Origin of the sequence: Lentibacillus cibarius (assembly GCF_005887555.1) — a bacterium.
Classification (GTDB): Bacteria; Bacillota; Bacilli; order Bacillales; family Amphibacillaceae; genus Lentibacillus; species Lentibacillus cibarius.
Window position 1 is genome coordinate 3,343,353 of the sequence record NZ_VCIA01000001.1, and the last position, 115,343, is coordinate 3,458,695.

Genomic DNA, 115,343 nt, shown 5'->3' on the forward strand with positions numbered 1-115,343 from the left:
AAGGAATCGAAACTGATTATCAAAGAAGCAGAGAAAAATGCTGACCGGATTGTAAATGAGGCGCTAAATAAATCACGTAAAATTGAAGTGGACGTGGAGGAACTGAAAAAACAGGCAAAAGTTTTTCGTACCCGTCTAAGAATGCTTGTGGAAGCCCAGTTGGAAGTGATTAATACCAACGATTGGGAAGATTTATTTGATGAGGAAATGGAAGAAGAGCAGGAAGAAACACACGAATATGCCGACAGTAATGCTTAAACCTTGACGTTCCTTGGAATTTTACATATAATGCATAATCATAAAGGTTCAATTGAATATATTGATTATGATGACGGAGACAGTATGAATGCCGCCACTGCCCAGCGAATCAGGGATGGTGAAAGCCTGATACAGCAAGGCACTTCAGAAGATCACTCCCGAGTATCCATTTTGAATACGAGTAGAAATGGACGGTTCATTCCCGTTACAGATATCAAGTGAATTTAAAATGAGCGCTAATTTTAAATTTATAAGGGTGGTACCGCGAGTCTTCTCGTCCCTTTTTGGGATAGAGAGGACTTTTTTTATTTACAGGCCAGACTGTGAGATAAGTAACAATACTTGCCAAGAGAATTTTAAAAATGAATAGGAGGAAATTAAATTGGATTATAAAGATACATTACTGATGCCAAAGACTAAGTTTCCGATGCGCGGGAATTTACCAAATAAAGAACCTGAGCGTCAGCAAAAATGGGATGACGATCGAATTTATGAAAAAGGGTTGGAACGCACGCAAGGACGTCCACTGTTTATCCTGCATGATGGCCCTCCATATGCGAATGGCGACTTGCATATCGGACACGCCCTTAACAAAATATTGAAAGACTTTATCACAAGATATAAATCAATGAGCGGTTATCACGCACCATATGTTCCTGGCTGGGATACGCACGGGTTGCCAATAGAAACGGCTTTGACGAAAAAGAAAAAAGTTGACCGGAAAAAGATGAGCATTCCTGAATTCAGACAAAAGTGTGCCGAATATGCTATGGTGCAGCTTGATAATCAGCGTAATCAATTCAAAAAACTCGGTGTCCGTGGAGACTGGGAAAATCCGTATATCACCCTAACGAAAGATTATGAAGCCGCACAAATCAAAGTGTTTGGTGAAATGGCCAAAAAAGGCTATATTTACCGGGGGCTGAAACCCGTTTACTGGTCACCTTCTTCAGAGTCAGCTTTGGCAGAGGCGGAAATTGAATACCATGATAAACGGTCACCATCCATTTATGTGACATTTGACGTGACAGACGGCAAAGATGTCCTGGATGGTGATGAGAAAATCATCATTTGGACGACAACACCATGGACGATTCCTGCCAATCTTGGAATTGCCTTCCATCCAGAACTGGAGTATGCCGTTGTCGCGGTGAATGGTGAGAAATATGTGATTGCCCATGAATTACTGGAGACGCTGACAGAGACGCTGGAGTGGGAAAACCCGGAAGTTATTAAAACGTTTAAAGGTGAAAAAGCAGATAAAGTTGTAGCTAGACACCCGTTTTACGATCGTGACTCCCTTGTCATGCTTGGTGAACATGTGACGACTGATGCTGGTACCGGCTGTGTTCATACAGCACCAGGACATGGGGAGGATGACTTCTATATGTCACGAACATATGGTATCGAACCGCTCTCCCCGGTTGATGACAAGGGCTATTTCACAAGTGAAGCACCTGGATTTGAAGGGCTGTTTTACGACCAGGCAAATAAAGTGATTACTGAAAAACTGGACGAAGCGGGCGCGTTGCTGCAGCTTACATTCATTACCCATTCGTATCCGCATGATTGGCGTACGAAAAAACCGACGATTTTCCGGGCGACGTCCCAATGGTTTGCTTCTATTAAAGACTTTCGTCAGGATATTCTGGATGAAATCAATCGAATCAACTGGTATCCGGCATGGGGGGAAACACGCCTTTATAACATGGTACGCGATCGTGAAGACTGGTGCATCTCCCGCCAGCGGACTTGGGGTGTGCCAATGCCCGTATTCTACGCTGAAGATGGTACACCAATCATCAATGATGAGACAATTACACATGTTTCTAATTTATTTGCTGAACACGGGTCAAACGTTTGGTTTGAGTGGGAGGCAAGTGAGCTTTTGCCGGAAGGGTTCACTTCCGAACATAGCCCAAATGGCAAATTTACAAAAGAAACGGATATTATGGACGTCTGGTTTGACTCCGGTTCCTCACATGAGGCTGTTTTGATGGGAAGGGAAGATCATAAGCGCCCCGCTGATGTTTACCTGGAAGGGAGCGATCAGTATCGTGGCTGGTTTAATTCTTCCATCTCAACAGCAGTGGCGGTGACCGGTAAGGCACCGTTCGAAACGATTATCAGCCATGGTTTTACACTTGACGGTAATGGACGTAAAATGAGCAAGTCGCTCGGCAATGTCATGGATCCGTTGAAAGTTCAAAAACAGCTTGGTTCGGATATTTTACGCCTTTGGGTGTCATCTGTTGATTATCAAGCAGATGTGCGTATTTCGCAGGAGATTCTCAAACAGATTTCAGAGGCTTACCGGAAGATCCGTAACACCATCCGGTTCATGCTCGGAAACTTAGCTGATTTTGACCCGGAAAGAGATGCAGTGCCTGAAGCAGAAATGGAAGAAGCTGACCGTTACATGCTGCACCGGCTGCAACATGTGCTAAAAAATGTCAGGGACAGTTATGACGTTTATGAGTTTTCACCGATTTACTCACAGATTCATAATTTCTGTACCGTTGATTTAAGCTCATTCTACCTTGATTTTGCCAAAGATATTTTATATATCGAGGCAGCTAACAGTCATCGACGCAGAAGCATTCAGACAGCTTATTACGAGATTGTAACTACCTTAGTGAAACTGCTGACACCAATCATTCCTCATACGGCTGATGAAATTTGGGAATACATTCCTGGTGTAACGGAGGAAAGTGTTCAGCTGACAGATATTCCTGAGCCAAGAGACATTACTAGCTTTAGCGAAATTTATGAGAAATGGGATCACTTTATGCAGGTAAGGGACGATGTCTTGAAAGCATTGGAAGAAGCACGGGAAGCGAAAATCATCGGAAAGTCGCTTGAAGCTAAGCTCACCATCGTGCCAAAAGACAACAAGACGAAAGAAGTGCTCGATGGTATTCCCAATGTGCATCAGCTATTCATCGTTTCTGAAGCTGATATTACCGATGAAGCACCGGATGCGAATGAGTATGCAAACGTACATGTGCTTGTAGAAAAACATCCCGGCGAAAAGTGTGCACGCTGCTGGACAGCTGCCGAAACTGTCGGTCAGGATGAGCACCACCCGGATTTATGTTCCCGGTGTGCAGATATTGTGAACGAACATTACAGTGCATGAAATAGGAAAGAACTCAAAATTAAATAGCGTAGTAGAAAAAACAGGGATACTGATGAAGTCAGTATCCCTGTTTTAGTATAAATTTTGCGTACGTAGGACTCGAGAAGCCGCCTCGAGACCAAATCGAAGCACAAAAGTGGTAGAAAAGGTCTTGAGAAGCCGTCTCGCGACCAAATCGAAGCACAAAAGTGGTAGAAAAGGTCTTGAGAAGCCGTCTCGAAACCAAATCAAAGCACAAAAGTGGTAGAAAAGGTCTTGAGAAGCCGTCTCGAAACCAAATCGAAGCACAAAAGTGGCCGAAAAGGTCTTGAGAAGCTGTCTCGAAACCAAATAGAAGCTCAAAAGTAGTCGAAAAGGTCTTGAGAGGCCGTCTCGAAACCAAATTGAAGCACAAAGGTAGTCGAAAAGGTCCCGAGAAGCCGCCTCGAAACCAAATCGAAGCACAAAAGTGGCCGAAAAGGTCCCGAGAAGCCGTCTCGAGACCAAATCGAAGCACAAAAGTAGTCGAAAAGGTCTCGAGAAGCCGCCTCGAGACCAAATCGAAGCACAAAAGTGGCCGAAAAGGTCTTGAGAGGCCGTCTCGAAACCAAATCGAAGCACAAAAGTGGTAGAAAAGGTCTCGAGAGGCCGTCTCGAAACCAAATTGAAGCACAAAAGTAGTCGAAAAGGTCCCGAGAAGCCGCCTCGAAACCAAATCGAAGCACAAAAGTGGCCGAAAAGGTCTTGAGAGGCTGTCTCGAAACCAAAACGGAGCTCATATGCGGCCGAAAAGGTCTCGAGAAGGCGTCTCAAGACCAAACTGGCACCTGAAGCGGAAATCCAAGGCACACGCCGATTGTTTCGTATTTAAATGGTGAAATTCACTCATATAGTAATAAAAGTCATAATGAAGTCAGGATTTTAAGTGTATGATAATACAGGGTAACTGTTTTTGTGGTAAAATAATCAAGAGAGAAAACAGTTGGAGGAACTAGCATGTATGTATATTACATATTGGCACTACTTGTGATTGCGATCGATCAGCTGACTAAGTGGGCAGTTGTAAAAACCATGACGTTTGGGGAACAAATAACGATTATTGGTGACTTCTTCTATTTAACGTCCCATCGTAATAGTGGGGCGGCGTGGGGCATTTTACAGGGACAAATGGCCTTTTTCTACATCATAACAGTGATTGTCATTATCGGTGTGATTTATTTCATGCAAACATATGCAAAGGGAAATCAGTTGCTGTCTATTGCGTTAAGCCTGATTCTTGGCGGTGCAATCGGAAATTTCATTGACCGACTGTTCCGAAATGAAGTTGTGGATTTTTTTGACTTCATTATTTTCGGGTATGATTATCCGATCTTTAATATTGCAGACGCCTCCTTGGTTGTTGGTGTGATTCTGGTAATTATCTCAACTATTATAGATGAACGAAAGGAAAAGCGTAAACATGATACAACAGCACAGCGTAACGGAAACGGAGCATAATACACGGATTGATAAACTGCTGACGGGACTTGTTGCTGATGTGTCTCGTTCACAGGTTCAGTCATGGATAACAGACGGATATGTTCGTGTTAATGAAACAAAGGTGAAAACCAATTATAAATGTCAGACCGGTGATGTTGTCGAATGGGCAGTGCCCGAGCCGGAGTCTATGACAATCGAACCGGAAAGTATTCCATTGGAAATTGTATACGAGGATGCCGATTTACTGGTCGTCAATAAACCAAGAGGGATGGTCGTTCATCCGTCGGCAGGCCATCAATCCGGGACATTGGTGAATGCATTGCTTTATCACTGTGACAGTTTATCGCACATCAATGGGGAGGAGCGCCCGGGCATCGTGCACCGTATTGATAAAGATACGAGCGGACTGTTGCTTGCCGCCAAAAATGATGAGACACATGAGCGTCTTGCCGAACAATTATCTGCCAAAAATGTGGACCGCCAATACGAAGCAATTGTCGATGGGGTAATCGGCCATGAAACCGGTGTGATTGACGCGCCAATTGGTAGAGATCCGAGTAACCGGCAAAGGATGGGGGTCATTGATCATGGGAAAGATGCTGTGACCCATTTCAAGGTGCTACAACGGTACAGTAATTTCACCCATATTTCATGTCAGCTGGAAACAGGCCGGACCCATCAAATACGCGTTCATATGAAGTATATTGGTTATCCGATTGTCGGTGATCCCAAGTATGGACAGCGGAAAACGATACGTATTGGTGGTCAGGCTTTGCATGCAAAATCATTGGCATTCACCCATCCGAAAACAGGGGAGAAACTGGACTTTGTTGTAGAAGCTCCATCTTATTTTCACGAGCTTCTGACACAATTTGAGAAAATGTATTGACATCAGCTGACAATTCTGTGATAATAAGTTTAGTTAATAGTGAACCTTTAAACATAGTCCAGTGAGGCTAAAAAGGTGTCGGTAAAGTAACCGTATGCAGGTTACGTATATCCAAATCCCTTTTTCCTCATTGGAGAAAAAGGGATTTTTTACTGTGGAGGGGTGAAAACGTTGCAGAAAAAAACAGTCGTACTCGATCAGGCAGCAATGGCACGGGCACTCACCCGGATTGCTCATGAAATTGTCGAGAAGAACAAAGGTGGTGAACATCTTGTTCTGATTGGCATTAAAACAAGGGGCACTCCATTGACCAAACGTCTGCAGGAGAAAATCAGACAAATTGAAGGCGTAACGGTTCCAACCGGGGAACTGGACATCACTTTGTACCGGGATGACCTGGAGGTAGTTGCTTCAGATAATGACCCGGAATTGAAGGGGACAGAAATTGATGCTGATTTAACAAATAAAAAGGTTATTTTAATCGATGATGTTCTTTATACCGGCAGAACAGTCCGCGCGGCGATGGATGCGGTCATGGACATAAGTCGCCCAGCACAGATTCAACTCGGGGTGCTAGTCGATCGCGGCCACCGTGAACTACCGATTAGAGCTGATTATGTTGGGAAAAATATTCCAACGTCTTTGAAAGAAGTAATTACTGTTAATCTGAATGAAATTGACGAACACGATGAAGTGAGCATTTACGAGAAATGAATAAACAGACCTTTAAGTAAATCCAGTGAGGTTTAGAAGGTCGCTTACAGGAAACGTGTATTGATTCTAGGGACACGTGTACCTCTTTGCGGCCTAACGCAAAGAGGTTTTTTAATGTCCTAATCTATATAGAAAGTGGGAGGAGATTGTTATGAATAAACAGGAAATGGTCATGGATGTACAGGATGCACCGAAACTGCAGAAATGGATTATGTTAAGCTTACAACATTTATTCGCTATGTTCGGATCAACTATCTTAGTCCCATTTCTGACAGGGCTGTCGCCAGCAGTAGCATTGGTATCCAGCGGTATTGGAACACTTGCCTATCTCGTCATTACAAAAGGAAAAATACCTGCATATTTGGGATCTAGTTTTGCTTTTATCGCACCGATCATTGGTGCAACTGCAGCAAGCGGTCCGGCCGGGGCTATGGTCGGCACCTTCCTGGCAGGTTTAGTATACGGCGGAGTTGCCTTATTAATCGGGAAGTTGGGACTGGATTGGCTTATGCGCATCCTGCCGCCGATTGTCGTTGGTCCTGTCATTATTGTTATCGGACTTGGCCTGGCCTCGACTGCAATCGATATGTCCATGTACGTACCGGGACTTGATGAAAATGTATATAGTGGTACACACTTTAGCGTTGCACTTTTCACACTAGCCGTCACAATTGTCGCTTCGATTTTCTTCCGAGGGTTTTTCGGCCTGATCCCGATTCTGATTGGTATCGTATCCGGATATATCTTTGCCCTTTTCCAAGGCATTGTGGACACAGCGGAAATAAGCCAGCAGTGGACAGCAATTACATCAGCCGGATCCATTTGGGGTGTCATTAACGCACTGTTTCAAACACCGGACTTCGTTATCCCATTTGCGGATTACTCCCCATTGAACGTGTTAAACGGAGAAATTGTCCTGCTTATGGTACCGGTAGCACTTGTGACAATCGCAGAACATATTGGAGATCAAATGGTTCTGTCAAAGGTTGTCGGACGAAACTTCCTTAAAAAGCCTGGTCTGCACCGGTCCATCCTTGGAGATGGCGTCGCGACGATAATTGCTTCATTCCTAGGTGGACCTCCGAATACAACGTACGGCGAGAATATTGGGGTCCTGTCCATTACAAGGGTATTCAGTGTGTTTGTTGTCGGTGGTGCGGCGGTATTAGCCATCTTATTCGGATTCACTGGCATGATCACAGCCACTATCAGTTCCATTCCTTCCGCGGTGATGGGTGGTGTGTCCATCCTCCTGTTTGGAATCATCGCATCAAACGGACTTCGGATGCTGATTGATAACCAAGTAGATTTGAGTGATAAGCGGAATCTAGTGATCGCGTCGGTTATTCTCGTGATTGGGGTCGGTGGAGCGTTCATCCAATTAACGGAGAACCTACAAATCGCCGGAATGGCACTTTCCGCCATTATTGGGGTAACACTAAACCTTGTATTGCCGGGTAAAGAAAGCGGTTATGGCAATGGCGCTATGTTCGACGACAGTGCGATTGATACAAACGGACATCAGGACGATGCAGCGTAAACTTACTTAAATTAAAAAGGAGGAAGACGGATGCAGCATTTTTTGTCGGTACGTGATCTTTCAGCAAATACGATTGAAAACATTCTGAAGCAAGCCGAAGTAATAGGTGATACACGTGAACAAAATAAAGGATACTTTGCAGCTAATCTATTTTTTGAACCGAGCACACGAACGAAAATGAGCTTTGTTGTGGCGGAACGGAAATTAGGCATGGATACACTCGACTTTCATACGGAAACATCGAGTATGACCAAGGGTGAATCGCTCTATGACACGGTGCGAACGTTTGAGGCTATCGGGGCGGATTTGCTGGTCATCCGGCACGCAAACGACAACTGGTGCAGTGAGCTGGGTGGGAATATCTCTGTGCCTATTATCAATGCCGGAGCTGGAAAAGGGGAGCATCCAACGCAATGCATGCTTGATTTGTACACAATTAAACAGGAATTTGGTGCCTTCCAGGGGTTGAATGTTGCGATAGCCGGTGATATCAAGCACAGCAGGGTGGCACGATCCCATGTCAGTGCGCTAAAGACCATGGGTGCCAATGTATATTTTGTTGATGTGCCCGGTTTTAGGGATGAAAGTCTGGATATTCCATATATAACGATGGACGAGGCGTGTGTCATGTGTGATGTGCTGATGCTACTGCGTATCCAGCATGAACGGCACGGGGATGTAGCATACAACACTTCTTCCTATCTGGAAAAATACGGCTTAACGATTGAGCGTGAACGAAAGATGCAGAATCATGCCATCATTATGCACCCGGCACCGGTAAACCGCAATGTTGAAATCGATACAAGACTAGTAGAATGTAACCGTTCAAGAATTTTTAAGCAAATGGAGAATGGTGTGGCTGTACGGATGGGGATTATGGATTACTTATTAGCAGAACGGAGTGTGATTGTATGAAATATTTGTTCAAAAACGCAAAACGGCTGATGGAAGATGGTAGGACTGAGCGTTGTGAGCTTCTAGTTGAAAACGATGTGATCAGAACGATTGCATCGGTTGTCACAGAGGGAGCAGATCGTGTGATTGATTGCGATAATCAGCTGATTCTTCCTGGGTTTGTCGATGTTCATGTTCATTTGCGAGAACCGGGCGGCGAACATAAAGAAACGATTGCAGCCGGAACAAAGGCAGCTGCCCGTGGAGGATTCACAACTATATGCGCCATGCCGAATACAAATCCAGTTCCGGATAAGGAAGAAACTGTTGACTGGCTGCTGGAAAAAATTAAGCAAAATGCGTCTGTACGGGTGCTTCCGTATGCCTCCATCACGAAAGGGCTAAAGGGTGAGGAACTGACAGACATTGGTAAACTTTCGCAAGCAGGTATCTTTGCCTTTACAGATGATGGAGTCGGGATTCAGACGGCAGACCAAATGTTGCAGGCCATGTCTGCAGCAGCTGCAAGTAAAATGCCTGTTGTCGCTCATTGTGAAGATAATTCGATTGTATATGGCGGTGTTGTCCATGATGGTAAGGTAAGCAATCGCTTGAATTTGCCAGGTATTCCGTCATTAAGCGAATCAGTGCAAATTGCTCGGGATGTGTTACTGGCTGAAGCTACTGGCTGTCATTACCATGTCTGTCATGTAAGTACAAAAGAGTCCGTTCGCGTGATTCGTGATGCTAAGAAGGCTGGAATTCATGTCACAGCTGAAGTTACTCCGCACCACTTGCTAATGAATGAACAGGCGATAACAGCAGATGACGCTAATTTCAAAATGAATCCGCCCTTACGTGGTGTAGACGACCAGGAAGCGTTGCTGGAAGGGTTGCTTGACGGAACGATTGATTGTATCGCGACCGACCATGCCCCGCATACGCAGGACGATAAAGCAGGCGGGTTTCTTAACGCACCATTTGGCATCAGCGGTCTGGAAACTGCTTTCCCGCTTCTATATACTTATTTGGTCCGGACCGAAAAGGTAGATTTGAAACAGCTTATCGATTGGCTGACCATCAGACCCGCTAGGATATTCGATTTACCCTATGGTGTGTTGGAAGAAGGGGCAGCGGCTGATTTTACAGTCGTCAACCTTGAAAAAGAAAGCAAGATTAATAGAAATACCTTCCTCTCAAAAGGAAAAAACACCCCGTTTCACGACTGGAAGGTAAAAGGGATACCGGTGATGACGGTGGCCGAGGGAAAAATCGTTTACAAGGAGGATACATATGACTAAACGTCAGCTCGTATTGGAAGATGGAACAGTATTTACAGGGGAAGGCTTTGGTGCGGAACATGACACAAGCGGAGAAATCGTGTTCTACACAGGGATGACCGGCTATCAGGAAGTGTTGTCAGACCCCTCCTATTGTGGACAGGTAGTCGTGCAGACTTATCCGCTAGCAGGCAATTATGGAATTAACAAGGATGACTTTGAACATGTGACACCATTTATTAACGGATATATTGTTAAAGAGTGGTGTCAGTCTCCGTCAAACTTCCGCAGTGAGGAGACGTTAGATGATTATTTGCGAGCGAATAATATACCGGGAATATCAGGTATTGATACGAGAAAGCTGACGAAACGAATCCGTCAGCATGGAACGATGAAGGCAGTGATAACTGATGCTTTAGAGCGGCCGGAAAAAGCATTCGAGAAATTGGGAGATGGCCCATTACAAAGAGATATGGTACAGCAGACATCAACCTTGAATCCATATGTTGTTCCTGGAAGTGGTATGCGAATCGTTCTTATGGATTTTGGAATGAAGCAAGGGGTTCTACGTGAGCTGACAAACCGCAATTGCCATGTGACCGTGGTTCCATACAACTATAGTGCAGAAAGCATTTTGCGTCTGAAACCGGATGGAATCATGCTCTCGAATGGCCCCGGCGACCCGAAAGATATCTTCGGTTCATTGGAAACAGTTCGGTCTTTACTTGGTCAACACCCGCTGTTCGGTATCGGTCTTGGCCACCAATTGCTGGCACTAGCTTGTGGGGCCGATACAGAGAAATTGCCATTTGGTCATCGGGGACCAAGTCACCCTGTTAAAGATCTCGAGAAAAATAAAACGTTTATGACATCCCAAAACCATGGATATACCGTTTCCCATGATTCATTGGGCAGGGCGGATCTGGAACTGACACAAGTTTCCGTGCATGACCAGTCAGTGGAAGGACTTACTCATCTTGTTCATCCTGCCTTCTCTGTTCAATATCAGCCGGAAAGTTCTCCGGGATCAGAAGATACGAAACACTTGTTTGACGAGTTTTTGCAGTTAATCGCTGACTGGAATAGCAAATACAAGGAGGATATTCATGCCTAAAAATACACATATACAAACAATTCTCGTTATTGGATCAGGGCCGATTGTAATTGGTCAGGCCGCCGAATTTGATTATTCGGGTTCACAGGCATGTCAGGCACTGAGAGAAGAAGGGTATACCGTCATTTTGGCCAATTCTAACCCCGCTACGATCATGACCGACCACACAATGGCTGATAAGGTTTATATGGAGCCATTAACTGTCGACTTTTTAACAAAAATTATCCGGAAAGAACAGCCGGATGCAATTTTGCCTACGCTGGGCGGACAAACCGGTTTAAATATGGCGATGGAATTGGAAAAAAGCGGCATCTTGGACACGTATCAGGTTGACCTACTGGGTACTCCGCTAAATGCTATTCAAAAAGCTGAGGATAGAGAACAATTCCGTACTTTGATGAATCATCTTAATGAACCTGTTCCTGAGAGTACGATTGTTAATTCTGTGGAGGCTGCCATTGACTTCGCAGCCGAAATAGGTTATCCGGTAATTGTTCGTCCTGCCTATACGTTGGGTGGTACCGGCGGTGGAATGTGCTATGAACAGCACGACCTGGAAGAAGTTGTCCGTAATGGCTTGTCGATATCACCGGTGAGTCAATGTTTGATTGAAAAAAATATAGCCGGGTTCAAGGAAATAGAATATGAAGTGGTGCGGGACAAACATGACCAGGCAGTTGTTGTGTGCAATATGGAAAATGTTGATCCTGTTGGGATTCATACCGGAGATTCGATTGTAACTGCTCCATCACAGACACTAAGTGACCGCGATCATCAATTATTGCGGAACGCATCCCTGAAAATCATTCGTGCACTAGAAATTGAAGGAGGATGCAATGTCCAGCTTGCAATGGATCCTAACAGTTTCGACTATTACATTATTGAAGTGAATCCACGTCTAAGCAGGTCATCTGCACTTGCATCCAAAGCAACGGGTTACCCAATTGCAAAAGTGGCGGCTAAAATAGCTATCGGACTGACATTGGACGAAATCGTGAATCCAATTACAGGATCAACCTATGCTTGCTCAGAGCCGGCACTGGATTATGTTGTGACAAAAATCCCACGTTTTCCATTCGATAAATTTGTAACCGGAAACCGCTATCTAGGGACACAAATGAAGGCAACCGGTGAAGTAATGTCAATTGGACGGAACTTTGAAGAATCGTTATTAAAAGGAATCCGTTCACTGGAGATAGGAACGGAAGAATTATGGCTCCCAAGTCTTGCTAAACTATCATTAGATGAGTTAAAAACACGTCTGCAAAAGGCCGATGATGAGCGTCTATTTGTTCTCGCAGAAGTCATCCGGCGAGGGGAAACGATTAATGAATTATATCGGCTGACACAGATTGATCAGTTTTTCCTTGTGAAATTAAACAAACTGATTGAGTTGGAAACAAGTGTAGCAAACCATAAGTTCACTGCCGATTTATTAAAAAAGGCTAAATCAGTCGGCTTCTCGGATGCCCATATTGCACGGCTGTGGGACGTGACAGTGGATGACGTATACACCTTTCGCTTGAAGCAGTTCATCACCCCTGTTTTCAAAATGGTGGATACGTGTGCAGCGGAATTTGAATCAGAAACCCCTTATTTCTACAGCACGTATGAGGATGAAAATGAATCAATGCCATCCGATCGTAAAAAAATTCTTGTTATCGGATCCGGTCCTATTCGGATTGGCCAAGGAATTGAATTCGATTATGCCACTGTCCATTCGGTCATGGCCATCCAGGAAATGGGTTATGAGGCAATCATTATGAATAATAACCCAGAAACGATTTCAACCGATTTCAGCATATCCGATAAACTCTATTTTGAACCACTGACATTAGAGGATGTCATGCATGTCATCGAACTTGAGCAGCCTGAAGGTGTGATTGTCCAATTCGGAGGTCAAACGGCTATCAATCTTGCTGATGGGCTTAAGCGTCGCAATGTCAAGATTTTAGGCACCAATTTGGAAGCAATTGATCAAGCGGAGGACCGTGATAAATTCGAACTGCTCTTAAACGAACTCGACTTATTGCGTCCGTCAGGGAAGGCTGTTCCACAGTTGAATGAAGCCTTTGAAGCGGCAGAATCAATCGGATACCCAGTACTTGTCAGGCCTTCGTATGTTATTGGCGGTAGCAGAATGGAGATTGTGCATAATGAAGAGGAACTTCATGCTTATCTGGCCAAATCAGCTGGTGCCGATAGTGAACATCCAATTCTCATTGATAGGTATATAACAGGCATCGAAGTGGAAGTTGATGCAATCAGTGATGGGGAGACGGTCATTGTTCCAGGCATGATGGAACATATTGAACGCTCAGGTGTCCACTCAGGTGATTCCATTGCCGTGTACCCGCCACAGCGGATTAGCGATGCTGTCAAACAAAAATGTATGGACGCAGCAACCAAGATAACACGTCAACTAAATGTCGTTGGTCTAATCAATCTGCAATTCATTATCCATCAGGACGATGTTTACGTTTTAGAAGTAAATCCAAGGGCAAGCAGAACAATACCATTCTTAAGCAAAATCACTGGTGTCACCATGGCCGCAATTGCAACAAAATGCATTTTGGGAGAATCCTTACAGCAAATGGGCTTCACCACAGGTATGCTGCCTGAAGCGGAAACAGTTTCAGTCAAAGTTCCTGTATTCTCGTTTGAAAAATTACGTAGTGTGGATACGACACTCGGACCCGAGATGAAATCGACAGGTGAAGCAATCGGGCATGATGCAACGCTGGAAAAGGCGCTATATAAAGGGTTGCAAGCAGCAGGTATGCCTGTACCAAAAGATGGCGCAGTTCTGTTAACTGTCGCCGACAAAGATAAGCAGGAAGCATTAGAAGCTGCGAAACGTTTTTATCAGCTCGGATTTCAGCTGTATGCTACTGAAGGCACGGCTGCTTATATGAAAAAAGCAGGGCTTCCGGTTATTGAAGTTGCAAAAATTGGCTCCGCTGAGCGAAATGTTATCTCTATCATTGAAAATGCGGAGGTACAACTCGTCGTCAACACACTAACATCAGGTACGAAGCCACGTTCTGATGGATTTATGATTCGTCGGGAAACAGTAGAGCATGGGATCGCTTGCTTGACAAACCTTGATACGGCCAATGCGATATTGAATGTAATTGATTCAACGACCTTTCGTGCTGCACCGATGACAAACAAGCAGGTGGTTTTAACATGAAAAAACGTGTGGAAATGACCGTGGAAGCAGTGCAGGAGGTAGCTTTAGACACCATCGAAATGATACTGAGTCATTCATACATTGCAGAGACAGCCAAGCCTGGACAATTTTTGCATTTATTAGCAGAGGGGCACACGTTAAGAAGACCGATTTCAATCGCAAGTATTAATAAGGAACAAGGTACAGTGACTATTTTGTTTAAGATTATTGGTAGCGGGACACGTCGTTTGGCGATTGCCCGGCCGGGTATGTCGTTCGATGTTGTTGGACCGACTGGAAATGGCTTCACCTTTGATGAGACGTCACTCCATACAGCATTACTGATTGGGGGAGGTATTGGCGTCCCCCCGCTTTATGGATTGGCAGAAGAATTGCATCATAAAGGGATTGAAGTAAAAACAATCCTAGGATTTCAAACCAAGGATTATGTATTTTACAAAGACAAGTTTGAACAATTCGGAAAAACATATGTTGTTACTGACGATGGCAGCACTGGACATCATGGCCTTGTAACGGACATACTAGATGAAGTTGGGCAGTTCGATGTTTACTATTCCTGTGGTCCGGTTCCGATGCTTAAGGCGCTTACGCATCAACTTCATGCGTATCCGGGTTTCATCTCCCTGGAGGAACGGATGGGATGCGGAACAGGCGCATGCCTGGCTTGTGTAATCCCATCCACATCAGAAGCCGGATATAAAAAAATTTGCACGGATGGGCCGGTTTTTGCTGCGAATGAGGTGATATTATGATGAATTTAGCTGTTAAACTTCCCGGGTTGAATCTGCAGAATCCGGTAATGCCCGCATCGGGATGTTTTGGGTTTGGCAGGGAATATAGCGATTTTTATGATTTAAGGAAACTTGGTGCCATCATCATGAAAGCCGCCACAGGCAATGCAAGGTTAGGGAATGCAACACCGCGCGTGGCTGAAACAGCTTCAGGCATGCTGAATGCCATTGGTCTGCAGAACCCCGGGGTCCAACAGATTATTGCGAGTGAAGTCCCTTTTCTAGCTGCATATGATATTCCGATCATAGCTAATGTAGCCGGCAGTACGATTGATGAATATGTGCAAGTTGCAGAAACGTTTAACCAAACGGAGGCTGTAAATGCACTTGAACTGAATATCTCCTGTCCGAATGTCAAAGAAGGGGGTATCCAGTTCGGAGCAGAACCTGACATGGCCGCCAACGTTACAGAAAAAGTGAAAGCAGTCAGTGATTTACCGGTTTATGTAAAGCTGTCACCAAATACAAACGATATTACCGCAATGGCAACAGCCGTCGAACAGGCTGGTGCGGACGGATTGTCTATGATTAATACACTGACCGGTATGCAAATTCATCTGTCGAGCAGACGGCCGCTTTTGGCTAACGAAACGGGCGGTCTTTCCGGTCCGGCAATTAAGCCGGTTGCCATCCGGATGATTCATGAAGTGAAAAAATATGTTTCCATCCCAATTATTGGCATGGGTGGTATTACGACGGCCGAAGATGTTTTAGAATTTTTGCTTGCGGGTGCCAGCGCGGTTGCAGTCGGTACAGCCAATTTTAAAAATCCATTTGCATGCCCGGAGATCATCGATAGCTTACCGAACGTTTTACAAAACTATGGATTTGCTTCTGTTGACGAAGCGATTGGAAGGGGACATGCCTTGTGAAAGGAAGGATGTATTTGGCACTGGATTTTCCGGGATGGAAGGAGGCCAAAGATTTTATTGACACACATCACTTCCAGGGAGTTCCTGTGAAAGTGGGGATGGAGCTTTTTTACCGGGAAGGTCCACAGTTAATTGAGAATTTAAAACAAGATGGTCACAACGTTTTTCTTGATTTAAAGCTGCATGATATACCGACGACGGTGATGAAGGCGATGGAAAATATTGCAAAATTAGACGTAGATATGGTAACCATCCATGCGCTTGGTGGCAGTGATATGATCAAAAAGGCAAAAGACGGACTTCTTTCCGGAGCAGCAGATCGCGCCCCCAAGCTGATTGCCGTGACGATGCTTACTTCAGCTGATGCTTCCGTTATGAATAATGAACTGCATATTCCCGGTAGTGTGGAGGCTCATACTATTCATCTCGCACAAATGGCGCATCAGAGCGGTGCGGACGGTGTTGTTTGTTCAGTCCGGGAAGCGCAACAAATAAAAGACTGCTGCGGGTCATCATTGTTAGCTGTAACGCCTGGTATTCGTCTAAGGGGTTCGTCTGTTGATGATCAAAAGCGGCCGGCTACACCAAGAGAGGCCCGTATGAATGGCAGTGATGTACTTGTGCTTGGCCGGACGGTACGTGATGCTTCTGATCCGGTGGTTGCATATGAAAACGTAAAAGAGGAGTGGAATGATGGGGCTTTATGATAGCGTTGCGAGGGAGTTATTAAATATACAAGCAATTCAGGTTAGGACAGACGACTATTTCACATGGACATCAGGGATTCAAGCGCCGATTTATTGTGATAATCGCTTAACGATGTCCTATCCGAATGTACGTAAACAAATTACATCAGCATTTGCTCGAATGACCGAGCATCTAAAACGGCAGCCTGACGTTATTGCAGGGTGTGCCACGGCCGGTATTCCACATGCAGCCTGGCTTGCAGAAAGACTTGACTTGCCAATGGCTTACGTTCGTTCTAAGCCAAAAGCACATGGGCTGGGAAACCAAATAGAGGGGCAAGTGAACAAGGGGCAGAAGGTGCTTGTAGTGGAGGATTTAATCTCCACAGGTGGCTCATCAATTGAGGCAGCAAAGACGCTTCGAGATGCAGGAGCTGATGTTCTCGGAGTAGCTGCTATCTTTACCTATGGATTACAAAAAGCAGAACAGCAATTTTCTGCGGCGGGTTTCGACTGGTGGACCATCACGGACTTTGACGCGATACTCCGTCTACTAACGGATGACGGAGCGATTAATACTAATCAGCGGAACCAACTAAAAGCTTGGCGTGATCACCTTTAATAGTGGTGATTTAAGTAAATAGTTCAGTGATAAAGAGCGGTGCAATACAAAAAAGAATACGATATAATTAGGATAAGTCAAATACTTATCAAATGAGGGAATCGTTATGAAGATAGAGGATTATGAATTACTTCTGAAGTTGCACGAAGTAGGCACCGTTCGCGGTACAGCGAAAATTGTTCTGATTTCACAGCCGGCTGTCACACAGCGGCTGAAGTATATGGAGGATTATTTTAATAAGCAATTATTTATCAGGACATCAAAGAGTCTTGTCCCCACCCCTGCCGGTGAATTGATCCTTACACATGCCCGAAAAGTTGTTGATCAGGAGGAAGCAATCAAAAGCGCACTGGCCCAGTCAAGCGGTGAAGTACAGGGGACATTGTCCATTGCTTGTTCATCCCTTATTAGTCAGCGGTTTCTTCCGTCCATTCTTGGTGAATACACACAAACATTTCCAAAAGTTGAAATTGATTTAGTTACAGGAATTAGTGAAGATATTAAACGTGAATTTAAAAACTATCATATCTGTATTATACGCGGAGAGAAGCTGAAAGAAGCGGTTAGCAAGCTATTGTTTGAAGATCCTTTGTATATATTTGACACGGAGCCATTTCCGGATAACCAAATGAAAGAACGTCCGCTGATTTCGTTTAAAAGTGATGACAGCATGCATGACCAAGTAGATAACTGGCTTTATCACCATCAGGATAACATCAAAACCATAAAAAAAATCAGTGTCGACCAAATTGAAACATGTAAACAATTTATGCAGGAAGGCCTCGGAATGGCTGTGTTACCTGAAAGTGTATCCGGGCCACTGATGGATAAGTATCCGCATGTACCGCTCCAGCTAGATGGGCAGCCGGTTACTCGAAAGACATGGATTTGCTATCAGGAAGGTGTTCGGAGTCTACCGCAAGTCGACCGGTTTATAGTTGGAATTGAACAAACAGCATTCCTGTAAGTTTAAATGGGTGAAAAAACAGGAATATGACCTGTACACTGATTAGATAGGAGTGCTAATCATGAGTGAAGTTCTAGTTACTTCCAAAGCCATTGCGGCATATGGAAGCGATGGTCATGTACGTTCAGCGGATGGATTGATTGACTTGAACCTCGTCGATTCTATCAGATCGAATGAAGGTTCAGGTGCTGATCCGGAACAACTTTTTGCCGCAGCTTATGCAGCCTGCTTTGATGGAGCGCTCCAGCTGGCAGCAAAAAAGAAAAAAGAAAGCATAGATTCAGAAACGACGGTTGAAGTAAGGTTGTACAAAGATACGGATTATGGCGGATACAAAATTACTGTTCATCTGGATGTAAGAATTGAAGGGGTTAATCCGGAAGAAGCAGAAGAACTGGCCAGTAAAGCCTATCAGATTTGCCCGTATTCCAAAGCTACCAGGGGCAATATTACTGTCACGCTAAATCCGATGGCGGTGGAAAAGCCCAGCTGAGGGAGTATCAGAAGGCTAAAAGACGGATGACCACTTGTTGGGTCATCCGTCTTTTAAGTTAATTGGTATTTCAGCATCAGGTGTGACGAACAGTGTTTTTTGATTGCCGTATGTGACATATCCGGGCTTGGCACCATTTGGCTTTTTCACATATCTGATTCGAGTGTAATCAACAGGCACAGATGATGACTGTTGTGATTTGCTGAAGTAGGCTGCTAGCTGGGCTGCTTCGAATAATGTTTCCTCACTTGGATCACCGGAGCGGATGACTACGTGTGACCCTGGAATATTTTTGGTATGCAGCCAGATGTCATTACGGTGAGCAAGCTTCATGGTTAAATACTCATTTTGCTTGTTATTTTTACCGACAAGAATGACGGTTCCGTCTGAAGCTGTGTATTTTTCCGGTGCTGGTTTCTGTGTTTTCTTCTTTTTCCCTTGTTTTTGTTTCTTTAAATAACCTTCTTCCCGGAGCTCTTCACGTATTTCCTCAATATCCTCCTCACGGGCTGTATCGATTTGCTGCAGCAGTTGATCCAAATACGCGATTTCGTTATGCGTTTTGGTAATCTCCTCCTGTACTTTTTTCTTGGATGTTTTTAACTTCTGATACGTCTTAAAAAAGCGCTGCGCATTTTCACTTGGTGTTTTATCGGAGTTGAGTTCAATCGACATTGGTTTTTGTTCCGGATCATAATAGTCCGTTACAGTCACTGATGAATCACCATATTTCACCAGATGCATATTGGCAGTCAAAAGCTCACCAAGCTTCTGGTATGTTTCGGCGTCTTCTGATTTAGCCAGGGTTTGTTCATGTTTTTTCAGTTTACGTCTGTTTTTATCCTGCTCGTTCTTAATAAACTGGTACAGATCTTTTGCTTGTTGTTTCACGCGATCTCGCTCGGCTTTGCCGGAATAAAACTTATCCAGCATCTCATTCGTGCCAGCAAACGTTTCACTTTTCTCACCCCAATACGTGATTGGGAGAACGTGAAAGTCTTCCTTTTGTCCGCGATAGATCGCCGGTGTGTAATGATGATGCGCTATGTGTTCCTTGATAGCTGCAAATGCTTCCTTATACGTATCAATCGTCCCGAGTTTAGCCTGATGGACAAGTTCATTGGCAATAAACGGGGAGAATCCAACGAGCGTATGAACAATCTGCATCGCCATTTTACCAGCATTAAAGTCCAGTTTCCTAATAAATGTGTCGCTATCTATTTGCAAAGGATCTAGTTTGTTCTGGCTTGGCGGGCGTTTATAATCGTGTCCGGGTAAAATCGTCCGGTAACGGTTTTGGGCAGCAGAGATATGTTTTAAGGAATCAAGAATGTGGCCTTTATCCCCATCAACTAACATAATATTGCTGTGTTTTCCCATTAATTCGACGATGAGCTTTTTCGTTGTCATGTCGCCTATTTCATTGCGTGAATGAATAGTGAACGTGATGACTCGCTCCATACCGTCCTGTTCAATCGATTCGAGCACGGCACCGGAGAGATGCTTCCGCAAGAGCATACAAAACATCGGTGGCTCTTTTGGGTTTCGGTATATGTCGTTTGTTAAATGAACGCGTGCATATACAGGATGGATAGAAAGGAGCAGCGAATGGTTCTGTCCTCGGCTGCGTACGGTCAGAACAAGCTCTGTCTCGGTCGGTTGAAATATTTTTGAGATTTTTCCGGGTAGGATTGTTTCATTCAGTTCTGCAGTTACCGCGCGAGTAACAATCCCATCAAATGGCATATGATCACCTCTTCAGTCTGTGAACGATTGTGCTTCTAAAGGAAGTACTGCTCACCCGGCAGGCAAGCGAAAAGCAATCGTACGTTTCTTCATCAATTATAGCATGTTTCAGGACGAGTCTGCATAGTTATCGAACAGAAGGAATTCCGCTAAAAGTTTTTATGTGGATAAATCTGGAGGAATGCAGATGAAATGGTATCAGATGGATACAGACCAAGTCGAACAAAAACTGTATGTATCAACGAAACGCGGGCTGTCCGCAAAACAGGTGGACGAGCGTTTGAAGCAATATGGGACAAACCGTCTAGAGTCGGAAAAAAATGCATCAAAGTGGTTAATTTTCTTAAAACAATTCCAAGACTTTATGGTTCTTGTCCTTCTTGCTGCCACACTAGTTGCCGGCCTGTTGGGAGAGTATGTTGATGCAATAGCCATCATGGTAATCGTTCTGGTTAACGGTTTTCTGGGATACTTCCAGGAACAAAAAGCAGAAAAGTCGCTTGCCAAATTAAAAGAAATGTCATCACCAGTAGCTCATGTCTTGCGTGATGGCAAATGGGAAAAGGTTCCATCCCAGGAAGTAGTGGTTGGAGATGTCGTACGTGTAAACAGTGGAGATCGGGTTCCTGCAGACATCCGGATAATTCAATCCAACAGTTTAGAAACGGAGGAGTCCGCCCTTACTGGTGAATCGCTCCCAGTACAAAAACATGAAGCAAGTATTACCAAAGACAATCTAGATGCACAGGATCAGGTGAATATGAGTTTCATGAATACCATGGTAACGAGAGGGTCTGGTGTTGGTATTGTCGTTGGGACAGGCATGAATACCGTGATGGGTCAGATAGCATCGTTAATGGTGAAAACCGAAAAGACGACGACGCCTTTGGAGCATAAACTTGCTGAATTAGGCAAAGTGCTGATAGGTGTAGCCCTCGTCCTAACTGCACTTGTTGTTATAGTCGGTGTGTACCAAGGCCATGCTGTTTACAACATGTTTCTCGCCGGGGTTTCTCTAGCCGTTGCTGCTATACCGGAAGGGCTGCCGGCGATTGTTACGGTGGCACTGTCATTAGGTGTGCAGCGTATGATTAGGAAAAAAGCCGTTGTCCGAAAGCTATCAGCCGTCGAAACCTTGGGATGTGCGTCGGTTATTTGTTCAGATAAGACCGGAACAATGACAGAAAACCAAATGACGGTTAAAGAAGTTTTTTTAAATGGAAAATGGTTGTATGTGACGGGTGATGGCTATGATGTTAATGGGGATTATTTTTGGAAGAAGGACCATGTAGGCAGAGACTTTCCAAATCTTGAACCAATGCTTTTGTATGGCATGTTGTGCAATCACGCATCTTTATTTGTAAAAAAAGGTAAATATATTGTGGATGGAGACCCCACTGACGGTGCGCTACTCGTTGCAGCACGCAAACTGGGACTTAAACCGCAACTGCATGATAATTACCGCATTATTAAGGAGTTTCCGTTTGATTCAGAACGGAAACGAATGAGTGTCGTAATCGAAGACGAAAACAAGATGCGCTTTCTCATCACGAAAGGCGCACCGGAAGTGTTGATGCCGCGTTCAACCTACATCATGAACGAAGATGGACGTAAACTCATGAAATCCGAAGATGAAAAGCAGTTGGACGGCGCGATTGATAGTATGGCCGATAAAGCGTTACGCACGCTAGCAATTGGAATGAAGCCATTATCAAGGCATGATTCACTTGAATCGGCTACATTAGAGAAAGAACTGACATTTATTGGTCTGTACGGGATGATGGATCCACCGAGAAAAGATGTTAAAAAGGCTATTGCCGAATGTCGTGATGCGGGCATAAAATCGGTGATGATAACCGGCGACCATGAAAAAACAGCTCGGGCAATCGCGAAGCAACTGGATCTGCTTCCAGAAAATGGTATGGTGTTAGACGGATCTCAACTGAACCAAATGTCGGTTGCCGAGCTGGAGGATATCATAGATCAAGTGTATGTTTTTGCCAGAGTTACACCGGAGCATAAGCTGAAAATCGTCAATGCCTTTCAGGAAAAAGGGCATATTGTTGCCATGACGGGTGATGGTGTCAATGACGCACCTGCTATTAAAGCAAGTGATATTGGTATAAGTATGGGAGAAAGCGGAACAGATGTAACGAAAGAAGCCTCATCGCTCGTTTTAATGGATGATAATTTTGCAACAATCAAATCGGCCATTATAGAGGGCCGCAATATATATGAGAATATCCGAAAGTTTATCCGTTATTTGCTCGCATCTAACGTTGGAGAAATTTTGGTCATGCTCTTTGCTATGTTGCTTGCCATGCCATTGCCACTCGTTCCGGTACAAATATTATGGGTGAATCTGGTTACGGACGGACTCCCGGCCATGGCACTGGGACTTGATCAGTCAGAAGATGACGTTATGAAGCGCGGGCCGAGGAATCCAAAAGAGGGTGTGTTTGCTAGGGAGCTCGGTTTCAAGATTGTCAGCCGCGGCATTCTAATAGGTACGGTGACTTTAGTGGCGTTCATGCTAGCTTTCCAAAGCAATCCGGATAATCTCGTTTATGCGCAAACGATTGCTTTCACGACACTAGTGATGGCACAGTTGATCCATGTATTTGATTGCCGAAGCGAACATTCTTTATTTTCCAGAAATCCATTCGAAAACATCTATTTATTGCTGGCGGTACTGTCATCTGTGTTACTGCTGCTCGTTGTTATCTATTGGGAAGTGCTGCAGCCGGTATTTCACACGACATCCCTAGGAATCAAGGATTGGTTATTTATTATTGCTATGAGTTCTGTGCCGAGTGTCTTTTTTGGGTTCACCAAAAAATAGGTGGCTTCAATCAGTTCGATAAAATAACATTAATTTCATTCACCCTTCCATTTGCGGGAGGGTTTTTATTTTTGCCGGTAAATTGCTATAATAGAAGATATTGTGTCTTTACTGGTGAGACGGTGAGGTAAATGAACATGACAGGGTTTCAAACTAGGTTTTTTCTGATATGGGTACATCGGGCGGGCAATAGTGAGATTCTGAATGCAGGCAAAAAGGCAAAGTTAAATAGGGAATGCTTGTATTTTTACACCAGTTTTCTATATAATGGATTATTATAGAGGTTGAATTATACGTGAAAGGTTGAATCACTAGAAAGTTATTCAATAGTTTTTAAATTAGGTGATTCATCCATCAGAGAGAATTTTAAGGGGGAGCCAATTTGAGTTTACGCTTAATCAATATCGGTTTTGGGAATGTCGTTTCTGCTAACCGTGTTATTTCGATTGTTTCGCCGGAATCTGCACCAATTAAACGAATTATTACCGTTGCCCGTGACAATAATAAACTAGTGGATGCCACTTATGGCCGGCGTACGCGGGCAGTTCTTGTTACGGACAGTGATCATGTCGTTCTGTCGGCCGTTCAACCTGAAACAGTCGGTCAACGTGTGATCAGTCACGAAGAAATAATAGATGAAAGTAGCTAGGAGGAACGAAGCTGATGGATGAAAACGGGATTCTGTTCGTTTTGTCGGGGCCTTCCGGGGTCGGAAAAGGGACAGTCAGAAAAAAACTTTTTGAGCGGGCGGATGATCTTGCGTACTCTATATCCATGACAACAAGAGAACGCCGTGCTGGTGAACAAGACGGTGTTGATTATTTCTACAAAACGCATGAGCAGTTCGAAAAGCTTATAGCGGATAATGAGCTTTTGGAACATGCCCGGTTTGTCAATAATTACTATGGTACACCGAGAAAATATGTGGAGGACACATTGGCAGCGGGCAAGGATATCTTTCTGGAGATTGAAGTGCAGGGAGCCATGCAGGTGAAGGAAAACTTTCCGAAAGGCGTCTTCATCTTTTTATTCCCACCAAGTCTTGAAGAATTAAAGGACCGGATCATGAGTAGAGCAACGGAGTCACCTGATGCTGTCCTAAAGAGATTGAAAGAAGCCCGTAGCGAAATTGAAATGATGGATGCGTATGATTATGTTGTCGTTAACGATGATGTCGAACGAGCGGTGACAAAAATCCAGTCGATCATTCAAAGCGAACATTGCAGGCGTGAACGTATCGCGAAACAATATAAAAAGTTATTGGAGGATGGATAATTATGATGCTGGAACCATCAATTGATGACTTGCAGGAGAAAATTAAATCAAAGTATACGCTGGCAACCATTGCTGCCAAACGGGCACGTGAACTGCAGCATACGAACAACGTACTTGTTGAAAACTCAAAATCAAATAAGTACGTTGGGCAGGCATTAGAAGAAATTTATGCAGGAAAGCTGTTTGTAAAAGAAGATAGCAAGTAAACGTAACGACCCTCGCGCTTTGCTGTTTGCGGGGGTTTAACATTTTGATAAACGGATTGATTTCTAGCTCCTGTCAACAAAGGAGGATGGCAATGATTAATAATAAACGTATTGTGTTAGGGGTTTCAGGTGGAATAGCAGCTTATAAGGCCTGTGCGTTGACGAGTAAGCTAACCCAGCAAGGTGCGGATGTGAAAGTAGTCATGACGGACAATGCGCAAAAGTTCGTATCACCGCTGACATTTCAGGCACTGTCACGAAACCCGGTCTATACGGACACATTTGATGAAAAAGATCCTGCAAAGATTGCCCATATCGATCTTGCGGACTGGGCGGATATCACCTTGCTTGCACCTGCTACAGCGAATATTATTGGAAAAGTAGCCAACGGTATTGCTGATGATATGTTATCGACTATCCTACTGGCAACACAGTCACAAGTATATATAGCACCGGCAATGAACGTACATATGTACGCACATCCTGCAGTTAAGGCCAACATGAAACAACTTACGTCCTGGGGGTATCATTTCATTGAACCGGGCGCGGGTTATCTAGCTTGCGGCTATGTAGGCAAGGGACGTTTAGAGGAACCCGAAAGCATTATTACAGCAATAGAAGAACACCAGAAGCAAAACGGACGATTAACCGGGAAAAAAGTGCTTATCTCGGCAGGACCGACCAAGGAAAAAGTGGATCCGGTCCGATTTTTCACGAACAGGTCCACGGGGAAGATGGGGTTTGCACTAGCTGAAGCAGCAAGCAGCATGGGGGCAGAGGTGACACTGGTGACGGGTCCGGTCAACCTTTCACTGTCGGATGAACGGGTGCAGCGGATTGACGTTGTCACCGCCGAAGAGATGCATGAAGCAATGCATGCCCGATTTGAAGCGCAGGATGTAGTCATCAAAGCAGCTGCAGTAGCTGATTATCGTCCGAAACAAGTTTATGAAGAAAAAATGAAAAAACACGATGGTACTTGGCAGGTGGAAATGGAGCGGACAAAGGACATACTGCAGTCACTTGCTGAGCGGAAGACGGATCAATTTTTAGTCGGATTTGCCGCTGAAACGAAAGACCCGGTTGACTATGGTATCAAAAAGCTGCAGCAGAAAGATTTGGATGCCATTGTTATTAATAATGTGGCTGCGGATGGAGCGGGTTTTGGCGGCGATACGAACATTGTCACTTATGTTAATCGGGCTCACGAGAAAAAGAACATATCAAAAGCATCCAAACAGCAAATTGCTCGCCGGATTCTTGAATTGATTTTGCAGGATATGAAGGATGAGAAAAAGTGACGATAGCAAATGTTATAGTTGATGTGCCTGCTAGTTCCATCAATCAGACTTTTGACTACAGGATACCTGAGCGATTTCAAGATGTGCTCGAGCCGGGCATGCGTGTCATCGTTCCGTTTGGCCCGAGGAGGGTGATGGGGTATGTGATGGGAAAAGCGAGTACATCCGATTACGACAAGTTGAAAGAAATTGCTGACGTGCTTGATCTGGTGCCTGTTTTAACCGATGAGCTGCTTGATTTGGGAAAATGGTTAGCTGAAAAGACGCTCAGTTTATACATAATAGCTTTTCAAGCCATGCTTCCACAAGTGCTGAAAGCCAATTATAAAAAGGAGTTGGAGCGCCTGTCCGAAGCCCCTTTGCCTGACCAGCTGGAAACATTGTTTGCCGGACGGGATTTTGTCCCGTATGAAGAACTCGAATCGGCCGGGGTTCATTATCACCAGGTGCAAAAAGCTATCCAGGATGGTGAGGTGAGCGTTCATTACCTTGTGAAATCAAAAGTCACAAAAAGGCATGTAACATACATCAAACCGTCACGTGATATTCATCTGCTTGAAGAGGCGCATCAGGACCTATCTAATCGAGCCAAAAAACAAAAAGAACTGCTTGCCCATTTTATCGAACAGCCGGAAGAAATAGCATTGAATACACTTCTTAAACATTTTGGAACAACGCGATCAACTGTTAATGCATTGGTTGAAAAACAGCTGCTGGAAATAGTCAAAAAGGAACAGTACCGGAACCCATATAACGATGCAGCATTTGAACAGACGACCGCCTTAGAACTGACCGAGCAACAGGAACAGGCGATAGAACCGATCAGACAGGACATTAGGATGGACCATCATGATGTATTTCTTATTCATGGTGTGACCGGAAGTGGTAAAACCGAAATTTATTTGCAAGCGATTCAGGATGTTATTGCTAAAGGACAAGAGGCGATTGTACTAGTACCGGAGATCTCTTTGACGCCTCAGATGGTCAGAAGATTCAAAGGCAGATTTGGGTCCAGTGTTGCTGTTATGCATAGCGCATTGTCAAATGGCGAAAAATATGATGAATGGCGTCGTATTCATCAAAAGGAAGTGCAGGTGGTCGTTGGTGCACGGTCAGCCATTTTCGCTCCTTTTGAGAATCTTGGTATTATCATTATCGATGAGGAACATGAAAACAGCTATAAACAGGAAGATCAGCCGCGTTACCATGCCCGTGATGTTGCCATCCAGCGGGGAAAAACCCACCACTGCCCGGTTGTACTTGGCAGCGCAACTCCGGCATTGGAATCCTATGCTCGTGCACAAAAAGGCGTTTATCAACTTGCTTCATTGACGAAGCGAACAAACGATAAGGCGATGCCACATGTGGAGATAGTTGATATGCGGAGTGAATTGCATGCTGGCAATCGATCCATGTTCTCCCGTGATTTAAAAGATAAACTAGAACAGTGCATCAACCGCGGAGAACAGGCAGTATTACTTCTGAATCGGCGCGGGTATTCAACGTTTGTTATGTGCCGAGAATGCGGTCACGTCAATGAATGTCCCCATTGTGATATCGCACTGACTTTTCATAAAAATAGCAATCAATTAAAATGCCATTATTGCTCTTATGAGGAACTGGTACCAACCCGTTGTCCATCGTGTAATAGCGATTTAATTCGTTTTTTTGGTACGGGCACTCAGCGCATTGAAGAGGCACTGACACAATTAATCCCACAAGCACGCGTATTAAGGATGGATGTGGACACGACAAGGCGAAAAGGTGCGCATGAGAAACTACTCAATCAATTTGCTAATAAAGAGGCAGATATATTGCTCGGGACGCAAATGATTGCCAAAGGGCTGGATTTTGAAAATGTGACACTTGTTGGTGTATTAACTGCGGACTCTATGTTGCACTTGCCCGATTTTCGATCAGCAGAAAAGACATTTCAACTCTTAACACAAGTGAGTGGTCGCGCCGGCAGACACGATCTCCCAGGTGAAGTGATTGTCCAGACGTATACACCGGAGCACTACAGTATTGAGCTGGCGAGTCAATACGATTATTTGCAGTTTTATCAGAACGAAATGCAAATGCGGAAAAAATTTCAATACCCACCGTACGTGTTCCTTGCCCTGATAACGGTATCCCACCAGAATCATGCTAAAGTAGTACAAACGACACAAAAAATTGTTAAAGGGCTGTGGAACCACGTTCAGGAAGAAGGGACCGTTATATTGGGGCCAACACCATCACCGATTACGAGAGTGAAGGATAGATACCGTTATCAATGCATGGTAAAATATAAGCGAGAACCGAATTTGCGGGCATCAATCCATCAGATTATCCAGCAGTTTAATGATCGAGTACGTAAGGATGACTTGCAAATTACCGTGGATATGCAACCATACCAATTAATTTGACGGATTAGCATGTTTTCGTTAAACATCGGAAGGGCATGATGATACTGTCGTCATTCCGGAAAGCTGTTTTATTGAACTTCATTGTTCCGACTCGCAGCCTGAAGTGAACACATAAGAATTGAAAGAAGGATGAAAGCTGGATTGGACATATGACTTTTTGGATGTATAATGCGACATCACTACTGAAGCGTTTTCTATAAGTACGACAACTTTTCGTCCACCGTCCGGGAACGCTCCGGGCGGATGCTTTCCGCGGGCAGTGCAACGAGCATTACCTCTACCGAATAAGCTGCGAGTTGCGAGGAGCGTATGCTTCACCGAAATAGCTGGAAACGCGACGAGCACCCAGCACGAGGAGGCTCATCAGCTGCCCACGGCAAAGAAGACACTGCGAAAGCGACCAGAGGAAGCTTAAGCAGATGTCGCACTTGTACCCGGAGTGGTGAAAGCGTAGTGTATTTCCGCAGCGGTGGTTTATATTTATACAAAATTACGTCGCATTATATATCTTTTGTGTCAAAAAATAACCTTTTTGAAAATAGCTTGTTGTTTATCAAAGTTGTCGGGTGCAACAGTTAGAAGTGTATCAGTTTGCCACATTAACTGTTTGGGCTTCATTTTTTGGTGCAATAGTTGAGTAGTAAGATCTTACTGATTGAAGAATTTTACTTTATAAGCGGAAAGGAGCATCGGCTAATGAAACGAATTGTTTTTATGGGTACACCTGATTTTTCTGTACCAATTCTACAGTCACTTATCGAATCCGGGCATGACATTGTTTTGACGGTTACACAGCCTGATCGCCCCAAAGGCAGGAAGAAGGTTATGACGCCGCCTCCTGTTAAAGTGGAAGCCGAGCGACATGGTTTACCAGTACTACAGCCGGAGAAAATAAAAAATGATTACGAACAAATATTGGCATACGATCCCGATATTATTATAACTGCCGCATATGGACAAATTTTGCCGCAACAATTGCTGACAAGTCCACCATTCGGCTGCATCAATGTGCACGCGTCACTTCTGCCGGAATTGCGTGGGGGAGCACCGATTCATTATGCCATTTTGCAGGGGAAAAAAGAGACAGGTATTACGATTATGTATATGGCTGAAAGTCTTGATGCCGGTGATATCATTTCACAGCGTAAAGTGTCCATAGCAGATGATGATCATGCCGGCTCGTTACATGATAAACTGTCCGAAGTTGGTGCAAATTTGTTAGTTGACACACTGCCGACTATTTTTAATGGTGAACAGTCACGAATTACACAGGATGAGCATCTGGCGACGTATGCGTATAACATTAAACGGGAACAGGAAAAAATAGACTGGCAACAACCCCATGATACTGTTTATAATCATATTAGAGGATTGCATCCGTGGCCTGGTGCTTTTACAACATATGAGGGTAATGTTATGAAAATCTGGTGGGGGGAGAAAGACGCGAATACATATGCAGGGACCCCCGGTGAGATCGTCCATGTTGACCAAACGGCATTTGTCGTTGTTTGTGGTGATCAAAAAGGTGTCCGGATTACCGAAATACAGCCGGCCGGAAAAAAACGTATGGCGGTTAGTCAATATTTGCAAGGGTCTAGGGATCGTCTTCAAACAGGAACAGTGATGGGTGATTAAATGGAATCGTTTAAAGTGAGAGAAACTATTGTTGATTTACTGCTGCGTATTGAACAGGATAGTGGTTATAGCCATTTATTAATTAATCATGAGATCACATCCCGGAAGATTCCACCCAAAGACGCAGCACTAATGACGGAAATTATCTATGGTACCGTCCAATATAAATTAACACTGGATTATTATCTCGAACCTTTCTTACATACAAAGAAAAAGATACAGCCATGGGTACGGATGCTGCTCCGGATGTCTGTTTACCAGATGCAATTTTTAGATAGAGTTCCGGACCGGGCGATTGTTCATGAAGCTGCTGAAATTGCTAAACATCGCGGGCACAAAGGAATTGCCTCGTTTGTTAATGGTGTTCTCAGAAACATGCAACGCAGAGGTGTCCCGGACATAGCTAAAATTGATAGAGATGTGAAACGGCTAGCGTTGGAAACAAGCCATCCTGAGTGGCTCGTTAAACGATGGATAAACACCTATGGCTGGCGCATTACGGGGATATGTGTCATGCCAATAGCAATCAAAAGCCGATGTCTGTTCGTGTGCAGCCACTGAAGATATCCCGTGATAAGGCAATCGAGGAGCTGGATGAACTTGGGATGAAAGCACGCCCATCCGAATTTTCGGATCAAGGAATCATAATTGATAAAGGAAACATTTTAAAAACGAGATTGTTTGAGCAAGGGTATATAACCATTCAAGATCAGAGTTCCATGCTTGTTACAGAAATGCTTAAACCAGAGCCCGATATGACAGTGCTCGATGCATGTAGTGCTCCCGGCGGCAAGGTAACGCATACAGCTGAGAAAATGGGGGATAAAGGCTATGTAGCTGCATATGATTTGCACGCTAAAAAAGCAAAGCAAATTCAGCAAAAGGCAGAACATCTGGGACTAACCATCATCCATGCCAAGCCTGGGGATGCCAGAAAGCTGCAGCAACAGCACGAACCGGAAAGCTTTGACCGTATACTGGTGGATGCCCCGTGTACAGGTTTGGGAGTCATCCGGGGCAAGCCTGATATCAAATATAATAAACAGGAAGACGACATCCATCAGTTGGCCCGGATACAGTCAGACATACTGGAACATGTAGCGCCTTTACTAAAAAAAGGCGGATTGTTAATGTATAGTACATGTACAGTCGACAAAACAGAGAATGAACAGGTGATTGAAACATTTTTGGCCAATCATTCGGTGTTTGAATTAGACAAAACATTCTTTGATGAATTACCGCCAATGATTAAGCAGTCACCAGGTGTGTCATCTGTGGGGCTGCAACTGTTTCCGCAAACATTTTCGACGGATGGGTTTTTCCTGACAAGGATGAAACGCGTGTAATCTGCTCATATTCAATGTGCTGGCGAGGGGTGAAAGAATGAAAGGTGTATTTCAAACAGACCAGGGACAAGTCAGGAGCCATAATGAAGATTCCGGCGGCATTTTTTATAACCAAACCGGGGAGCTACTTGCCATTGTCGCTGATGGTATGGGGGGGCACCAGGCCGGCGATGTAGCTAGTCAGATGGCAACTGCCTTTGTCCAGGAAAAATGGGAAAAAACAGATGCTATGCAATCACCGGAAGCAGCGGAAGATTGGCTGCAGAAAACAATAAAGGATATGAATACAGCCATACTGGACCATGCCCGTGAAAACGAGGAATGTGCCGGTATGGGAACAACAGCGGTCATTGTCATTTGTACCAATCGTTATGCAACGATTTCACATATCGGGGATAGCCGCTGCTATATATGGAATGACCATGGCTTATCACAAGTTACGGAGGATCACTCGTTAGTCAATGAATTGGTTCGAACCGGACAAATAACGAAGGATGATGCAGAACAGCATCCACGCAGAAATGTGTTGTTAAAAGCATTGGGGACAGAAGAACATGCTTATGCTGACTTACAGACTCTCGAGTGGGAAGCGGGTCATAAACTATTGCTCTGTTCCGATGGTTTGACAAATAAATTGACAGATGACGAAATGGAAGCGTTCCTGCAAAAAGATATAGAGCTGGAAACGATTGCTAATGAGCTAATCAATCTGGCCAATGAGCGTGGCGGTGAAGATAACATATCGCTTATCATATTGCAGCATGATGTGTGTATGGAAGCAGGTGGTACCTGATGCTGCAAGGTTACCTGTTGAATGAACGGTACAAGATTAAAGAGATTATTGGCGGCGGTGGCATGGCCAACGTCTATCTTGCCAGGGACATTATTTTGGAACGTGACGTGGCAATTAAAGTGTTACGACTTGATTATGCCGATGATGAGGAGTTCATTGCCCGGTTTGACCGAGAGGCACAGTCAGCAACAAGCCTTTCTCATCCGAACATTGTTAATATATATGATGTCGGAGAAGAGGATCAGTTTCTGTTTATGGTGATGGAATATGTGGACGGATTGACACTGAAGGAATATATTCAGCGTTTCGCCCCACTAGACGTTCAAGAAGCATTAGACATCATGAAGCAGATTGCTGATGCCATCGCACACGCTCATGCTAACGGGATTGTGCACCGGGATATTAAGCCACAAAACATTTTAATTAATACATATGGGCAAGTGAAAGTAACTGATTTTGGAATCGCTGTTGCATTAAGTGCTACAGCGCTCACGCAGACCAATTCCATCTTGGGGTCTGTTCATTATCTATCACCGGAACAGGCGCGCGGCGGCATGGCCACAAAAAAGTCGGACATCTATGCACTAGGGATTGTCTTTTTTGAGCTACTGACGGGCCGCTTGCCTTTTTCAGGTCAATCAGCAGTGTCCATTGCGTTAAAGCATTTGCAGCATGATACGCCATCTGTTAAACGCTTTAATCCTAACGTTCCCCAAAGTGTGGAAAATATTGTGTTGCGGGCAACCGCTAAGGATCCATTTCATCGGTATAATTCCGTCTATGAAATGGAGGAAGGGCTGGAAACAGCACTGGATCCGGATAAACGTAACGAAGCGAAGTATGAACCACCTGTGGAGGCAGGCGAAGAAACGAAAGCTATCCCGATTATTACCGATAACGAGATTAAGCAAAATGATAATGGTGACACGATTACACATACGATAGGAAAAGACACAACCCAACCCAGCGACAATAACCAGCCCGGTAGCCAATCGGAAACAAATAAAGGAAAACGGAGCCGGAAAAAAACGTGGTTCATTTCACTTGGTATTTTGTTTATGCTTCTGGCAGGAAGCATAGCAGCGTTTTTCGTCTTTCCTGGTTTATTCGGACCAAAAGATGTCGTTGTTCCTAATGTGAGAGACTTGTCGTATGAGGATGCTATTACTGACTTGCGGGAAGTCAACCTGAAGACAGATCGCGAACAAATATATTCAGAAGAAGTAGATGAAGGCTTCGTTATCCGTACTGATCCAGCTGCCGGTAACAAGGTAAAAGAGGAAGACACCATAACATTGATCGTTAGTAAAGGGGAAGAGGAAGTCACATTCAATGATTATACTGGAAAAGATTATAATCAAACAAAACGTTTGCTAGAAGGACAGGGATATAAAGTTAATGCGGAGGAGGCGAATTCAAAGGACGTTGCAGAGGGTAAAATAATTTCACATATTTATCCTTCTCCGGAAAAGGAAGTTGTACCAAGCGAAACGGAAGTCACGTTTGAGGTAAGTATTGGTCCGAAGCCAATTAACCTTGGCAATTTGAAAGGAATGACCGAAAAAGAAGCGGTTGACTCCCTAAAGGAACAAGATTTATCAGCCAACATTAAAGAAGAGAATTCCGAAACGACTCCAGAAGGAAAGGTCATTCGTCAGGAACCTGAACCCGGCACAGAATTGAGTAAGGGTGATGCCGTCGATGTTTATGTTTCGACAGGACCAGAAGCGAAGCCGCCAATAAATCATAAGGAAACATTTACGGTACATTATAATCCTGACAAAGCAGAGGAAAACGCGGATGCCCCATCGGAACAGAAGGTTAAAATTTATATAGGGGATAAAAACCGTTCCATCACAGAAGTATATAAAACGTACACCATCACCGAGGACAAGGAATTTACGATTACATTGGTAATACTGCCTAATAGTATTGCCGACTACAAGGTGATGCGTGATGATGATGTGATTATTAATAAATCTGTCAAATATGAAGATGTAAAGGGTGAATAGATGACTGAGGGCAGAATTATAAAAGCGTTAAGTGGGTATTACGATGTAAAAACTGATGAAGGTGTTTTTCGTTGCAGGGGCAGGGGTGTGTTCCGTAAAAAAAAGATCACCCCTCTTGTTGGTGACTTTGTGGAATTTGACAAAAATACACAAGGGGAAGGATATATTCTTTCCGTCAAACCGAGGGAAAATATGCTTATCCGTCCACCAATAGCAAATATTAGTCAGGCAATTATTGTCAGTTCTGCTGTAAGACCCGATTTTAACCCTTTGCTGCTGGACAGGTTTCTAGTGCTAATCGAATCTAAAAACATCCAGCCGCTTATTTTTATTACGAAAAAAGATTTGCTGCCTGAATCAGAAGTAGTTAGAATAGCCGGTTATAAATCATTATATGAGAAAATCGGATATGCAGTGGAATTTGTTTCTTTCGGAGAAGCGGATATCTTGCATCAATTGAAGAGCCATTTGGCTGAACAGGTATCTGTCATTGCCGGGCAGTCTGGTGTTGGTAAATCATCATTACTAAATGCCATTAACCCGTCTCTGCAACTTAAAACGGATGATATATCGACAAGTCTTGGCAGGGGGAAACATACGACAAGACACGTGGAGCTGGTTGAAGCCGGAGACGGGCTTGTCGCCGATACCCCCGGGTTCGGTTCACTCGATTTAAATGACATCACAGCAGAGGAACTGGGCGATTGTTTTCCGGAAATAAGCGAACGGAGACCCGCTTGCAAATTCCGCGGATGCTATCATTATAAAGAACCGAAATGTGCGGTGAAACAGGCGGTGGAGGAAGGAATAATTGCCGAACATAGGTATGAGCACTATATTCGTTTTTTAGATGAAATAAATTCACGAAAGCCGAGGTATTGAAAATGATAAAAATAGCACCATCAATTCTGTCAGCTGATTTTTCAAAGTTAGGTACGGAAATACAGGATGTTGAACAGGCCGGGGCGGACTATATTCATGTCGATGTGATGGATGGGCATTTTGTACCGAATATTACGATTGGTCCGCTTATAGCTGCTTCAATCAAACCACATACACAATTGCCACTTGATGTCCATTTGATGATTGAAAACGCTGATCACTATATTCCAGCTTTTGCTGAAGCGGGGGCTTCGATTATTACCGTCCATCAGGAGGCATCTCCGCATTTGCACCGGACAATCCAGTTGATTAAACAACAGGGCGTAAAAGCTGGAGTCGTTATTAATCCGGCGACACCTGTGGAAATGATAAGAGATATTTTGCCTGATGTGGATCTTGTTCTAATCATGACAGTCAATCCTGGATTCGGTGGTCAATCGTTTATCCCTAGTGGCATTAAAAAAATCGAACAGGTTGCTCGTTGGAGAAAAGAATATGACCTAGCCTTTGAAATTGAAGTTGATGGTGGAATTAATACGGATACTGCGAAATTATGTACAGATGCCGGTGCAGACGTACTTGTAGCGGGAAGCGCAATTTTTAAGACGCAGAACCGTCAGCAAGCAATTACTGATATCCGTCAATCGGTAAAAAAGGTAGATTAATCCCATGCGGAATGTAGCAATCATGGGAAATGGTCCAAAAGAATTGATTCCGGATCTTGAAAGTTATCAAAATAGTATAGATGTCTGGATAGGGGCGGACAGGGGCTCGTTGATTTTAATAGAAAACAGTATTAGCCCTGATTATGCGGTCGGCGACTTTGACTCTATGGACGAAGCGGATAAAGAAAAGGTCTATAAGCAGGCAAAGTCATATCAATTATATCCTTCTGAAAAAGATCAGACCGACCTGGAAATCGCACTCCAACAAGCGTACACACTGCAGCCGGATACAATTTATTTATTCGGTGTCACCGGCGGACGTCTTGATCACGCGTTAATCAATATTCAGCTGCTGCATGTAATCATGGCCCAGCATATACGGGGAGTAATCATTGATCGGCAAAACCAGCTCGAATTAATCGGTCCTGGTAATCATGAAATCCGTCATGATCATCGACATCCAAACATATCCTTTATACCGTACACCCAGCATGTGGAAGGGCTGACCCTGGAAGGTTTCTACTATCCCTTGGTGGAAGCATCCATCGCTTGGGGATCGACCCTCTGTATTTCTAATAAGCTTATTTTAAATTATGGTACTTTTTCTTTTAAAGAAGGCATACTATTAATAATAAAGAGTTGTGATGAATGATGATCTTATACGATTCTATTTAAGCTTTGTTTGTAAACAGAGGAGGCGGAGAACTCATGAAATTTTATACGATTAAACTCCCAAGATTTATCGGTGGATTTGTACGTGTTATCGCTGGCGCTTTCAAAAAAGGAAAGTGAGTAGCAGTTAGCTTTTGCCACTCTTTGGCAGAAGCTTATTTTTTACATAAAAAAGCATCCATTTTATGACGGATGCTTTTTCGTCATTGACCGGTAAAGACAAAACAGTACAGTCTTTTACACGGTCAATTGATAGCCACATCAGCTGCTACACTTTGGACGTGTTCTTCCACACTGTGAAAGAGGCTGATGAGGCAAGTTCATTTTCTATTAAACGCGCTGTACTTTGCCTGATTTCAGGGCACGCGCTGAGACGTAAACGCGTTGAGGCTTACCGTCAACCATAATGCGAACTTTTTGCACATTTGCTTTCCAATTGCGTTTACTTGCATTCATCGCGTGGGAACGATTATTCCCGCTGCGTGTTTTACGTCCGGTAACGACACATTTTCTAGACATGGCAATCCCTCCTGTTAACACTTGTGTCATAATACTTACCTACTTTATCATAAGTGGGTCGTTATTGCAATTGTCGCCAATGGAATTGCTTGGTGAAGTTTTGATAAGCAAGATTTTATTGTTCGTTACAGCAGTTTAAATCTTGACAGATAGGCGGAAATCATTCATTGTTTAGAGCACAATGGCGCAATTAATGGTTCAATTTGTGTGCTTTTAAAATGCGCATGTGTATTGTAAAATATATATAATCATGATCGCTTATTAAAGGAGGATCATAATGTCCATAGAGCTAAATACCAATGATGGTCAGGTGACGATTACGGATGAGGTGATAACGACAATTGCCGGTGGTGCAGCGGTTGAATGCTACGGGATTGTCGGTATGGCATCAAAAAGCCAGATTAGGGACGGAATTGCTGAAATTCTTAGAAAAGAGAATTTCTCAAAAGGGGTTATTGTCAGACAAGTTGACAACCGTCTTCATATTGATATGTATATTATTGTTAGTTATGGAACAAAAATATCTGAAGTTGCTCATAATGTGCAGTCTCAGGTGAAATATATGCTTAGTAAATCACTTGGTCTCGAGGTTGATTCTGTCAATATTTATATCCAGGGTGTCCGTGTGGCCAAGGATTAATCTTGTAGCACAAGGATACGGATTAGTCTAAAAGGGTGCTTGCGCCTTTGTACGTGAAGTGTTGTTGTGAGGGAGGAAAAGTTTGTGACAACAGACATGCTGAATGGTAAGATGTTTACACAAATGGTGCAATCAGGTGCGCACCATTTAAAAAACAATGCCAAAAAAATAGATGCACTGAATGTTTTCCCTGTCCCGGACGGGGATACCGGTACGAATATGAATTTGTCCATGACATCCGGCGCCGATGAAGTTAAAAAACTGAATAGTGATCATGTCGCTGATGTTGCTAGTGCTTTTGCGCAGGGACTGTTAATGGGAGCACGAGGAAATTCCGGTGTCATTTTATCCCAATTATTTCGTGGGTTTGCCAGAGGAATGAACCAAAAAGCATCCCTGTCCGCTAAAGACTTGGCCAATGCTTTTGATAGCGGTGTGGCTACAGCGTATAAAGCGGTGATGAAACCGGTGGAAGGTACGATACTGACGGTTGCAAAAGATGCGGCAGAAACAGCAGTCGTTGAATCGGAAACGGAAAGTGATGTAATCGTTTTAATGGAGAAAGTTGTCCAAGTTGCTAAAACGTCATTACAGCGCACGCCAGATTTGTTGCCTGTCTTGAAAGAAGTAGGTGTGGTTGATTCAGGCGGCCAAGGACTCGTTACAATTTATGAAGGGTTTTTAGCAGCGTTGAAAGGTGAGGAAGTTCCGCTGCAGGATGCAGAGGATATTGACATGGAAGAAATGGTCAATGCCGAACATCATAAGATTGCCCAGGATTTTATGGATACTTCTGCAATTAAGTACGGCTATTGTACGGAATTCATGGTTCGTTTTGAAACGGACAAGCTCAAAGAAAATCCGTTTGATGAAGAGCAATTCCGGAATGAATTAAGCAAACATGGCGATTCATTGCTGGTCGTATCGGACGATGACCTTGTGAAAGTGCATGTCCACGCCGAATATCCCGGAGAAGTACTGACGCTTGGTCAGTACTATGGTAGCCTGATGAATATAAAAATTGAAAATATGCGTGACCAGCATACAGCTATTGTTGGTGATCAAGAGCAAAAAGAAAAATCAACAGAAAAAGCTGAATATGCGATTGTTACAGTGGCAATGGGGTCAGGTGTTAAGGAAATGTTTGCAAGTCTCGGTGCAACGGTTGTAATCGAGGGCGGTCAGACAATGAACCCAAGTACACAGGACATTGCGGAAGCCATCGATGCATCCAACGCGGTAAATGTACTGATCTTACCAAATAACAAAAATATTGTTATGGCTGCAGAACAGGCCGCCGAAATGGCGAAAGTCAATGCGGAAGTAGTTCCGACGAAAACGATTCCTCAGGGGATTAGCGCGCTGTTGGCATTTCATCCGGACGCAGCGATAGGTGAAAACCGTGCGTCAATGGAAGGGGCCGCCAAAGAAGTTAAATCAGGACAAGTTACATATGCGGTTCGTGATACACAGATTGATACCATGACTATTAAAAAAGGTCATTTCATGGGAATAGCCGATGGTACAATTAAAGCATCTAACGAGGACAAACTGGAAACGACTCAATCACTGCTCAACGAGATGATTACCGAAGACGATGAAATATTGACCATCTTGCAAGGGGAAGACGCTAGTGATGATGATGTAAAGGTGATCGAGAAATATGTGGCGGATAATTATGAAGACGTGGAAATAGAAGTTCACAAAGGAAATCAGCCGATCTATTCATTTATTCTATCCGTAGAATAGAGACGTACAGGACGTGTTAGTGCAGGCATTGGCGGTTGTCGTCATGGTGATAGTCGACTTCCTTTGAATGCAGTTTCATCCCCGGCGTATGGTCATTAAAAAGAAAAATCCGAACTGATTCAAAAACTAACGGAAGAATGTTGAATCATCGTTCGGATTTTTTATTTACTCAACTTTCGCACCTAAAAAATAAAGCTCCAACAGTTAACTGTGGCAAACTTGAAACGCTTCTGACGGTTGCCTCCGAAAACCTTGATAAACATCAAGCTCTTTTCTAAAAGGTTATTTTTTGACACAAAAGATATATAATACGACATAATTTTGTATGAGTGTTAAACCGCCGCTGCGGAAATACACTACGCTTTCACCACTCCGGGTACAAGTGCGACATCTGCTTAAGCTTCCTCTGGTCGCTTTCGCAGTGTCTTCTTTGCCGTGGGCGGCTGATGAGCCTCCTCGTGCTGCCGCACTCCGGGGTCTCATCTAGGCCTCTGCTCCCACAGGAGTCTCCGTGTATTTCCTCCGCTGTGTTGTATATAACTTTCTATCAGTATTAAGCTAATGCGATGGTTGATTGGAGTGGAGGCCAGTCGACTCCTGCGGGAAAAGCAATGGCTGAAGATCCCACAGGAAGCGGTTTTCTTCCGAGGAAGCTGAAGCGTTGCCCGCGGAAAGCGACTGGCTGGAACGGAAATCAACCTAGCATTTATATCGCATTATATATCAAATATGATGATAAAATAACGGATCATTAATCCAAAAAAACAAATGAGTAGTAAATGTCCAACTTTCTGCATTCTTTCAAGTTTTTTATGTTGTGTTCATTTCTTTACGTGTTAAATCCCGATTATTTTCATCACAAAATGAAACAGGAACAAGGAAGAAATGACTAACAGTATTCCTGATAGATCTTTTGGTCTACCCATTGCTGTTTTAACAACCGGATACGCGATAAATCCGAATGCCATGCCATCTGCAATGCTATACGTAAATGGGATCATGGCAACAATGAGAAACGCCGGCAATGCTTCTGACATATCATCCAACGGAACATTTCGGATATTTTGTGCCATCAATACACCAACAATAATCAGTATCGGACTGATTGCCGTATTAGGTATCATGGAAATCCACGGGATAATGAATAGCGTTGTCAAGAACAATAGGCCCGCCGTTACAGCGGTTCTTCCGGTTTTGCCGTTGGAGGCAATGACTGCTGCGTTCTCGGCTGCGGAAACAGTTGGTGACGTTCCGAAAAAAGCGCTCAGTAATGCTGAAAAAGCGGTAATCTGATAAGCTTTATTGTAACTGTGTGACTTTTTTAGCATGTGTAGCTGCCCGTGCAAAAGCCCCATGTTTTCAAAAATAAGAATGATGGTCAGTGGGAAAACAGCCAGCCAAAAGTCCAAGTCACCTGCCGCGCTAAATGAGGGGGTCATCAGCATGTCGTTAACATTCACGTGCACCGAAACTTGTGTTGAATTCAGCACCCCGAATAAATAAGCAAGAACGGTTCCGGCGATCATCGTGATTAGAAAGTTTGCCGGGATATTTTTCATAAACAGAAATATCGCAATAAATAACGTGAGTAAACTAACGATAAATACTGGCGATGTGAAGTCACCAATGGAAATGATGGTTTCTCCTCCACTGACGACAAGACTGCTTTTTTCAAGACCAATCAGGATTAGAAAGAAGCCAAGCCCAACGGTGATCGCGTGTTTGAGCGATTCCGGGATGGCTGATTTCAAAATGGCGCCAAGCTTTGTAAATGCTGTTATGAGAAACAGAAAAGAAGCAATCAGTACAACTGCCAGTCCCTCCTGGAATGACAGGCCGGTCGTTTCAATGATGGAATAGGCAAACAGAGCATTAATACCCATTCCAGGAATCAAAATCAGCGGTAGTTTTGCATATAATCCCATCAGGATGGTTCCGGCAAAACTAGCAAGAATGGTTGCAATCATGCCAGTCTCTAGTGAAACGCCGGCTTCACTAAGTATGGATCCGTTGACAACAACAATATAGACGGTTGTCAGATAACCTACTAATCCAGCGGTGATTTCTGTATGCCATTTTCCAGTGTTTCTCTGCATCTGGCTGTAATCTTGTCCAGGCATGTGTGTACCTCAATATACAACAATCCCTCTCCCGCCCGATTATACAAGTATAAATGTACAATCCACGAATGAATAGTATAACTTTTTCTGGTATAATTAGCAATATAAATAAAGCGCCTCTTCGCTGATTAAAATGAAATAACTTGGCAATACTGGAAACTACCGAAACAAAAATGTAAGGTGGTTTTCATATGCTGATAGAAATTAAAGACTTAGAAAACGTGTTCCATATACCTGAGCCATGGTACATTGACAACTGTATATTTGATGAAAACAAGGAACAATTGGATGTTTATGTAAAAGTAAATAAAAGTGCTCCAATGATTTGTTCCAACTGTGATGCCGAACGTCAACGATTCTTTGATATCGCTGATTATGATCAACGGTGGAGGCATTTAAATTTTTTGGAATATCCTTGTTACATTCATGCCGAGCATCCCCGGACAGATTGTAAGAAGTGTGGAAAAAAGCACCGTGTTGATATTCCATGGGCTATTAAAACACGCGCTGGCTTTACCAAGTTGTTCGATGCATGGATCATGATGCTGGTCAAGGACATGCCTATGAGTGCTGTCAGCCGTTTAGTAAAGGAACATGATACGCGACTTTGGCGGATACTCCATCACTATGTCGATAACGCACTGGCTACTCAGGATTTATCACATGTTACCAAGATTAATACAGACGAAACTTCCTCAAAACGTGGTCATAATTATATCACCATTTTTGTGGACTCAGAAAAACGAAACGTCATCCATGTAACGAAAGGAAAGGATGCCAGTACATGGGAAAAATGCAAAGAACGTTTAGAAGCTCAAGGCGGTAACCCAGATAACGTAACAGAAGTCTGTATGGACATGTCTCCCGCCTTTATTAAAGGGGCTTCTGAGTACTTTCCGGATGCTGCCATTACGTTTGATAAATTCCATGTGATTCAAGAAGCCAACAAAGCTGTAGATGCCGTACGTCGCACGGAACGCAAGACGTGTGCGGAACTCAAAAACACCCGCTATGTCTGGCTCAAGAATGAAAAGAACCTGACAAAGAAACAAAAGGGCATGCTCGACAAATTGAAAGACAGTGAACTGGACACCGCCAAAGCGTACCGAATGCGCCTTGTTCTGCAAGAGATCTACCAATACCCTGCTCAGATCGCTCCTATGGTACTTGAGGACTGGATTCAGTGGGGGTTACGTTGTCGCCTGGAACCAATGGTAGAACTGGCCAAAACATTGCGCAGACATTACGACGGTGTTGTGCAGTGGTTCCAATCCCAGCTGAATAATGGCATTATGGAGGGTATTAACAGCTTATTCCAAGCAGCCAAACGGAAAGCCAGAGGGTATCGCTCGGATAAAAATATCGTTGCCATAGTTTACCTGCTTGCTGGTAAACTGGACTTCACACCTAAATAAAAAGAACAGGCATCAGTATGGAGCCATGTATCGCTCGCAACCGAACCCGTTCCCTTGTCCGGTATTAGCGTATCCGTTTTTTGCACGCATTATACGGGCATCAGGTGGTGATTGTGGAGCGAAGCAATTGAACTCGTTCCCTTGTCCGGTTTTCATAGGTTTTCTGGAAACTATTAGATTGAAATTTGCCTTATTTCATTGTTCTTAGCGAAGAGCCAATAAAGCCGGGCACCTGATTAGCGACGTGTAGAGGAGGTTCCTCACCAGTTGCTAGGCGTAGGTGCTCCAACGAGACTTTATTCAATAAAATCGAGTATTTTAGTTTACATCTGTTATAATTAACGAAGAAGATATAAATATACGGGGAATAGGCGGTGTTGTGTTGTGAAGTATAGTTCAGTATTTGATATTATCGGTCCGGTCATGATAGGTCCGTCAAGTTCACATACAGCAGGAGCAGCAAGAATCGGTAAAGCAGCACGAAATTTATTTGGAAAAGAACCGAAATGGGCGCGCATTCATTTGTATGAATCATTTGCCAAAACATATCGGGGGCACGGCACGGATTTTGCTCTGGCGGGTGGTTTGCTTGGATTTGAAACCGATGACCCGCGAATGAATAAGGCGCTCGAAATTGCTGAAGAACGGAATCTTGCTATTGAATTCATTGAGGATAGTGCCGGTGTCAGTCATCCGAACACAGCAAGGCTTATTATTGGTGATGACAAGGACAGAATGGAACTGGTTGGCATTTCTATTGGTGGCGGGAAAATTGAAATAACCGAGCTTAATGGGTTTGAATTGCGTCTCTCCGGGAACCATCCGGCCATTCTAATCATGCATAATGATCGTTTTGGTGCAATTGCCTCAGTTACGAAGATTTTGGCTAAATACGAAATTAATATCGGCCATATGGAAGTGAACCGCAAAGACGTCGGTAAGGAGGCGCTAATGGTCATAGAAGTTGATCAGAACGTGGATGACAGTGTGCTGAAAGAGCTGGAAGGCGCTGACCACATAGAACAAATAGCTAAAATTGTCAGTTAACTTCGACTGATCGATGGAGAGGAGTCAATGATATGTTTCGTACGGTTAGTGAACTTGTTGAAATAGCAGAACAAGAAAATATAATAATTTCAGAAGTAATGATTCGTCAGGAGATGGAAGCGAAAGAAAAAACACGGGAACAAGTTTTTGCTGAAATGGAAAATAATCTTGACGTGATGGAGAAGGCTGTTGAAGACAGTTTGCAAGGTGTAAAATCTGTTACCGGTCTTACTGGCGGTGACGCGGTCAAAGTTCAGGAATACATGAAGGAAAAAACTCCTTTATCCGGCAATATCGTCATGGACGCTGTCAGCAAGGCAATGGGGACGAATGAAGTAAATGCAGCCATGGGGACTATTTGTGCGACACCGACAGCAGGCAGTGCAGGCTGTGTCCCGGGAACATTATTTGCGGTTAAAAATCAGCTAAATCCAACCCATGAACAGATGGTGCGTTATTTGTTCACATCCGGGGCATTTGGATTTGTTGTTGCCAATAATTCCTTCATTTCAGGTGCTGCCGGTGGATGTCAGGCGGAGGTCGGCTCAGCTGGAGCTATGGCATCAGCGGCGATAGTCGAAATGGCAGGGGGAACGCCCCAGCAGTCAGCCGAAGCATTTGCAATGACACTGAAAAATATGCTCGGACTTGTTTGTGACCCTGTTGCCGGTCTTGTGGAGGTTCCCTGTGTCAAACGAAACGCTGGAGGATCAACGCTTGCCATTGTGTCGGCGGATATGGCGCTTGCCGGTGTTACAAGCACGATTCCTTGTGATGAAGTGATCGGCGCTATGTACCGAATTGGGAAACAGATGCCTTCCAGCCTTCGTGAAACAGGTGAGGGCGGACTTGCAAATACCGCAACAGGTCGGGAGTTAAAAGATAAAATATTTGGAACGTCGGTTTAGAAAGAGTGAATTGAACGTGTTGAATAAACCTATAACACAAATTAAAGGCGTAGGGGAAAAATTTGCAGCAGATTTAGCGGAGATGGGTATTCACACGGTGGAAGATGCGCTGTTTTATTTTCCCTACCGGTATGATCTATTTGAGATAAAACCACTGGGTGAACTCATTCATGAAGATAAAGTAACGATAGAGGGAAGGGTGATCCACGAACCTTCCCTTACTTTTTACGGAAAGAAACGGTCCCGGCTCGCGTTTAGTGTTGAAGTGGAAGGCGTTGCGGTTAAAGCAGTGATGTTCAATCGGGCATTCGCTAAAAAGCAGTTGAATATTGATGATACAGTGACCTTGACAGGGAAATGGGATGCACACCGACTGCAAATCACAGTTGCGAATTTTAAGAAAGGCCCTGCCAATGAACAGGCATCGATCCAACCGATATATTCGGTGAAAGGTGATGTGACAAGCTACAAAATAAAAAAAGTAATTCAAAATGCGTTGCAAACTTATAGACGTGATGTTCATGAAATTTTGCCGGAACGCTATCTTACATCCTATAAACTGCCGAATCGCTCGGCTGCGGTAGCTTCCATGCATTTTCCGAAAAGCAGAATCGACTTAAAACATGCCAGAAGACGCTTTACATATGAAGAATTGTTATTATTTCAACTTAAAATGCAGCTGCTGCGTAAACTGAATCGGGAAGCAACGACCGGAAATGCGCAACATTACGACTCGGCCAGCGTGAATGACTTTATCGAGTGCTTTCCGTTTTCACTGACAAACGCACAGCAGAAAGCATTGAGGCAGATTCTTGCCGACATGCAGTCTCCTTATAGAATGAGCCGGCTGTTGCAGGGGGATGTCGGTTCCGGGAAAACGGCCGTTGCTGAAGTGTGTCTTTATGCCTCGATTACAGCGGGAAAACAAGGCGCATTGATGGTACCCACAGAAATCTTGGCTGAACAGCATTTTCAGTCACTGCAGGAAACATTTGGTGATAAGGCGTCTATTGTGTTACTAACCGGATCAATCAAAGGAAAAAAACGTAGAGAACTGCTTGCATCTGTTGAAAAACATGATGTGGATATAGTTGTCGGTACCCATGCCCTTATTCAGGATGATGTATTTTTTGCAGATTTGGGGTTTGTGATTGTGGACGAGCAGCACCGGTTCGGGGTTGAACAGCGCCGCGTCTTACGGGAAAAAGGATTGAATCCGGATGTGTTGTTTATGACTGCAACACCAATTCCAAGAACATTAGCAATCACTGCATTTGGAGATATGGATGTTTCGGTAATTGACGAAATGCCATCAGGAAGGAAAGAGATTGAAACTTATTGGGCGAGGGAAAACACATTCGAACGTATCCTTCAATTTATCGGCAAACGTGTAGCCCGAGGCGAGCAGGCGTATGTTGTCTGTCCGCTCATTGAGGAATCAGATAAACTGGATATCCAGAATGCTGTCGATTTGTATCATCAACTGGAGGAATTTTATCAAGGGTCTATCCAAGTGGGTCTCATGCACGGACGGCTGACTACAGACGAAAAAGACAGCGTAATGAAACAATTTGCCGATGGGGATGTCCACGTTCTTGTTTCAACGACGGTCGTGGAAGTCGGTGTAAATGTCCCCAATGCAACAATTATGGTTATTTATGATGCGGAACGTTTCGGCTTGTCTCAGCTGCATCAGCTTAGGGGAAGAGTCGGTCGAGGAGAACGGCAAAGTTACTGCATTCTGATTGCCGATCCAAAAGGAGAAACCGGTAAGGAACGTATGCGTATCATGACCGAAACGAATAATGGGTTCGAGCTATCTGAGCAAGACCTGAAGCTTCGTGGTCCGGGAGACTTTTTTGGAAAGAAACAGAGTGGCTTACCGGAATTTAAAGTGGCGGATATGATTCATGATTACCGCGCACTGGAGACAGCAAGGAAAGATGCTGAAGAAATCATAGAAAACGGATTGCTCGAAAGCGACCCTGCATTTCATCAATTGCATAGGTATTTAGAAAATCATGCGATATTTCAAGAAAAATTAGATTAACGGAAGATTGGTTAAAATGCCAGATATCCTTGCAAAAACCGCCAAATCTGTGACAGGAAAACGAAGGTTTTTTTTAGTTTACTGCCATCCAAAACGATAACTTGCATATTTACACGTGGTATTATATATTACTATTAGTACCAAGTCATAGGACGAACAGCTAATAGGAATTTGTAAAGGTTTTTTCATTGGACGGTGCAAAAAATGAAAATCAATAAAGCAGAACGACAGCGGTTATTGAAGGAAACAATCGAGGTGACACCTTTCATTACCGATGAAAAATTAGCCGGAAAATTCGGCGTCAGTATACAAACGATTAGACTCGACCGAATGGAACTCGCCATACCGGAACTCCGTGAGCGAATTAAATCAGTTGCATCCGATCAGTGGAATGAGACGGTTAAAGCACTTCCACTTGAAGAGGTGATTGGGGAGGTAGTTGATCTTGAGCTTGATTATCGTGCCATTTCAATTTTGGAAATAAAACAGGATCACGTATTCTCCCGTAATAAAATAGCCCGTGGACACCATTTATTTGCACAAGCAAACTCACTGGCAGTAGCGGTTATTAATGATGAGCTCGCACTGACAGCTAAATCGGACATCAAATTTACAAGGCAGGTAAGAATGGGAGAGCGGGTTGTTGCCAAAGCTTTTGTGGAAGATGTTGACGATAAAGGTATGACGGTGGTTCATGTGAACAGTTTTGTCGACAATGAAAAAGTATTTACTGGCATTTTTCATATGTATCGTTCAAACGAACCAAAAGGGGACATCGGAAATGAAAATAGCAATTGATGCGATGGGCGGTGACCACGCACCTGAAGCAATTGTCAAAGGTGCTGTAAACGCGGTATCGCAAATGAATCATTTGAACATAACGCTCATTGGTGATGAGCAGAAAATAAAACCGTATCTAACTAATTCAAATAACATTGATATCATTCATACAGATGAAGTCATTACTGCCAATGATGAGCCGGTCCGGGCAGTCCGACGGAAAAAGAAGTCATCACTTGTTCTCATGGCGAAAGAAGTAAAAGACAACCGTGCTGATGCATGCATTTCAGCAGGAAATACCGGTGCCCTCATGAGTGCAGGATTGTTCGTTGTCGGAAGAATTTCCGGGATTGACCGGCCGGCATTAAGCCCTACACTGCCAACAAACGACGGCAAAGGTTTTTTGCTCCTTGATGTCGGTGCTAATGTTGATGCCAAGGCGCATAACCTTGTTCAGTATGCGATCATGGGATCGATTTATACCGAAAAGGTTAGGGGCATCGCCAATCCGACAGTCGGCTTATTGAATATCGGAACAGAGGAAGGTAAGGGTAATGACCTGACGAAAAAGGCGTTTGTCCAGTTAAAAGAGGCACCAGTGAATTTCGTTGGCAACGTGGAAGCCAGGGATATTCTTTCCGGTTCGGCTGATGTTGTCGTGACCGATGGGTTTAGTGGTAATATTGCCTTGAAAACAATCGAGGGGACGGCAATGACCATGTTCTCCATGCTGAAAGAAACATTTATGTCATCGTTGAAAACCAAAATTGCTGCCGGTATGGTCAAAGGCGATTTAAAAGGGCTTCAGGGTAAACTGGATTATTCCGAATATGGCGGAGCGGGTCTTTTCGGTTTATCTTCACCGGTCATTAAAGCACACGGCTCATCGAATAGCCGGGCAGTCTTCAATGCTATCCAGCAGGCTGTACATATGGTTGAACTTGATGTGACCGGTACGATTAAAACGACGGTGCAATCGATTGATTGGGATAAGGGGGAAAATGTATGAAACGAATAGCACTTCTATTTCCTGGACAGGGATCCCAGGCAGTTGGTATGGGTAAAGCCTTGTACGATGAATACCCAGAGGTAAGGAAACTGTTCGATAAGGCTGATGAGCTTCTGGGCAATGAGCTGACAACATTAATGTTTGAAGGCCCGAAAGAAAAACTGACTGAAACAGAGAACACACAGCCAGCACTATTGTTAACAGGTGTCGCTGTACACCAGCTGCTTATCAACGAAAACATTCAGCCGGTGATGGCGGCCGGCCACAGTCTTGGCGAATACAGTGCACTTGTTGCTTCCGGTGCGATGTCATTTGAAGAGGCATTGCCGCTTGTTGCAACGAGGGGACGCCTGATGGAAGAAGCATTTCCAAAAGGCAAAGGATCGATGGCGGCAGTACTGGGTATGTCTCGGGAAGCTATCGAACAGGCAATTGAACAATTGGATGAAGATGAAGTGGTTGATATTGCAAATTTGAACTGTCCGGGCCAGATTGTCATTTCCGGATCGAAAGAAGGTATCGATGCAGCAGCAGAACTTTTAAAAGAAAACGGGGCAAAACGCGTGATGCCATTAAATGTCAGCGGACCCTTCCATTCTCGGCTGATGAAACCGGCCAATGAACAATTTGCCAAGGAATTAGATCAAACGACATTCCGCAATGCTGATATCCCAGTTTACGCTAATGTGACTGCTGAGCCGGTAACAGATAAGAATATGGTAAAAGATTTGCTAATTAGACAGCTATATTCACCAGTACGGTTTGAAGAATCCGTCCGCCATATGATCAATGAAGGTGTTGATGCCTTTGTTGAGCTCGGAACCGGGAAAGTATTGAGTGGACTTGTACGGAAAATTGACCGGAAAACGAAAACATTTGCGATCCAAGACCCGGATTCATTGAATGACTTTTTAACGTGGTATAAGGAGGAATCCTAATGCTTGCAGGAAAAAACGCTTTAGTAACCGGTGCCTCACGGGGAATCGGCCGTGCCATTGCCCTGGAACTAGCCAGACAAGGAGCTAATGTTGCCGTAAATTATGCCGGAAGTGAGGATAAAGCACACGCCGTTGTTGAAGAAGTAAAGCAATTTGGTGTACAATCAATAAAGGTTCAGGCAAATGTTGCTGATGAGAAAGAAACAAAAGCAATGGTAAAAGAAGTTGTTAATCAATTTGGCGGCTTGGACATACTCGTGAATAATGCAGGTATTAACAGGGACAATTTATTAATGCGGATGAAAGAAGATGAATTCGATCAGGTCATTGAGACGAACTTAAAAGGCGTTTTTCAATGCACTAAAGCTGTTTCCAGACAGATGATGAAACAAAAAGGCGGCAGAATTATCAATGTCTCCTCGGTTGTTGGTGTCAGCGGCAATGCCGGTCAAGCGAATTACACGGCTGCTAAAGCAGGTGTTATTGGCCTGACGAAATCAACTGCGAAAGAATTTGCTTCCCGCAATATTCTTGTTAATGCAGTTGCGCCTGGATTCATTTCGACTGATATGACCGATGCCCTGACTGATGAGCAGAAAGAAGGTATGCTGTCCTTGATACCACTGGAAAAACTCGGTGAACCGGAAGATGTTGCCCGTGTTGTCCGCTTTTTAGCCTCCGAGGATGCAAACTATATCACCGGTCAGACGATTCATATCGATGGCGGCATGGTGATGTAAGACGTAAGGCTATTACATATTTTAGTGAAAGGGGGTGACGGAGATGGCAGACGTATTTGACAAAGTAAAAGATATTATTGTTGATAAATTGGAAGTAGAAGAATCAAAAGTAACGATGGAGGCTTCTTTCAAGGACGATCTTGAAGCAGACTCACTTGATGTAGTTGAACTTGTTATGGAACTTGAGGATGAGTTTGACATGGAAATTGCCGATGAAGAGGCTGAAAAAATCAATACGGTTGGTGATGCTGTTAATTACATAAACAGCAACCAATCATAATATAGCTCCTGAAAAGTCTCGCATGGTGCGAGACTTTCTGTTATTTACATTGAATCAATTTCATAAGTGCTGATTTTCGCAAAATACACGAACTTTTACGTGTGATACGGATTTGATTGTTTGTCTTTATTGATACTAGTTGTCCGTAATGAAAGGTGACCGACTCCTGCGGGAAAAGCAGGCAGGCTAAATTCGCGACGTCCTGTCGCAACGCCTGCACTAGCACGTCCTGTGCGTCGAAGACCCCGCAGGAAGTGGTTTTCTTCCGAGGAGGCTGAATCAGCCCTGAGGAAAGCGTGTCACCTTTCATGCAGGACAACGGAAGTGTGAATGAAAACATAATGTTCGTGGTTTACTTTTTTACAACGAATTATGAAATTGACTCACATTGTGTAAAATTAACTTAATCTTCGTATAGAGTGGTGATAACAGACATGAATATTTCCCAATTGGAAAATCAGCTAGGTATAACATTTAACGACCATGCGTTGCTGAGACAGGCTTTTACACATTCATCTTATGTGAATGAGCATCGGAACGAGTCATTTTCGGATAATGAACGATTGGAATTTTTAGGTGATGCGGTTCTCGAACTGGGCGTATCCCAATATTTGTATCGTCAGAAAGAACGGCTGGCTGAAGGAGATTTAACCAAATTACGGGCTTCCATTGTTTGTGAGTCAGCTTTGGAAGAGTTTGCCCGGGAATTGAATTTCGGTGAATATCTTCTGTTAGGCAGAGGTGAGGAGCAAACGGGCGGCCGTGAACGCCCAGCACTGCTTGCAGATGTGTTTGAAGCGTTCCTGGGAGCGCTGTATCTTGATCAAGGATATGACGTTGTTATTCAATTCCTGAAGAAATATGTTTATCCGAAAATAACGACTGGTGCTTTTTCGCATGCGATGGATTATAAAAGCAAACTACAGGAATATGTTCAAAAAAACCGTGATCACAGTATTGATTATGTGATTGCAGATGAAAAAGGTCCATCCCATGACAAAGAGTTTGTCGCGCAGGTCGTGATAAATGGCAAAGTTTCAGGTAAGGGGATAGGACATACGAAAAAAGAAGCCGAACAGCGCGCAGCCAAGTATGCGCTTGATACGCTGGAGGATTGAAGAAAAGGCTATATTTGTGCTTTGTGCAGGAAAATTAAGATATAAGGAAGCAGTGGATTCGGAAACGAGTTCACTGCTTTTTTTAGTTTTTTGTCACTGGATGCTAGGATTGTAAATTTTTGGGGTGTGTGTTTAAACCCAGCTTTAGAAAAGTAGCTTAAGGTCTATTCATTGGTGTATATAATAACTTTTATTAATAATCATAATATATAAAATATTAAAAATATATTGATATTACTGCTTTTAAATGGTTGAATAAAAATAAAGTGAAGGAAGGGGAAGCTATGGTGAAAATAGGTTTCTCTTATGTAAACGGATTCAAGTTCAATTTTGTGGGAGGTGGGTTCTGATACTATTTGGTGAATTGTCTTCTTTACCCTGAAAATAAGCGATATTAAATTATATTTTTTCTATAGTTGACCAAAGTTTTCGGTACTTGTTTTAAAAATTAAACGGTTGTCCAGTACTTCATCCGGTATTTTGTTAAATAAGGGATAGAAAGGAGAGGAAAAATTGAACACGATACTTATTATAGCATTGATGTTTGCTTGCCTTTTTATTGTTCTGTTTTTAGGCTTACCTGTTGCGCTTGGTTTAGGCGGCACTGCTGTTTTATTTGCTTATCTGTATGTTCCGGAAGTATTGATGGCTGCTCCGAGCTCCTTCTTTTCAACGCCGTGGCAGAATATTTTAGTAACCGTACCGTTGTTTATTTTTATGGGAAATATTATCCGTTATTCGGGGATTGCCCAAGATGCTTATGATGCAGCATATAAATTAATCGGTCATCTCCCCGGAGGATTGGCAATGGGAACGGTTCAAGTGTGCACTATTTTTGCAGCTATCACCGGCGTGACACCTCCAGCCACGATTACGATGGGGCAGATTGCTTATCCTTCCATGATGAGGTATCAGTACCACAGAGGTATTGCTATAGGTTCCATCGGTGCTGGCGGGGCATTAGGTGCCCTTATTCCTCCAAGTGTTCCTTTCATTTTTTACGGTATATTGGCTAATGAATCAATAGGCGCCTTGTTTTTGGGAGGCATTATACCAGGATTAATACTGTCTATTTTGTATGTTGTTTATATCGGAATAAGATGTAAGGTTCAACCACACATGGGGCCAGCAATACCTAAGGATAATAGATACACTGTACGGGAGAAGCTTGGCGCAATCGCAGGTATTTGGCCGTTTCTTGTTCTAATTTTTCTTGTTTTAGGTGTCATTTGGATGGGAGTGGCTACACCTGCTGAAGCTGCTGCTTTTGGTGCTGGCGGTGCGCTTCTCATTAACATTTTATATCGCAGTCTCACTTGGCAAATCGTCAAAGATTCACTTAAATTCACTGTTAAGCTAGTAGGCATGGGGTTCTGGATTTTGATTGCTGCTAATTTTTTTGTCAACGTCTTCAGTGCCTTGGGTGGCCAGGGAGTTATTACTTCAGCTGTTTTAGGAATGCCCGGCGGAGAATGGGGTGCCCTGCTAATGATGATGTTTATAATCATGATTCTCGGAATGGTGATGGATGATTGGGCCATTATTATGATGGTGACTCCGTTATTTGTGCCAATTCTAAACGCATTAGATATAAGCACGCTATGGTTTGGTGTTCTTTTTATCGTAAATATACAGATAGCTTATTTAACGCCTCCTTTTGGTTTCGTTTTATTCTGGATAAAGAGTATTTTGCCAAAAGATGTAACAATGGGCGATGTCTACCGTTCTGTTTTACCGTTCATCGGCCTTCAGCTTATTGCATTAATATTGCTTATTTTGTTTCCTGAATTGGCAACGTGGCTCCCTAGTACGATGAGGTAATAGCAATATTGAAAGTTGAGGCAGGGTTACCATTAAGCTGTTTAGTGAAATTAAATTGACTTAAGGAGGTGACCGTCAGTTAATACCTAAAGCAAAGTAAGGGTTAAGTAGCTTGTAAAGGAGGTAGATGTTTCTAACACTTTTGCGTACACAAACTTTGCTGAGAACCGTCACAAGGCCATTTTTCACCTAAGAGATAAATAGATCTCCAAACTTCATTAGCATCAACAGCCTCGTCTATACTAATTCAGAAATAGATTACATGTTAAAAGTAATGTATGAAAGGAAAAATGCACTTTGGCGGTCTGGCAAGGAACGTAATAAGGGGAAAATTATAGGTAGTAAGGTCCTTTTCTGGATTATAATCTATCGGATGACATGAAGGAAGGTTTTTAGTTCTTGGTCAAAAAGAGGAGGGGATTATTTTGATGAGGAAATATCTAGTAATTGTATTGATGCTCACATTTGCAGGTCTTATTATGACTGGATGTCTGGCGGAAGAAACATCAAATAGTGACAATTCAGACGCAGGCGATTCAGAAGGTGAATACGGTCCACCTGACGAAGTGACTAAATGGACATTTCAGCCTGCCTTTGATTCCGGTGATGCGGGTTGGGCTAATGGTGTGAAGCCGTGGATTGAGGATGTGGAAGAAGCGACGGAAGGTACCATTGAAATTGAACTTCTTCAAGCAGGATCGATCGTTAGTGGAAATGAAGCATTTGGTGCCGCCAGTAGCGGAACAATAGATGTTTATGCCGGCTGGGCGACTGTCTATGGCGGAATCATGCCTGAGGGTATGCTCGCTTATGGAATGCCAATGGGCGCTGAAAACGCTGAGGAAGCCTGGGAGGCTATGTGGGGGAATAACAAGTACCAAATCGGTGAACTGGTTCAGGAAGCGGCCAATGAGAATAATTTGCAATGGGTTGGCTGGGCTAACCAGGGACCGAACTCGATCTTTACCAAGTTCCCGGTAAATGGTATGGAAGATTTAGAAGGGAAAAAGCTTAGAGCTGGTGGTCCGCAAGCACTATTTTTGGAAGCTATGGGTGGCACACCAGTATCGTTGGAAAGTGATGAAATATACTCAGCCATTGATTTAGGTACTATTGAGGGTACGCTTTGGGATACTGGCGGCATGAACGATATGAAATTCCAAGAGGTTATCGACTACGCTATGCTTCCGGGGTGGAATCCTGCCCAACACCAGGAAATTTACGTTAATTTAGATGCCTGGAATAATCTAAATGATTGGCAACGGGATAAAATAAATGAGGTATTTAAGTCCAATTACTTTAAAACGAGTGAAATGCATGCTGAAGGTGTAGAAGAAGCTTTACAAGACCTCAAGGACAGTGGCGGTGAAGTTATTAACTTAAGCGATGAAAAAGTGGAGGAAATGCGTGAGAAAACAATTGAAAAAGTATGGCCTAAGATTGCTGAGAAGTCAGAGCGAAATGCTGAGGGCGTTAAGCTGTGGAAGCAATTCCTGAAGGACAAAGGCAAAATAGAATAATATTTAGGCTTTGCGTGATTCTCTATAGTCAGGTTAAGAGGTAAAGTCTCAAGACAGTCGAAAAGGAAAGAACCAGTGCGATGACTGCCGCCTCTTTTAGTTTTTGTAGTTTTTTTCAATTAGTATTGTAAAACTTCTTCAAAAACTGGAGAGGTGGCCTGATTGTTAAACAAAACGTATACAATGAAAATTAATTTAAATGAAAGGAGGCGACCTGGCTAAATGAAGGTTTGGGGAAAGGTTGAACTAACAATTGATTCTATCAGTGAATGGTTAGGCAGAATTGGCTGGATTCTTATTCTGTATGCACTGTTTTTTGGGCTTTATGACGTGATCATGAGGTACTTTTTTGATGAACCTTCCCTATGGATCTCCACAACCATTCAATATGCGATGGTGTTACTGGCTTGTGTGTCCGGGGCTTACTCACTTAACGAAGGTTCATTTGTTAAACTGGATCTTTTTTATGAAAAAATGTCGCCTAAGACGAAAGCCATCTGTGATATTATTACATTTGTTTTTGCTTTTCTGTATTTGTATGTGTTAATCACAAAAGGGATCGAGGCAGCCTTAGCATCGATTGCCAGGCAAGAAACAACTCCGACCTCGATACCCATACCACTCTACCATTTGAAAGCAGTTATACCTATAGGAGCTTTCTGTGTACTGCTTGTCGCAATCAAAAAATTGGTACAGGATATACAGACACTACTTGGCTATGGAAAAGGGTAACAGGATGGAATATGATAGGAGGTACTACATTGTAGACAACTTTGGCTATATTTTGAAGCAAACCTGGTTCGCGATATCGCTGAACCAGGTTTCCTCCTTCTTTAAATATTATGATTTCCTCACAGACCGCAGCTCGTCAATAAATGCTTGTGTTTCGGACGCACTGAGCTGTCCCTTTTGTTTAATCATGTCGTACATAAATTTGATGTCCTCATATTTGTCTAAGTCATAGTCGTCCGCATCCATTACTTCGCGGTTGACGACACTTAACGTTTCTGCGAGTTCATCCAGCATAAATTTCAGATTTTCTTGCGTCGGATTTTCCAGATTCATATGAACACTCCTTCAATTAAATATCGTTGCAAAAAGCCTATGTACTGGATTAAGCCTTCTTTTGTTCTTTTCTTTATGATAAAATAAATGCGGTAAAATGCCAACTAGGAAAAAGTGCGTGTTCAACATAAAGGGCAAAAAGGATGGATCGACTAAATTCGTTACGTCCTATGCGTCGGCAGGCTAAGTTCGTCACATCCTGTGCGGGCGCCTGCACTAGCACGTCCTTGAAAAAGCAAACCGCTTTTTCTGCGTGCGATGTCTTGCTGCCGTAGCGTTCCTTGTCCTATGCGTCGAAATCTAGGAGAATGGTTATGTATTTGAAGCGATTGGAAAGTGTGGGGTTTAAATCATTCGCTGAACGGATTAATGTGGACTTTGTTCCTGGTATGACAGCGGTGGTTGGCCCTAATGGAAGCGGAAAGAGCAATATCACCGATGCGATTAGATGGGTGCTGGGCGAGCAGTCTGCACGGTCATTGCGCGGTTCGAAAATGGAAGACGTTATCTTTCAAGGCAGTGATACGAGACGGGCACTCAATTTTGCGGAAGTAACCCTCGTTTTAGAGAACAGTGACCAAACATTGCCGCTGGACTATGAAGAAGTAAGTGTTACTAGACGGGTCTATCGTTCCGGTGAAAGTGAATTTTATCTCAATAAACAGTCTTGCCGATTGAAAGATATCGTCGATTTATTCATGGATTCAGGACTGGGGCGTGAAGCTTTCTCGATTATCAGTCAAGGAAAGGTCGAGGAAATACTTAGTTCTAAAGCAGACGAACGGCGAACTATTTTTGAAGAAGCGGCCGGTGTCTTGAAGTACAAGCAGCGCAAGAAAAAAGCCGAGTATAAATTGGAAGAAACTCAAGAAAACTTGAACCGCGTGGAAGATATTATTTATGAAATTGAACAGCAGATTGGTCCGTTAAAAGAGCAGGCGGAAACGGCACGAACCTATCTCGAGAAAAAGGAGCAGCTGAAGCAGCACGAAATCTCGCTGCTCATTACAGAAATCGAACAGCTTCATGAACAGTGGCAGGCATTGCTGGATGAATTGGAGAAACAAAAAAACGAGGAACTGAATAAAAAAACAGCCATCCAGACAAAAGAGGCCGAGCTAGAACGGGAGCGACAGTCACTTCAGAAGCTTGATGAAGAAATTGAACAGCTGCAGGCGAATTTGCTGTCAACAACCGAACAGCTTGAACAATACGAAGGTAAAAAGCAAGTGTTTCATGAGCGAACGAAACACGCTACCGAAAATAAAGAAAAGCTAGAAGCACAGAAAAAAGAAACAGCAGAACGGATTGAGATGCTTGAGCATGAACTTCATCAGGAAAAGGAGAAGCTTGCATCTCTAAAGGAAAACCGCGACAATACAAAAGCGCAAGTTGAGCAGCTTGAGGCTAAGTTAACGACGGACAGGGATAATATTGCTGAACAAATTGAGGAATTGAAATCCGATTATATTGAGTATTTGAATGAACAAGCCGCCAAACGGAATGAAAAACAATCCATTCAGCAGCAGCTTGACCAAATTGCCGGTAAAAAAGAAAAACAGGCGGAGAAATTTGAAGATTTGCTGGCAGAGCGAAAAGAACTTAGTACGCAAACGGAAAAGCTAAAATCTGATTATGCTAAGCAAGAAGAATTATACAAGAAAAAATCTGAGACTGTTCATCAATTGAAAGAAGACCTTTCAACCAAACGTGATGCCTTTCAAGAAGCACAGAAAAAACTGTATCAAGGCTATCAATATATTGAAAAGCTGAAGTCCAAAAAAGAAATGCTGGAAGATATGAAAGAGGACTTCCAAGGTTTTTTCCACGGGGTTAAAGCAGTCCTTAAGGCGCGTGAGGACAAAAAATTGAATGGCATTCACGGGGCTGTCATTGAGCTTATTGACGTTCCAAAACAATATATAACCGCAATAGAAACGGTTTTAGGCGGCCAAGCACAGCATGTTGTGGTCGATGATGATCAGGCAGCACGACAGGCGATTAATTGGCTGAAAAAGACAAACAGCGGACGGGCTACCTTTTTGCCGCTTCAATCGATTCAAGCGCGGTTTGTTCCGAAAGATATGCTGGCAAAAGCGCAGAATCACCCTGGTTTTATTGGGGGTGCTGCAGACCTTGTGTCCGCACCGACTGTATTTCAAAAGGCAGTGAGCCACTTAATGGGACATGTCCTCGTTGCGAAAACATTGAAAGATGCTAATGAAATTGCTGGCCTTGTTAAGCGCAAGCATCGTGTCGTTACACTTGAGGGCGACGTGGTCAATCCGGGCGGGTCGATGTCCGGTGGTGCAAAGAAAAATTCAAAGCAGTCCCTGTTCACAAGAGAAAAAGATTTACAGGAAGTGACGGAAAAACTGGCTGATTTTCAGCAAAAAGCACAAACGTTTGAAAAGCAAGTTACCAAGCAGAAGCAACAGATCAGTGAGCTTGAAAAGAAGATTGCCGCTGAAGAAGAAGAGATTTCTGATGAACAGGAAAAACTGCAAGACATCCGCGCTTCCTTTAAAGAAGCAGAAATGAAATTGGCGTCCGTAAACGACAACCTTCAACTATATGACCAGGATAAACAGCAATTTGACCAGGATACATGCGACTTGCAATCACGTCACGAACAGCTGACGGACGAACTTGAGACTATTTCCGAACAGTTAGAGACAATCCAACAACAAATCGATGAGCTGTCCGAACAGGAAAAAACGTTTCAGGATAATCAGGAACAGTTGAAAACAGACTACCAGCAGGCACAAGTAGCGTTGGCTGAACAGGAAGAACGTCTGAAGAATCAGCGTGAAAAAACGAACAGCTTGCAAACACAGCTGGATGACTATCAAGAGCAATATGAAATTTATACCAATGATTTGAATGAGATACTAGAGATGCAACACGCTGAAGAGACCGAGGAAACGATTGAGGCTACGATCAAGCAAGCGAAAGAAGATAAAGAAGCAATTACAGCAAACATTCAAAAGATGCGTTCCAGTCGATCTGAACGTACCCAGCGCTTACAGGACCAGGACCGTGAGCTTAAGGAGGAAAGCAAACAACATCAAGCATTTAAAGAGGCGATTCAGGAAAAAGAAGTGAAGGTAAACCGTCTTGATGTCGAGCTGGAAAACCGCCTGAACAAGCTGCAGACCGAATACACGATGACATTTGAAAAGGCGAAACAAGATTATGATAAAACAGATAATATTCAACAAACGCAGTCAATGGTAGCGCAAATCAAGCAAGCAATCGACCAGCTCGGAACGGTCAATCTCGGCGCAATTGATGAGTATGACCGGATTGCCGAACGATATGAATTTTTATCCGGCCAGCAAAACGACCTTGTTGAAGCGAAACAAACATTGCACGCGGTTATTGCGGAAATGGATGAAGAAATGGAAAAGCGCTTCGGTGACACATTCGGACAAATAAAAGAAGCATTTGCTGTTGTCTTTAAACAACTATTTGGTGGTGGCAAGGCGGAACTGAAATTAACCGATCCGAAAAAATTGCTTGATACCGGTGTAGAAATTGTTGCGCAACCGCCCGGCAAGAAGTTGCAGCATCTTGGATTGCTTTCAGGCGGTGAACGGGCTTTGACGGCGATTGCGTTATTATTTGCTATTCTGCGCGTCCGTCCGGTACCTTTTTGTGTATTGGATGAAGTAGAAGCAGCACTTGATGAAGCGAATGTCGTCCGGTTTGCTAAATATTTGAAAACATACAGTAGCCACACTCAATTCATTGTCATCACCCACCGTAAAGGAACCATGGAAGAATCGGATGTCCTGTACGGTGTGACGATGCAAGAGTCAGGTGTATCGCGTCTTGTTTCGGTCCGGCTGGAGGAAACCGAGGAACTTATTAACGCGTAAGGAGGTAAATGTTTCATGGGATTTATGGATAAACTGAAAAATAAATTCAAACAGAACGATGAAGAAACAGAAGACGTTTCTAAAAAGTATAAAAAAGGAATGGAAAAAACACGCAATTCGTTTTCCGGAAAAATTAATGACTTGATTGCCCGTTACCGTAAAGTGGATGAAGACTTTTTTGAAGAGTTGGAAGAAGTGTTGATTGCAGCTGATGTTGGCGTCAATACTGTAATGGATCTTGTTGACGAGCTGAAAATGGAAGTAAAACGGCAAAACATTAAAGATACGAAAGAAATAAAAGATGTGATATCCGAAAAACTAGTCGATATTTACTATGGTGATGACGATGAGGAAGTTGAACAGCTTCATTTACGAGATGATGAGTTATCGGTCATTCTTGTTGTCGGTGTCAATGGTGTCGGTAAAACAACATCAATAGGTAAGCTTGCCCACCAATTACAGCAAGATGGCAAAAACGTCATGCTGGCGGCAGGGGACACTTTCCGTGCGGGTGCGATTGAACAGCTCGACATCTGGGGGGAGCGTGCCGGTGTTGACGTTATTAAACAGAGCGAAGGCAGTGATCCTGCTGCGGTTATTTATGACGGGATTAAGTCTGCCAAATCACGTAATGCCGATGTACTCATTTGCGACACGGCAGGCCGGCTGCAAAACAAAGTTAATCTAATGAATGAGCTTGCCAAGGTGAAACGCGTGATTGAGCGGGAAGTCCCGGGCGCACCACATGAAGTGCTGCTTGTACTTGATGCGACGACTGGCCAGAATGCCCTAAGTCAGGCAAAGACGTTCTCCGATGCTACCGACGTATCAGGAATTGTACTGACCAAGCTCGATGGGACGGCCAAGGGTGGTATTGTACTGGCCATCCGCAACGAACTGCAAATTCCGGTAAAGTTTGTCGGACTGGGTGAACAGGTAGAGGATTTGGAGCAGTTTGACGCCCATGCGTTTGTCTATGGATTGTTTGCGGATCTGCTTGAAGGTGACGAGGAATGATGGTAAACTTTTTGTAAAGGGATTTCACTTAACAATTCACGACTCACGTTTCGCATAAGGGGTGGTTAAGATTGCTGGAAAAAACAACACGAATTAATTACTTGTTCGATTTTTACCAATCACTGTTGACCCCGAAACAGCGCAGTTACATGGATATGTATTTTCGTGAGGATTATTCGCTTGGTGAAATCTCCGAGTTATTACAAGTTTCACGCCAGGCAGTGTACGATAACATCCGCCGGACGGAGACGATGCTTGAATCCTACGAAAAAAAGCTGGGGTTATATGATAAATTCCAAAAGCGTACTGCTATTTTGAATCGGATGGATTATGCGGCAGAAGACAGTCAAATGCAGGCGTTGATTCATCAATTAAAAGAATTAGAGTAGGGGGACACCTTCTATGGCATTTGAAGGATTGGCCGAGCGATTGCAGAGCACCATGAAAAAGATCACCGGCAAAGGGAAGGTCTCAGAGCAAGATGTTAAAGAAATGACACGTGAAGTACGTCTTGCCCTGCTGGAAGCCGACGTAAACTTTAAAGTCGTCAAAGACTTAATTAAACGCATTAAAGAGCGTGCTGTCGGCCAGGAAGTAATGGAAAGTTTAACTCCGGGACAGCAGGTCATAAAAGTAGTGAAAGAAGAATTATCCGAATTGATGGGGGGAGAGCAGAGCAAGATAGCTGTAGCTGACCGCCCGCCAACTGTCATCATGATGGTCGGTTTGCAAGGTGCCGGTAAAACGACGACAACCGGAAAACTGGCCAATCATTTACGTAAAAAGCATAACCGCTCACCATTGTTAGTGGCCGCTGACGTATATCGCCCAGCTGCTGTCGATCAGCTGGAAACGGTCGGACAGCAGCTTGGAATGCCTGTGTTTTCCAAAGGGACCGATGCGAATCCTGTTGATATTGCCAAAGAAGCGATTGAACAGGCAAAGAATGAACATAACGATTACGTCATTATCGATACAGCAGGCCGGCTGCATGTGGATGAAAACCTGATGGATGAACTGGATCAAATCAAAGCAGCGGTCAAACCGGATGAAATATTCCTCGTTGCCGATGCCATGACCGGTCAAGATGCTGTCAATGTGGCCGAAAGCTTTAATGAGCAGCTGGAACTCTCTGGGGTTGTTTTGACAAAGCTTGACGGTGATACACGTGGAGGTGCAGCACTTTCGATAAGAGCCGTTACTGGTAAACCGATTAAATTTGCTGGTATGGGTGAAAAACTTGATCAACTTGAAGCCTTTCACCCGGAAGGCATGGCGTCACGCATTCTTGGTATGGGTGATGTGTTAAGCCTGATTGAAAAAGCGGAAACCAATGTCAGTGAAAAGCAAGCCAAAGAACTGCAGGAAAAAATGCGCACAGCGACATTCACATTTGACGATTTCTTGGAACAGATGGGACAAGTGAAAAACATGGGCCCGCTCGAAGATTTGATTAGCATGATCCCCGGTGCCAACAAAATGAAAGGCTTAAAGAACGCACAAATTGACGAAAAACAACTTGTGTATGTGGAAGCCATTATTCAATCGATGACGAAGGATGAACGGCAGGACCCAAGCATCATGAATGCAAGCAGGAAGAAACGGATTGCTAAAGGCTCCGGGACATCCGTCTCGCAGGTTAACAGGCTATTAAAACAATTCAATGATATGAAGAAAATGATGAAACAAATGACAAGTGGACAAAAAGGGAAGAAAGGCAAAGGTATGAACCTGCCGTTTATGTAACCAGCTTCGGCGTACAGGACGTACTAGTACCAGCGTTGGCACAGGTGCGTTCTTAGCCTGCAAGGGCGCTTGTACCCTTGTTCGGAAAGCGAAGTTTATGCCAACTGCGGTAGTGCTAATCAATACACGAAAATAACCATAGTAAAAATATAAATTTTCTAAGGCCTGTAATGGAAAAACACTTTACAGACTTTAGGCCATCTGTTAGAATGTGAAACTGTGATATAAAAGTTATTGGAGGTGTAAACATGGCTGTAAAAATCCGTATGAAACGTATGGGATCAAAACGCAATCCATTCTACCGTATTGTTGTAGCTGATTCACGTTCACCACGAGACGGGCGGTTTATCGAGCAAATCGGGACATATAATCCCGTTGTTAACCCGATTGAAGTTAAGATAAATGAAGATAAAGCACTGGATTGGATGACAAAAGGTGCGAAGCCGAGTGATACAGTACGCAATCTTTTCTCTAAACAAGGCATCATGAAAAAATTCCACGAACAGAAAAACTAACTGTAAAGTAGTGGATATCATGAAAGCCCTGATTGAAACAATTGTCACACCGTTAGTCGATCAGCCTGAGGACATCGTTGTAACGGAAACAGAAGAAGACACCAAAATTGTTTTCCATCTAACCGTTAATCAAAATGATGTTGGCAAGGTGATCGGCAAAAACGGTAGAATTGCCAAGTCAATCCGTACGATTGTGTATGCTGCAAAGACGGATGCGAACAAACGTATTTATTTGGATATTATGTAGAGGGAGAGGGAATACCTTTCCCTTTTTACAAAGGTTATAACGTATCTTCTGTAGAGTTGTCTCTAAACCGAAACCGTTTAGAAAGCGTGGGGAACCAGTATGCAAATGATCAGGAAGGTCCTTGTTAAACAGGTTGTTACGGAGAAAAGTAAAGAAGAATTGCGGAAAAATTTTTATGACCATAAAATGCGGCTTGAACAAGAATGTCAACAGCTTCGGTTTGAACAGCGCAAGTTAGAGAATAAGCGAAATGTATCTAAGCAAGAAATTTCGGAGCGATTTCAACAAGAAATAAAAAATCGTAAAGAAAAAATGAAACTCGCTGATTTTAAACTTGAGCAGTTGGATATTCTGGAAATAGGTAGTGAAATAACGGAAAAAGAAGTTGACGCTCTTGTTGAAGTCAATGTAGGTGCGCATTGGGATGAAATCATGGGAGAAGCAGCCATTGTCATTAAAGATGGTGTCGTTGTCCGAATTGATCAGTAGCAGGTGATGATATGACAGAAATGTTTAATGCAGGCAAGATTGTGAACACACATGGTGTAAAAGGTGAGGTTAAGGTACAGCGGATTACGGATTTTGATGACCGGTTTGCAATTGGTAACAGGCTGATGCTTGAGAAGGAACACGGTCAGATAGAGGAATTGGTAATTGATGGGCATCGGATTCATAAAGGCTTCGATCTTATCCATTTTAAAGGCTATGATAATATAAACGATGTCGAGCAATGGAAAGGATATTACCTGAAAATCACCGAAGATCAGCTAACCGAATTAGATGAAGGTGAATTCTACTATCATGAAATTATTGGGTGTTCTGTTTATCTCACAAACGGTGATAAACTGGGAATAATCAAAGAAATCCTCGCGCCAGGTGCAAATGATGTATGGGTTGTTCAGCGCGAAAAAGGAAAAGATGTGTTGATTCCTTATATTGCGGATGTTGTCAAAGAGGTAGACGTCTCCGCCCAAAAAGTGGTCATCGAACCAATGGAAGGACTGCTAGATTGATGCATATTGATGTATTAACACTATTTCCGGAAATGATTGAAGGCGTATTACAAGCGTCGATTTTAAAAAAGGCGCAGGAAAAGGAAAAATTCAGTTATAATCTGGTGAACTTCCGTGATTACTCCACGAACAAACATATGAAAGTAGACGATTATCCGTATGGTGGTGGTGCGGGTATGGTCCTGACGCCACAGCCAGTGTTTGATACCGTAGAGGCTATAACAAACGATAGGGCAACAAAGCCACGAATTATTTTAATGTGTCCGCAAGGGGAGCAGTACAGCCAGCAGAAAGCAGAGGAACTGGCCGAAGAGGATCACCTTTTATTTATTTGCGGCCATTATGAAGGTTATGATGAGCGGATTCGAGAACATCTTGTAACAGATGAAATTTCCATTGGTGATTATGTGCTGACCGGTGGAGAACTTGGCGCTATGGTCGTGATTGACAGTGTTGTGCGTCTATTGCCGGACGTGCTTGGGAATGAAGCTTCAGCACCGGAAGACTCCTTTTCGACCGGACTCCTAGAGCATCCGCACTATACACGCCCCGCAAATTTCCGTGGCATGAAAGTTCCGGAGATTCTATTATCAGGAGATCATGGGAAAATTGCAGCATGGCGCAGCAACGAGTCGCTGAAACGGACGTATGAGCGGCGTAGAGATTTAATTGATGAAGCAACTTTATCAGAAGCGGATAAAAAAGTTTTGAATGAAATTAACCAGAACAAATGTTGAACTCATTAGTACCTTATGTTATATTAATTATTGTGCTTAAGTACGTTTTGAGCGCGTAAAAACGATGTTCCGCTGTCCCATAGCGAGATAAGAGCATTGGTTTGGAAGGAGTGAAGCAGGATGCAAAACATTATTGAAGAAGTGACAAAGGATCAACTTCGTACCGATCATCCTGAGTTCCGCCCAGGTGACACGTTGAAAGTTCACGTTAAAGTTGTTGAAGGTAGCCGTGAACGTATCCAGGTGTTTGAAGGTGTTGTCATCAAACGTCAGGGTGGCGGAATCAGTGAAACATTTACGGTAAGAAAAATTTCTTACGGTATCGGTATCGAGCGTACATTCCCGCTGCATTCACCTCGCATTGCGAAAATTGATGTTTCTCGTCGTGGTATTGTTCGGCGTGCGAAACTTTATTATCTTCGTAATCTGCGCGGAAAAGCAGCGCGTATTAAAGAACGTCGCTAATCCGCAAATAGAGATTGTTAAGAAAGGGGCTTGTAATATTCAAGCTCCTTTTTGCTTTTGAATTCATAATTTAAATACATATCTGAACAACATGTTATAATAAACTTATACAGAAGAGATAAGCTATACATATATTGTTGCAGGCGGTGGGTATATATGGAGAAAAAGAAGAAAAGCGAATGGTTTGATTGGATTAAAGCGTTATTAATTGCTTTCGGTATAGCTTTTATCATCCGGATGTTCTTTTTTACCCCGATTGTTGTTGACGGTCCATCGATGATGCCAACTTTACATAATGGCGATCAAATGATTGTCAACAAATTCATTTACGATATCCAGAATCCTGACCGATTTGATATCGTTGTATTCCATGCTTCTGAAAAAAAAGATTTCATTAAACGTGTAATTGGATTGCCAGGAGAACACGTGTCAGTAAAAAATGATGTATTACATATTGACGGTAAAAAAGTGAAGGAACCTTTTTTACAGGAACGAAAAGAAGACATGCATTCCTACCAAACATTGACGGGCGATTTTCAGCTTGAGGATCTTCCTGGCGAATACGAAACGATTCCGGAGGGTTATGTGCTGGTACTTGGGGATAATCGAAATAATTCTACAGACAGTCGGATGTTAGGGCTTGTTTCCATGGATAAGATTGTGGGGAAAACCAGTTTCATCTACTGGCCACTCGATCGAATTCAAATAATACATGATGATTAGGATGATTGATGTTGACGATACAATGGTTTCCGGGACATATGGCAAAAGCAAAGCGTGAAGTGGAAGAGAAGCTGAAGTTAGTTGATTTTGCGGTGGAGCTTGTTGATGCACGTGCCCCTTACTCCTCACAAAACCCAATGCTTCAAGACGTCTTACAGCAAAAGCCAAAAATGATTGTCATGATGAAAAAAGATCTTGCAGATGCCGAGATAACGGCTGATTGGCTTGCTTACTTCCATGATCAGGGAATGAAGGCTGTTGCCATTAATGTGAACGATAAAGCCGATATAAAACGTGTGATACAAACAGCGAACCAGATGAGCAAAGAAAAAATGGATAAGTTGCGGAAAAAAGGTATTAATCCGCGGGCTGCTCGGGCCATGATTCTTGGTATCCCGAATGTGGGTAAGTCGACGTTAATTAATCGTCTAGCCAATAAAAAAATCGCTCAGATTGGTGATAAGCCGGGCGTGACTAAGCAGCAGCAATGGATCAAAGTTAAAGGCGACTTTGAACTGCTTGATACCCCGGGGATTTTATGGCCGAAGTTTGAGGAAGAAATCGTTGGTTACCGGCTGGCAGCCATTGGCACTATTAAAGATCAGCTCCTGCCGCTGGATGATGTTGTCGCATTTGTCATTCAGTATGTGCAACAATACTATCCGGACCAGTTGGAAGAGCGTTATGGAATTGGTCGAGATGCAGAAGACATGTGGGACATATTTGTTTCTATTGGCAAGCAGCGCGGTGCATTAGAAAGTGGTGGCAACGTCAATTTTGATAAAGTAGCTGATTTGGTTATCCGTGACCTCAGGACAGGGAAGCTTGGTGAGATGACATTGGAAACGCCTCCGCAGTAGATGAAAAAATCTGCCGTGGAGGTGTTTTAATGTAATCATAGTAGAGTTGATACCTGTTTTTTGGTATCATTGTGTTGGTTTATTTTACTTTATAGTTATAAGCAGAGGGCCGATATTAACATAAAACGCAGGTGATAAATTGGAACAACAGTCGATAGCAGTATTAAAACAGTTATTTGAAGCCGATGAATTGAATGAAACATACATAAATCAACTTAAATCAGATGAGCGTAAAGGGGTACAAAAGCTCATTGAACGGTATGAGCAGAAAAAATTAAAGGAAAAAGCATTGGAAGACAATTTTCTCCGCATGTCCCGGTACGAACAAAAACATTATGCAAATGGTTGTGACTTTATAGCTGGGATAGATGAAGCAGGCCGTGGTCCGCTGGCAGGTCCGGTTGTCGCTGCGGCTGTTATTTTGCCGCGTGATTTTAAATTGCTGGGGTTGAATGATTCTAAACAATTGAATGAACAGACGCGCGAAAAATATTTCACCATTATCAAAAATGAAGCTGTTAGTTACGGTGTTTCGGTAATTGATAATCAAAAAATCGATGAAATCAATATCTATGAAGCTACGAAACTAGCTATGTATGATGCAGTTCAACAACTGGATCCGGCCCCGGAACATATCCTGACTGATGCAGTGTCACTTGAAAGATTGTCGTGTACGTCCGAGGCAATAACTAAAGGGGATCAGGAAAGCGTATCCATTGCTGCTGCGAGTATTTTAGCAAAAGTTACTAGGGACCATTTCATGAAGGAGTTACATGAGCAATACCCGGCGTATGGTTTTTCGTCTAATATGGGTTATGGGACGAAACAGCATCTAAACATGCTCGCTGAACAGGGTATTTCCCCTTATCATCGGAAATCATTTACACCAGTACGCAATGCTATCAGCTAGTAGATCAGGGGGGTGTCTGCATGCGTGTGCAGCAATTGCCAGGAAATCGAGTATCTCGAAGCACGCCACAAGCTTTACAGCCCGGTCAAATTGTTCAAGGTAAGATTATGAAGTTATACGCAAATCAAACTGCGCAAATCCAACTAGGTTCTAGGAAAATGATTGCCCAACTCGAGGCATCTTTAACAGTTGGTGGAAGGTACCACTTTCAGGTACAGCCGTCAGATGAATTAATTCATTTACGTGTTATTGGTGGACAACTACCAAAACAGGGTGCTGGAGACGAGATGGAATTGCTTAAACAGCTTGGGTTCAAGGCATCAAAGTCGCATGCGGACCTCGTGCAGACACTTAACAAGGAAAAGATTCCATTTACCAAAGAACAATTGCAAGGGGCTTTCCGGTTATTGAATGAATCTAAAAGCACACAGCAGACACAGCAAATCATAAGATACATGTTTGCAGCTGACTTACCTATCACAAGATCTATTTACCAAGCAATGGACTCTGTCCGCTCTACCGGCATGACCGAGCAAATGACATTGTTACTCAATCAGTTAAGACGTAATCCTAATCCGAGCAATCTGCACCAAAAACTAATGCACCAATTACAACAAATGCTTGAACCTTCCTTAGGCAAACCTGAGGATTCCTTTTTGTTTGCATCACCAAAGGAACAATTGTTAAATCACGTACGGCAAGTGCTTCAATTCACCGGACTGAACGATGAAAATGTGCTTGCTACCAACAGGATGAAGGAGCAGCATACGATTAAATCTATGTTGCTGCAATTTCTCCAGCAAGGCGATGGCGCTGCCCAAGAACAATCGCGAAAGCTCCTGCATTTCCTCAACGGTATGCAGTTGCACTCGGTTCAAGAAACAGCAAATGTTCTACAGGCACATTTGCAGCTGCCTGGAGCGAAATTAGGGCTGTCTAGCGATATGGATATGCAATTTACAGGAAATAAAACCGATAACGGTACAATCAGCACCGATTCCTGCCGTATTTTGTTTTATCTTGAACTTACTAACTTAAAAGAAACGATTGTTGATATGCATATTCAGAAACGAGCTGTTATAGTAACGATATACAATGATCACGAGGACTTGCGAAAACAGTCGACTAGTCTTAAACCAAAGTTAAAGGAAGGGCTAAAACACCTTGATTATCAACTTTCCACACTTACGTTCCAACCAATAAATGAAAAAAATCAATTGGATAGCGCCCGCGTAAAGACAGCGTACTCAAAATCATATCAAGGAGTGGACTATCGCATATGACAATTAAACGAAAGAAAGCTGTGGCGATGCGGTACAATCGGGATCGTGACCGGGCGCCAAGCGTTGCCGCATCAGGGAAAGGCTTGATTGCTAGCGATATGATTCAACGGGCAAAAGCGCACCATGTTCCTATACAGGAGGATGAATCGTTGGTGGAACTGTTGGCCGAGTTAAATATTAACGAAACCATACCAGAGGAACTCTATCAGGCTGTTGCTGAGGTGTTTGCCTTTGTATATAGGACAGATCAGCATCTGGGAAATAAATAAGCCATCTTTTCTCACATAGTATCTAGTGACTCCAGGAAGTGACTGACGTAAGTGAAAATGAACACCGTTATCGTATCACACTTCATACCAACTTGCTTAATCTCTATTTCTTGTGCAAATACTAGTTTTTTTATACAATAGGAATGCAGTGAATTTTGATGGGAGGATAAATTATGAACATTCATGAGTATCAAGGCAAAGATATCTTGCGCGAATCAGGCGTAAGTGTTCCGAATGGGCATGTGGCATATACGGTTGACGAAGCAGTTGAAGCCGCCAATAAACTGAACGGTAGCGTTACTGTTGTAAAAGCGCAAATCAATGCCGGCGGTCGGGGTAAAGCCGGCGGTGTTAAAATTGCCAAAAATTCGGATGAAGTGCGTACATATGCGAATGAAATTTTAGGCAAAAATCTAGTGACGCATCAGACTGGTCCTGAAGGTAAAGAAGTGAAACGCCTACTGATTGAGGAAGGTAGCGATATTAAAAACGAATATTATGTGGGCCTTGTACTTGACCGTGCCACATCTCGTGTTGTCATGATGGCATCAGAGGAAGGTGGAACGGAAATCGAGGAAGTAGCTGCAGAGACACCAGAAAAAATCTTTAAAGAAGTAATTGATCCGGTTGTCGGACTCTCTGGTTATCAAGCACGCAGATTGGCGTTTAATATCAATATTCCGGACGAATTAATCGGCAAAGCGGCTAAATTCATGATTGGACTTTATAACGTATTTGTGGAAAAAGATTGTTCTATTGCCGAAATTAACCCGCTTGTAACAACTGGTGATGGGGAAGTAATGGCACTTGATGCTAAACTGAATTTTGATGACAACGCCTTGTTCCGCCATAGAGACATCGCCGAATTGCGAGACGTGGAGGAAGAAGATGAAAAAGAAATTGAAGCATCCAAATATGACTTAAGTTATGTTGCGCTTGACGGCAATATTGGCTGCATGGTCAATGGTGCAGGACTGGCAATGTCAACGATGGATATTATTAAACATTATGGCGGCGAGCCTGCTAACTTCCTTGACGTTGGCGGTGGTGCGACAGCGGAAAAAGTTACCGAAGCATTCAAAATCATTTTGTCCGATTCAAATGTAAAAGGAATTTTTGTCAACATTTTCGGCGGAATCATGAAATGTGATGTCATCGCAGAAGGTGTTGTAGAAGCAACGAAACAAGTAGGGCTTGATATTCCACTTGTTGTACGCCTGGAAGGAACGAATGTTGAATTAGGCAAGCAAATTTTGGACGAGTCAGGTCTGAACATCACATCTGCTGGGTCCATGGCTGACGGCGCAGAGAAGATTGTATCCGCAGTAAAAAAATAACGAAGAGGCGTCCGTTTCGTGATCATTGAGGTCAGGTTAGAGAATGCTCACTCAAATCGCGTGGAGCCGAACTGAATATGAAAATTTTCAAACTGCAGGATAGCTTATCGGATAGATCATATGTAGAAAGGACGGACGAAAATGAGTGTATATGTCAATAAAGATACAAAAGTTATTGTCCAGGGAATCACTGGCGGAACAGCCAAATTCCATACGAAACAAATGCTTGAATATGGTACGAAAGTAGTTGGCGGTGTTACACCGAAAAAAGGTGGAACAGAAGTCGAAGGTGTTCCAGTATACAATACGGTACAGGAAGCCGTTGATGCAACTGGTGCCAATGCATCTGTTGTTTATGTTCCAGCGCCAGCAGCTGCTGATGCGATTCTGGAGGCGGTTGATGCTGAACTGGATTTGGTTATCTGTATTACCGAACATATTCCGGTAATGGACATGGTTAAAGTGAAACGCGCCATGGAAGGTAAGAAAACGCGGCTTGTCGGTCCGAACTGCCCGGGTGTTATCACTGCTGATGAGTGTAAAATCGGTATTATGCCAGGATATATCCATAAAAAAGGACACATCGGTGTCGTCTCTCGTTCCGGTACATTGACGTATGAAGCCGTACATCAGCTATCAGAAGCTGGTTATGGCCAGACAACTGCTGTTGGTATTGGCGGCGACCCTGTCAATGGCACAGACTTTATTGATACACTGCAAGCTTTCAATGAAGATCCCGAAACAGAAGCTGTTGTCATGATTGGCGAAATCGGCGGTACGGCTGAAGAAGAGGCAGCTGAATGGGTGAAGGCAAACATGAACAAACCGGTTGTCGGCTTTATCGGTGGAGCAACGGCACCTCCGGGAAAACGGATGGGCCATGCTGGTGCAATCATTTCAGGTGGTAAAGGAACGGCTGAAGAAAAAATCCGTACGATGAATGAATGTGGAATTAAGACAGCTGATACACCAGCAGAAATCGGTGAAACGATGATTAACGCTCTAAAAGAAAATGGTCTAGAGGAGAAGTGTAAAACACACTAATTGATTGTTAAAAGCAGAAACTCGGGAGGGGTGCTTTCGGGTTTCTGTTATAATATTTTCTTCGTTTTGGACACGTACTTAAGATTATTATTTTAACCGTTAACATATATTTTTAAAAGGAAGTGATCAGTTGGAAAAAACCCGTAAGCGATTGATTCATATCTCCCGATGCCGTGGCGTTACTCGTAGGACTATACGTCAATTTATTCGCTATGACCCTACATTGGAAAGTATTTATAAACTTACACCTTCTGCCATTAACCAACACTTTTCATTGCCACTTAAGAAAGCCTCCCTGTTTTATGCAGAACTCCGTAATTCCAAAGTGAAAACGCAAATTCAACATGACTCGAAATACTGTCGGATTATAACAGTAGTTGACGATACCTATCCGCCTGTGTTAAAAACTATTAAAGATGCGCCATTAGTGTTATATGCATTAGGGGATTTAAATTTATTGACACAGCAACCTATGTTAAGTGTGATAGGTACGAGGAGACCATCACAGGAAGCAATGCCCAAGATGAGAGAATTTGTACTGCCGTTAGTTAAACAAGGGTGGATTATCGTCAGTGGGATGGCGAAAGGAATTGACAGCTATGCACATCATCTTGCAGTAAATCACGATGGTAAAACAATTGCTGTGTTGGGCAGCGGTTTTAATTATATTTATCCGAGACAGAACGTCCAACTGTTCAGGCGAATTGCCACCAAAGGATTAGTGCTATCCGAATACGCTCCGAATACCCCGCCGGAAAGATTTCATTTTCCTGAACGAAATCGAATCATCAGTGGATTGTCATTTGGTACGTTTGTTATTGAAGCTACCGAACGTAGCGGTACGTTAATCACAGTGGATCAGGCACTTGATCAGGGAAGAGACGTGTATGCGCTTCCGGGGTCACCAATGGCCACATACGCTAAAGGATGTAATAAAATGATTCAGGATGGGGCGAAACTGGTGCAGAATCCGGAAGATATTACAGATGAATGGCAGGCAATGGAATCATATTGGGTCATATGAACTTTGGCAAGCACATACCATAGTTGACAAACGAAATGTAACTATTTACTATTAGTGAAGATTTCCATTTAAGAAGAGGACGTGCAATATCTATCATTAAAAATGCGATCCTCATACGGGAGGAGAACATATGTCAGATTATCTCGTGATCGTTGAATCGCCGGCAAAGGCGAAAACGATTGAACGCTATTTAGGAAAAAAATATAAGGTGAAAGCATCCATGGGACATGTCCGAGATTTACCAAAAAGTCAAATGGGTGTTGATCCGGATAATCAATATAAACCGAAATATATCACGATTCGTGGTAAAGGGGACGTATTAAAAGATTTAAAATCTGCTGCCAAAAAGGCTAAAAAAGTATTTCTTGCAGCGGACCCTGACAGAGAAGGGGAAGCAATTGCCTGGCATTTGGCATATGCTTTAAATGTTGATGAAGATTCCAAATGTCGTGTTGTTTTTAATGAAATTACAAAAGATGCAATTAAGGAATCATTTAAAAATCCGCGTTCCATTGACCATGATTTGGTCGATGCACAGCAGGCAAGGCGGATTCTCGACAGACTTGTCGGCTACAATATTAGCCCCCTACTATGGAAGAAAGTGAAAAAGGGGTTAAGCGCCGGCCGTGTACAGTCGGTTGCCGTAAAAATGATTATTGACCGAGAAAAGGAAATTCAAAATTTTAAACCAGAAGAGTACTGGTCCATTGAAGCTAACTTTCATAAGGATTCAGAGAGCTTTGAAGGATCGTTTTATGGTGTGGACGGCAAGAAGCAAAAACTAAAGTCAGAGGCTGATGTTAAAGCGGTTACGGAAAAGTTGGACGGGAAGAAATTTTCCGTTGATAAGGTGAATAAACGAGAACGTAAACGTAATCCGGCGAAACCGTTTACAACATCTTCCTTGCAGCAGGAGGCAGCACGCAAACTAAACTTCCGTGCCAAGAAGACAATGATGGTTGCCCAGCAATTGTACGAAGGAATTGATCTGGGAAAGAAAGCCGGGGGAATTACCGGTCTTATCACTTATATGCGTACGGACTCGACACGTATATCAGACACCGCAAAACAGGAAGCAAAAAACTATATTGAAGAAACTTACGGCAAAAACTTTCTTGGTTTTTCCAAAAAATCTAAACAGCAAGAAGGTGCACAGGATGCCCATGAAGCAGTCAGGCCTACTTCAGTCTCGCGGGATCCGAAGTCACTAAAACCGATTTTGTCAAGGGATCAGTTCCGTCTTTATAAATTGATTTGGGAACGATTCCTCGCAAGTCAAATGGCTCCCGCTGTTATGGACACGATGACGGTTCATTTATTTAATAATGGGGTTGAATTCCGGGCAACTGGTTCAAAAGTCAAATTTAAAGGTTTTATGAAGGTTTACGTAGAAGGAACAGATGATAAGAAAAAAGACGATAATAAATTTTTGCCTGACTTGACGGAAGGCATGGTTGTAGAGGCGAAGGAAATTACACCAAATCAGCATTTTACCCAGCCACCGCCAAGGTATACAGAGGCAAGGCTTGTTCGAACAATGGAAGAACAAGGGATTGGCCGACCTTCAACTTATGCGCCTACATTGGATACCGTTCAGCGTAGGGGCTATGTGCAGCTGGACAACAAACGATTTGTACCAACAGAATTGGGCGAAATTGTTATTGATATTTTAAAAGAGTTCTTTCCACAAATTATAGACCTTGATTTCACTGTTAAAATGGAAGAGGATTTAGACGCTGTAGAAGAAGGGAAAGCTAAATGGATTGATGTTTTAGATGAATTTTACGTAGATTTCCGGAAGCGCCTCGAAAAAGCGGAAGAGGAAATGGAAAAGGTGGAGATCCGCGATGAGCCAGCCGGAATTGATTGCGAACAATGCGGGCATGAAATGGTTTATAAAATGGGGAGATATGGCAAATTTATGGCTTGTTCCAATTTCCCGGAGTGTCGGAATACCAAGCCGATCCTGAAGAAAATCGGGGTCACCTGTCCGCGTTGCAAGAAAGGCGATATTGTGGAACGAAAATCTAAAAAGAACCGCAAATTTTATGGTTGTGATCAATATCCGGAATGCGAATTTGTATCATGGGATAAACCTATCTCCAGACCTTGCCCGAAATGTGGATCACTCATGGTCGAAAAGAAAACGAAAAAAGAATCGCGTGTACAATGCACTAATTGTGATTATCGAGAAAGTGAAGCGAATTGACCGCCACACAATCCTTGGGCGGTTTTTTTTTGAAAAAATAAGTATATATAAAATGAATCAATACAATTTCTATTGGCAATGTTAGGTCACCTCCGGATTCGATGTACAGGACGCACTAGTACCAGCCCCGCACAGTAGATTGGTTCTAATTTTGCAAAGGCGCTTGCTCCTTTGTTCCTGAAATGTTTGAAAAGTTTCTTGTTAGGGAATAATGTTACTATGAGGTTAATACCTGCCTTTAACTTGTGAAACTCTTTTGATAATTTATTTCTTATTGATTGACTATTGGAAAGGAAACCGTTATAATTGCGCCTTGGTAAGGTGATTTACTTGACAGGCACCTTCATACTGCGTTTTAATCGTTTTGGCAAAGATATTGAAGTTTATAAATCCAAACAAGTTTGTGGTCGTTTCAGAATTTTGTTACAATTTTGTTAAGTTTATTGCTTTGTTTTATTTTCTGTGGTATGCTTTATTCGCTGTTTAGCGGGGTGAAAATGTGGACCAATTAACTGCATCAAGCAAGGCATTCATGGAATATCTTCAAATTGAAAAAAATGCTTCGCCCTATACCATTACGTATTATGCCGATGATTTAGAGTCTTTTTTTCAATTCTTGCATCAAGAGAGTGTTGATGACCTTCAAAATGTTGATTACAAAGTTATCCGGTCGTTTTTGACTGCTTTGTATAACAAAAAATTAGGGAGAAGATCTGTATCCCGTAAAATTTCCAGCCTGAAGAGTTTTTTCAGGTTTCTTGAGCGGGATAACCAAGTGAGTGGCAATCCATTTCTCCACGTGACCCTTCCGAGGGCGGAGAAGCCAATTCCGGGGTTTCTATATATGGAAGAACTTGAAAAGCTTTTCGAGGTAAGTGATTTATCCGATCCGATAGGACAGCGAAACCAAGCTATCATTGAAACGCTTTATGCGACTGGCATTCGCGTCAGTGAATGTCAGCGAATGCAGCTGTTTGATATTGACTTTACTATCGGTACCATGTTTATAAAGGGAAAAGGAAGTAAGGAACGGTATATCCCATTTGGTCGTTTTGCAGAAGTCGCATTAGAAAATTACATAAATGATGGCAGGAATAAATTGCAGCAAAAGGCTACGTCACCGACAAATGCTGTCTTTTTGAATAACAGGGGCGGTGCGCTGACAGCCCGGGGTATACGGGTTATTCTGAATAAAATGGTTGAAAATGCTGCTTTGACAGTCAATGTGTATCCGCATAAATTGCGGCATACATTTGCGACCCATATGTTAAACGAAGGTGCTGACCTCCGGACGGTACAGGAATTGCTTGGACACGAAAATCTAGCGTCCACGCAAATTTATACACATGTGACTAAAGATCGCCTGCGCAGCGTATATATGAATAGCCATCCGCGGGCAACTGATTAATAACTTTAAAGAGGTGATGAGCGTGACAGCTGAAATGCATGCAACGACAATATTTGCTGTCAGGCATAATGGACAATGTGCCATGAGTGGGGATGGTCAGGTAACCCTTGGAAATGCGACCATCATGAAACACAAGGCTAAAAAAGTTCGTACATTATATAATGGTCAGGTTCTGGCGGGATTTGCCGGATCTGTGGCAGATGCATTTACACTATTTGAGAAATTTGAAGGCAAACTTGAATCATTTGACGGCAATCTTGCCAGATCAGCTGTTGAGCTAGCAAAAGAATGGCGCAGTGATAAAGTTCTTCGCAAATTGGAAGCAATGCTTATTGTCATGAACAAGGATAAAATGTTCCTTGTTTCCGGGACCGGTGAGGTCATTGAGTCAGATGATGGCATTCTTGCAATCGGCTCTGGCGGAAACTTTGCGCTTAGTGCCGGCAGGGCCTTGGTCAGACACTCTAGTGATATGTCAGCACGAGACATCGCCAGGTCTGCTTTAGAGATTGCCGGAGAAATTTGTGTCTACACGAATAATCAGATAACCTTAGAGGTTCTTGATTAGTTAGGAGGCTTTCGTTCATGGGAGTTCATTATACCCCGAAACAAATAGTCGAAAAGCTGGATCAATATATTATAGGTCAGCCGGAAGCTAAAAAATCGGTAGCCGTAGCTTTGCGGAACAGGTACCGTCGTATGAAGTTAGATGACAAACTGAAAGAAGAAATCGTACCGAAAAATATTTTGATGATCGGTCCGACTGGGGTAGGTAAAACAGAGATTGCCCGACGGCTTGCGAGTATGGTCAACGCTCCCTTTGCAAAAGTGGAAGCGACGAAGTTTACCGAGGTAGGCTATGTAGGCCGTGACGTGGAATCAATGGTTCGTGACCTTGTGGAAATGGCTTTACGTATGGTTAAGGAAGAGAAAATGGAAGAAGTGAAAGACAAAGCAGGCGAAGAAGCGAATAAAAAGCTGGTGCAGCTACTTGTACCACAGGCAAAAAAACAAAATAATGTGAAAAACCCGTTTGAAATGTTATTTTCTGCACAGAATGATGATGAAAATGACAATCATTCATCCACAAATGATGAGGAAATACGAAATAAACGGAAACGAGTGGAACATCAGCTGGCGTTGGGGGAATTGGAAGATCAGCAGGTGACCATTGAAGTCGACGAACAGCAGCCGTCTATGTTTGATATGCTGCAGGGGTCCGGGATGGAGCAAATGGGTATGAATATGCAGGATGCGCTAGGCCAGTTCATGCCGAAGAAAAAGAAAAAACGCACGCTCCCTGTTTCGGAGGCAAGAAAAGTGCTGACACAGCAGGAGGCCCAAAAGCTTGTCGATATGGAAGAGGCAGCTGAAGAAGCAATTAACAGGGCTGAACAGACCGGAATTCTGTTTATCGATGAAATTGACAAAGTTGCCGGTAAACAGGAAAATTCCGCAAACGTGTCTCGTGAAGGTGTACAGCGGGATATACTACCGATTGTCGAAGGATCAACCATTGTTACCAAACACGGTCCGGTAAAGACGGATCACATGCTGTTTATTGCAGCAGGAGCATTTCATACAGCAAAACCTTCTGATTTAATACCTGAACTACAAGGAAGATTTCCGATTCGGGTTGAACTTGAAAAGCTGGCTGTCGATGACTTCAAGCGAATACTGAAAGAACCGTCAAATGCGTTATTGAAACAATATTCGGCATTATTAAAAACAGAAGGTATAAATGTTGTGTTTACTGACCAAGCTGTAAATAGATTGGCAGAAATTGCTTATCAGGTAAACCAGGAAACAGACAATATTGGTGCGAGGCGGCTTCATACCATTCTAGAAAAATTACTGGAAGATTTATCGTTTGAGGCGCCCGATGTTAACATGGAAACAATTGAAATCACCGATAGTTATGTTGATAAAAAATTAAGTAACATTGTAAAAGATAAAGATCTAAGTCAATTTATTCTTTAAATGGAAAGAAACGAAACGGAGGACACAAAATTATGGAACTTTTAGACCGCGCAAGAAAAATTAATGCAATGCTTCAAAAAACAACCGGAAAGTCTGTGAATTTCAATGACATGTCTGCAACCCTTAGAGATGTTATTACTGGAAATGTGTTTATTGTCAGCAGACGCGGGAAATTGCTTGGATATGCAATTAACCAGGAGATTGAAAATGAACGCATGAAGTCAATGCTTGAGGAAAGGCAATTCCCGGAAGGATATACACAAGGGTTATTCAATTTCACAGAAACTACTGCTAACTTGGATATTGACAGCCCCTATACAGCATTTCCTGAAGAAAACCGTGAATTGTTCAAAAACGGACTGACAACCATTGTGCCGATTATCGGCGGTGGTGAGCGACTAGGAACGTTAGTGCTGAGTAGGCTATCGGACAGCTTTGGTGATGATGATCTGCTTCTCGCTGAATACGGTGCAACCGTTGTGGGTATGGAAATTCTGCATGAAAAATCGGAGGAAATTGAACTGGAAGCAAGAAGTAAAGCTGTTGTCCAAATGGCGATCAGTTCCCTGTCATATAGTGAATTAGAGGCAATCGATCATATTTTTGAAGAATTGAATGGCAATGAAGGGCTGCTTGTCGCAAGTAAAATTGCCGACAGAGTAGGTATCACCAGATCTGTTATCGTCAACGCCTTAAGAAAACTTGAAAGCGCAGGGGTCATTGAATCACGCTCCCTCGGTATGAAAGGTACGTATATTAAGGTATTGAATGATAAGTTTCTTGTTGAGCTGGAAAAGCTTCGTTCAAGATAAACAAATAAAAAATAGTAAAAACGGCTATCATTGGATAGTCGTTTTTTATATAGCTAAAAAATTACAGATTTGGTTACCGTGGACAACTAAGCCCCTTGGTCAGTGGGGGTTATCTAGTACATGCACGCTTAGAAAAAACACGGGCCTAGCCTCGCCCGATAGCGAGTGCCGAAGTTTTTTTTACAAGGTCTTCCAAAATTTATACTGACGTTATAAAAGTTTTTCTGAGTCTTTTTTTCTGCAAAAAAGAAAATATGGTCTAAGAAAATGGAAAAATAAGCATAAAAAAAGGGGAAAAGTCCTAGATATTTAGAATGAATTCTTTTTCACAAAACGAAAAGTGTCGAATTATGATGGACTTTGTAGTCTGTTTGGATTAAAATGTTCGTATAAGAACAATAGATAGTGTCCGTCAATCTTTTAAAGAGGGGGGGTAACAAATGAATCTTTTTAGTGGCACCATCCAAACGCTAGAAGGGTCACTTGATTTTGCTTCCGCTAAAAATCGGGTTATCTCAAATAATATTGCAAATGTCGACACGCCGGGATATAAAACAAAGGATGTTACATTTAAGCGTGTTTTCGATGAGGAATTAAACGTGTCTTTTCAGGCAAAGCAAACACAACCACGCCACATTCCCTTTAGTCAGGAAAATCCACAGCAGCCATTCCAAATCGTTACCAAACAAAACACAACATATAACCATAATGGCAACAATGTTGATATTGATAAAGAAATGACAGAGCTTGCGAAGAACCAAATCTATTACCAAAGTCTAGTAGATCGGTTAAATGGTAAATTCAACAATCTGCAGACTGTCATCAAAGGAGGAAGATAACGATGTCGGTATTCCATGCTATTAACACGAGTGGCAGTGCTTTGACTGCGCAGCGCCTACGAATGGATGTCGTTTCGTCTAATATCGCCAATGCACAAACAACAAGAGCTTCCGTGAACGAAAATGGTGATTACGAACCATATAGGAGAAAAATGGTTGTTATGGAGCCAAAAGGTGAAAGTTTTCAGTCTTTCCTTCAACAAGCTACTCATTCAGCAGCAAGTTCAAGTCAAGGGGTGAAAGTATCTGAAATAACGGAAGACCAAACGCCTTTTAAAACTGTCTATAATCCGAATCATCCGGACGCGAATGAGGCTGGTTATGTACATATGCCAAATGTTGATCCGTTGAAAGAAATGGTTGACTTAATGAGTACAACAAGATCATATGAAGCGAATATCACTTCATTAAACGCGAGTAAAAATATGCTAATGAAAGCGTTGGAAATTGGTAAATAATACCGTGATTCCACGGAAAGGAAGAGATAATCATGCAGTCTTTTGTAAATGGAATCAACACCCGGCCAGTCCTGTCTGATTCCAGCCAAATGAAATCACCAGTGTCATCGCACGAAGCACAAAGCAATTTTGCCAATACACTCCAGTCAGCAATTGAGCATGTTAATGATACGCAAGTTGCTTCTGATAAAAAGACGGAGGCGCTGGCTAAGGGCCAGATAAATGATTTGCATGACGTCATGATTACAGCGCAAAAAGCAAGTATTTCACTGGAAACTTCTGTCCAAGTCCAGCGCAAAGTCATTGACGCTTATAATGAAATCATGCGAATGCAAATTTGATGAAGTCCTGTCAACGTAGTAACGGACAGGTTATTCTATCATTTCACAAAAAGATATAGAATTTTGGCGGGATAATACATGAAGGAAAAACTACTGAAAACAAAAGATACGGCAGCCTCTTTTTGGACTGCACGCACGAAAGGTCAAAAAGGAATTTTTATTGGCTCTGCCGGAATCGCTGTTGTTCTGATTGCTGCCATTATATTTTTTGCCGCTAATTCGAAATTTGTTCCTTTGTATAACGATTTGTCACTGCAGGAAGTCAGTCAAATCAAGGCTGAGCTTGATTCCAGAGGTGTTCCGTACGAATTGGAAAACAATGGAACTACGGTAACAGTGCCAGAAGCCAATGTTGATGGTTTACTTGTCGATCTTGCTGGACAGGGTATTCCGGACAGTGGCAGCATCGATTATTCGTACTTTAGTGAAAATGCGTCCTGGGGAATAACGGATAATGAATTCAATATGATTAAACTCGATGCAATGCAAAACGAGTTAGCGAACATGATTAAAGGGGTTAAGGGCATTAATGATGCAAGAGTGATGATTAATATGCCCGAAAAACCAGTTTTTGTTAGCGACTCAGCACAAGAAGCAAGTGCATCGATTGTGATTAATACACAACCCGGCCACGAATTCAAAGGGAATGAAATCGAATCACTACACCATTTAGTGTCAAAAGCAGTGCCAAACCTAAAAGAAGATAATATTGCTATTATGAATCAGTATTTCGAGTATTTTGATGAAGAAACAGCAAAAGGAGCCGCACAGCAAGATACATACGCGTATCAGCAAAGAGTAAAAAAAGATATTGAACGTGACGTAAAACGGCGACTGCAGCAAATGCTTGGTGCAATGGTCGGCATGGAAAATGTCATTGTCTCGGTTACAGCTGATGTTGACTTTACGAAAGAAAACCGGGTTGAAAAACTAGTCAAACCAGTAGATGTGGAAAACATGAAAGGTTTGCCTGTCAGTATTGAAAGTGTACAGGAAACGTATGAAGGAAACCCGCCACCTGGTGGAACCCCCGGACCTACTGATGAGGACACTAATTATCAGAGTCCTGATAAGGGCGGAGACGGTGAGTATGAACGAACTAAAGAAACGATTAACAACGAGTATAACCGTGTCCGTAAAGAAATCGTTGAAAGCCCGTATAAGATCCGTGACTTGGGGATTCAGGTAGCAGTCGATGAAGCAAAAGGTAAACAGGATGATGAGGTTCAGTACTTGACAGCCCAGGAGCAGGATACCGTGGAAGCTGGTATAGCGTCGATTTTAAATTCCATCATCAGTACATCTGTTGATGGTGAATACGGGGAAGTTCAGCCTCAAGAAAAAACGTCCATCGTTTTCCAGGAGTTCAGTGAAACGGTAGGAACACCAAAACCACCGGTACCCACAATACCATATTGGATATATATAACCGGGGCGGCGTTGCTGGTGATCATTATTTTACTTATCAGTATGCTACTGCGGCGACGGAAAGGGAAAGAAGAAACAGAAACGGTTACTGAAACGGAGACTCCTGATGTCGAAACAGCGTTACCGGGCATGGATGATGTCGAAGAATCTGCGTCACAACAACGTAAGAAGCAATTGGAAAAAATGGCCAGAGACAACCCTGAGGATTTTGCGAAACTACTCAGAAGCTGGATTGCTGATGATTAAGGAGTGAATGATCATGGCGCGACAGGGAACGCTAACCGGAAAACAAAAAGCGGCAATTCTATTAATCTCTCTTGGACCTGATGTGTCTGCCCAAGTGTATAAACATTTAACAGAGGAGGAAATAGAAAAATTAAGCCTAGAAATTTCATCAGTTAAAAAGGTTGAAGCGGATATGAAAGAGGATGTGCTTGAGCAGTTCCATCAGATTGCGTTGGCACAAGACTATATTTCCCAAGGCGGAATTGGCTACGCTAAAACCGTGCTGGAAAAAGCCTTCGGTGACCAAGAGGCTAACAATATCATTGATCGGCTTACCGCATCACTACAGGTGCGTCCATTTGACTTTGCTCGAAAGGCAGACCCGCAGCAGGTGCTTAATTTTATCCAGAATGAGCATCCACAAACTATTGCACTAGTCTTATCACACCTTAATCCTGAACAGTCGGGTCAGATTTTGTCGGAATTGCCGCAAGAGATGCAAGCAGAAGTCGCCAAACGGATTGCCACAATGGATTCGACATCACCGGAGATTATTAGCCAGGTGGAGCAGGTGCTCGAACAAAAATTGTCATCATCGGTAACAGAAGACTATACACAGGCCGGTGGTATTCAGTCTGTCGTAGAGGTGCTGAATGGAGTGGATCGGAGTACGGAGAAAACGATTCTGGATGCGCTTGAAATACAGGATCCTGAACTGGCAGAGGAAATCAAAAAACGAATGTTTGTGTTCGAGGATATTGTTGTTCTTGATAATCGTGCCATCCAACGAGTTATCAGAGAAGTCGACAATGAAGATTTGCGCTTGTCTCTGAAAGTTGCCAGCGATGAAGTGAAGGATATCGTCTTTAAAAACATGTCTCAGCGAATGGCAGAAACGTTTAAGGAAGAAATGGAGTATATGGGACCTGTTCGCTTGCGTGACGTGGAAGAAGCACAGACAAGAATAGTTGGTTCCATTCGCCATCTTGAAGAAGTCGGCGAAATTGTGATTGCTCGCGGTGGAGGTGATGACATCATTGTCTAGTATCTATCGTGGCCAAACCCTTTTATCAGAGAAAAAACAGATTAAACTAAGACCGCTCACATGCAATAAGCAACATGATACGGAAGCCAATCAGGCAAAGACAGAAAAACAAAAAATGATAAATGATGAAATCACAAGGGCGCAAAATGAGTTAGAGCAAATAAAAAAGCAACAATCCGAGCTTTTGCAACAGACAAATGCGGAAATTGAAGCGGCAAAATCTGAATGGGAAGCTGAAAGACAGCAATACATGGAACAGGCGCACCAAGAAGGTTTCGCACAGGGATTTGAACAGGGTAAGCAAGAGGGACTTGAACAATACAGGCTTTTAGTGGAACAGGCTAATAACACTGTTTCCTTGGCAACAAATGATTATCATGCGGTGATTGCGCAAAGCGAAGAAGCGATTTTGGAACTGGCAATCCAATGCGCAGAAAAAATTATACACCAGAAACTCAATGATAACCCGGAAGCATTTCTTTCGATTGTTCGAGAAACCGTGAATGAATTGAAGGATCATTCGGAGATAGCTATTTACGTACACCCGGAGAATTTTGAAATGGTAACAAGGCAAAAGGATGAGTTTACAAACATATTTGAAAATGACCGGAAAATTACCGTTTATGCCGACGAGGAATTAGATGAATACAGTTGTCTTATTGAACATTCCTTTGGTCAAATAGAAGCCGGTATTGATACGCAATTGCAGCAGCTGCGTGAAACATTGCACGAAATCAGTCTGGAGCAAGGTGGTGAATGATCAATGCATGTAGCAAAATACATTGACACCATACAGCAGACGGATACTTTTAAACGCTACGGAAAAGTGCTTCGTGCGGTGGGTCTTATGATTGAATCGCTCGGACCGGAAGCGAACATTGGTGAGGTATGCCTGATCTATAACGCTGTTAATAACAAGCGGATTACAGCGGAAGTAGTTGGTTTTAGTGATGAACGGATTGTCCTGATGCCATATACGGAGATTGCTGAAATCGGTCCGGGATGTTTAGTGGAATCAACCGGAAAGGCTTTAACGGTTAAAATTGGTCAAGGGTTGATTGGAAAAGTAGTAGATTCGCTTGGGGAATGTTTGGATGGATCGCGTCTTCCCAGAGGGTTGGCAAGACGTTTAACAGAACAGTCGCCGCCCAATCCGTTGGCACGCCCGCCAATTTCTGAACCGTTTCAAGTAGGTATTAAATCGATTGATGCACTTTTGACGGTAGGAAAGGGACAGCGGGTTGGCATTTTTGCTGGAAGTGGTGTCGGAAAAAGCACGTTACTCGGTATGATCGCCCGTAACAGTAACGCAGACATTAATGTGATTGCCCTGATAGGAGAGCGTGGCCGTGAAGTTCGGGAATTTATTGACAAAGATCTTGGGGAGGAAGGGCTAAAAAAATCAATCGTTGTCGTTTCTACTTCTGATCAGCCTGCTTTAATGCGAATTAAAGGTGCCTATACCGCAACTGCCATTAGCGAATACTTCAGAGATCAGGGCTTTCAGGTGAACTTAATGATGGATTCAGTGACACGGGTTGCGATGGCACAGCGTGAAGTCGGCTTGGCTACTGGGGAACCACCAACGACGAAAGGATATACGCCATCAGTATTTGCGACCCTTCCTAAATTGCTGGAACGGACGGGGGCGAGTAAGGATGGCAGCATTACCGCTTTTTATACTGTTCTTGTTGATGGTGACGATATGAATGAACCAATAGCTGACACGGTAAGGGGGATATTGGATGGCCACTTTGTCCTTGACCGTAAATTGGCCGAGCAAGGGCATTTTCCCGCGTTAAATGTCCTGAAATCGATTAGTAGAGTTATGAATAACATTGCAAGTAAAGAACACTTGGATGCAGCAAAACAAGTAAGGAACTTAATGGCTCGCTACGAAGAGAATAGCGAATTGATTCAAATAGGCGCTTATAAACGCGGAACGAACCAGGAAATTGACAAGGCGATTACCTATAATCCAAAAATCCAATCTTTTTTACGGCAAGATGTTCATGAACGCAATACCCTGGAAGCGTCAATCGCCGAAATGCAGCAGTTGGTTAATGGGGGAGTATGATGGCTGAGACAGTTACATTATCCAAGATTTTACATATACGCGAAAATGAGAAACAAAATGCCCAACAATCTTATAAGACAGCCGTGGACGTTTTTGAGACAACAGCAACACAGCTATACCACTTGCTTCGAACAAAAGAGGAAGCGGAACACTCTTATGACAGCTATATGCAGGAGACGGCGCCAATTGACAGGATAAGGGAACAGGCTGTTTACATGGAGCGATTGAATAGACAGATTATGGCACTACAACAAGAACTCCAAACAGCACGAAATGAAATGGAACAGAAACAACAATGGCTTAACGACGCGTATGTAGAAGTGAAAAAGTTCGAGAAGATTATTGAACACCGCGATGAACAAACGAAGGAACGCATGAAAAAGTATGAAAATACATCAATGGATGAAATATCAATTCAACAGTATGTAAACCGGAAACCAGGTGAATGATATGGCCTCGAAAAATATTGACCAAAAAAAGAAAAGCAACCCGCTCCTATGGTTTCTATTTGCTATTGTCCTCCCATTCATCACGGTTGCAATCATAGCCGTTATTGCTTTCACGATAGCCGGCGTCGATGTAGCCGGATGGGCGAAACAGACCGGGAGCAATATCCCGGGTGTATCTAAAATGATTGACATGGATCAAGAACAGCGTGAACAACATGGGAATGAAGAACTGCAAGAGGAGGTTGCTAATAAAGAGGATGAAGTAAAAGCATTGAACAGACAGATTGCTGATTTGAAATCTACTATTGATGAGATGGAGCAAAAAATGGAAAAACTTAAAAATAAAAATAAGACATTGAGCGAAAAAGAAAAATCAACTTCCCGGACTGATTACATACAAGCCATTTCATCTTCATTTACGGATATGGATAACGAACGAGCTGCACAGATTCTGCAGAATATGGAACAGCCGCTGGCGATAACTATTCTGGAAAATTTATCAAGCGACGTGCGTGGTGAAATACTGGAGGCAATGGCACCGGATACCGCTGCGGATATAACACAGCAATTTATGAATCGTCCATAGAAAAACAGAGTCTTGAAAGGGGGTGATAGATTGAACACAGTCGGAATGATAGTTCAGCAAATGATGCTATGCTCAACTTCTAACAAGCAGAACAATGACCGACCACCAACCGGGGGAGATGAGAAGCCAGTCGATTTCCAAGATTTAATAACACATTACAGCGTCAGCATGGATAGTCAAGGAGAAGGTCAGGACACATCTTTTTTGCTCGGTATGCTTAATGGGACTGACGTGATGGAGAAATTATTAACCGACGATCTGTCGAAAGAGGAAATCGTGGAATTGTTAAAGACGGCAGTAAACAATGTCGGTATTGGTGAGCAGACACTTGATAAAGATGTCGAGAAAGAGTTGGAGAAAGCAGCTGACAAAATCACTATACTGAAGAAAAAAGATGTTTCTGAAAAAGATGTGACTGAGGAACTTGAAATAGTACTGCAACCGTTGACGACGAGACAATTAAGTAAAGTTGTTTCATTAGAGGATGAGCAAAATATTGTTCCCATGAAGATGCAGTCATCCGGACAAATCCATGCGAAAACAAACACGGAAACATCTGAACTAGCTGCAAAAGCCGAAAAGTTATTAGCACAACTCACAGATCACCAAAGTATCAGAAGGGCTGCGCCGGAATTGCTAAAATTATTGGAGCAGTGGACTGCGTTAAATAGAAAAAGCACGCATCAAGCAGGTGAAATTGTCCTTCCTAAAGGCATTACAAAGGAGCAGGTAATGTGGGGAGAACTGGTTCAAGCTTTCCAAAAGCGAAATAAACTTGTTGCAAAACAGCAGTACAACACAAATGCTAAAGTAACTGTCGCCGATGTGGCAAAATGGCTGCAACATGCTTTGAATAGTCAGGGGAAAACGGATAACGTTTCAAACTTTCGCCACCCTTGGCAAAACATAATCAGGGGGACTTCTCAGCGTGAAGAAACGCTTTCGCCCGCAAAGCAGCAAGCTGGATCATTCACATCGTCTATTCCGATGTCAAAGACCGAACAATTCATCATTCACATGAACCAGGCAAATCAGGCTAAGCCAGCTGATCAGCAATTAGTCGAGCAGTTCCAGAAGGTTATGAGCACGAGCGGCTTTTCTTCGATGCAAAATGGCACAACACAGTTAAATATTACATTACGGCCTGAAAATATGGGTGATATGACGGTTAAACTAACCCAAATGAATGGTGAAATGACAGTTAAAATTCTTGTCACATCTGCTGCTGCAAAAGACATGCTTGAATCAAATATGCATCAACTAAAACATATGTTTTCACCACATCAGGTTACAGTGGAAAAGCAGGAAATGGTGACCCAGCATACTCAAATGTTTGAGCAAGAGCAAGGAGAGCAGCCAATGGGCGAACATAACCAGGAAAGTGGTAATCATTCCGAGCAAGACGATGAACAACAAAATGAAGATGATTTTGATTCGTACTTTCAAGAGGTTTTACTAAATGAGGAGGTATAGATGGAAACGATGACTTCCATTGATTCATCACTATATTTGCATAACAAGCCAGCCGAACGGGTTCCGAGCCCTAATCTTGGTAAAGACGAATTTATTCAGATTTTAATGACACAGTTGCAAAATCAGGATCCGACAAACCCAATGAAAAACAATGAATTCATATCACAAATGGCTTCTTTCTCGTCATTGGAACAAATGATGAATATGACGAATTCCATCGATAAACTGGTGCAAAATCAGACAGTTTCGCCGATTATGCAATACAGTAATTTGATTGGAAAGGAAATCTCTTATCAAAGATATGATAACGAGACAGGGGAAAAACTGGATATCGAAACGAGTAATGTCGTCGCTGTCAGTCAGGACAAAGGACAAGCTATCCTGAGTCTTGAAAATGGGACAGACATTAAGGCAGGTGCCCTCACACGGGTCAGCGAACCGGACGATCAGATAGATGCGACGGTGAATCCGGATGTGAGTTCCGGATCTGGAGGAAGTGATTAATATGGATCACCGTATACACCAATTACAGCGCCATCCGATTATCGCGCCATCTGTTAAAAAAACGCAGCAACCGAAAACAGAAACAGGTTTTAAAGATGTGTTGAAAGATGTCCAAGATGTGAAGATAAGCAAGCATGCGAAAGACCGGATGAACACACGGAACATCATCGTTAATAAACAACAGTGGCAAACCATTTCAGAAAAAATGAACGATGCAAGAAAAAAAGGTGTAACCGATTCACTTGTTCTAACTGATAACGCGGCATTGCTTGTGAACACAAAAAATAACACGGTCATAACGGCAATGAATAAAGAAGAGGCAACGAGTAAAATTTTTACGAATATTAATGGCACCATTCTGATTGATGCGTAGGCTGGACCTTACAGGAGGCCGAATGCTGTTGATCGACAGAAACAGCAACAATCAATAACAAAACTATTAAAGGGGAGATAGATTATGTTACGTTCCATGTATGCTGGCATTTCCGGTATGAAAGGATTCCAGACAAAATTAGATGTCATCGGTAACAACATTTCCAACGTTAATACGACAGGGTTTAAAAAGGGTAGGGTGACATTTCAGGATTTGATGAGTCAGATGACTTCAGGTGCACAAGGCGCGACCGATACGCGTGGTGGTGTGAACCCGTCACAAGTAGGTTTAGGTTCACAGACGGGAACCATCGATGACCTTCACACACAAGGTTTCCGTCAGACGACGAATAACCCACTAGATTTCGCCCTTGAGGGGGATGGCATGTTTGCTGTAGCTAGTGATATTGAAAGGGATGGCAATAGCTTTGACGCATCCGGTGAGAATGGGGGAATCGATGATATTAATTTAAATGAATCAAGTGTTTTCTATACACGAGCAGGGAACTTTTATTTAGATTCGAACGGCAGCATTGTCAACCCGGATGGCATGTATCTCATGGGGTTTGCCCAGGGTAACGATGATAAGATAGACACCGACAATATCTCAGCACTTCAAATTCCTGAAGAAGCCCAAAGTTTCAGTGTTCAATCGAATGGAACTGTAAACTACATTGACGCAGATGGTAATACACAAGTTGCCGGACAAGTTGCGTTAGCTAATTTTTCTAACCCAGCAGGACTTCAAAAAGATGGGAATAACTTGTTCCTGAACAGTGAAAACGCCGGATATAATGGTTTATCTCAGCCTGATTCAGAAGGCGTCGCATCCATCGTCAGTGGTGCCCTGGAAATGTCCAATGTTGATCTTGCATCAGAATTCACGGAAATGATTACGGCGCAGCGCGGATTTCAAGCGAATACTAGGACTATCACGACATCAGATGAAATCCTTCAGGAACTTGTTAACCTAAAACGATAGACTAAGGAGGCAGGGGGTGTCCTAAAGCTGCGGCACTCCCGCTACCATATGATAAAACTTACCAGATTAAACGGAGAATTTTTCATGTTGAATGCATTGATGGTGGAGCAGATTCAGTCACATCCTGATACAACTATCACATTGGTGAATGGGAAGAAAATCGTTGTGAAAGATGCTGAGTCTGAGGTCGTGCGAATGGCCACAGCGTATTTTCAGCGAATCGGCTTAAATGGCTGTTATAAAAAAACGGGTGATGATGGTGAGTAAATTATTTAAAATAATGCTAGTTTCATTGTCACTGTTCCTATTGGCCGGCGGAATAGCACTTATTACAGTATTATATGGCACAGATGGTGGACAGGGAAGTGGGAATGCGCAATCAATCGATGAAGTTATCGAACAATCATACAAAACACCTGAAATAACGACAGATTTGCAGGATGGAAGTTTTGTCCGGATCCAGTTTCAAGTGATAACCGATAGCGTTAAGGCCAAAAAAGAATTGCAAAAGCGCGAATTCCAGTTGAAAAATATCCTGATTAAAGAACTGGCTAACATGAACGAGAAAGATTTTCAAACAGGGTTATCTAATTTGGAGGACGCAGTGCAGTTGAAATTGAACGAGATTATGACAGAAGGTTCCATTAAAGATGTCTACACGATAAATAAAATTTTACAGTAGTAATACAAAGGCTCCGATTAGGAGGTGAGGCTTCTTGGCAGAAGAGGTACTTTCGCAAAGTGAAATTGATTCGTTGCTATCTGCTATTTCATCGGGGGAAATGGATGCAGATGAACTAAAACAGGAAAAAAAAGAGCAGAAGGTACGGGTATATGATTTTAAACGAGCGCTCCGCTTTTCAAAGGACCAGGTACGGAGTCTGTCGCGAATCCATGAAAATTTTGCCCGCTTACTAACTACATATTTTTCTGCACAGCTAAGAACACATGTGGATATTTCAGTTGCGTCGGTGGATCAAGTGCCGTATGAAGAATTTATTCGCTCTATTCCAAAGATGACTATATTGAACATTTATAGTGTCCATCCCCTTGATGGAAGGCTCTTAATGGAAGTTAGTCCGAATGTCGCTTATGGGATGCTTGATAGAATGCTCGGTGGAAAAGGAAGCAGTATGAATAAAGTGGAGAATCTTACTGAAATAGAAACCATGCTGATGTCACAGCTTTTTGAGAAAGCAGCCGTTAACCTGCGAGAGGCCTGGTCCTCGATAAGTGAAATCGATCCTGTCTTGGAAGATTTTGAGGTGAATCCGCAATTTCTGCAGATGGTGTCTCCGAACGAAACAGTTATTGTTATTTCACTTAATACAACCATTGGGGAAGCAAGCGGCATGATTAACATATGTATTCCACATATTGTGCTGGAACCGGTCATTCCGAATCTATCCGTTCACCATTGGATGCAGACAGAAGCAAAAGAAAGGGATCCTGAAGCATACGAGAAATTGACAAACAATATTCAGCACGCAAATGTGGAAGCAAAAGTGCTACTCGGTGAAACATCTATTAATGTCCAGCAACTGCTTCATTTGGACAAAGACGATGTAATTGCATTAAATCAGTCAATTGAAGATCCATTATTATTGGAAATTAATGACGAACCGAAATTCTATGTACAACCCGGAAACTATAAGAATAAGCGCTCGGTCCAAGTACTGGAAGAAATGAAAAGGGGGGACGACGATGGATGAAGGAAAGTTATCCCAGGATGAAATTGATGCACTTTTACAAGTAGGTGAAGAAGAAAAAGAGCCTGAAGAACAAACGATTAACTCGGAAGAAATTCTGTCGGAGGTTGAAAAAGATACACTGGGAGAAATAGGTAACATTTCGTTTGGTAGTTCAGCCACCACGTTGTCAACACTTCTGAACCAAAAAGTTGCAATTACTACTCCGGAAGTATCGCTTATAACAAGTGATGAGTTGGATAATGCGTTTGAAGGAGAACATGTTACCATTTACGTCCATTATACGGAAGGGTTTGACGGACAAAACGTCCTTGTTATGAAAGTTGAAGATACGGCGATTATTGCTGATATCATGATGGGTGGTGATGGCACGTCACCGGATCAGGAGCTTGGAGAACTTCATTTGAGCGCTGTACAGGAAGCAATGAATCAAATGATGGGAACTGCAGCAACAAGTATGGCTACTATTTTTGGAAAGCGGGTTGATATTTCACCCCCGTCTATCCACCTAGAAAGCCCAGCAATGGTTAGAAACGAGAAGGAAATATCGGAGGCGGAATATGTAGTAAAGGTGTCGTTTAACTTAAAAGTAGGCAGTTTAATAGATTCAAATATTATGCAGATTATTCCGTTTCCATTTGCCAGACAATTGGTTAATCAGCTGATGCAAGCTTCTTCCGGTTCTAGTGACGTAAAGGAGGAGCCAGTAACCAAGGTAGATATTGAAAAGCCTGCAGAAACAGCGAGTGAGTCGAGAAAAGCACCTGGAGAAGAAAACAGAGAAGTACATACGACACAGTATATTGGCGATAATGTCAACCAATCAGCTTCATCCATTCAGCAGGCAACCTTCTCCAATTTGGAACAAGTAGACCTTGATCCGTATGAAAAACGTAATCTCGATATGCTTTTGGATATACCATTAAATGTGTCCGTAGAACTTGGCCGGACGAAGCGAACAATTAAAGATATTCTTGAACTGTCTACCGGGTCAATCATTGAATTGGATAAACTAGCCGGAGAGCCCGTCGATATTCTTGTGAATAAGAAGTTGATTGCTAAGGGTGAGGTTGTTGTTATCGATGAGAATTTCGGTGTCCGGGTAACAGATATTATTAGTCAGTCCGACAGGCTCATGAAGCTAAAATAATTAAATCGAGGGGGAAGAACTACATGGCACAAAAGGTTTTAATTGTTGATGATGCAGCATTTATGCGAATGATGATCAAGGATATACTGGTCAAAAACGGATATGAAATTGCCGGGGAGGCACAGGATGGGAATCAGGCTGTTGAACTTTACAAAGAACTGAAACCGGATCTTGTCACGTTGGATATTACAATGCCGGAGAAAGATGGCTTGCAAGCGTTGCAAGAGATAAAGGAAATCGATGAAAATGCGAGTGTCATCATGTGTTCGGCAATGGGCCAACAGGCAATGGTGATTGATGCCATAAAAGCTGGTGCTAAAGATTTTATCGTAAAACCATTCCAATCCGATCGCGTTGTGGAAGCAATCCGAAAAGTGCTAGGTTAAGAAATGAGTGAGACATGTGAAATGGAAGTTCATTGCAAGCATTTGTTCGCTATTACTCTTGTTTGCCATGGGTACAAGTGAATCTATTCAGGCATCATCGGGAAGTGTGAAGGATTGCATCCAGGATGAAGACTGTCTCGAGGGGGATGACGCGCCTGCTCGTGACAACCCGGACAGCAACAAGGACGCGCCCGCTGATGACAGTTTAAAAAGTGGGTCACTTGTCATAAGTCTGGTGAAAATGGCACTGGCACTTATATTGGTACTGGGCCTCATATATGGATTGTTGAAGTTTGTCAATAAACGCAACAAGTTGTTCCCACAAGCGAAAACACTTGAAAATGTGGGGGGGATCAGTGTTGGACCTAACAAATCCATTCAGCTCGTTCGAATTGGCCAGAAAGTATATGTAGTAGGTGTAGGGGATAATGTTGAACTGCTGCAGGAAGTAACGGATGAAGAACAGAAAAAGGAATTGCTGGGTAATGAACATACAAAAGCGTCTGATCCATCCTCACTATGGAAATCGGTATTCCAGCAGAAAAATAGTGGTCATGATACAAACAAGCCAACAAATGAATTCAGGCAGCTGTTTTCAGCGGAACTGGAAAAACTCAGGCGCACCCGGCGAACGATAATCAGCCGGAGAAGCGAGAAGGACGATTAGCATGAATGAGTTTATAGATATGTTTTCAGGTTCCGATCCTTCTAGTGTGTCAACTTCCGTTCAGTTACTGCTTTTGCTTACGGTTTTATCACTTGCACCAAGCATTTTAATTCTAATGACGAGTTTTACCCGTATTGTTATTGTATTGTCGTTTGTCCGCACCTCACTTGCAACCCAGCAAACACCGCCAAATCAGGTCTTAATTGGACTGGCGTTGTTTTTAACATTTTTTATCATGGCTCCCACGTTCCAGGAAGTATATGATGAAGGGTTGCAGCCGTTATTTAATGAAGAGATAACACTTGATGAGGCCTATGAAAAGGCAAGTGCGCCTATGAAGGATTTCATGGCAGAACATACGAGACAGAAAGATTTGCAGCTGTTCATTGATTATTCAGGGATGGATCAGCCGGAGAGCGTGGAAACCATTCCGATTACTACATTAGTGCCGGCTTTTGCCATTAGTGAATTGAAAACCGCGTTCCAAATGGGTTTTATGATTTTTATACCATTTTTAATCATTGATATGGCCGTGGCAAGTATTCTGATGTCCATGGGAATGATGATGCTTCCGCCTGTCATGATCTCGTTACCGTTTAAAATTCTATTATTTGTGCTAGTGGATGGGTGGTATTTAATTACTCAGTCACTATTGCAAGGTTTTTAAGGCAGGTGTTGTGATTTGAGCAGTGAGTTTGTTTTAACGATTGCCGAAAGAGGCGTTTATATCATTTTGCTTATTTCAGGTCCGATACTCCTATTGGCATTGGCAGTTGGGCTTTTGGTGAGTATCTTTCAGGCAACAACACAGATTCAGGAGCAGACATTGGCTTTCATTCCTAAAATTATTGCCGTATTGGTTGGAATTGTCTTTTTTGGGCCGTGGATGCTGACACATATGATTGAGTTCACCGTAGACTTATATCAAAACTTGAATCAGTTCACAGGTAGCTAATGGCTGCGTTGATTAATTTATCCGCCATTCCTGTGTTTTTACTAATTTTTCTACGGATTGCAGCATTTTTCGTTGTTCTTCCATTATTTTCGTATCGGACCATTCCAACACCGTTTAAAATTGGTTTTGCATTTTTTCTAGCACTTACCATGTATTATGCTGTTGATGCCGCAGTTGTTCCAATTGATGGGGTGTATGTTGTATTACTTGTTAAGGAAATAATTGTTGGGCTTTTGATCGGTTTACTAGCTTATATTATATTGTCAGCCGTCCAGATTGCCGGCGGTTTTATTGACTTTCAGATGGGATTTGCTATTGCTAATGTTATTGATCCGCAGACCGGAGCTCAAAGCCCACTGACAGGACAATATTTGTATATTTTTGCTTTGTTATTTCTATTATCGGTCAATGGCCATCATTTGTTAATAGACGGAATCTATTTTAGTTATAAAATGATCCCGGTGAGTGAATTTATTCCCATTCATCAAGAATCGATGGCCACGTTTATCATTACAACCTTCAATCAAATGTTTTTGGTTGCCTTTCAAATGGCCATCCCGATTGTCGGCTGCTTGTTTTTGGTTGATGTTGCCCTTGGTATTATCGCCCGAACCGTACCGCAGTTGAACGTGTTTGTCGTCGGTTTACCGTTGAAGATCTTGGTTAGTTTTATTATTATCTTTATTTTTCTCGGACTGTACATCACACTGACGGAAAAGTTGTTTGGGACGATGTTCACTGCTATGCGTGATTTAATGCAATTGTTCGGGGGTACTTGATTTGGGATTAACATTGGATTTGCAATCTTTGCGGGAGCGGAAGAAAAAACAGAAAAAGCCACACCAAAAAAACGCCAGGATGAACGAAAAAAAGGAAAAGTGGCCAAAAGCCAAGATATTAATACATCGGTGTTATTGTTGTTGTGTTTTCTCATTCTGTTTGTTTCCGGAAGTTTTATAAAAAATAATTTGACTGCTCTTTTTCGGCAGTCGTTTACGGAATATATTCAATGGGATGTGACAGTCGGTTCGGTCAATCAGTTACTTGTAGAATCAACCACTGAAATGGCAAAAATTCTAGCACCTATCATGGCTATTGCGATTGTAGCGGGGTTGGTGTCTAATTTTACACAAATTGGGTTTCTGTTCACGGGGGAACCGTTGAAAATGGACCTCAAAAAAATTGACCCTATTCAGGGAGCCAAAAAAGTGTTTTCGGCCCGGGCATTGGTTGAGCTGGTGAAGTCACTTTTGAAAATCGCTTTTATCGGGGCCATCACCTTTTTCGTCATCTGGATTAATAAAGACGAAATGATGATGCTTGCATTCAAGACAGCTGAGAATGCAATTGGCTTTTTCGGTAAGACCACCATTACGATGGGGATTTCCGCTGCGATTGCACTGCTCTTCCTTTCTATTTTGGATTATACCTATCAAAAATATGATTTTGAGAAAAACATTAAAATGTCTAAAAAAGATGTCAAGGATGAGCATAAAAATATGGAGGGCGATCCGCAAATAAAATCAAAAATGAAAGAAAGACAGCGTGATATGGCGACTCAGCGGATGATGAGCGAAGTGCCGTCAGCGGATGTGGTGATCACCAACCCTACCCACTATGCTATTGCCGTAAAATATGATGAGGCTGAGGCATCCGCTCCATATATTGTTGCTAAAGGAACCGACTATATTGCGCTTAGGATAAAAGAGGTGGCGAAAGAAAATCAAGTCGTCACGATGGAAAACCGTCCATTGGCAAGGTCGCTTTACGATGCTGTCGAAATCGGTGATGTCATACCGGAAGAATTTTATAAGGCAGTCGCCGAAATATTGGCTTATGTATACAGGCTGGAGAAAAAAATTTAGGAATGATATCTCAACTATCAGGGTCCGGAATTTACGAAGACAAAGACGTAAGCGCAGAAATTCGAATTTGAACGCAATAAGGGGAGTCACCAATCATGAAAGCACGCGACTTATCTGTACTGCTAGGGGTTATTTTAATTATTATCATGCTTGTCATCCCATTACCGGGCTGGCTTTTGAGTATACTTATTCTCTGCAATATTTCCCTAGCACTTATCGTGATTCTCGTGTCCATGAATACACAGGAGGCGCTGCAATTTTCCATATTTCCGTCACTCTTATTGCTTTTGACCTTGTTCCGGCTAGGATTGAACGTCTCCACGACAAGATCAATACTGTCGAAAGCTGATGCCGGTGGTGTAATTGATACATTTGGATCATTTGTTATAGGAAATAGCCCCTTAGTTGGGTTTGTTGTTTTCGTGATTTTGGTCATCATTCAATTTCTGGTAATCACAAAAGGTTCGGAACGTGTTTCGGAAGTAGCAGCACGGTTCACCTTGGATGCCATGCCAGGGAAACAAATGAGCATTGACGCAGATTTAAACGCTGGGCTAATAACCGAGCAACAGGCAAAAGAACGTCGCGAAAAAGTGGAGAATGAAGCCGATTTCCATGGAGCAATGGACGGAGCGAGTAAATTTGTCAAAGGAGACGCAATTGCGGGCATTATTATTGTACTGATTAATATTATATTCGGATTGATTATTGGCATGGTCCAGATGGATTTTACTTTTATGGAGGCAGTCAATACGTATATGCGCTTGACTGTCGGTGATGGGCTGGTCAGTCAGATGCCTGCATTATTAATTGCGACTGCTACCGGTATTGTCGTCACGAAAACAACGACGACAGGTAATTTGGGTAGTGATGTGTCCGGGCAGCTGCTGCAATACCCTAAGCTTTTGTTCATTGCAGCGGGGACCATTTTCCTGCTTGGGCTGACACCAATTAACTTCTTCTTAACAACCGCTATTGCGGCCTGTCTGGGCTTAGGGGGATTTGCACTATTGCAGCAGATGAACACCCCGGAGGAACCGGATGTCGAAGAAGAGGAGCAAATGGAGTCATCGTCCATGAAATCATCTGAAAATGTTATCGACCTACTGAATATGGACCCAATCGAGTTTGAGTTCGGGTATGCGCTTATACCATTGGTTGATGCCGATCAGGGTGGGGACTTGCTTGACCGTGTAGTCATGATCAGAAGGCAGCTAGCAATCGAACTCGGAATCGTTGTACCTGTTGTAAGGATACGTGATAATATCCAGCTCGAGCCCAACGCGTACCGTCTGAAAATAAAAGGGAATGAAGTTGCTTCAGGTGAACTGCTGCTGGACCATTATCTAGCTATGGGCCCTGATATGGACGATGATACAATTGATGGCATTGACACAAATGAGCCTGCATTCGGATTGCCAGCTAAATGGATCAGTGAAGAAGATAAAGACGAAGCGGAATTGGCAGGGTTTACTGTCGTGGACCCGCCATCAGTTGTTTCCACCCATATGACGGAAGTGATTAAACAGCATGCCCATTTTCTATTGGGCCGTCAGGAGACAAAACAGCTAATCGATCATTTATCGGAAAGCTATCCAATTCTTGCCGAAGAAGTTACACCGGAACCGTTATCTGTTGGTGATGTACAAAAAGTGCTTGCGAAACTACTCCGTGAAAGTATCTCGATACGGAACTTGCCGGTTATCTTTGAAACACTGGCAGATTTCGGCAGGATGACCAACGACACTGAGTTACTTGCTGAATATGTTAGACAGGCACTGGCGTCACAGATCACCAAACAATATGCTGGTGATGATTCGAAATTGAATGTGATTACCGTATCAGGAAAAGTTGAAAAATTAATCGCCGAAAGCATTCAGCAGACGGAATATGGTAACTATTTGGCACTAGACCCACAGTCACAGGAAACGATTGTAACGACGATCCATGAAGAGGCTGAAAAGTTGTCATTACAGGAAGAGACGCCAATCGTATTATGCTCGCCTGCAATCCGAATGTATTTGAAACAGCTCTTGGAACGTTTTCTGCCGCATGTGGCAGTGCTGTCGTATAATGAACTGGAAGCAAACGTGAATGTACAAAGCGTCGGGGTGGTGAATGTTGCATGAAGGTAAAAAAATATGTGGCACCAACAATGCCGGAAGCTATGAAAAAAATAAGACAAGAACTTGGTACGGAAGCTGTCATATTGAATTCAAGAGAGGTCGAAAAGAAAAGCGGATTCCTTGGCCTGTTTAAAAAAAGGAACATTGAAGTTATTGCCGCACTCGATCCCCAGCCTAAGCCAGACAAAAAACAGGAAGTGGTCACTCGACCTGCTGCCGCAAAGAATCGACAAGCTGAAGATCACGTTATTAGTGAAATAAGGCAACTTAAGAATCTTGTGAAAGAACAGGCGAAAGAACAATTCAGTTACCCGGTGGATTATCAAGAAGTGTATGACCATTTGTTGAATCAGGAAATCGACGCCGATTTAGCTAAAGAAATTATAGACAATGTCATCGATAAGCACACAACGAAAAATAATACGGCTCCCGTCTACGAAACGATTTGGCACGATACAAGATGTGAGCTGGAAAGCCGATTAGGTGCAGTCAGATTTGATGGCATCTCCAATGACGGTAAAGTCATTCAATTTGTCGGGCCTACCGGCGTTGGTAAAACAACAACGATCGCAAAAGTTGCCGCATCCAATGTGCTGACATATAAAAAACGGGTGGCACTGGTTACAGCAGACACATACCGAATAGCAGCTGTTGAACAATTGAAGACTTATGCCAGTATCCTCAATGTACCGCTGAAAATTGCGTATAATGCAGAGGACTACCAGACTGCGATACGGGAATTTGCATCCTTTGATTTAATCTTGGTAGATACAGCTGGACGGAATTTTCGGGATAAAAAATATGTACAGGAACTTAAAGAGATTGTTCATTTTCAAGAATCAATTGAAACATATTTAGTACTTTCGCTTACAGCTAAATCGAATGACATCATGGAAATATACAATCAATTCGACCATTTACCGATTAAAAAGATTATTTTCACAAAGGCAGATGAAACACGTCAATTCGGCAGCATACCGAACGTCGCCTTAAAGAAAAGCGCAGGCGTTGCGTTTATAACAAACGGCCAAGACGTACCCGATGACATCATTGAAGCTTCCCCCGAAGTAATAAGTGATTACATCTTAGGTGATTATTGTGATACGTGATCAGGCAGAACGGCTTAGACGAAAGCTGGCTGCTGCAAATCATCCGAAAACAGCGAGGACGATTGCGGTGGCAAGTGGTAAGGGTGGTGTTGGGAAGTCGAATCTGGCATTGAATATGTCACTTGAGTTAATAAAGCATGATAAACGTGTACTGTTGTTTGACCTTGATGTAGGGATGGGGAATATTGATATTTTACTCGGTATGGACGTCGATCAAACGATTGTAGACATGTTTGCCGAACGACTGCCAATTGATGAAATGATCCAAATTGGTCCACGTGGACTTGCCTATATTGCAGCGGGGTCAGGATTGAATGATCTATTTACCATGGAACCGGATAACCGGGAGTATTTTTTTCAACAGTATGAAGCGCTTGTGGATTTATATGATTATATTATTTTTGATATGGGTGCTGGAGTGACATTGGACAGTCTGTCATTCATACTTGCCTCTGATGAGTGCATCATTGTCACCACCCCGGAGCCAACGTCCATTACAGATGCTTACGGTATGATTAAGCATATTGTAAATAACCATCCGGAATTGCCCATTTCCGTCGTAATGAACCGTGCCCCATCAGTTATAAAGGGAGAGCGAGCTCTAGAGCGATTCCGTCGCGTAATTATGCAGTTCTTGAAAGTAGATGTTAGAAAGCTCGGGATACTACCGGATGATCAAGTAGTTTCTGATGCTGTTATTCGGCAAACCCCTTATATCCTTTTAAACGGAAAGACAGCTGTATCCATAGCAACAAAACAGATTGCTGCCAATATTTTATCTGAAGCATCAATCCCGAGAAAACAGCCATCCGTATCGTTTGTACAAAAATTAAAAAAGCTAATGCTAAAGAGGTAAACCAATGAAACCAATTCGTGTTGCAGTCATTGATGATTCCGCATTTATGCGTAAAATGATAACCGATATATTGTCAAGTGATGACCGGCTTGAGGTAGTTACTACAGCCACAAATGGGAAAGATGCACTTAAAAAGATTCATAGGTGGCGTCCTGACGTTATTATCCTTGATATTGAAATGCCTTTAATGGATGGGGTGCCTATATTAAGAGAGATAATGACAACTATCCCCACCCCAGTGGTCATGTTGTCCGGTGTGACTGAGAAAGAGACTCTAAAAACAACGCAGGCCATTGCCATGGGGGCAGTCGATTTCATAGTCAAACCATCAGCATCAGTTTCACTAGATATGGAAACGTTGAAGGAAGAGATAATCACTAAAGTTGCTGCGGCTTCGCAGGTACATGTTTCGTACAAACCATATACAAAATCCCACGAGGTTACAACTAAGCGTGGTTCTGGAATGTATAGTCAAACAATTATTGGAATTGGCGCCTCAACGGGGGGTCCAAAGGCATTACAAGAAATGCTGGCTCATGTTCCTGAAGGTGTGTCGTCTCCCATACTAATTGTTCAGCACATGCCGGCGGGGTTTACATATTCATTAGCAAAACGGTTGGACACAATTGTTGATATCCATGTGAAAGAAGCTGTACATGGTGAAGTGATTCAGCCAAGCACTGCCTATATTGCTCCAGGAGACTACCACATGAAAGTACGACATTCCGGGATGAAACATGTTATTGAACTGACGCGGGAACATGTTAGACATGGTCATCGTCCGTCCGTTGATATCCTTTTCGAATCGATGGCCCGGTTGTCAAACATCAATAAAATCGCTGTTGTATTGACCGGAATGGGGTCGGATGGTTCAAATGGAATATATGCATTAAAAAAGAATGATCCAAATGTTGTGGTCCTGGCTGAGTCAGAATCATCGGCAACTATTTATGGGATGCCTAAAGCAGCAATGGAAACCGGTTATGTAGATCACATTGCCTCTGTAAAGGAAATGGGGAAGTGCATTGCTAGCGTGATGAAAACATAGAGCCACTCCGATTAGTTTAAAAATATATAGGGAATGATTACATGAAACGTAATAATGATTTGTCGGAAGCACAAATTGATGTTCTGCGGGAGGTCATGAATGTTGGCGCAGGGAATGCTGCCACATCTATGTCCCGACTGATTGATAAGAAAGTAGAGATGCAGATACCATCGGTCAATATGTTGCCTTTTGAACAGGTGATGGACCTTTTTGGGGGTCCGGATGCCCCAGTTGCCGGAATGATGGTTACTGTTTCAGGCGAGGTTGGTGGTCAAGTTTTCTTTATTCTTAATCTGGATGATGCACAAACTTTTTTGAGAAAGATGACAGATCAACCATTCTTACGATTACAGACTGGACGGATGGATGAATTGACACAATCCGCACTCGAGGAAGCCGGCAATATGATTATCTGTGCTTACGTAGCAGCTTTATCGGATTTTACAGGGTTGTCAATCAGGCCGTCTATTCCATCTGTGACAATCGACATGGCTGGTGCAATGCTGTCTCATGGCTTGATTGAAGTATCACCACATACGGATTTTGCAATTATCATGGATACGGAAATCAGTACCAGTGATGTTACTAACGGGATGAACGGCCATTTTCTTTTCTTGCCCAACCCTGGGTCTTTCAATGAATTTATAAAATCAGTCGGGATGACTTGCAATGGGTGACAGTCGTCATGTTGTCCGTGTTGGGATTGCCGATCTGCAACTGGTAAAAGCACCAGAAACAATACGAACCTCTGGACTCGGTTCCTGCGTAGGTGTCGTCATCTATGATTCACTTAAACAACTGGCCGGCATGGCACACGTCATGCTTCCTGATTCCAGTTTCGCTAAAAAGGAAGGGATGAATGAATTAAAATATGCTGATACCGCCATTGCTGCTTTAGTTGAAAAACTATACCAATCCGGTGCTGGAAAACATGTGTTAAAAGCAAAAATAGCCGGAGGTGCGCAAATGTTTCCAAATAACTCATCCAATGGCCTCATGCAAATCGGATCTAGGAATGTGGAAGCGGTACAGGAACAACTTAGTCATTACCACATACCTGTTGTAGCGTTGGACGTCGGTGGGAATTGTGGTCGGACAATTGAATTTGATCCACGAACGAGTAACTTGAACATACGAACCGTCCATCATGGTGATTCTATTATTTAATCGTGAAAGGGGAGTTGATATAATGGCGACAAACAGATCTCCTCTCGTGCAAACTTTATGGGAAAATTGGTTGCATCATAATGATCAGACTGCCGCGAACGGTTTGATTGAACAATATATGTATCTGGTAAGTTACCATGTTGAACGAATTTCCGGTAACCTTCCAAATTATGTAAGTAATGATGATTTAAAAAGTTTTGGAATGATAGGATTATATGATGCACTGAATAAATTTCAGCACAATCGAAACCTTAAATTTGATACATATGCATCATTCCGGATTCGTGGTGCCATCATGGATGGGCTTCGCAATGAGGATTGGCTACCAAGATCCATCAGAGAAAAAACGAAAAAAATTGAACGGGCAGCGCAGGAACTGGAGCAATACTACCAGCGCGAACCAACAGCGGAAGAAATTGCTGCAAAGCTTCAGATGTCAACTGAAGAGGTCGAGGAACGCACGCGCGATCAGCTGATAGCGAATGTATTGTCCATCGAGGAAAAAACCAAACAACAGGAGCATGAATATAAGGAAGGAATTGGCTACACTATACCTGATGATTCGTCCGGTTCACCTGATGAACGTATGCTTCAAGCGGAGCGGAATGCAGAGCTGGCGGACAGTATCAGGTATCTGACAGAGAAAGAACAGCTGGTAGTCAGTCTGTTTTATCATCAAGAACTAACCTTTACAGAAATTGGCCATGTTCTAGAATTGACAACTTCAAGGATTTCACAAATACACCGGAAGGCTATTTTCAAATTAAGAAAAACGCTTCTGAAAATACAAGACAATCCGGGAATAGACTAGTAACTTTATTCAACTTTCGCAGCCTGGAAATGAACACATAAAACTTGAGAAAATGAAGATAGCCGGACATTCACTACGCTAGTTGGAAAGTTGATAATCGTGGATAGAGAGGTTTTTCGATGGCAATCTTATTATTTATAAGTTTATTGGCGCACCTGATAACATTTGTTGTGATTTTCAATCTGGCTAAGCAATTGCAATCAATAAAAAACGAGCGGCATAATGATTTATCTGAACAACTGTCAGGCTATTTAGAAGCAATACGTGAAGAGAATCGCCATCTTGAAGCAACATTGGCCGATGAAAAGAAGCAGAGTAACCATACAACCAAACAGGGAAACAATCATATACAGACGGTTGAATCAACCCCAATAGAGACTGGAAAATCGCAGACTGCTCCAATTTCACAAGAGCCGGAGATGTCACTGGAAGCACAGGTGTTGCATCACTATGCTAAGGGAATGACAGTAGAAGAGATTGCACGTGAATTAGATTGTGGTCAAACAGAGGCGGAATTGATTATAAAATTTCACCGCAATGCTTATAATAATCCTTGATTGGCTATAATAGTTATGGTATATTTATCTCTGGTGTAAAACTATGTTTGTTTTAATGCAAGCATATTGGAATACACACGCCAAGTGATTTGCATATTCGGTGCTGTCCAGGAAACGCCATCACGTTTAAAAGTGGTATAATACAACACTTTTTTCATCGTTTTCAGGTACAGTTTTTATGCAAAGATGACCTTGGGCGGAGGAAAAAACCATTAGGAGGAATATTTTATGTCAGTCATTTCGATGAAGCAATTGCTCGAAGCTGGTGTGCATTTTGGTCACCAGACACGCCGTTGGAACCCGAAGATGAAGAAGTATATCTTCACTGAGCGTAACGGCATTTACATTATCGACCTGCAAAAAACAGTGAAAAAGGTCGAGGAAGCTTACAATTACGTACGGGATATCGCTGCTAACGGAGGTTCTGTCCTTTTCGTCGGAACTAAGAAGCAGGCACAGGATTCTGTCCGGGATGAAGCAGTCCGTTCAGGCATGTTTTATGTTAATCAACGCTGGTTGGGCGGAACGTTGACAAACTTCCAAACCATCCGCAGACGTATCAACCGTCTGAAGGATATTGAACGCATGGAAGAGGATGGCACGTTTGATGTACTTCCGAAAAAAGAAGTTGTTGATCTGCTGAAAGAAAAGGAACGTCTCGTTAAGTTCCTTGGCGGCATTAAAGAGATGGATGAACTGCCGGACGCTATGTTCGTTATTGATCCGCGCAAAGAACGGATTGCAATCGCGGAGGCACATAAATTAAACATCCCAATTATCGCCATGGTTGATACCAATTGTGATCCGGATGAAATTGATTATGTCATTCCGGCAAATGACGATGCGATTCGTGCTGTAAAACTGATGACTTCCAAAATGGCAGATGCTATTCTTGAAGTGAAACAAGGTGAAGAAACCGAAGAAGTTGAAACGGAAGAACAGACAGTTGCCGCAGGAGAAGCAGAATCAGAAACCGATAATGCGTAAAAGGTGAAAGGACAGGTGATAAGGGGATTGAGCCTTTTATCACCTTTTTTTAAGTGCGTGTTCAAAGAGAAGGATACAAACTTTTTGAACAACCTCTTTAAGAAAACATAACGATTTAACAGGAATTTAAAGGAGGAAATACCATGGCAGTAACTGCAAAGTTGGTTAAAGAACTGCGTGAAAAAACAGGTGCCGGTATGATGGATTGCAAAAAGGCACTACAGGAAACAGATGGAGATCTTGATAAAGCGATGGAGCACCTGCGTGAAAAAGGTATGGCCAAAGCGGCTAAAAAAGCAGATCGAATTGCTGCTGAGGGTGCTGCACACATTGAAGTGGACAACAATACAGCAGCGCTTCTAGAAGTCAACTGTGAAACAGATTTCGTTGTAAAGAATGATCAGTTCCAAGCACTACTCAGTGAACTGGGTAAACATATTGTTGAACAAAAGCCTGAAACTGTTGAGGAAGCTTTACAGCAAGAGCTTCACGGTGATGGCGAAACAGTTGAAAAGTATATTAATGCCACAGTGGCCAAAATCGGTGAGAAAATTTCACTGCGTCGTTTCACAGTATTGAATAAGACGGATAATGACGCTTTTGGATCGTACATTCATATGGGTGGAAGCATTGGTGTCCTTACATTGCTGGAAGGAACGAACGATAAAGAAGTAGCTAAAGACGTTGCCATGCACGCAGCTGCTGTCAGCCCACGCTATGTATCACGCGATGAAGTACCTGAAGAAGAAGTCAATAGTGAACGTGAAATGCTGAAAACACAGGCAATGAATGAAGGTAAACCAGAGCATATCGTTGATAAGATGGTCGAAGGTCGCCTTGGCAAATTCTTTGAAGAGATTTGTCTGCTTGAACAAGATTTTGTCAAAGACCCTGATCAAAAAGTGAAGCAATATGTTGAAAGTAAAAATGCTAACCTTAAAACTTTTGTACGGTATGAAGTAGGCGAAGGAATGGAAAAACGTGAAGAAAACTTTGCCGAAGAAGTTAGAAATCAAATGAATAATTAAGAAGTATAATGGAAATAGGGAACGCGGAATGGCTGTTCCCTATTTCATTAAAAAAAAGTCTTTTGACCTTTGTGAATACTTACAATATGAACTGTTCAATGGAGGTAAATATGACAACAGCTCAATACCGTAGAATTGTGTTAAAATTAAGTGGAGAAGCTTTGAGCGGGAACCAGGGCTATGGAATTGAACCGCAAGTAATCCAGTCGATTGCAGCACAGGTCAGAGAAGTTGCTGAACTTGGTGTGGAAGTCGCTGTTGTCGTCGGGGGCGGTAATATCTGGCGCGGCAAAGTCGGTAGCGAAATGGGCATGGATCGTGCGACAGCCGACTATATGGGCATGCTGGCAACCATTATGAATTCACTGGCGCTGCAGGATAGTCTGGAGAAAGGTGGTATTCCAACCCGTGTACAGACATCCATAGAAATGCGGCAAGTTGCTGAACCTTACATAAGGAGAAAAGCAATCCGCCATCTTGAAAAAAAACGTGTTGTCATTTTTGCTGCAGGTACAGGCAATCCTTATTTCTCAACGGATACAACAGCTGCATTACGAGCTGCTGAAATTGAAGCAGAAGTAATTTTGATGGCAAAAAACAATGTTGATGGTGTATACTCGGATGACCCGAAAATGAACAAGGAAGCCGAAAAATATACGGAGATTTCCTATATGCAAATGCTTAATAAAGGACTTGGAGTTATGGATTCGACAGCGTCGTCATTGTGTATGGACAATGATATTAAGCTTATTGTGTTTTCGATAATGGAAAAAGGAAATATTAAACGCGTTGTGCAAGGTGAGCCAATTGGTACAATGATAAGGGGGAATAAATGATGACTAACGATATTGTGAAAGATATGCAGAGTAAGATGGAACAGGCTGTACAGTCTTTTTCAAAGAATCTGGCAACGGTAAGGGCCGGGCGAGCAAACCCGGCAATTTTAGACAGTGTAAACGTTGATTATTATGGTGCAACTACACCGCTTAACCAACTGTCAAACATTTCTGCACCTGAGGCAAGACTTCTGGTCATTACCCCATTTGACAAGTCTGCTATAGGAAATATTGAAAAAGCGATTCAAAAAGCTGATCTTGGTCTATCCCCGTCGAGCGATGGAAACGTTGTCCGTATTAACATCCCCGCTCTAACGGAAGAGCGCCGCAAAGAACTGGTGAAAATTGTTGGGAAATATGCCGAAGAATCACGCGTGCAAGTACGAAATGTGCGACGTGAAGCAAATGATCAACTTAAGAAAGCGGAGAAAAATGGTGATTTGACGGAGGACGACCTTAAAAAAGAGCAGGATAACGTACAAAAAGAAACGGATAAGCATATTGATAAAATCGATCAGCTTGTCAAAGAGAAAGAAAAAGAAATATTAGAAGTGTAAAATGAAGGACTAGTCAAATAAGGAATGATAGCCCTCTTGCTGAATTGCTGAAGAGGGCTTTTATTTCCGTAAGTAGAGCTCGGCAGCGTGTCTTCGATATTTACGGAGGCTTCTGAACATTTCCTTGAGCTATCAGCAAAGCGACGGCTTCCGAAAAGCCTTGTTTTTCTGATGTTTCAATGAAATGTTATGAAATTAATCGGTGATAGTGATATATTGGTTATTCGGTCTAATAGGATAGAATGACGGTGCATTTTAATATTGGATACGATGCTGATCCAGCACTGATCACATTATTCCCGGTCCTTTTCTGATACAAAAGGGCATCAACGATATCGGAGGATAATTTATGTTAATGAAACTTCCATTTTTTAAAAAAAAGAACCCTGAAACCAAAGAACAGTCCGGGCTTGATATGACTCCCAAACATGTCGCTATTATTATGGATGGGAATGGCCGCTGGGCAAAAAATCGAGGCTTGCCACGGATTGCCGGTCATAAAGAAGGTATGGACGTTGTAAGTGATGTGGTGAAAGTGGCTGTATCTTTTCATATAGAAATACTGACGCTTTATGCTTTCTCGACAGAAAATTGGAAAAGGCCGGACACTGAAGTTGATTACTTGCTGCGACTGCCGAAAGAATTTTTACATATTTATTTACCTGAACTGATGGAAAATAATGTCCGCATTGAGACAATCGGTGATTTAGAAGTGTTGCCCAAGCATACGAAGGAAGCTGTTTATTATGCCAAGGAAAAAACAAAAAATAATGATGGATTATTATTGAATTTTGCTTTAAACTATGGAAGTAGATTTGAAATCATGGAAGCTATTAGACAAATTGTTACAGATATTGATACCGCTAAGATGGACCTCGATTCACTCGATGAACAGACGTTTGCGAAATACCTCTATACAAAGGGGCAATCCGATCCTGACCTGTTAATTCGGACAAGTGGGGAGCAGCGACTCAGTAATTTTCTGCTGTGGCAGGCGGCTTATTCGGAATTCTGGTTTACGGATGTATTATGGCCTGATTTTTCAGCGGAAATATTTAAAGAAGCGCTCCATGACTATCAGCAAAGAAAACGGCGTTATGGGGGCGTGTAAGGTGTTGAACAGTAAATGAGACAACGAATCCAGACAGCAATTCTTGCATTTATCATATTTATTCCGTTTGTAGTAATTGGTGGTAACACGTTTCGGGTTTTCGTCTTTCTACTTGCGGCAATTGCGTTTCTTGAACTGATTCGCATGCGGAAGATTACCAGTTATTATATTCCTGTTGTAGTAGCGATCGTATTGTTATGGCTTTTGATGCTTGATGATCCTTCAGTCGTTTTACCAGGACTGGGGAAATCGGAATTGATTATGGTATTTGTGCTCTTTTTACTGGCATATACTGTAATGGCAAAAAACAAATTTGCATTTGATGATGCCGGTTTTATTCTTCTAGCTTTGATTTATGTGGGCATGGGCTTTTTCTATTTGATTGAAACTCGCAATGGAGGGAATAATGTCCAAGGACTGGCTAACTTGTTTTATGTGCTGCTTGTCATTTGGGCGACTGATACAGGTGCTTATTTTTTCGGACGTGCACTTGGCAAACGTAAGCTGTGGCCGGAAATAAGCCCGAACAAAACAGTTGAAGGTGCCGTTGGTGGTGTTTTACTTGCCTGTGTGATAGGTGTTGTATTTCATATTGTCCATCCGTTTTCATATGATATGATAGTTGTAGTTGCTGTCACCGTGTTAGTATCTATGTTTGGACAAATTGGTGACTTGGTGGAATCAGCTTTTAAACGGTTTTATGGTGTCAAGGACTCCGGGAAATTGTTACCTGGACATGGAGGTATCCTTGACAGGCTGGACAGCTTATTATTTGTTTTGCCACTGCTGCATTTCATCCGGTTTTTCTCATAAATGCGAAGAATGTATGCGAAATCGGACATGAAATGCGGACTCCCTATATTTAAAGGAAGGTGCTTCTTTTGACCACAGTTATTGCGTTTATATTCATGTTCGGCCTGCTTGTATTCATTCATGAGTTCGGCCACTTAATCTTTGCTAAACGGGCAGGGATGCTAGCTCGTGAGTTTGCCATTGGATTTGGACCTAAAATGTTTTCATTTACCAAAAATGAGACTGTATATACCATTCGTTTACTACCAATTGGAGGATATGTTCGGGTTGCCGGTGATGACCCGGAAATAATTGATTTGAAGCCGGGCCAGCATATCGGTCTCGAATTCAATCCAGATGGAAACATAAAAAAAATAATTATTAACCATAAGTCAAAACACCCGGATGCGAGAGTCATCGAGGTAGAGCATGCTGATTTGGATCATGAATTAGTTATTGATGGGTATGAACCTGATAATGAAGATGAAAAATTGCGTTTTTCGGTAGATCGTAAGGCGTTCTTCGTGATGGATGAGGAAGAAACACAAATTGCCCCGTATGACCGTCAATTTGCTTCCAAAAGTGTCGGGAAGCGGGCAATGCAATTATTTGCGGGACCCATGATGAACTTTCTATTGGCAATTGTCATTTTCTTCATCGTCGGTCTTGTCCAAGGAATCCCTACAGATGAAGCATTAATTTCTAATGTACATCCTGGGACCCCGGCTGAAGATGCCGGTTTTCAGAAAGGCGATGAAATTGTAAGGATTGAAGGCAATGTCATTTCTGGATGGGATGAGTTCAACCGGATTGTCAAGGACAGCCCTGGTGAGGCGCTGGATATGACGGTGAAGCGCAATGGGGATACGGAATCACTTACTGTAACGCCCGATACAATTGAAGGGCAAGGAATCACATTTGGACAAATTGGTGTTGGCCATGCATTTGAAAAGTCATTTGTGGGAACGATTCAATATGGTTTTACAAAGACGTATGACACAACTAAACTAATCCTGACAAACTTGGGTATGCTTATAACCGGACAATATTCGATTGAGATGTTATCCGGTCCAGTTGGAATCTATGATGCAACAGACCAGGTGGTTCAGGATGGGTTTATTACCTTCCTCATGTGGACGGCTATTTTAAGCGTTAATCTTGGGATTGTTAATTTGGTGCCGATTCCGGCACTTGATGGTGGCCGTTTGCTGTTCGTTGGCATTGAGGCTATCCGGGGCAAACCGATAGACCCACAAAAAGAGGGAATTGTTCACTTTGTTGGGTTTGCGCTTTTAATGCTTTTAATGATTATTGTCACATGGAACGATATTCAACGGCTGTTTTAAAAAAGGAACATTTGGTTTAGTGTTAAACCCTTGTCCAGTCTATACGGCAAGGGTTTCCATCATTGTAAAGGTTTTTGAATAGAATCAGGGGGAAGTTATGATGGATATTTCAATGAGCGAAAAAATGGGTCTTCTGCTAAAGCAGCTTGACATGCCTGAATCACATGTTAATTCCTGCTTTAGTGAAAGCCGGCTGTTAAAACTTGAAGTCCATAAACAAACAAAAATATGGCACTTTCATATACAAGTAAAGCAAGTGCTACCAGTGGATGTTTATTCACTTTTTTTTGCCAAATTGCGAGAAACGTTTGAGCAATTTGCACAAGTGGATTTGACTATATACACGGAAGAGAAACATGCTAACAACGAGATCATTTGTAACTATTGGCGTAACTACCTACAATCTGTATCTGATCTGTCACCGGCGTATAAAGATCTTGTATTTGACCAGACCCCACGGATAACGAATAACAAACTTACGCTCACCGCCCGGAATGAAGCGGAAGGAAAAGCATTGAAAAAACGGCTGGAGCAACCCTTTCAGGACTATTGTAAAAAAGTTGGCGCACCGGCTTTTTCCATTGATATTGAAGTGAAAGAGGCAGAAGTAGAAGAGCTGGAAAAATTCCGGGAACAAAAAGCCCGGGAAGATCAGGAACTTATTATGAAAACCGTTCAAGAAAAGGAAAAGCGAGATAAAGATAAACAAAATAGCGAACAAAATAAGTTGCTCAAGCTAGGTTATAACATCCAGGATGAAGCGATGCCAATGGAAGATATACAGGATGAGGAGCGGCGTGTCACTGTACAGGGCTATGTTTTCTCTGCTGAAATTCGCGAGCTACGTTCCGGCAGAAGTCTGCTGATTGCCAAAGCAACGGATTATACAGACTCCCTGCAAATCAAAATGTTTTCCAAAGGCGATGAGGATGCTGAAAAATTCGCATTGTTAACAGAGGGTATGTGGATTAAGGCGCGAGGTAGCATTCAAACCGATATGTATACAAATGAATTGGCTATGATGGCCAATGACATACACGAGGTTAAAGTGGAATCACGAAAAGATACCGCCCCGGATGGTGAGAAACGTGTAGAATTCCATGCACACACAACAATGAGCCAAATGGATGCAGTGATGTCACCGTCTGCTTTTATCAAACAGGCTGCAAATTGGGGGCATAAGGCGGTTGCAATCACTGATCATGGTGGTGTGCAAGGGTTCCCTGAAGCACATGATGCCGGCCAAAAACATGGAGTTAAAGTTCTTTATGGTGTTGAAGCCAATCTTGTCGATGACGGAGTACCAATTGCTTACAATGAACGTGACGTGCAGCTGGAAAATGGTACCTATGTTGTGTTTGACGTAGAGACAACAGGATTGTCGGCTGTATATGATACCATCATTGAACTTGCCGGGGTGAAAATCCACCAGGGGGAGATTGTTGACCGGTTTGAATCGTTTGCCAATCCCCATCATCCGTTGTCAGAAACAACTACTGATTTGACTGGTATCACCGACGATATGGTGAAAGATGCGCCTGATGTGGATGTTGTTTTAAAGGACTTTTATGAATGGATGGCGGATAGTATCCTTGTCGCACATAATGCCAGTTTCGACATTGGTTTCCTTGATCAAGGCTTTCAGCGAATCGACTATAACAAAACGTCCAATCCCGTCATCGATACGCTGGAATTGTCACGATTTTTGCATCCGGAACTGCGGAATCACCGTTTGAATACGATGTGTAAACACTTGGACATTGAGCTGACCCAACACCACCGTGCCATATATGATGCGGAGGCAACCGGGTATTTGTTATGGAAACTAGTGCAAGGTCTCTTAAAAAAAGAGATTACCAATCATAATCAATTAAACAACCATATGGGTGAAGGGGATGCGTATAAACGCTCACGTCCATCACATTGTATACTGCTAGCCCAAACAGAAGAGGGATTGAAAAATCTTTATAAACTCGTTTCGGCAGCACATGTTGATTATTTTTACCGTGTACCAAGAATACCACGTTCACTGTTGCAGAAATTCCGTAAAGGGCTACTTGTCGGATCAGCTTGTGACCAGGGTGAAGTATTTGAAACAATGATGCAGAAGTCAGCAGATGAAGCAGAAAAAGCTGCTACATTCTATGATTATATTGAAGTACAGCCACCAAGCAATTATGCGCATTTGATTGAAAAGGAACTGGTCCAAAATGAGGCGCAGATCCTTGATATCATTTCGAAACTAGTCGATTTAGGCAAACGGATGAACAAAATGGTGGTGGCAACCGGGAACGCCCATTACTTGGAACAACATGACAAAATTTATCGGCAAATCTTAATCGCATCACAGTCCGGTAATCCGCTGAACAGACAAACGTTGCCTGATACACCTTTCCGGACGACAAATGAGATGCTTGATTGCTTTCGTTTTCTTGGGGAAGACAAAGCAAAAGAAATTGTAGTCGACAATACAAATACACTTGCAGACAATATTGAAGAATTATCTCCGGTTAAAGATGGCCTGTTTACACCAAAAATAGAAGGTGCAGACCAGGAAATGCGGGACCTCTGTTATAATCGTGCCAAATCCATTTATGGCGATCCTGTTCCGGAAGTGGTAACGGACCGGCTTGAAAAAGAGTTGTCAAGTATTATTGGTCACGGCTTTTCTGTTATCTATCTCATTTCACATAAACTAGTTAAAAAATCACTTGATGATGGATATTTGGTAGGATCGCGTGGATCGGTCGGCTCGTCGCTCGTTGCAACGATGTCGGAAATCACAGAGGTGAACCCTTTGCCACCGCATTACGTTTGCACAGGTTGTCATTATCATGAATTTATTACGGACGGTTCAGTCGGCAGCGGGTTTGATTTGCCGGATAAAAACTGCCCGAATTGCGACGTTCCATTGATAAAAGATGGACAAGACATTCCTTTTGAAACCTTTTTAGGATTTAAAGGAGATAAAGTACCGGATATCGATTTGAACTTTTCAGGCGAATACCAACCAAGAGCACATAACTATACAAAAGTGTTATTCGGTGAAGAAAATGTCTATCGTGCCGGAACCATCGGGACTATTGCAGAGAAAACAGCGTATGGGTATGTGAAAGGTTATGCTTCCGATAAACAACTTGTGTACAAAAATGCGGAGATTGACCGGCTTGTACAGGGATGTACTGGTGTTAAACGAACGACGGGACAGCACCCAGGCGGAATCATTGTCGTTCCTGAAGACAAAGAAATATATGATTTCACACCAATCCAATATCCTGCTGATGACCGGAACAGCGAATGGAAAACAACACATTTCGACTTCCATTCCATCCATGATAATTTGCTGAAGCTGGATATACTCGGACACGATGATCCGACTGTTATACGTATGCTACAGGACTTGAGTGGCATCGATCCAAAAACAATTCCGACCGATGATGAAGAAGTAATGAAAATTTTCTCAGGAACGGAATCACTTGGTGTAACCCCTGACCAGATTAATTGCCAGACAGGTACCCTTGGCGTTCCGGAGTTTGGTACAAGGTTTGTCCGTCAAATGCTGGAGGATACTAAGCCGAATACGTTTGCTGAACTTGTCATTATATCCGG

The 115,343-nt window shown here is 42.9% G+C and carries 110 protein-coding genes, 1 pseudogene and 1 other annotated feature (2 of these 112 cut by a window edge); of the genes and pseudogenes, 107 read left to right on the forward strand and 4 right to left on the reverse strand.

The window, feature by feature from the left end:
- The 16 genes from FFL34_RS16430 to FFL34_RS16510 all read left to right on the forward strand — a co-directional run.
- Positions 1–258: the final stretch of a DivIVA domain-containing protein gene (locus FFL34_RS16430; RefSeq protein WP_138604398.1), read on the forward strand. It extends 258 nt beyond the left edge of the window; 258 of the gene's 516 nt are visible here — the last part of the coding sequence; its start codon lies off the left edge, out of view; the stop codon is at positions 256–258.
- A 61-nt stretch (positions 259–319) separates the two neighbouring features.
- Positions 320–543: a binding site (T-box leader), on the forward strand.
- A gap of 97 nt (positions 544–640) precedes the next feature.
- Positions 641–3,397, forward strand: coding sequence for an isoleucine--tRNA ligase (gene ileS / locus FFL34_RS16440; protein WP_138604400.1), 2,757 nt, complete (start codon positions 641–643; stop codon positions 3,395–3,397).
- Between the two features lie 975 nt (positions 3,398–4,372).
- A complete protein-coding gene (gene lspA, locus FFL34_RS16445; RefSeq protein WP_138604401.1) occupies positions 4,373–4,873 on the forward strand; it encodes a signal peptidase II in 501 nt (166 codons plus the stop codon).
- On the forward strand, positions 4,836–5,744 hold the full coding sequence (locus FFL34_RS16450) for an RluA family pseudouridine synthase (RefSeq protein ID WP_138604402.1): 909 nt from the start codon (positions 4,836–4,838) through the stop codon (positions 5,742–5,744). The genes lspA and FFL34_RS16450 overlap by 38 nt, the downstream gene beginning before the upstream one ends.
- Before the next feature lie 171 nt (positions 5,745–5,915).
- Complete coding sequence (gene pyrR, locus FFL34_RS16455) at positions 5,916–6,458, forward strand: bifunctional pyr operon transcriptional regulator/uracil phosphoribosyltransferase PyrR (RefSeq protein ID WP_138604403.1); 543 nt, start codon at positions 5,916–5,918, stop codon at positions 6,456–6,458.
- A gap of 151 nt (positions 6,459–6,609) precedes the next feature.
- Entirely contained in the window at positions 6,610–7,998 is a 1,389-nt protein-coding gene (locus tag FFL34_RS16460) for a solute carrier family 23 protein (RefSeq protein WP_138604404.1), read from the forward strand.
- Positions 7,999–8,028: 30 nt separating this feature from the next.
- Positions 8,029–8,913: an aspartate carbamoyltransferase catalytic subunit gene (locus FFL34_RS16465; protein ID WP_138604405.1), complete on the forward strand. Its 885-nt coding sequence runs from the start codon at positions 8,029–8,031 to the stop codon at positions 8,911–8,913.
- Positions 8,910–10,193 carry a dihydroorotase gene (locus FFL34_RS16470; RefSeq protein ID WP_138604406.1) on the forward strand — a complete coding sequence of 428 codons (1,284 nt, stop codon included), beginning with the start codon at positions 8,910–8,912 and terminating at the stop codon, positions 10,191–10,193. The genes FFL34_RS16465 and FFL34_RS16470 overlap by 4 nt, the downstream gene beginning before the upstream one ends.
- Complete coding sequence (locus FFL34_RS16475; protein WP_138604407.1) at positions 10,186–11,286, forward strand: carbamoyl phosphate synthase small subunit; 1,101 nt, start codon at positions 10,186–10,188, stop codon at positions 11,284–11,286. The genes FFL34_RS16470 and FFL34_RS16475 overlap by 8 nt, the downstream gene beginning before the upstream one ends.
- A complete protein-coding gene (gene carB, locus FFL34_RS16480; RefSeq protein WP_138604408.1) occupies positions 11,279–14,479 on the forward strand; it encodes a carbamoyl-phosphate synthase large subunit in 3,201 nt (1,066 codons plus the stop codon). Before FFL34_RS16475 ends, carB begins: the two co-directional genes overlap by 8 nt.
- Positions 14,476–15,231 carry a dihydroorotate dehydrogenase electron transfer subunit gene (locus tag FFL34_RS16485; RefSeq protein WP_138604409.1) on the forward strand — a complete coding sequence of 252 codons (756 nt, stop codon included), beginning with the start codon at positions 14,476–14,478 and terminating at the stop codon, positions 15,229–15,231. The genes carB and FFL34_RS16485 overlap by 4 nt, the downstream gene beginning before the upstream one ends.
- On the forward strand, positions 15,231–16,142 hold the full coding sequence (locus FFL34_RS16490; protein ID WP_138604779.1) for a dihydroorotate dehydrogenase: 912 nt from the start codon (positions 15,231–15,233) through the stop codon (positions 16,140–16,142). The genes FFL34_RS16485 and FFL34_RS16490 overlap by 1 nt, the downstream gene beginning before the upstream one ends.
- Complete coding sequence (pyrF, locus tag FFL34_RS16495; RefSeq protein WP_138604410.1) at positions 16,139–16,849, forward strand: orotidine-5'-phosphate decarboxylase; 711 nt, start codon at positions 16,139–16,141, stop codon at positions 16,847–16,849. The genes FFL34_RS16490 and pyrF overlap by 4 nt, the downstream gene beginning before the upstream one ends.
- Complete coding sequence (gene pyrE / locus FFL34_RS16500) at positions 16,833–17,450, forward strand: orotate phosphoribosyltransferase (RefSeq protein ID WP_318279427.1); 618 nt, start codon at positions 16,833–16,835, stop codon at positions 17,448–17,450. The genes pyrF and pyrE overlap by 17 nt, the downstream gene beginning before the upstream one ends.
- A gap of 106 nt (positions 17,451–17,556) precedes the next feature.
- On the forward strand, positions 17,557–18,417 hold the full coding sequence (locus FFL34_RS16505; protein ID WP_138604412.1) for a LysR family transcriptional regulator: 861 nt from the start codon (positions 17,557–17,559) through the stop codon (positions 18,415–18,417).
- Positions 18,418–18,478: 61 nt separating this feature from the next.
- The gene (locus FFL34_RS16510; RefSeq protein ID WP_138604413.1) at positions 18,479–18,910 is read left to right on the forward strand and encodes an Ohr family peroxiredoxin; all 432 of its coding nucleotides are present in this window, start codon (positions 18,479–18,481) and stop codon (positions 18,908–18,910) included.
- Positions 18,911–18,952: 42 nt separating this feature from the next.
- Here FFL34_RS16510 and FFL34_RS16515 read toward each other — a convergent pair whose 3' ends face one another.
- On the reverse strand, positions 18,953–20,656 hold the full coding sequence (locus FFL34_RS16515; RefSeq protein ID WP_138604414.1) for an Rqc2 family fibronectin-binding protein: 1,704 nt from the start codon (positions 20,654–20,656) through the stop codon (positions 18,953–18,955).
- A 187-nt stretch (positions 20,657–20,843) separates the two neighbouring features.
- Here FFL34_RS16515 and FFL34_RS16520 point away from each other — a divergent pair, with 187 nt between their 5' ends.
- From FFL34_RS16520 to spoVM, 14 genes and pseudogenes are all read left to right on the forward strand, one after another.
- Positions 20,844–23,498: a calcium-translocating P-type ATPase, SERCA-type gene (locus FFL34_RS16520; protein WP_138604415.1), complete on the forward strand. Its 2,655-nt coding sequence runs from the start codon at positions 20,844–20,846 to the stop codon at positions 23,496–23,498.
- Between the two features lie 382 nt (positions 23,499–23,880).
- Positions 23,881–24,147, forward strand: coding sequence for an extracellular matrix/biofilm regulator RemA (gene remA / locus FFL34_RS16525; RefSeq protein WP_138604416.1), 267 nt, complete (start codon positions 23,881–23,883; stop codon positions 24,145–24,147).
- A gap of 11 nt (positions 24,148–24,158) precedes the next feature.
- On the forward strand, positions 24,159–24,773 hold the full coding sequence (gene gmk, locus FFL34_RS16530; protein WP_138604417.1) for a guanylate kinase: 615 nt from the start codon (positions 24,159–24,161) through the stop codon (positions 24,771–24,773).
- A gap of 2 nt (positions 24,774–24,775) precedes the next feature.
- Positions 24,776–24,979: a DNA-directed RNA polymerase subunit omega gene (rpoZ, locus tag FFL34_RS16535; protein ID WP_171046420.1), complete on the forward strand. Its 204-nt coding sequence runs from the start codon at positions 24,776–24,778 to the stop codon at positions 24,977–24,979.
- Positions 24,980–25,071: 92 nt separating this feature from the next.
- Positions 25,072–26,280 carry a bifunctional phosphopantothenoylcysteine decarboxylase/phosphopantothenate--cysteine ligase CoaBC gene (gene coaBC, locus FFL34_RS16540; protein WP_138604418.1) on the forward strand — a complete coding sequence of 403 codons (1,209 nt, stop codon included), beginning with the start codon at positions 25,072–25,074 and terminating at the stop codon, positions 26,278–26,280.
- Entirely contained in the window at positions 26,277–28,688 is a 2,412-nt protein-coding gene (gene priA, locus FFL34_RS16545) for a primosomal protein N' (protein ID WP_138604419.1), read from the forward strand. The genes coaBC and priA overlap by 4 nt, the downstream gene beginning before the upstream one ends.
- A 696-nt stretch (positions 28,689–29,384) precedes the next feature.
- Entirely contained in the window at positions 29,385–30,323 is a 939-nt protein-coding gene (gene fmt, locus FFL34_RS16550; RefSeq protein ID WP_138604420.1) for a methionyl-tRNA formyltransferase, read from the forward strand.
- Positions 30,324–31,669, forward strand: a pseudogene (gene rsmB / locus FFL34_RS16555) (16S rRNA (cytosine(967)-C(5))-methyltransferase RsmB).
- Between the two features lie 37 nt (positions 31,670–31,706).
- Complete coding sequence (locus FFL34_RS16560; RefSeq protein ID WP_138604421.1) at positions 31,707–32,462, forward strand: Stp1/IreP family PP2C-type Ser/Thr phosphatase; 756 nt, start codon at positions 31,707–31,709, stop codon at positions 32,460–32,462.
- The gene (gene pknB, locus FFL34_RS16565; RefSeq protein ID WP_138604422.1) at positions 32,462–34,474 is read left to right on the forward strand and encodes a Stk1 family PASTA domain-containing Ser/Thr kinase; all 2,013 of its coding nucleotides are present in this window, start codon (positions 32,462–32,464) and stop codon (positions 34,472–34,474) included. Before FFL34_RS16560 ends, pknB begins: the two co-directional genes overlap by 1 nt.
- Positions 34,475–35,356 (forward strand): ribosome small subunit-dependent GTPase A, encoded by an 882-nt coding sequence (gene rsgA / locus FFL34_RS16570; RefSeq protein ID WP_138604423.1) that lies wholly within the window; start codon positions 34,475–34,477, stop codon positions 35,354–35,356. It abuts the gene before it with no gap.
- Positions 35,357–35,358: 2 nt separating this feature from the next.
- Entirely contained in the window at positions 35,359–36,021 is a 663-nt protein-coding gene (rpe, locus tag FFL34_RS16575) for a ribulose-phosphate 3-epimerase (RefSeq protein WP_138604424.1), read from the forward strand.
- A gap of 4 nt (positions 36,022–36,025) precedes the next feature.
- Positions 36,026–36,673, forward strand: coding sequence for a thiamine diphosphokinase (locus tag FFL34_RS16580; protein ID WP_138604425.1), 648 nt, complete (start codon positions 36,026–36,028; stop codon positions 36,671–36,673).
- 56 nt (positions 36,674–36,729) lie between these two features.
- Positions 36,730–36,813 carry a stage V sporulation protein SpoVM gene (gene spoVM, locus FFL34_RS16585; RefSeq protein WP_138604781.1) on the forward strand — a complete coding sequence of 28 codons (84 nt, stop codon included), beginning with the start codon at positions 36,730–36,732 and terminating at the stop codon, positions 36,811–36,813.
- Between the two features lie 210 nt (positions 36,814–37,023).
- Here spoVM and rpmB read toward each other — a convergent pair whose 3' ends face one another.
- Positions 37,024–37,212 (reverse strand): 50S ribosomal protein L28, encoded by a 189-nt coding sequence (gene rpmB, locus FFL34_RS16590; RefSeq protein WP_138604426.1) that lies wholly within the window; start codon positions 37,210–37,212, stop codon positions 37,024–37,026.
- A 277-nt stretch (positions 37,213–37,489) separates the two neighbouring features.
- On the opposite strand from rpmB, the gene FFL34_RS16595 reads away from it, so the two are divergent.
- On the forward strand, positions 37,490–37,852 hold the full coding sequence (locus FFL34_RS16595; RefSeq protein ID WP_138604427.1) for an Asp23/Gls24 family envelope stress response protein: 363 nt from the start codon (positions 37,490–37,492) through the stop codon (positions 37,850–37,852).
- Positions 37,853–37,936: 84 nt separating this feature from the next.
- The gene (locus FFL34_RS16600) at positions 37,937–39,601 is read left to right on the forward strand and encodes a DAK2 domain-containing protein (protein ID WP_138604428.1); all 1,665 of its coding nucleotides are present in this window, start codon (positions 37,937–37,939) and stop codon (positions 39,599–39,601) included.
- Between the two features lie 836 nt (positions 39,602–40,437).
- On the opposite strand, the gene FFL34_RS16605 is transcribed toward FFL34_RS16600, so the two are convergent.
- A complete protein-coding gene (locus tag FFL34_RS16605) occupies positions 40,438–41,721 on the reverse strand; it encodes an NCS2 family permease (protein ID WP_234031530.1) in 1,284 nt (427 codons plus the stop codon).
- 191 nt (positions 41,722–41,912) lie between these two features.
- Here FFL34_RS16605 and FFL34_RS16610 point away from each other — a divergent pair, with 191 nt between their 5' ends.
- The 13 genes from FFL34_RS16610 (at position 41,913) to FFL34_RS16670 (ending at position 56,079) form a co-directional block, all read left to right on the forward strand.
- Entirely contained in the window at positions 41,913–43,136 is a 1,224-nt protein-coding gene (locus FFL34_RS16610; protein WP_138603532.1) for an ISL3 family transposase, read from the forward strand.
- A gap of 384 nt (positions 43,137–43,520) precedes the next feature.
- Positions 43,521–44,183: an L-serine ammonia-lyase, iron-sulfur-dependent subunit beta gene (sdaAB, locus tag FFL34_RS16615; RefSeq protein WP_138604429.1), complete on the forward strand. Its 663-nt coding sequence runs from the start codon at positions 43,521–43,523 to the stop codon at positions 44,181–44,183.
- 32 nt (positions 44,184–44,215) lie between these two features.
- Positions 44,216–45,091 carry an L-serine ammonia-lyase, iron-sulfur-dependent, subunit alpha gene (sdaAA, locus tag FFL34_RS16620; protein WP_138604430.1) on the forward strand — a complete coding sequence of 292 codons (876 nt, stop codon included), beginning with the start codon at positions 44,216–44,218 and terminating at the stop codon, positions 45,089–45,091.
- Positions 45,092–45,101: 10 nt separating this feature from the next.
- On the forward strand, positions 45,102–47,141 hold the full coding sequence (gene recG / locus FFL34_RS16625; RefSeq protein ID WP_138604783.1) for an ATP-dependent DNA helicase RecG: 2,040 nt from the start codon (positions 45,102–45,104) through the stop codon (positions 47,139–47,141).
- 204 nt (positions 47,142–47,345) lie between these two features.
- The gene (gene fapR / locus FFL34_RS16630; protein WP_138604431.1) at positions 47,346–47,939 is read left to right on the forward strand and encodes a transcription factor FapR; all 594 of its coding nucleotides are present in this window, start codon (positions 47,346–47,348) and stop codon (positions 47,937–47,939) included.
- Positions 47,923–48,930 (forward strand): phosphate acyltransferase PlsX, encoded by a 1,008-nt coding sequence (gene plsX / locus FFL34_RS16635; RefSeq protein ID WP_138604432.1) that lies wholly within the window; start codon positions 47,923–47,925, stop codon positions 48,928–48,930. Before fapR ends, plsX begins: the two co-directional genes overlap by 17 nt.
- A complete protein-coding gene (fabD, locus tag FFL34_RS16640) occupies positions 48,927–49,868 on the forward strand; it encodes an ACP S-malonyltransferase (protein ID WP_138604433.1) in 942 nt (313 codons plus the stop codon). The genes plsX and fabD overlap by 4 nt, the downstream gene beginning before the upstream one ends.
- A complete protein-coding gene (fabG, locus tag FFL34_RS16645; RefSeq protein WP_138604434.1) occupies positions 49,868–50,608 on the forward strand; it encodes a 3-oxoacyl-[acyl-carrier-protein] reductase in 741 nt (246 codons plus the stop codon). Before fabD ends, fabG begins: the two co-directional genes overlap by 1 nt.
- A 43-nt stretch (positions 50,609–50,651) precedes the next feature.
- Positions 50,652–50,888 carry an acyl carrier protein gene (gene acpP / locus FFL34_RS16650; protein WP_138604435.1) on the forward strand — a complete coding sequence of 79 codons (237 nt, stop codon included), beginning with the start codon at positions 50,652–50,654 and terminating at the stop codon, positions 50,886–50,888.
- Between the two features lie 434 nt (positions 50,889–51,322).
- Positions 51,323–52,006, forward strand: coding sequence for a ribonuclease III (rnc, locus tag FFL34_RS16655; RefSeq protein WP_138604436.1), 684 nt, complete (start codon positions 51,323–51,325; stop codon positions 52,004–52,006).
- A gap of 513 nt (positions 52,007–52,519) precedes the next feature.
- Positions 52,520–53,827 (forward strand): TRAP transporter large permease, encoded by a 1,308-nt coding sequence (locus FFL34_RS16660; RefSeq protein ID WP_138604437.1) that lies wholly within the window; start codon positions 52,520–52,522, stop codon positions 53,825–53,827.
- Positions 53,828–54,255: 428 nt separating this feature from the next.
- Complete coding sequence (gene dctP / locus FFL34_RS16665) at positions 54,256–55,347, forward strand: TRAP transporter substrate-binding protein DctP (RefSeq protein WP_234031578.1); 1,092 nt, start codon at positions 54,256–54,258, stop codon at positions 55,345–55,347.
- A 222-nt stretch (positions 55,348–55,569) separates the two neighbouring features.
- Positions 55,570–56,079, forward strand: coding sequence for a TRAP transporter small permease subunit (locus FFL34_RS16670; protein ID WP_138604439.1), 510 nt, complete (start codon positions 55,570–55,572; stop codon positions 56,077–56,079).
- Positions 56,080–56,187: 108 nt separating this feature from the next.
- On the opposite strand, the gene FFL34_RS16675 is transcribed toward FFL34_RS16670, so the two are convergent.
- Complete coding sequence (locus FFL34_RS16675) at positions 56,188–56,412, reverse strand: DUF1128 domain-containing protein (RefSeq protein WP_138604440.1); 225 nt, start codon at positions 56,410–56,412, stop codon at positions 56,188–56,190.
- Positions 56,413–56,726: 314 nt separating this feature from the next.
- Between FFL34_RS16675 and smc the strand changes: the two genes are divergently transcribed.
- From smc to FFL34_RS16985, 62 genes are all read left to right on the forward strand, one after another.
- Positions 56,727–60,293 carry a chromosome segregation protein SMC gene (gene smc, locus FFL34_RS16680; RefSeq protein ID WP_138604441.1) on the forward strand — a complete coding sequence of 1,189 codons (3,567 nt, stop codon included), beginning with the start codon at positions 56,727–56,729 and terminating at the stop codon, positions 60,291–60,293.
- 15 nt (positions 60,294–60,308) lie between these two features.
- Positions 60,309–61,310, forward strand: a complete 1,002-nt coding sequence (ftsY, locus tag FFL34_RS16685; RefSeq protein WP_138604442.1) for a signal recognition particle-docking protein FtsY — start codon at positions 60,309–60,311, stop codon at positions 61,308–61,310.
- A 71-nt stretch (positions 61,311–61,381) separates the two neighbouring features.
- The gene (locus FFL34_RS16690; RefSeq protein WP_138604443.1) at positions 61,382–61,699 is read left to right on the forward strand and encodes a putative DNA-binding protein; all 318 of its coding nucleotides are present in this window, start codon (positions 61,382–61,384) and stop codon (positions 61,697–61,699) included.
- 13 nt (positions 61,700–61,712) lie between these two features.
- Positions 61,713–63,056, forward strand: a complete 1,344-nt coding sequence (ffh, locus tag FFL34_RS16695; protein ID WP_138604444.1) for a signal recognition particle protein — start codon at positions 61,713–61,715, stop codon at positions 63,054–63,056.
- A gap of 248 nt (positions 63,057–63,304) precedes the next feature.
- Complete coding sequence (gene rpsP, locus FFL34_RS16700) at positions 63,305–63,571, forward strand: 30S ribosomal protein S16 (protein ID WP_138604445.1); 267 nt, start codon at positions 63,305–63,307, stop codon at positions 63,569–63,571.
- Between the two features lie 19 nt (positions 63,572–63,590).
- Positions 63,591–63,818: a KH domain-containing protein gene (locus tag FFL34_RS16705; RefSeq protein WP_138604446.1), complete on the forward strand. Its 228-nt coding sequence runs from the start codon at positions 63,591–63,593 to the stop codon at positions 63,816–63,818.
- Between the two features lie 99 nt (positions 63,819–63,917).
- Positions 63,918–64,307, forward strand: coding sequence for a YlqD family protein (locus FFL34_RS16710; protein ID WP_138604447.1), 390 nt, complete (start codon positions 63,918–63,920; stop codon positions 64,305–64,307).
- Positions 64,308–64,318: 11 nt separating this feature from the next.
- The gene (gene rimM, locus FFL34_RS16715) at positions 64,319–64,831 is read left to right on the forward strand and encodes a ribosome maturation factor RimM (protein ID WP_138604448.1); all 513 of its coding nucleotides are present in this window, start codon (positions 64,319–64,321) and stop codon (positions 64,829–64,831) included.
- Positions 64,831–65,568 carry a tRNA (guanosine(37)-N1)-methyltransferase TrmD gene (gene trmD / locus FFL34_RS16720; protein WP_138604784.1) on the forward strand — a complete coding sequence of 246 codons (738 nt, stop codon included), beginning with the start codon at positions 64,831–64,833 and terminating at the stop codon, positions 65,566–65,568. Before rimM ends, trmD begins: the two co-directional genes overlap by 1 nt.
- Before the next feature lie 120 nt (positions 65,569–65,688).
- Positions 65,689–66,033 (forward strand): 50S ribosomal protein L19, encoded by a 345-nt coding sequence (gene rplS / locus FFL34_RS16725; protein ID WP_138604449.1) that lies wholly within the window; start codon positions 65,689–65,691, stop codon positions 66,031–66,033.
- 156 nt (positions 66,034–66,189) lie between these two features.
- Positions 66,190–66,756: a signal peptidase I gene (lepB, locus tag FFL34_RS16730; protein ID WP_138604450.1), complete on the forward strand. Its 567-nt coding sequence runs from the start codon at positions 66,190–66,192 to the stop codon at positions 66,754–66,756.
- Between the two features lie 11 nt (positions 66,757–66,767).
- Complete coding sequence (gene ylqF, locus FFL34_RS16735; protein WP_138604451.1) at positions 66,768–67,616, forward strand: ribosome biogenesis GTPase YlqF; 849 nt, start codon at positions 66,768–66,770, stop codon at positions 67,614–67,616.
- A 139-nt stretch (positions 67,617–67,755) separates the two neighbouring features.
- On the forward strand, positions 67,756–68,526 hold the full coding sequence (locus tag FFL34_RS16740) for a ribonuclease HII (protein ID WP_138604452.1): 771 nt from the start codon (positions 67,756–67,758) through the stop codon (positions 68,524–68,526).
- A gap of 20 nt (positions 68,527–68,546) precedes the next feature.
- A complete protein-coding gene (locus FFL34_RS16745) occupies positions 68,547–69,809 on the forward strand; it encodes a hypothetical protein (protein WP_138604453.1) in 1,263 nt (420 codons plus the stop codon).
- The gene (locus tag FFL34_RS16750) at positions 69,806–70,078 is read left to right on the forward strand and encodes an EscU/YscU/HrcU family type III secretion system export apparatus switch protein (RefSeq protein WP_138604454.1); all 273 of its coding nucleotides are present in this window, start codon (positions 69,806–69,808) and stop codon (positions 70,076–70,078) included. The genes FFL34_RS16745 and FFL34_RS16750 overlap by 4 nt, the downstream gene beginning before the upstream one ends.
- Positions 70,079–70,251: 173 nt before the next feature.
- Entirely contained in the window at positions 70,252–71,415 is a 1,164-nt protein-coding gene (gene sucC, locus FFL34_RS16755) for an ADP-forming succinate--CoA ligase subunit beta (protein WP_138604455.1), read from the forward strand.
- Positions 71,416–71,556: 141 nt separating this feature from the next.
- The gene (gene sucD, locus FFL34_RS16760; protein ID WP_138604456.1) at positions 71,557–72,459 is read left to right on the forward strand and encodes a succinate--CoA ligase subunit alpha; all 903 of its coding nucleotides are present in this window, start codon (positions 71,557–71,559) and stop codon (positions 72,457–72,459) included.
- Between the two features lie 130 nt (positions 72,460–72,589).
- Complete coding sequence (dprA, locus tag FFL34_RS16765) at positions 72,590–73,483, forward strand: DNA-processing protein DprA (RefSeq protein ID WP_138604457.1); 894 nt, start codon at positions 72,590–72,592, stop codon at positions 73,481–73,483.
- A 130-nt stretch (positions 73,484–73,613) separates the two neighbouring features.
- Positions 73,614–75,692, forward strand: a complete 2,079-nt coding sequence (gene topA, locus FFL34_RS16770) for a type I DNA topoisomerase (RefSeq protein ID WP_138604458.1) — start codon at positions 73,614–73,616, stop codon at positions 75,690–75,692.
- Between the two features lie 499 nt (positions 75,693–76,191).
- Positions 76,192–77,100, forward strand: coding sequence for a tyrosine recombinase XerC (xerC, locus tag FFL34_RS16775; protein WP_138604459.1), 909 nt, complete (start codon positions 76,192–76,194; stop codon positions 77,098–77,100).
- Positions 77,101–77,122: 22 nt separating this feature from the next.
- Entirely contained in the window at positions 77,123–77,668 is a 546-nt protein-coding gene (hslV, locus tag FFL34_RS16780; RefSeq protein ID WP_138604460.1) for an ATP-dependent protease subunit HslV, read from the forward strand.
- 17 nt (positions 77,669–77,685) lie between these two features.
- Positions 77,686–79,080, forward strand: coding sequence for an HslU--HslV peptidase ATPase subunit (gene hslU, locus FFL34_RS16785; RefSeq protein WP_138604461.1), 1,395 nt, complete (start codon positions 77,686–77,688; stop codon positions 79,078–79,080).
- Positions 79,081–79,112: 32 nt separating this feature from the next.
- Positions 79,113–79,892 carry a GTP-sensing pleiotropic transcriptional regulator CodY gene (gene codY, locus FFL34_RS16790; RefSeq protein ID WP_138604462.1) on the forward strand — a complete coding sequence of 260 codons (780 nt, stop codon included), beginning with the start codon at positions 79,113–79,115 and terminating at the stop codon, positions 79,890–79,892.
- Between the two features lie 440 nt (positions 79,893–80,332).
- The gene (flgB, locus tag FFL34_RS16795; protein WP_138604463.1) at positions 80,333–80,731 is read left to right on the forward strand and encodes a flagellar basal body rod protein FlgB; all 399 of its coding nucleotides are present in this window, start codon (positions 80,333–80,335) and stop codon (positions 80,729–80,731) included.
- 2 nt (positions 80,732–80,733) lie between these two features.
- Positions 80,734–81,189 (forward strand): flagellar basal body rod protein FlgC, encoded by a 456-nt coding sequence (flgC, locus tag FFL34_RS16800; RefSeq protein ID WP_138604464.1) that lies wholly within the window; start codon positions 80,734–80,736, stop codon positions 81,187–81,189.
- Positions 81,190–81,221: 32 nt separating this feature from the next.
- On the forward strand, positions 81,222–81,530 hold the full coding sequence (gene fliE, locus FFL34_RS16805; RefSeq protein WP_138604465.1) for a flagellar hook-basal body complex protein FliE: 309 nt from the start codon (positions 81,222–81,224) through the stop codon (positions 81,528–81,530).
- 78 nt (positions 81,531–81,608) lie between these two features.
- On the forward strand, positions 81,609–83,204 hold the full coding sequence (fliF, locus tag FFL34_RS16810; RefSeq protein ID WP_138604466.1) for a flagellar basal-body MS-ring/collar protein FliF: 1,596 nt from the start codon (positions 81,609–81,611) through the stop codon (positions 83,202–83,204).
- 13 nt (positions 83,205–83,217) lie between these two features.
- The gene (gene fliG, locus FFL34_RS16815) at positions 83,218–84,228 is read left to right on the forward strand and encodes a flagellar motor switch protein FliG (protein WP_138604467.1); all 1,011 of its coding nucleotides are present in this window, start codon (positions 83,218–83,220) and stop codon (positions 84,226–84,228) included.
- Positions 84,221–84,988: a flagellar assembly protein FliH gene (gene fliH / locus FFL34_RS16820; protein WP_171046421.1), complete on the forward strand. Its 768-nt coding sequence runs from the start codon at positions 84,221–84,223 to the stop codon at positions 84,986–84,988. Before fliG ends, fliH begins: the two co-directional genes overlap by 8 nt.
- Positions 84,989–84,991: 3 nt before the next feature.
- Positions 84,992–86,305, forward strand: coding sequence for a flagellar protein export ATPase FliI (gene fliI / locus FFL34_RS16825; RefSeq protein ID WP_138604469.1), 1,314 nt, complete (start codon positions 84,992–84,994; stop codon positions 86,303–86,305).
- Positions 86,305–86,754, forward strand: coding sequence for a flagellar export protein FliJ (gene fliJ / locus FFL34_RS16830; protein ID WP_138604470.1), 450 nt, complete (start codon positions 86,305–86,307; stop codon positions 86,752–86,754). The genes fliI and fliJ overlap by 1 nt, the downstream gene beginning before the upstream one ends.
- Position 86,755: 1 nt before the next feature.
- Positions 86,756–87,340 carry a magnesium transporter MgtE N-terminal domain-containing protein gene (locus tag FFL34_RS16835; protein WP_138604471.1) on the forward strand — a complete coding sequence of 195 codons (585 nt, stop codon included), beginning with the start codon at positions 86,756–86,758 and terminating at the stop codon, positions 87,338–87,340.
- A 30-nt stretch (positions 87,341–87,370) separates the two neighbouring features.
- Positions 87,371–88,813 (forward strand): flagellar hook-length control protein FliK, encoded by a 1,443-nt coding sequence (locus tag FFL34_RS16840; protein WP_138604472.1) that lies wholly within the window; start codon positions 87,371–87,373, stop codon positions 88,811–88,813.
- Entirely contained in the window at positions 88,814–89,317 is a 504-nt protein-coding gene (gene flgD, locus FFL34_RS16845) for a flagellar hook assembly protein FlgD (RefSeq protein ID WP_318279428.1), read from the forward strand.
- A gap of 1 nt (position 89,318) precedes the next feature.
- Positions 89,319–89,690 carry a TIGR02530 family flagellar biosynthesis protein gene (locus tag FFL34_RS16850; protein WP_138604473.1) on the forward strand — a complete coding sequence of 124 codons (372 nt, stop codon included), beginning with the start codon at positions 89,319–89,321 and terminating at the stop codon, positions 89,688–89,690.
- A gap of 84 nt (positions 89,691–89,774) precedes the next feature.
- Entirely contained in the window at positions 89,775–90,671 is an 897-nt protein-coding gene (gene flgG, locus FFL34_RS16855) for a flagellar basal body rod protein FlgG (RefSeq protein ID WP_138604474.1), read from the forward strand.
- 48 nt (positions 90,672–90,719) lie between these two features.
- On the forward strand, positions 90,720–90,938 hold the full coding sequence (locus FFL34_RS16860) for a flagellar FlbD family protein (RefSeq protein ID WP_138604475.1): 219 nt from the start codon (positions 90,720–90,722) through the stop codon (positions 90,936–90,938).
- Positions 90,901–91,353, forward strand: coding sequence for a flagellar basal body-associated protein FliL (gene fliL, locus FFL34_RS16865; protein WP_234031532.1), 453 nt, complete (start codon positions 90,901–90,903; stop codon positions 91,351–91,353). Before FFL34_RS16860 ends, fliL begins: the two co-directional genes overlap by 38 nt.
- Positions 91,354–91,387: 34 nt before the next feature.
- Positions 91,388–92,383, forward strand: coding sequence for a flagellar motor switch protein FliM (gene fliM / locus FFL34_RS16870; protein WP_138604477.1), 996 nt, complete (start codon positions 91,388–91,390; stop codon positions 92,381–92,383).
- Positions 92,376–93,530 carry a flagellar motor switch phosphatase FliY gene (gene fliY, locus FFL34_RS16875; protein ID WP_138604478.1) on the forward strand — a complete coding sequence of 385 codons (1,155 nt, stop codon included), beginning with the start codon at positions 92,376–92,378 and terminating at the stop codon, positions 93,528–93,530. The genes fliM and fliY overlap by 8 nt, the downstream gene beginning before the upstream one ends.
- Before the next feature lie 23 nt (positions 93,531–93,553).
- Positions 93,554–93,916: a response regulator gene (locus tag FFL34_RS16880; protein WP_138604479.1), complete on the forward strand. Its 363-nt coding sequence runs from the start codon at positions 93,554–93,556 to the stop codon at positions 93,914–93,916.
- A 16-nt stretch (positions 93,917–93,932) separates the two neighbouring features.
- A complete protein-coding gene (locus FFL34_RS16885) occupies positions 93,933–94,583 on the forward strand; it encodes a flagellar biosynthetic protein FliO (protein WP_234031533.1) in 651 nt (216 codons plus the stop codon).
- 1 nt (position 94,584) lies between these two features.
- Positions 94,585–95,250 (forward strand): flagellar type III secretion system pore protein FliP, encoded by a 666-nt coding sequence (fliP, locus tag FFL34_RS16890; RefSeq protein ID WP_138604480.1) that lies wholly within the window; start codon positions 94,585–94,587, stop codon positions 95,248–95,250.
- A 15-nt stretch (positions 95,251–95,265) separates the two neighbouring features.
- On the forward strand, positions 95,266–95,538 hold the full coding sequence (gene fliQ, locus FFL34_RS16895) for a flagellar biosynthesis protein FliQ (RefSeq protein ID WP_138604481.1): 273 nt from the start codon (positions 95,266–95,268) through the stop codon (positions 95,536–95,538).
- Positions 95,538–96,317: a flagellar biosynthetic protein FliR gene (gene fliR, locus FFL34_RS16900; protein WP_138604482.1), complete on the forward strand. Its 780-nt coding sequence runs from the start codon at positions 95,538–95,540 to the stop codon at positions 96,315–96,317. Before fliQ ends, fliR begins: the two co-directional genes overlap by 1 nt.
- Positions 96,318–96,323: 6 nt before the next feature.
- Positions 96,324–97,403 carry a flagellar biosynthesis protein FlhB gene (gene flhB / locus FFL34_RS16905; protein ID WP_138604483.1) on the forward strand — a complete coding sequence of 360 codons (1,080 nt, stop codon included), beginning with the start codon at positions 96,324–96,326 and terminating at the stop codon, positions 97,401–97,403.
- A 95-nt stretch (positions 97,404–97,498) separates the two neighbouring features.
- Positions 97,499–99,532: a flagellar biosynthesis protein FlhA gene (gene flhA / locus FFL34_RS16910; protein ID WP_138604484.1), complete on the forward strand. Its 2,034-nt coding sequence runs from the start codon at positions 97,499–97,501 to the stop codon at positions 99,530–99,532.
- Positions 99,529–100,638 carry a flagellar biosynthesis protein FlhF gene (flhF, locus tag FFL34_RS16915; protein ID WP_138604485.1) on the forward strand — a complete coding sequence of 370 codons (1,110 nt, stop codon included), beginning with the start codon at positions 99,529–99,531 and terminating at the stop codon, positions 100,636–100,638. The genes flhA and flhF overlap by 4 nt, the downstream gene beginning before the upstream one ends.
- Positions 100,628–101,494, forward strand: coding sequence for a MinD/ParA family protein (locus FFL34_RS16920; protein ID WP_138604486.1), 867 nt, complete (start codon positions 100,628–100,630; stop codon positions 101,492–101,494). Before flhF ends, FFL34_RS16920 begins: the two co-directional genes overlap by 11 nt.
- A 4-nt stretch (positions 101,495–101,498) precedes the next feature.
- Complete coding sequence (locus tag FFL34_RS16925) at positions 101,499–102,542, forward strand: protein-glutamate methylesterase/protein-glutamine glutaminase (RefSeq protein ID WP_138604487.1); 1,044 nt, start codon at positions 101,499–101,501, stop codon at positions 102,540–102,542.
- 41 nt (positions 102,543–102,583) lie between these two features.
- Positions 102,584–103,219, forward strand: coding sequence for a chemotaxis protein CheC (locus tag FFL34_RS16930; protein ID WP_138604488.1), 636 nt, complete (start codon positions 102,584–102,586; stop codon positions 103,217–103,219).
- Entirely contained in the window at positions 103,212–103,709 is a 498-nt protein-coding gene (locus FFL34_RS16935; RefSeq protein ID WP_138604489.1) for a chemotaxis protein CheD, read from the forward strand. The genes FFL34_RS16930 and FFL34_RS16935 overlap by 8 nt, the downstream gene beginning before the upstream one ends.
- A 22-nt stretch (positions 103,710–103,731) precedes the next feature.
- On the forward strand, positions 103,732–104,520 hold the full coding sequence (locus tag FFL34_RS16940) for a FliA/WhiG family RNA polymerase sigma factor (protein ID WP_138604490.1): 789 nt from the start codon (positions 103,732–103,734) through the stop codon (positions 104,518–104,520).
- 119 nt (positions 104,521–104,639) lie between these two features.
- Entirely contained in the window at positions 104,640–105,077 is a 438-nt protein-coding gene (locus FFL34_RS16945; RefSeq protein WP_138604491.1) for a DUF6115 domain-containing protein, read from the forward strand.
- Positions 105,078–105,305: 228 nt separating this feature from the next.
- A complete protein-coding gene (gene rpsB / locus FFL34_RS16950) occupies positions 105,306–106,064 on the forward strand; it encodes a 30S ribosomal protein S2 (protein WP_138604492.1) in 759 nt (252 codons plus the stop codon).
- A gap of 143 nt (positions 106,065–106,207) precedes the next feature.
- Positions 106,208–107,092, forward strand: a complete 885-nt coding sequence (gene tsf, locus FFL34_RS16955) for a translation elongation factor Ts (protein WP_138604493.1) — start codon at positions 106,208–106,210, stop codon at positions 107,090–107,092.
- Between the two features lie 110 nt (positions 107,093–107,202).
- On the forward strand, positions 107,203–107,928 hold the full coding sequence (gene pyrH, locus FFL34_RS16960) for a UMP kinase (RefSeq protein ID WP_138604494.1): 726 nt from the start codon (positions 107,203–107,205) through the stop codon (positions 107,926–107,928).
- Positions 107,928–108,485: a ribosome recycling factor gene (gene frr / locus FFL34_RS16965; RefSeq protein ID WP_138604495.1), complete on the forward strand. Its 558-nt coding sequence runs from the start codon at positions 107,928–107,930 to the stop codon at positions 108,483–108,485. The genes pyrH and frr overlap by 1 nt, the downstream gene beginning before the upstream one ends.
- 349 nt (positions 108,486–108,834) lie before the next feature.
- The gene (locus tag FFL34_RS16970; RefSeq protein ID WP_138604496.1) at positions 108,835–109,596 is read left to right on the forward strand and encodes an isoprenyl transferase; all 762 of its coding nucleotides are present in this window, start codon (positions 108,835–108,837) and stop codon (positions 109,594–109,596) included.
- A 15-nt stretch (positions 109,597–109,611) separates the two neighbouring features.
- Positions 109,612–110,409: a phosphatidate cytidylyltransferase gene (locus FFL34_RS16975; protein ID WP_138604497.1), complete on the forward strand. Its 798-nt coding sequence runs from the start codon at positions 109,612–109,614 to the stop codon at positions 110,407–110,409.
- Positions 110,410–110,477: 68 nt separating this feature from the next.
- Positions 110,478–111,734: an RIP metalloprotease RseP gene (rseP, locus tag FFL34_RS16980; RefSeq protein WP_138604498.1), complete on the forward strand. Its 1,257-nt coding sequence runs from the start codon at positions 110,478–110,480 to the stop codon at positions 111,732–111,734.
- 100 nt (positions 111,735–111,834) lie between these two features.
- A protein-coding gene (locus FFL34_RS16985; protein ID WP_138604499.1) for a PolC-type DNA polymerase III crosses the window boundary here: on the forward strand, positions 111,835–115,343 show its 5' portion. Its footprint extends 787 nt past the window's final position; only the first 3,509 of its 4,296 coding nucleotides appear in the window; the start codon lies at positions 111,835–111,837; its stop codon lies beyond the right edge, outside the window.

Coding starts and splice junctions, on each gene's coding strand:
- lspA (WP_138604401.1), top strand. CDS start 4,373: ATGTATGTATATTACATATTGGCACTACTTGTGATTGCGATCGATCAG.
- FFL34_RS16450 (WP_138604402.1), top strand. CDS start 4,836: ATGATACAACAGCACAGCGTAACGGAAACGGAGCATAATACACGGATT.
- FFL34_RS16460 (WP_138604404.1), top strand. CDS start 6,610: ATGAATAAACAGGAAATGGTCATGGATGTACAGGATGCACCGAAACTG.
- FFL34_RS16465 (WP_138604405.1), top strand. CDS start 8,029: ATGCAGCATTTTTTGTCGGTACGTGATCTTTCAGCAAATACGATTGAA.
- FFL34_RS16470 (WP_138604406.1), top strand. CDS start 8,910: ATGAAATATTTGTTCAAAAACGCAAAACGGCTGATGGAAGATGGTAGG.
- FFL34_RS16475 (WP_138604407.1), top strand. CDS start 10,186: ATGACTAAACGTCAGCTCGTATTGGAAGATGGAACAGTATTTACAGGG.
- carB (WP_138604408.1), top strand. CDS start 11,279: ATGCCTAAAAATACACATATACAAACAATTCTCGTTATTGGATCAGGG.
- FFL34_RS16485 (WP_138604409.1), top strand. CDS start 14,476: ATGAAAAAACGTGTGGAAATGACCGTGGAAGCAGTGCAGGAGGTAGCT.
- FFL34_RS16490 (WP_138604779.1), top strand. CDS start 15,231: ATGAATTTAGCTGTTAAACTTCCCGGGTTGAATCTGCAGAATCCGGTA.
- pyrE (WP_318279427.1), top strand. CDS start 16,833: ATGATGGGGCTTTATGATAGCGTTGCGAGGGAGTTATTAAATATACAA.
- FFL34_RS16505 (WP_138604412.1), top strand. CDS start 17,557: ATGAAGATAGAGGATTATGAATTACTTCTGAAGTTGCACGAAGTAGGC.
- FFL34_RS16510 (WP_138604413.1), top strand. CDS start 18,479: ATGAGTGAAGTTCTAGTTACTTCCAAAGCCATTGCGGCATATGGAAGC.
- FFL34_RS16515 (WP_138604414.1), bottom strand. CDS start 20,656: ATGCCATTTGATGGGATTGTTACTCGCGCGGTAACTGCAGAACTGAAT.
- FFL34_RS16520 (WP_138604415.1), top strand. CDS start 20,844: ATGAAATGGTATCAGATGGATACAGACCAAGTCGAACAAAAACTGTAT.
- rpoZ (WP_171046420.1), top strand. CDS start 24,776: ATGATGCTGGAACCATCAATTGATGACTTGCAGGAGAAAATTAAATCA.
- coaBC (WP_138604418.1), top strand. CDS start 25,072: ATGATTAATAATAAACGTATTGTGTTAGGGGTTTCAGGTGGAATAGCA.
- fmt (WP_138604420.1), top strand. CDS start 29,385: ATGAAACGAATTGTTTTTATGGGTACACCTGATTTTTCTGTACCAATT.
- FFL34_RS16560 (WP_138604421.1), top strand. CDS start 31,707: ATGAAAGGTGTATTTCAAACAGACCAGGGACAAGTCAGGAGCCATAAT.
- pknB (WP_138604422.1), top strand. CDS start 32,462: ATGCTGCAAGGTTACCTGTTGAATGAACGGTACAAGATTAAAGAGATT.
- rsgA (WP_138604423.1), top strand. CDS start 34,475: ATGACTGAGGGCAGAATTATAAAAGCGTTAAGTGGGTATTACGATGTA.
- rpe (WP_138604424.1), top strand. CDS start 35,359: ATGATAAAAATAGCACCATCAATTCTGTCAGCTGATTTTTCAAAGTTA.
- FFL34_RS16580 (WP_138604425.1), top strand. CDS start 36,026: ATGCGGAATGTAGCAATCATGGGAAATGGTCCAAAAGAATTGATTCCG.
- spoVM (WP_138604781.1), top strand. CDS start 36,730: ATGAAATTTTATACGATTAAACTCCCAAGATTTATCGGTGGATTTGTA.
- rpmB (WP_138604426.1), bottom strand. CDS start 37,212: ATGTCTAGAAAATGTGTCGTTACCGGACGTAAAACACGCAGCGGGAAT.
- FFL34_RS16595 (WP_138604427.1), top strand. CDS start 37,490: ATGTCCATAGAGCTAAATACCAATGATGGTCAGGTGACGATTACGGAT.
- FFL34_RS16605 (WP_234031530.1), bottom strand. CDS start 41,721: ATGCCTGGACAAGATTACAGCCAGATGCAGAGAAACACTGGAAAATGG.
- FFL34_RS16610 (WP_138603532.1), top strand. CDS start 41,913: ATGCTGATAGAAATTAAAGACTTAGAAAACGTGTTCCATATACCTGAG.
- sdaAA (WP_138604430.1), top strand. CDS start 44,216: ATGTTTCGTACGGTTAGTGAACTTGTTGAAATAGCAGAACAAGAAAAT.
- fapR (WP_138604431.1), top strand. CDS start 47,346: ATGAAAATCAATAAAGCAGAACGACAGCGGTTATTGAAGGAAACAATC.
- plsX (WP_138604432.1), top strand. CDS start 47,923: ATGAAAATAGCAATTGATGCGATGGGCGGTGACCACGCACCTGAAGCA.
- fabD (WP_138604433.1), top strand. CDS start 48,927: ATGAAACGAATAGCACTTCTATTTCCTGGACAGGGATCCCAGGCAGTT.
- fabG (WP_138604434.1), top strand. CDS start 49,868: ATGCTTGCAGGAAAAAACGCTTTAGTAACCGGTGCCTCACGGGGAATC.
- acpP (WP_138604435.1), top strand. CDS start 50,652: ATGGCAGACGTATTTGACAAAGTAAAAGATATTATTGTTGATAAATTG.
- rnc (WP_138604436.1), top strand. CDS start 51,323: ATGAATATTTCCCAATTGGAAAATCAGCTAGGTATAACATTTAACGAC.
- dctP (WP_234031578.1), top strand. CDS start 54,256: ATGAGGAAATATCTAGTAATTGTATTGATGCTCACATTTGCAGGTCTT.
- FFL34_RS16670 (WP_138604439.1), top strand. CDS start 55,570: ATGAAGGTTTGGGGAAAGGTTGAACTAACAATTGATTCTATCAGTGAA.
- FFL34_RS16675 (WP_138604440.1), bottom strand. CDS start 56,412: ATGAATCTGGAAAATCCGACGCAAGAAAATCTGAAATTTATGCTGGAT.
- smc (WP_138604441.1), top strand. CDS start 56,727: ATGTATTTGAAGCGATTGGAAAGTGTGGGGTTTAAATCATTCGCTGAA.
- ftsY (WP_138604442.1), top strand. CDS start 60,309: ATGGGATTTATGGATAAACTGAAAAATAAATTCAAACAGAACGATGAA.
- ffh (WP_138604444.1), top strand. CDS start 61,713: ATGGCATTTGAAGGATTGGCCGAGCGATTGCAGAGCACCATGAAAAAG.
- rpsP (WP_138604445.1), top strand. CDS start 63,305: ATGGCTGTAAAAATCCGTATGAAACGTATGGGATCAAAACGCAATCCA.
- FFL34_RS16705 (WP_138604446.1), top strand. CDS start 63,591: ATGAAAGCCCTGATTGAAACAATTGTCACACCGTTAGTCGATCAGCCT.
- FFL34_RS16710 (WP_138604447.1), top strand. CDS start 63,918: ATGCAAATGATCAGGAAGGTCCTTGTTAAACAGGTTGTTACGGAGAAA.
- rimM (WP_138604448.1), top strand. CDS start 64,319: ATGACAGAAATGTTTAATGCAGGCAAGATTGTGAACACACATGGTGTA.
- trmD (WP_138604784.1), top strand. CDS start 64,831: ATGCATATTGATGTATTAACACTATTTCCGGAAATGATTGAAGGCGTA.
- rplS (WP_138604449.1), top strand. CDS start 65,689: ATGCAAAACATTATTGAAGAAGTGACAAAGGATCAACTTCGTACCGAT.
- lepB (WP_138604450.1), top strand. CDS start 66,190: ATGGAGAAAAAGAAGAAAAGCGAATGGTTTGATTGGATTAAAGCGTTA.
- FFL34_RS16745 (WP_138604453.1), top strand. CDS start 68,547: ATGCGTGTGCAGCAATTGCCAGGAAATCGAGTATCTCGAAGCACGCCA.
- FFL34_RS16750 (WP_138604454.1), top strand. CDS start 69,806: ATGACAATTAAACGAAAGAAAGCTGTGGCGATGCGGTACAATCGGGAT.
- sucC (WP_138604455.1), top strand. CDS start 70,252: ATGAACATTCATGAGTATCAAGGCAAAGATATCTTGCGCGAATCAGGC.
- sucD (WP_138604456.1), top strand. CDS start 71,557: ATGAGTGTATATGTCAATAAAGATACAAAAGTTATTGTCCAGGGAATC.
- topA (WP_138604458.1), top strand. CDS start 73,614: ATGTCAGATTATCTCGTGATCGTTGAATCGCCGGCAAAGGCGAAAACG.
- hslU (WP_138604461.1), top strand. CDS start 77,686: ATGGGAGTTCATTATACCCCGAAACAAATAGTCGAAAAGCTGGATCAA.
- codY (WP_138604462.1), top strand. CDS start 79,113: ATGGAACTTTTAGACCGCGCAAGAAAAATTAATGCAATGCTTCAAAAA.
- flgB (WP_138604463.1), top strand. CDS start 80,333: ATGAATCTTTTTAGTGGCACCATCCAAACGCTAGAAGGGTCACTTGAT.
- flgC (WP_138604464.1), top strand. CDS start 80,734: ATGTCGGTATTCCATGCTATTAACACGAGTGGCAGTGCTTTGACTGCG.
- fliE (WP_138604465.1), top strand. CDS start 81,222: ATGCAGTCTTTTGTAAATGGAATCAACACCCGGCCAGTCCTGTCTGAT.
- fliF (WP_138604466.1), top strand. CDS start 81,609: ATGAAGGAAAAACTACTGAAAACAAAAGATACGGCAGCCTCTTTTTGG.
- fliG (WP_138604467.1), top strand. CDS start 83,218: ATGGCGCGACAGGGAACGCTAACCGGAAAACAAAAAGCGGCAATTCTA.
- fliI (WP_138604469.1), top strand. CDS start 84,992: ATGCATGTAGCAAAATACATTGACACCATACAGCAGACGGATACTTTT.
- fliJ (WP_138604470.1), top strand. CDS start 86,305: ATGGCTGAGACAGTTACATTATCCAAGATTTTACATATACGCGAAAAT.
- FFL34_RS16835 (WP_138604471.1), top strand. CDS start 86,756: ATGGCCTCGAAAAATATTGACCAAAAAAAGAAAAGCAACCCGCTCCTA.
- flgD (WP_318279428.1), top strand. CDS start 88,814: ATGGAAACGATGACTTCCATTGATTCATCACTATATTTGCATAACAAG.
- FFL34_RS16850 (WP_138604473.1), top strand. CDS start 89,319: ATGGATCACCGTATACACCAATTACAGCGCCATCCGATTATCGCGCCA.
- flgG (WP_138604474.1), top strand. CDS start 89,775: ATGTTACGTTCCATGTATGCTGGCATTTCCGGTATGAAAGGATTCCAG.
- FFL34_RS16860 (WP_138604475.1), top strand. CDS start 90,720: ATGATAAAACTTACCAGATTAAACGGAGAATTTTTCATGTTGAATGCA.
- fliL (WP_234031532.1), top strand. CDS start 90,901: ATGGCTGTTATAAAAAAACGGGTGATGATGGTGAGTAAATTATTTAAA.
- fliY (WP_138604478.1), top strand. CDS start 92,376: ATGGATGAAGGAAAGTTATCCCAGGATGAAATTGATGCACTTTTACAA.
- FFL34_RS16880 (WP_138604479.1), top strand. CDS start 93,554: ATGGCACAAAAGGTTTTAATTGTTGATGATGCAGCATTTATGCGAATG.
- fliP (WP_138604480.1), top strand. CDS start 94,585: ATGAATGAGTTTATAGATATGTTTTCAGGTTCCGATCCTTCTAGTGTG.
- fliR (WP_138604482.1), top strand. CDS start 95,538: ATGGCTGCGTTGATTAATTTATCCGCCATTCCTGTGTTTTTACTAATT.
- flhA (WP_138604484.1), top strand. CDS start 97,499: ATGAAAGCACGCGACTTATCTGTACTGCTAGGGGTTATTTTAATTATT.
- flhF (WP_138604485.1), top strand. CDS start 99,529: ATGAAGGTAAAAAAATATGTGGCACCAACAATGCCGGAAGCTATGAAA.
- FFL34_RS16925 (WP_138604487.1), top strand. CDS start 101,499: ATGAAACCAATTCGTGTTGCAGTCATTGATGATTCCGCATTTATGCGT.
- FFL34_RS16930 (WP_138604488.1), top strand. CDS start 102,584: ATGAAACGTAATAATGATTTGTCGGAAGCACAAATTGATGTTCTGCGG.
- FFL34_RS16935 (WP_138604489.1), top strand. CDS start 103,212: ATGGGTGACAGTCGTCATGTTGTCCGTGTTGGGATTGCCGATCTGCAA.
- FFL34_RS16940 (WP_138604490.1), top strand. CDS start 103,732: ATGGCGACAAACAGATCTCCTCTCGTGCAAACTTTATGGGAAAATTGG.
- FFL34_RS16945 (WP_138604491.1), top strand. CDS start 104,640: ATGGCAATCTTATTATTTATAAGTTTATTGGCGCACCTGATAACATTT.
- rpsB (WP_138604492.1), top strand. CDS start 105,306: ATGTCAGTCATTTCGATGAAGCAATTGCTCGAAGCTGGTGTGCATTTT.
- tsf (WP_138604493.1), top strand. CDS start 106,208: ATGGCAGTAACTGCAAAGTTGGTTAAAGAACTGCGTGAAAAAACAGGT.
- pyrH (WP_138604494.1), top strand. CDS start 107,203: ATGACAACAGCTCAATACCGTAGAATTGTGTTAAAATTAAGTGGAGAA.
- frr (WP_138604495.1), top strand. CDS start 107,928: ATGACTAACGATATTGTGAAAGATATGCAGAGTAAGATGGAACAGGCT.
- FFL34_RS16970 (WP_138604496.1), top strand. CDS start 108,835: ATGTTAATGAAACTTCCATTTTTTAAAAAAAAGAACCCTGAAACCAAA.
- FFL34_RS16975 (WP_138604497.1), top strand. CDS start 109,612: ATGAGACAACGAATCCAGACAGCAATTCTTGCATTTATCATATTTATT.